The sequence below is a fragment of the Pseudomonas sp. AF32 genome (genome assembly GCF_022342325.2).
GTDB lineage: Bacteria > Pseudomonadota > Gammaproteobacteria > Pseudomonadales > Pseudomonadaceae > Aquipseudomonas > Aquipseudomonas uvaldensis.
Genome location: NZ_RQJK02000007.1, coordinates 57,672 through 173,014, shown reverse-complemented (window position 1 = coordinate 173,014; position 115,343 = coordinate 57,672). Strand labels below are relative to the sequence as shown.

97 protein-coding genes and 1 pseudogene (2 of these 98 cut by a window edge) are annotated in these 115,343 nt (G+C 60.9%); 44 read left to right on the top strand and 54 right to left on the bottom strand.

Translation table 11 applies throughout. The annotated features are described in order from the left end of the window. Together EGM97_RS09260 and EGM97_RS09255 are read right to left on the bottom strand one after the other, a co-directional pair. On the bottom strand, window positions 1–984 hold the 5' portion of the coding sequence (locus EGM97_RS09260; RefSeq protein WP_238963404.1) for a FecR family protein. 18 nt of this gene lie to the left of the window's left edge; the window shows 984 of its 1,002 coding nt (coding positions 1–984); its start codon is at window positions 982–984; its stop codon lies off the left edge, out of view. Between the two features lie 160 nt (window positions 985–1,144). Further along, the gene (locus EGM97_RS09255; protein WP_238963402.1) at window positions 1,145–5,962 is read right to left on the bottom strand and encodes a dermonecrotic toxin domain-containing protein; all 4,818 of its coding nucleotides are present in this window, start codon (window positions 5,960–5,962) and stop codon (window positions 1,145–1,147) included. A gap of 241 nt (window positions 5,963–6,203) precedes the next feature. On the opposite strand from EGM97_RS09255, the gene EGM97_RS09250 reads away from it, so the two are divergent. Beyond that, complete coding sequence (locus EGM97_RS09250; protein WP_238963400.1) at window positions 6,204–7,235, top strand: Ldh family oxidoreductase; 1,032 nt, start codon at window positions 6,204–6,206, stop codon at window positions 7,233–7,235. A gap of 101 nt (window positions 7,236–7,336) precedes the next feature. Here the strand turns inward: EGM97_RS09250 and EGM97_RS09245 are convergent, their stop codons facing one another. Then, window positions 7,337–7,654, bottom strand: coding sequence for an ElaB/YgaM/YqjD family protein (locus EGM97_RS09245; protein ID WP_238963398.1), 318 nt, complete (start codon window positions 7,652–7,654; stop codon window positions 7,337–7,339). A 147-nt stretch (window positions 7,655–7,801) separates the two neighbouring features. Between EGM97_RS09245 and EGM97_RS09240 the strand changes: the two genes are divergently transcribed. Then, window positions 7,802–8,056 carry a hypothetical protein gene (locus EGM97_RS09240; RefSeq protein ID WP_053151465.1) on the top strand — a complete coding sequence of 85 codons (255 nt, stop codon included), beginning with the start codon at window positions 7,802–7,804 and terminating at the stop codon, window positions 8,054–8,056. 2 nt (window positions 8,057–8,058) lie between these two features. On the opposite strand, the gene EGM97_RS09235 is transcribed toward EGM97_RS09240, so the two are convergent. After that, window positions 8,059–8,967 carry a LysR family transcriptional regulator gene (locus EGM97_RS09235; RefSeq protein WP_238963396.1) on the bottom strand — a complete coding sequence of 303 codons (909 nt, stop codon included), beginning with the start codon at window positions 8,965–8,967 and terminating at the stop codon, window positions 8,059–8,061. 84 nt (window positions 8,968–9,051) lie between these two features. On the opposite strand from EGM97_RS09235, the gene EGM97_RS09230 reads away from it, so the two are divergent. After that, window positions 9,052–9,975 (top strand): carbon-nitrogen hydrolase family protein, encoded by a 924-nt coding sequence (locus EGM97_RS09230; protein WP_238963394.1) that lies wholly within the window; start codon window positions 9,052–9,054, stop codon window positions 9,973–9,975. 1 nt (window position 9,976) lies between these two features. On the opposite strand, the gene EGM97_RS09225 is transcribed toward EGM97_RS09230, so the two are convergent. Then, window positions 9,977–10,447 carry an LEA/WHy family protein gene (locus tag EGM97_RS09225; protein WP_238963393.1) on the bottom strand — a complete coding sequence of 157 codons (471 nt, stop codon included), beginning with the start codon at window positions 10,445–10,447 and terminating at the stop codon, window positions 9,977–9,979. Between the two features lie 108 nt (window positions 10,448–10,555). Between EGM97_RS09225 and EGM97_RS09220 the strand changes: the two genes are divergently transcribed. The 4 genes from EGM97_RS09220 to EGM97_RS09205 all read left to right on the top strand — a co-directional run bounded on the left by EGM97_RS09220 (window position 10,556) and on the right by EGM97_RS09205 (window position 13,497). Continuing rightward, on the top strand, window positions 10,556–11,272 hold the full coding sequence (locus EGM97_RS09220) for a helix-turn-helix transcriptional regulator (protein WP_238963391.1): 717 nt from the start codon (window positions 10,556–10,558) through the stop codon (window positions 11,270–11,272). Window positions 11,273–11,323: 51 nt separating this feature from the next. Next, the gene (locus EGM97_RS09215; RefSeq protein WP_053151480.1) at window positions 11,324–11,665 is read left to right on the top strand and encodes a nuclear transport factor 2 family protein; all 342 of its coding nucleotides are present in this window, start codon (window positions 11,324–11,326) and stop codon (window positions 11,663–11,665) included. A gap of 160 nt (window positions 11,666–11,825) precedes the next feature. Then, the gene (zapE, locus tag EGM97_RS09210; RefSeq protein WP_238963389.1) at window positions 11,826–12,947 is read left to right on the top strand and encodes a cell division protein ZapE; all 1,122 of its coding nucleotides are present in this window, start codon (window positions 11,826–11,828) and stop codon (window positions 12,945–12,947) included. Window positions 12,948–13,002: 55 nt separating this feature from the next. Next, window positions 13,003–13,497, top strand: a complete 495-nt coding sequence (locus tag EGM97_RS09205) for a GNAT family N-acetyltransferase (protein WP_238963387.1) — start codon at window positions 13,003–13,005, stop codon at window positions 13,495–13,497. Between the two features lie 75 nt (window positions 13,498–13,572). On the opposite strand, the gene EGM97_RS09200 is transcribed toward EGM97_RS09205, so the two are convergent. After that, a complete protein-coding gene (locus EGM97_RS09200; RefSeq protein WP_238963385.1) occupies window positions 13,573–15,312 on the bottom strand; it encodes a phosphoethanolamine transferase CptA in 1,740 nt (579 codons plus the stop codon). A 254-nt stretch (window positions 15,313–15,566) separates the two neighbouring features. After that, entirely contained in the window at window positions 15,567–15,740 is a 174-nt protein-coding gene (locus tag EGM97_RS09195; protein ID WP_238963371.1) for a DUF6026 family protein, read from the bottom strand. Between the two features lie 273 nt (window positions 15,741–16,013). Here EGM97_RS09195 and gnd point away from each other — a divergent pair, with 273 nt between their 5' ends. From gnd to EGM97_RS09180, 3 genes are read left to right on the top strand one after another with little or no spacing between them, the layout of a single operon-like run. Then, on the top strand, window positions 16,014–16,994 hold the full coding sequence (gnd, locus tag EGM97_RS09190; RefSeq protein ID WP_238963369.1) for a phosphogluconate dehydrogenase (NAD(+)-dependent, decarboxylating): 981 nt from the start codon (window positions 16,014–16,016) through the stop codon (window positions 16,992–16,994). Further along, window positions 16,991–18,511: a glucose-6-phosphate dehydrogenase gene (zwf, locus tag EGM97_RS09185; protein WP_238963367.1), complete on the top strand. Its 1,521-nt coding sequence runs from the start codon at window positions 16,991–16,993 to the stop codon at window positions 18,509–18,511. Before gnd ends, zwf begins: the two co-directional genes overlap by 4 nt. Continuing rightward, on the top strand, window positions 18,508–19,329 hold the full coding sequence (locus EGM97_RS09180; RefSeq protein ID WP_238963365.1) for an HAD family hydrolase: 822 nt from the start codon (window positions 18,508–18,510) through the stop codon (window positions 19,327–19,329). The genes zwf and EGM97_RS09180 overlap by 4 nt, the downstream gene beginning before the upstream one ends. 128 nt (window positions 19,330–19,457) lie before the next feature. On the opposite strand, the gene nhaB is transcribed toward EGM97_RS09180, so the two are convergent. The 3 genes from nhaB to EGM97_RS09165 all read right to left on the bottom strand — a co-directional run bounded on the left by nhaB (window position 19,458) and on the right by EGM97_RS09165 (window position 22,784). Next, complete coding sequence (gene nhaB / locus EGM97_RS09175) at window positions 19,458–20,960, bottom strand: sodium/proton antiporter NhaB (RefSeq protein WP_238963363.1); 1,503 nt, start codon at window positions 20,958–20,960, stop codon at window positions 19,458–19,460. Window positions 20,961–21,042: 82 nt separating this feature from the next. Continuing rightward, on the bottom strand, window positions 21,043–22,332 hold the full coding sequence (locus EGM97_RS09170; RefSeq protein ID WP_238963361.1) for an NHL repeat-containing protein: 1,290 nt from the start codon (window positions 22,330–22,332) through the stop codon (window positions 21,043–21,045). Window positions 22,333–22,517: 185 nt separating this feature from the next. Beyond that, window positions 22,518–22,784: a hypothetical protein gene (locus tag EGM97_RS09165; RefSeq protein ID WP_053151501.1), complete on the bottom strand. Its 267-nt coding sequence runs from the start codon at window positions 22,782–22,784 to the stop codon at window positions 22,518–22,520. Between the two features lie 341 nt (window positions 22,785–23,125). Here EGM97_RS09165 and EGM97_RS09160 point away from each other — a divergent pair, with 341 nt between their 5' ends. Beyond that, a complete protein-coding gene (locus tag EGM97_RS09160; RefSeq protein ID WP_238963359.1) occupies window positions 23,126–24,451 on the top strand; it encodes a sigma-54 dependent transcriptional regulator in 1,326 nt (441 codons plus the stop codon). Window positions 24,452–24,592: 141 nt separating this feature from the next. Here the strand turns inward: EGM97_RS09160 and EGM97_RS09155 are convergent, their stop codons facing one another. The 9 genes from EGM97_RS09155 to EGM97_RS09115 all read right to left on the bottom strand — a co-directional run bounded on the left by EGM97_RS09155 (window position 24,593) and on the right by EGM97_RS09115 (window position 32,773). Beyond that, on the bottom strand, window positions 24,593–25,852 hold the full coding sequence (locus EGM97_RS09155) for a hypothetical protein (RefSeq protein ID WP_238963357.1): 1,260 nt from the start codon (window positions 25,850–25,852) through the stop codon (window positions 24,593–24,595). A 46-nt stretch (window positions 25,853–25,898) separates the two neighbouring features. Next, a complete protein-coding gene (locus EGM97_RS09150; RefSeq protein ID WP_238963349.1) occupies window positions 25,899–26,645 on the bottom strand; it encodes a hypothetical protein in 747 nt (248 codons plus the stop codon). Window positions 26,646–26,703: 58 nt separating this feature from the next. Further along, on the bottom strand, window positions 26,704–27,384 hold the full coding sequence (locus EGM97_RS09145; protein WP_238963347.1) for a C39 family peptidase: 681 nt from the start codon (window positions 27,382–27,384) through the stop codon (window positions 26,704–26,706). A 67-nt stretch (window positions 27,385–27,451) separates the two neighbouring features. After that, on the bottom strand, window positions 27,452–28,417 hold the full coding sequence (locus EGM97_RS09140; protein ID WP_238963338.1) for a heme utilization protein: 966 nt from the start codon (window positions 28,415–28,417) through the stop codon (window positions 27,452–27,454). 62 nt (window positions 28,418–28,479) lie between these two features. After that, complete coding sequence (locus EGM97_RS09135) at window positions 28,480–29,058, bottom strand: adhesin (protein ID WP_238963336.1); 579 nt, start codon at window positions 29,056–29,058, stop codon at window positions 28,480–28,482. A gap of 1 nt (window position 29,059) precedes the next feature. After that, on the bottom strand, window positions 29,060–29,506 hold the full coding sequence (locus tag EGM97_RS09130) for a hypothetical protein (RefSeq protein ID WP_238963334.1): 447 nt from the start codon (window positions 29,504–29,506) through the stop codon (window positions 29,060–29,062). Window positions 29,507–29,841: 335 nt separating this feature from the next. After that, complete coding sequence (locus EGM97_RS09125) at window positions 29,842–30,366, bottom strand: AAA family ATPase (RefSeq protein ID WP_238963557.1); 525 nt, start codon at window positions 30,364–30,366, stop codon at window positions 29,842–29,844. After that, the gene (gene pnuC / locus EGM97_RS09120) at window positions 30,363–30,926 is read right to left on the bottom strand and encodes a nicotinamide riboside transporter PnuC (RefSeq protein WP_238963332.1); all 564 of its coding nucleotides are present in this window, start codon (window positions 30,924–30,926) and stop codon (window positions 30,363–30,365) included. Before pnuC ends, EGM97_RS09125 begins: the two co-directional genes overlap by 4 nt. Window positions 30,927–31,138: 212 nt before the next feature. Next, window positions 31,139–32,773 carry a methyl-accepting chemotaxis protein gene (locus EGM97_RS09115; protein ID WP_238963324.1) on the bottom strand — a complete coding sequence of 545 codons (1,635 nt, stop codon included), beginning with the start codon at window positions 32,771–32,773 and terminating at the stop codon, window positions 31,139–31,141. A 236-nt stretch (window positions 32,774–33,009) separates the two neighbouring features. Here EGM97_RS09115 and EGM97_RS09110 point away from each other — a divergent pair, with 236 nt between their 5' ends. Continuing rightward, a complete protein-coding gene (locus EGM97_RS09110; protein ID WP_238963317.1) occupies window positions 33,010–33,840 on the top strand; it encodes an undecaprenyl-diphosphate phosphatase in 831 nt (276 codons plus the stop codon). Beyond that, a complete protein-coding gene (locus EGM97_RS09105) occupies window positions 33,837–34,265 on the top strand; it encodes a DUF1294 domain-containing protein (protein ID WP_238963315.1) in 429 nt (142 codons plus the stop codon). The genes EGM97_RS09110 and EGM97_RS09105 overlap by 4 nt, the downstream gene beginning before the upstream one ends. A gap of 1 nt (window position 34,266) precedes the next feature. Here EGM97_RS09105 and EGM97_RS09100 read toward each other — a convergent pair whose 3' ends face one another. Then, on the bottom strand, window positions 34,267–34,620 hold the full coding sequence (locus tag EGM97_RS09100; RefSeq protein ID WP_053151531.1) for an MmcQ/YjbR family DNA-binding protein: 354 nt from the start codon (window positions 34,618–34,620) through the stop codon (window positions 34,267–34,269). Continuing rightward, window positions 34,617–35,525: a LysR substrate-binding domain-containing protein gene (locus tag EGM97_RS09095; protein WP_238963312.1), complete on the bottom strand. Its 909-nt coding sequence runs from the start codon at window positions 35,523–35,525 to the stop codon at window positions 34,617–34,619. The genes EGM97_RS09100 and EGM97_RS09095 overlap by 4 nt, the downstream gene beginning before the upstream one ends. 132 nt (window positions 35,526–35,657) lie before the next feature. Here EGM97_RS09095 and EGM97_RS09090 point away from each other — a divergent pair, with 132 nt between their 5' ends. Both EGM97_RS09090 and EGM97_RS09085 read left to right on the top strand, forming a co-directional pair. After that, the gene (locus EGM97_RS09090; RefSeq protein ID WP_238963310.1) at window positions 35,658–36,266 is read left to right on the top strand and encodes an FMN-dependent NADH-azoreductase; all 609 of its coding nucleotides are present in this window, start codon (window positions 35,658–35,660) and stop codon (window positions 36,264–36,266) included. A gap of 179 nt (window positions 36,267–36,445) precedes the next feature. Then, window positions 36,446–37,483, top strand: coding sequence for an alpha/beta hydrolase family protein (locus EGM97_RS09085; RefSeq protein ID WP_238963308.1), 1,038 nt, complete (start codon window positions 36,446–36,448; stop codon window positions 37,481–37,483). Here EGM97_RS09085 and EGM97_RS09080 read toward each other — a convergent pair. Together EGM97_RS09080 and EGM97_RS09075 are read right to left on the bottom strand one after the other, a co-directional pair. Continuing rightward, window positions 37,477–38,670: an MFS transporter gene (locus EGM97_RS09080; RefSeq protein WP_238963306.1), complete on the bottom strand. Its 1,194-nt coding sequence runs from the start codon at window positions 38,668–38,670 to the stop codon at window positions 37,477–37,479. The genes EGM97_RS09085 and EGM97_RS09080 overlap by 7 nt on opposite strands. Before the next feature lie 324 nt (window positions 38,671–38,994). After that, window positions 38,995–40,581: an ABC-F family ATPase gene (locus EGM97_RS09075; RefSeq protein WP_053151545.1), complete on the bottom strand. Its 1,587-nt coding sequence runs from the start codon at window positions 40,579–40,581 to the stop codon at window positions 38,995–38,997. A gap of 253 nt (window positions 40,582–40,834) precedes the next feature. Between EGM97_RS09075 and lpxO the strand changes: the two genes are divergently transcribed. Then, on the top strand, window positions 40,835–41,734 hold the full coding sequence (gene lpxO, locus EGM97_RS09070; RefSeq protein ID WP_238963304.1) for a lipid A hydroxylase LpxO: 900 nt from the start codon (window positions 40,835–40,837) through the stop codon (window positions 41,732–41,734). 18 nt (window positions 41,735–41,752) lie between these two features. Here lpxO and ligD read toward each other — a convergent pair whose 3' ends face one another. Further along, on the bottom strand, window positions 41,753–43,747 hold the full coding sequence (gene ligD / locus EGM97_RS09065) for a DNA ligase D (protein ID WP_238963294.1): 1,995 nt from the start codon (window positions 43,745–43,747) through the stop codon (window positions 41,753–41,755). A gap of 33 nt (window positions 43,748–43,780) precedes the next feature. Next, the gene (ku, locus tag EGM97_RS09060; RefSeq protein ID WP_053151552.1) at window positions 43,781–44,671 is read right to left on the bottom strand and encodes a non-homologous end joining protein Ku; all 891 of its coding nucleotides are present in this window, start codon (window positions 44,669–44,671) and stop codon (window positions 43,781–43,783) included. A gap of 233 nt (window positions 44,672–44,904) precedes the next feature. Between ku and EGM97_RS09055 the strand changes: the two genes are divergently transcribed. The 3 genes from EGM97_RS09055 (at window position 44,905) to EGM97_RS09045 (ending at window position 47,102) form a co-directional block, all read left to right on the top strand. Continuing rightward, a complete protein-coding gene (locus tag EGM97_RS09055; RefSeq protein WP_238963292.1) occupies window positions 44,905–45,243 on the top strand; it encodes a hypothetical protein in 339 nt (112 codons plus the stop codon). A 19-nt stretch (window positions 45,244–45,262) separates the two neighbouring features. Then, window positions 45,263–46,411 (top strand): PQQ-dependent sugar dehydrogenase, encoded by a 1,149-nt coding sequence (locus EGM97_RS09050; protein WP_238963284.1) that lies wholly within the window; start codon window positions 45,263–45,265, stop codon window positions 46,409–46,411. A 412-nt stretch (window positions 46,412–46,823) separates the two neighbouring features. Next, a complete protein-coding gene (locus EGM97_RS09045; protein WP_053151562.1) occupies window positions 46,824–47,102 on the top strand; it encodes a DUF1652 domain-containing protein in 279 nt (92 codons plus the stop codon). Window positions 47,103–47,178: 76 nt separating this feature from the next. Here the strand turns inward: EGM97_RS09045 and EGM97_RS09040 are convergent, their stop codons facing one another. The 10 genes from EGM97_RS09040 to EGM97_RS08995 all read right to left on the bottom strand — a co-directional run bounded on the left by EGM97_RS09040 (window position 47,179) and on the right by EGM97_RS08995 (window position 58,749). Beyond that, on the bottom strand, window positions 47,179–48,117 hold the full coding sequence (locus EGM97_RS09040) for a carbohydrate kinase family protein (protein WP_238963282.1): 939 nt from the start codon (window positions 48,115–48,117) through the stop codon (window positions 47,179–47,181). 12 nt (window positions 48,118–48,129) lie between these two features. Beyond that, a complete protein-coding gene (xylB, locus tag EGM97_RS09035) occupies window positions 48,130–49,617 on the bottom strand; it encodes a xylulokinase (RefSeq protein ID WP_238963280.1) in 1,488 nt (495 codons plus the stop codon). Between the two features lie 204 nt (window positions 49,618–49,821). Next, a complete protein-coding gene (locus tag EGM97_RS09030) occupies window positions 49,822–51,303 on the bottom strand; it encodes a mannitol dehydrogenase family protein (protein ID WP_238963277.1) in 1,482 nt (493 codons plus the stop codon). Window positions 51,304–51,318: 15 nt separating this feature from the next. Continuing rightward, entirely contained in the window at window positions 51,319–52,422 is a 1,104-nt protein-coding gene (locus EGM97_RS09025; RefSeq protein ID WP_238963276.1) for an ABC transporter ATP-binding protein, read from the bottom strand. A gap of 39 nt (window positions 52,423–52,461) precedes the next feature. Then, window positions 52,462–53,292 carry a carbohydrate ABC transporter permease gene (locus EGM97_RS09020; RefSeq protein ID WP_238963274.1) on the bottom strand — a complete coding sequence of 277 codons (831 nt, stop codon included), beginning with the start codon at window positions 53,290–53,292 and terminating at the stop codon, window positions 52,462–52,464. Window positions 53,293–53,302: 10 nt separating this feature from the next. Next, window positions 53,303–54,235, bottom strand: a complete 933-nt coding sequence (locus EGM97_RS09015; protein WP_477788793.1) for a carbohydrate ABC transporter permease — start codon at window positions 54,233–54,235, stop codon at window positions 53,303–53,305. A gap of 183 nt (window positions 54,236–54,418) precedes the next feature. Then, a complete protein-coding gene (locus EGM97_RS09010) occupies window positions 54,419–55,729 on the bottom strand; it encodes an ABC transporter substrate-binding protein (RefSeq protein ID WP_238963273.1) in 1,311 nt (436 codons plus the stop codon). Between the two features lie 184 nt (window positions 55,730–55,913). After that, window positions 55,914–56,819: a helix-turn-helix domain-containing protein gene (locus EGM97_RS09005; RefSeq protein ID WP_232775639.1), complete on the bottom strand. Its 906-nt coding sequence runs from the start codon at window positions 56,817–56,819 to the stop codon at window positions 55,914–55,916. Window positions 56,820–57,007: 188 nt separating this feature from the next. Then, the gene (locus EGM97_RS09000; protein WP_238963271.1) at window positions 57,008–58,300 is read right to left on the bottom strand and encodes a glycosyltransferase; all 1,293 of its coding nucleotides are present in this window, start codon (window positions 58,298–58,300) and stop codon (window positions 57,008–57,010) included. Window positions 58,301–58,377: 77 nt separating this feature from the next. Next, on the bottom strand, window positions 58,378–58,749 hold the full coding sequence (locus EGM97_RS08995; protein ID WP_238963269.1) for a response regulator: 372 nt from the start codon (window positions 58,747–58,749) through the stop codon (window positions 58,378–58,380). Window positions 58,750–59,001: 252 nt separating this feature from the next. Between EGM97_RS08995 and EGM97_RS08990 the strand changes: the two genes are divergently transcribed. From EGM97_RS08990 to EGM97_RS08970, 5 genes are read left to right on the top strand one after another with little or no spacing between them, the layout of a single operon-like run. After that, window positions 59,002–62,487, top strand: coding sequence for a response regulator (locus EGM97_RS08990; protein ID WP_238963260.1), 3,486 nt, complete (start codon window positions 59,002–59,004; stop codon window positions 62,485–62,487). After that, window positions 62,487–63,302, top strand: coding sequence for a CheR family methyltransferase (locus EGM97_RS08985; protein ID WP_238963258.1), 816 nt, complete (start codon window positions 62,487–62,489; stop codon window positions 63,300–63,302). Before EGM97_RS08990 ends, EGM97_RS08985 begins: the two co-directional genes overlap by 1 nt. Then, a complete protein-coding gene (locus EGM97_RS08980; RefSeq protein ID WP_238963256.1) occupies window positions 63,299–63,886 on the top strand; it encodes a chemotaxis protein CheB in 588 nt (195 codons plus the stop codon). Before EGM97_RS08985 ends, EGM97_RS08980 begins: the two co-directional genes overlap by 4 nt. A gap of 5 nt (window positions 63,887–63,891) precedes the next feature. After that, a complete protein-coding gene (locus EGM97_RS08975) occupies window positions 63,892–65,157 on the top strand; it encodes a hybrid sensor histidine kinase/response regulator (RefSeq protein ID WP_238963254.1) in 1,266 nt (421 codons plus the stop codon). Beyond that, window positions 65,150–65,527 (top strand): response regulator, encoded by a 378-nt coding sequence (locus tag EGM97_RS08970; RefSeq protein ID WP_238963252.1) that lies wholly within the window; start codon window positions 65,150–65,152, stop codon window positions 65,525–65,527. The genes EGM97_RS08975 and EGM97_RS08970 overlap by 8 nt, the downstream gene beginning before the upstream one ends. Before the next feature lie 30 nt (window positions 65,528–65,557). Here EGM97_RS08970 and EGM97_RS08965 read toward each other — a convergent pair whose 3' ends face one another. The 7 genes from EGM97_RS08965 to EGM97_RS08935 all read right to left on the bottom strand — a co-directional run bounded on the left by EGM97_RS08965 (window position 65,558) and on the right by EGM97_RS08935 (window position 76,855). After that, window positions 65,558–67,228 carry a response regulator gene (locus EGM97_RS08965; protein ID WP_238963250.1) on the bottom strand — a complete coding sequence of 557 codons (1,671 nt, stop codon included), beginning with the start codon at window positions 67,226–67,228 and terminating at the stop codon, window positions 65,558–65,560. Further along, window positions 67,225–68,727, bottom strand: coding sequence for an ATPase domain-containing protein (locus EGM97_RS08960; RefSeq protein ID WP_238963248.1), 1,503 nt, complete (start codon window positions 68,725–68,727; stop codon window positions 67,225–67,227). The genes EGM97_RS08965 and EGM97_RS08960 overlap by 4 nt, the downstream gene beginning before the upstream one ends. 111 nt (window positions 68,728–68,838) lie before the next feature. After that, window positions 68,839–69,894, bottom strand: coding sequence for a tetratricopeptide repeat protein (locus EGM97_RS08955; protein WP_238963246.1), 1,056 nt, complete (start codon window positions 69,892–69,894; stop codon window positions 68,839–68,841). A gap of 187 nt (window positions 69,895–70,081) precedes the next feature. Continuing rightward, on the bottom strand, window positions 70,082–71,506 hold the full coding sequence (locus EGM97_RS08950; RefSeq protein ID WP_238963244.1) for an efflux transporter outer membrane subunit: 1,425 nt from the start codon (window positions 71,504–71,506) through the stop codon (window positions 70,082–70,084). Continuing rightward, entirely contained in the window at window positions 71,503–74,682 is a 3,180-nt protein-coding gene (locus EGM97_RS08945; RefSeq protein WP_238963242.1) for an efflux RND transporter permease subunit, read from the bottom strand. The genes EGM97_RS08950 and EGM97_RS08945 overlap by 4 nt, the downstream gene beginning before the upstream one ends. Before the next feature lie 15 nt (window positions 74,683–74,697). Beyond that, complete coding sequence (mexE, locus tag EGM97_RS08940) at window positions 74,698–75,951, bottom strand: multidrug efflux RND transporter periplasmic adaptor subunit MexE (protein WP_238963240.1); 1,254 nt, start codon at window positions 75,949–75,951, stop codon at window positions 74,698–74,700. Between the two features lie 139 nt (window positions 75,952–76,090). After that, complete coding sequence (locus EGM97_RS08935; protein WP_238963238.1) at window positions 76,091–76,855, bottom strand: substrate-binding periplasmic protein; 765 nt, start codon at window positions 76,853–76,855, stop codon at window positions 76,091–76,093. A 304-nt stretch (window positions 76,856–77,159) separates the two neighbouring features. Here EGM97_RS08935 and EGM97_RS08930 point away from each other — a divergent pair, with 304 nt between their 5' ends. The 4 genes from EGM97_RS08930 to EGM97_RS08915 all read left to right on the top strand — a co-directional run bounded on the left by EGM97_RS08930 (window position 77,160) and on the right by EGM97_RS08915 (window position 84,480). Next, on the top strand, window positions 77,160–78,905 hold the full coding sequence (locus EGM97_RS08930; RefSeq protein ID WP_238963236.1) for a type I secretion system permease/ATPase: 1,746 nt from the start codon (window positions 77,160–77,162) through the stop codon (window positions 78,903–78,905). Then, window positions 78,895–80,214 carry an HlyD family type I secretion periplasmic adaptor subunit gene (locus EGM97_RS08925; RefSeq protein ID WP_238963235.1) on the top strand — a complete coding sequence of 440 codons (1,320 nt, stop codon included), beginning with the start codon at window positions 78,895–78,897 and terminating at the stop codon, window positions 80,212–80,214. The genes EGM97_RS08930 and EGM97_RS08925 overlap by 11 nt, the downstream gene beginning before the upstream one ends. A gap of 1 nt (window position 80,215) precedes the next feature. After that, window positions 80,216–81,541 carry a TolC family outer membrane protein gene (locus EGM97_RS08920; RefSeq protein WP_238963234.1) on the top strand — a complete coding sequence of 442 codons (1,326 nt, stop codon included), beginning with the start codon at window positions 80,216–80,218 and terminating at the stop codon, window positions 81,539–81,541. Window positions 81,542–81,657: 116 nt separating this feature from the next. Further along, a complete protein-coding gene (locus tag EGM97_RS08915) occupies window positions 81,658–84,480 on the top strand; it encodes a M10 family metallopeptidase (protein ID WP_238963233.1) in 2,823 nt (940 codons plus the stop codon). 95 nt (window positions 84,481–84,575) lie between these two features. On the opposite strand, the gene EGM97_RS08910 is transcribed toward EGM97_RS08915, so the two are convergent. The 6 genes from EGM97_RS08910 to EGM97_RS08885 all read right to left on the bottom strand — a co-directional run bounded on the left by EGM97_RS08910 (window position 84,576) and on the right by EGM97_RS08885 (window position 91,429). After that, on the bottom strand, window positions 84,576–85,568 hold the full coding sequence (locus EGM97_RS08910) for a LacI family DNA-binding transcriptional regulator (RefSeq protein ID WP_238963232.1): 993 nt from the start codon (window positions 85,566–85,568) through the stop codon (window positions 84,576–84,578). 75 nt (window positions 85,569–85,643) lie between these two features. Further along, on the bottom strand, window positions 85,644–87,167 hold the full coding sequence (locus EGM97_RS08905) for a glycoside hydrolase family 32 protein (RefSeq protein ID WP_238963231.1): 1,524 nt from the start codon (window positions 87,165–87,167) through the stop codon (window positions 85,644–85,646). After that, window positions 87,164–88,303, bottom strand: coding sequence for an ABC transporter ATP-binding protein (locus EGM97_RS08900; protein WP_238963230.1), 1,140 nt, complete (start codon window positions 88,301–88,303; stop codon window positions 87,164–87,166). Before EGM97_RS08900 ends, EGM97_RS08905 begins: the two co-directional genes overlap by 4 nt. A 26-nt stretch (window positions 88,304–88,329) precedes the next feature. Next, window positions 88,330–89,172 carry a carbohydrate ABC transporter permease gene (locus EGM97_RS08895; protein ID WP_238963229.1) on the bottom strand — a complete coding sequence of 281 codons (843 nt, stop codon included), beginning with the start codon at window positions 89,170–89,172 and terminating at the stop codon, window positions 88,330–88,332. Further along, window positions 89,169–90,131: a carbohydrate ABC transporter permease gene (locus tag EGM97_RS08890; protein WP_238963228.1), complete on the bottom strand. Its 963-nt coding sequence runs from the start codon at window positions 90,129–90,131 to the stop codon at window positions 89,169–89,171. The genes EGM97_RS08895 and EGM97_RS08890 overlap by 4 nt, the downstream gene beginning before the upstream one ends. A 23-nt stretch (window positions 90,132–90,154) precedes the next feature. Further along, window positions 90,155–91,429 (bottom strand): ABC transporter substrate-binding protein, encoded by a 1,275-nt coding sequence (locus EGM97_RS08885; RefSeq protein WP_238963227.1) that lies wholly within the window; start codon window positions 91,427–91,429, stop codon window positions 90,155–90,157. A 167-nt stretch (window positions 91,430–91,596) separates the two neighbouring features. Here EGM97_RS08885 and EGM97_RS08880 point away from each other — a divergent pair, with 167 nt between their 5' ends. Continuing rightward, window positions 91,597–93,162 (top strand): carbohydrate porin, encoded by a 1,566-nt coding sequence (locus tag EGM97_RS08880; protein WP_238963226.1) that lies wholly within the window; start codon window positions 91,597–91,599, stop codon window positions 93,160–93,162. 115 nt (window positions 93,163–93,277) lie between these two features. Here the strand turns inward: EGM97_RS08880 and EGM97_RS08875 are convergent, their stop codons facing one another. Both EGM97_RS08875 and EGM97_RS08870 read right to left on the bottom strand, forming a co-directional pair. Beyond that, window positions 93,278–94,045: an SDR family NAD(P)-dependent oxidoreductase gene (locus EGM97_RS08875; protein WP_238963225.1), complete on the bottom strand. Its 768-nt coding sequence runs from the start codon at window positions 94,043–94,045 to the stop codon at window positions 93,278–93,280. A gap of 79 nt (window positions 94,046–94,124) precedes the next feature. After that, entirely contained in the window at window positions 94,125–94,928 is an 804-nt protein-coding gene (locus tag EGM97_RS08870) for an NADPH-dependent F420 reductase (RefSeq protein ID WP_238963224.1), read from the bottom strand. A 112-nt stretch (window positions 94,929–95,040) separates the two neighbouring features. Here EGM97_RS08870 and EGM97_RS08865 point away from each other — a divergent pair, with 112 nt between their 5' ends. Continuing rightward, entirely contained in the window at window positions 95,041–95,949 is a 909-nt protein-coding gene (locus EGM97_RS08865) for a LysR family transcriptional regulator (RefSeq protein ID WP_238963223.1), read from the top strand. A gap of 181 nt (window positions 95,950–96,130) precedes the next feature. Then, a pseudogene (locus tag EGM97_RS08860) lies at window positions 96,131–96,247 on the top strand (XRE family transcriptional regulator); the annotation flags it as partial. Between the two features lie 40 nt (window positions 96,248–96,287). Here the strand turns inward: EGM97_RS08860 and EGM97_RS08855 are convergent. After that, window positions 96,288–97,202 (bottom strand): LysR family transcriptional regulator, encoded by a 915-nt coding sequence (locus EGM97_RS08855; RefSeq protein ID WP_053150547.1) that lies wholly within the window; start codon window positions 97,200–97,202, stop codon window positions 96,288–96,290. Between the two features lie 257 nt (window positions 97,203–97,459). Between EGM97_RS08855 and EGM97_RS08850 the strand changes: the two genes are divergently transcribed. From EGM97_RS08850 to pgm, 4 genes are all read left to right on the top strand, one after another. After that, a complete protein-coding gene (locus EGM97_RS08850; RefSeq protein WP_053150550.1) occupies window positions 97,460–98,485 on the top strand; it encodes a zinc-dependent alcohol dehydrogenase family protein in 1,026 nt (341 codons plus the stop codon). Between the two features lie 662 nt (window positions 98,486–99,147). Next, window positions 99,148–100,626 (top strand): hypothetical protein, encoded by a 1,479-nt coding sequence (locus EGM97_RS08845; RefSeq protein WP_238963222.1) that lies wholly within the window; start codon window positions 99,148–99,150, stop codon window positions 100,624–100,626. Window positions 100,627–100,716: 90 nt separating this feature from the next. After that, window positions 100,717–102,114 carry an aminotransferase-like domain-containing protein gene (locus EGM97_RS08840; RefSeq protein WP_238963221.1) on the top strand — a complete coding sequence of 466 codons (1,398 nt, stop codon included), beginning with the start codon at window positions 100,717–100,719 and terminating at the stop codon, window positions 102,112–102,114. A 90-nt stretch (window positions 102,115–102,204) separates the two neighbouring features. After that, the gene (pgm, locus tag EGM97_RS08835; RefSeq protein ID WP_238963220.1) at window positions 102,205–103,845 is read left to right on the top strand and encodes a phosphoglucomutase (alpha-D-glucose-1,6-bisphosphate-dependent); all 1,641 of its coding nucleotides are present in this window, start codon (window positions 102,205–102,207) and stop codon (window positions 103,843–103,845) included. Between the two features lie 54 nt (window positions 103,846–103,899). Here the strand turns inward: pgm and EGM97_RS08830 are convergent, their stop codons facing one another. Both EGM97_RS08830 and gspH read right to left on the bottom strand, forming a co-directional pair. Further along, window positions 103,900–104,511, bottom strand: a complete 612-nt coding sequence (locus tag EGM97_RS08830; RefSeq protein WP_238963219.1) for a prepilin-type N-terminal cleavage/methylation domain-containing protein — start codon at window positions 104,509–104,511, stop codon at window positions 103,900–103,902. Further along, window positions 104,508–104,960 (bottom strand): type II secretion system minor pseudopilin GspH, encoded by a 453-nt coding sequence (gene gspH, locus EGM97_RS08825; protein ID WP_238963218.1) that lies wholly within the window; start codon window positions 104,958–104,960, stop codon window positions 104,508–104,510. The genes EGM97_RS08830 and gspH overlap by 4 nt, the downstream gene beginning before the upstream one ends. 120 nt (window positions 104,961–105,080) lie before the next feature. On the opposite strand from gspH, the gene EGM97_RS08820 reads away from it, so the two are divergent. After that, a complete protein-coding gene (locus tag EGM97_RS08820; protein WP_238963217.1) occupies window positions 105,081–105,512 on the top strand; it encodes a general secretion pathway protein GspC in 432 nt (143 codons plus the stop codon). A 31-nt stretch (window positions 105,513–105,543) separates the two neighbouring features. Here EGM97_RS08820 and gspI read toward each other — a convergent pair whose 3' ends face one another. After that, window positions 105,544–105,918: a type II secretion system minor pseudopilin GspI gene (gspI, locus tag EGM97_RS08815; protein WP_238963216.1), complete on the bottom strand. Its 375-nt coding sequence runs from the start codon at window positions 105,916–105,918 to the stop codon at window positions 105,544–105,546. 150 nt (window positions 105,919–106,068) lie between these two features. On the opposite strand from gspI, the gene gspG reads away from it, so the two are divergent. The 8 genes from gspG to EGM97_RS08775 all read left to right on the top strand — a co-directional run. After that, the gene (gene gspG, locus EGM97_RS08810) at window positions 106,069–106,518 is read left to right on the top strand and encodes a type II secretion system major pseudopilin GspG (RefSeq protein WP_053150573.1); all 450 of its coding nucleotides are present in this window, start codon (window positions 106,069–106,071) and stop codon (window positions 106,516–106,518) included. Between the two features lie 8 nt (window positions 106,519–106,526). Continuing rightward, window positions 106,527–107,513 carry a type II secretion system minor pseudopilin GspK gene (gspK, locus tag EGM97_RS08805; protein WP_238963215.1) on the top strand — a complete coding sequence of 329 codons (987 nt, stop codon included), beginning with the start codon at window positions 106,527–106,529 and terminating at the stop codon, window positions 107,511–107,513. Beyond that, a complete protein-coding gene (gene gspL, locus EGM97_RS08800) occupies window positions 107,510–108,688 on the top strand; it encodes a type II secretion system protein GspL (protein ID WP_238963214.1) in 1,179 nt (392 codons plus the stop codon). The genes gspK and gspL overlap by 4 nt, the downstream gene beginning before the upstream one ends. Beyond that, window positions 108,681–109,226 carry a type II secretion system protein GspM gene (gene gspM, locus EGM97_RS08795; protein WP_238963213.1) on the top strand — a complete coding sequence of 182 codons (546 nt, stop codon included), beginning with the start codon at window positions 108,681–108,683 and terminating at the stop codon, window positions 109,224–109,226. Before gspL ends, gspM begins: the two co-directional genes overlap by 8 nt. Beyond that, on the top strand, window positions 109,223–111,580 hold the full coding sequence (gene gspD / locus EGM97_RS08790) for a type II secretion system secretin GspD (protein ID WP_238963212.1): 2,358 nt from the start codon (window positions 109,223–109,225) through the stop codon (window positions 111,578–111,580). The genes gspM and gspD overlap by 4 nt, the downstream gene beginning before the upstream one ends. 196 nt (window positions 111,581–111,776) lie before the next feature. Then, window positions 111,777–113,195 (top strand): type II secretion system ATPase GspE, encoded by a 1,419-nt coding sequence (gene gspE, locus EGM97_RS08785; protein ID WP_238963211.1) that lies wholly within the window; start codon window positions 111,777–111,779, stop codon window positions 113,193–113,195. Then, complete coding sequence (gspF, locus tag EGM97_RS08780) at window positions 113,195–114,406, top strand: type II secretion system inner membrane protein GspF (protein WP_238963210.1); 1,212 nt, start codon at window positions 113,195–113,197, stop codon at window positions 114,404–114,406. The genes gspE and gspF overlap by 1 nt, the downstream gene beginning before the upstream one ends. 520 nt (window positions 114,407–114,926) lie before the next feature. Beyond that, window positions 114,927–115,343, top strand: partial view of a substrate-binding domain-containing protein gene (locus EGM97_RS08775; protein ID WP_238963209.1) — the 5' portion only. It continues 750 nt past the right edge of the window; only the first 417 of its 1,167 coding nucleotides appear in the window; the start codon lies at window positions 114,927–114,929; its stop codon lies beyond the right edge, outside the window.

The window sequence follows — 115,343 nt, the reverse complement described above, 5'->3', positions numbered from 1 at the left end:
TTGACCGATGGTGTTGAGGACCGGGTTGCCATCCTTGTTCTGCGTCAGGTAGACCGGTAGCACCTTCGGCAACGAAGGCACCAGGTTCTTCACTTCGCTGATGTTGTAGATACCGCCGATACGCAGGGCTCCGGTGTTGTTATCGGCCAGCATGACGGGATGGTCGAGGTAGCGGTTGATCAATGGCAGGGCGTCGGTAAGGGTGAGGTTATTCAGCACCAGCTTGCCGTTGCGCCATGCCAATGAGTTGTCGTCGGCGGGGATTTCGCGGACCTGCGCCTGGAAGTCGCCGGCTTTGTAACTTGCCTGCATGCCGGGTGTGAGCCGCGAACCGTTCTGGGTCAGTGCGTGGTTGCTGGCGACCAGTACCGAGCCTTCCACCAGCGTGACCCGTACCTGATCCTGATACATCCATACGTTGAAGCGGGTGCCGGTCACCCGTACCTGGCCTTGGCCGGCCCGGACGATGAATGGGTGCTGGGTGTCATGGCTGACTTCGAAGAAGGCCTCGCCCCTTTTCAACGTAACCCGCCGCTCATTCTTGTAGTTGGCGAACACCAGCTCGCTGCCCAGGTTGAGCTCGACCTGGCTGCCGTCGCCCAACGTGATGCGGCGAACGCTTGCGTCGGCTTCGAATCGCTCATAGGAGTTGGCAAGCCAGCCCAGGTTCCAACCCGTGTAGGCAGCCAGTGGCAGGCCCACCACCAGCACCGCGGCGGCGGTGGCCAGCGAACGCCAGCGCGACCGAGGCCGGGGCAGCGGGGCCGGCGGCGCAGACTCGATGCGGGGCAGGTGATCGGCGACATCCCAGATTTCCAGCATGGCTTCGTATTCGAAGGCGTGCAGGGGATCGGCATCGTGCCATTGCCTGAAGGCCAGTCGTTCGGCATCGGTGCAGTCGGCAGCATGCATGCGCATGCACCAGTGCGCGGCCGCATCGGTAATGGCGTCGTATTCGGCTTCCGACAGTGTTCGTTCGGTCATTGACTCTTCCTGGTTTGCCGCATTCTAACCCTCGGTATGACCTGTCGAGAACAGTCGTCGTGGCGTTAGCACGCCAAATGACCTGTTTTTTCGGTACAAAGCGTTCACGCCGGTAGGGCGTCATCACAGCATCTCACGGATATCGTGAAAAAAAGATCAACTAAGCCCTCGGGGCGGGCGGGTCGAGCTGGCGCCCCAGCATGCAGATGAGTAATGTCATGGAGTCGGCGTTTCGAAGTATGACGTCGATGCGTTTGTCCGCTGAATTGGGGTCCAGAAAAATGTCACGGGCTTCGCTCAGGGTTTTTGCACCCGTGACTCTGAGGATCTCGCTGGCCATGTCTTTGAAGGACCGCAGCAGTTCCAGGCTCTTGAGCTCGCCAGCGATATGATCCCAGGCCATGAATAACTTGGAGCGTGGCGTGGTCAGCGACAGTCCGTGAAGTTGCTGGGCTTTCAGGTCGCCCTGCTTGAGCCGGCCCAGCTCGGTGTCTGTCGAGATGAGGTCGTAGAACGGCAGCGCCGCGTCCAGGTAGACAATGTCGTATGTATCGAAAAGCTGGTGGGTGATTTCATGGATGAGCGTCGCTCCCTGGGCATGGGCGTCAACATTGAAAGACTCAGGTACGAGCTCCTTGTATCGATCCAATCCCACCTCGAAGAACAGCTGCGTCAGATAGATTCTTCCTGCTGCTTTCGCCTCCAGCACGAATGCGGTCGCCGTGTCGTCTATGTCCTTGAGGTTACCGATCACGATGCGGTTGGCGTTCTGCGATTCCCAGGAAGGATCGGCCAATGCCTTGCAGATCGGTGCAATCGCAGTGTTTATTTTTTCGATCAGGTTCGCATCGACATGACTGACGCCGAAGAAAAGCTTCAGGAAAGTGTCAAGCCTGGAGCCCGGTGTCAGTTGTCGCCGGGCTTGTCCAAGATTGTGCAGCGCATTCGATGAATAGAACCTTGCGGTCTCCAGTGCCTGCACGATTGCATTGGCGCAGTGAGGATATTTTCTGCGTATCTGCGCCATGCCTCTGGCTTCGATATTGAGCGAGCTGGCCGCCTTGTAGTCGCTGTATGAGTTTGCAAGGGTCGACATCACCTTGCCGTAACGAATGGTTTGTCGATCTGGATCAATCAGCCATTCCTGGCTCCCAGGCGCTTTTTTCAGTATCGGTCCTTCTCCATTCTCATGGACGATGCGCCACACCTGGTTGGCTTTCGCCACCTGGAAGACTTTACCGGCCAGGCAGGCGTACGCTTTGCTGGATCCGGCGGCGCGGTAGGTGCCATCGATAAAGTTTCGTTGCAGGTCGCAAAGGCTGACGTCCATGGCCTCGAAGGCTTGCAGGTTGGTGCGAGCCGGGGCGGTGGACGCGATAGCTTGCCAACTGGCCGGAGCCGCCACGGTGGCGGTTGGCGAGACGGGATCCAGCAAACCGAATGTGTCGTCGCGATTGAGAAAACCCAGCGACACCATTTCTGCCGCACCGCCGACAAAATCGTGCATGCCAGTCTTCCAGTCATGTTGCTGCAAGGCTTCGGCAGAGGCTTTGAAATCCTGGTAGCTCTCCCACAGCGTCTCGAAAAAGGCCAGTTTGCCCGGCAGGTGCCTTCCTGCGAACTTCACCCCGGAGCTGAACACATGCAAAGCTGTTTCCCAGTCGTACTGACGCTGGCTGTCGGCATGCGTGTTCAACAAGTCTGATAACACCTGCACATTGTCGTCAAACAATGCATCGAACAGGTTTCCCCGGATTGGATTGGAGGCCAGGGTGATCTCCGACCGTCGTCCCATTGTGGAAGCGAACAGGTTCCTGAACAGACTCTGCTGGTTGGCGGGAAGCCGACTGATCATCAGATCCTGAAGCGCTCCCGGCAAGTTGAGCGCAGCGATAATGCTCGCTTCGTCTTTGAACTCGGTAAGGGCCGGGCCTGCACGGTAAGGCGAGTACAGCACGTGGGGCGCTTTCGCATCGGTGCTCGATCCGATCAGGTACAGCCCCAGGGCTTTGATGGCTGCGGCACCGTCGGTCTTGATCAGCTCCAATGGACGAATCAGCGCGCTCGCACCCCTCACGGCCTGACGCGCGATGGCGTCCGGCATGTCCAGTACCTGTCGGATCAAGTCGAATGCGGTAGGGGACAGGTACTGTTGTAAATGGCGTGCATGGGCATACTGCAAAAGCTGCCAGGGTAACTGGCGGCGAAAACGCTGCCTTCTCGATTGGACGTCCGCGCCCTTGCCGCAGAGCTTGTCCTGGACGTGTTTCTTATATGTGGTGGTGATATCGAGTGACAGTTGCAGCTGCTTGACGGTCGTTTCGTTCAGGCGCTCAGGCAATGTTTGCCCTACAGTCGAGGACACCGTGAATCCGGTTCTCTGGGTTGCGTCGAGATGATTCAAGGCGAAATCGGTCAACGGACTGGCAGGCCCTGCCAGTGCCAGGTTCGGCGTGATCAGTAGCGTGGCCGGGTCCAGGTCCTTTTCGGCAAAGCGAGCATTGAGCAATGCCTTCAGTTTTTTGTTCACATAAGTGTGCAGTGGCTCGATTCCGTCCAGATAATCTTTGCCGTCGCTTACGCTGCTTCTGTATTGCTCGAGCAGATCAATGTGCAGGCGTTGATCTTCAAGAGAGGCCGTGCCGAGCCAGGCAGGCAGTTTCTGTCGCCACCAGGCGGCCTGGGCGATACGTATCGCACGCGGCAGGTTGGTGGGGGCGCCTTTTTTTACCAGGGACTTGAGGCTTTTTGCCAGGGCCTGCCCGGTCAACTGCCAGTCTCCGCTTTCCAATGTATTCAAATAGCCTTGCTCGGCCTCGAAAAAAAGGATGAAGGAGTTCATCCGGTTCAACAAGACGTTGTCCTCAATCAGCTCAAACGTCTCGAGTCGATAGCGACCATGGGGCTTGCGTTGAGCCGAGGGCAAGTTGGCCAACAGGCTGAAGCGCTTTCTGGAGTCGAGCAGGTACCCGTTGATTTGCCGGGTGGCGGTTTCGACGGAAGGGAACACCTGCAGGCCGTCCGAAGGTGTCCAAAGAATGCCCAGGCCTGAATAAGGCGTGTCCAGGCCGCCGCGCTCGGTCATGAAGAAACAATTGGCGACGGGAAGGGAGGTCGTCTGGTCTTCCGTTGTGCAACTGAGTCTCAAGGCATAGACATCTGGCCGAAAACCTTTGACGCCGATGCGTTGCTCACGGTCCGGATAATCGGGGTCGTAAGTGAAAACGGTACGGATCAGGTCGTGGGCGGCGGGAGCGAGTGTTCCGTCAAGCTCTCGTAGCTCGGCTTCGGCGCGTATGCCCAGGGAAAAAACGTTGGTAAGTTCCGAGCGAAGGCCTCTCAACTCCTTGAGCAGCGAGAGGTCCGTGGATACCGGCAATTGGCCGAACAGCATATTGAAAGCGTCTTCGACGCTGGCATAGCTCTTGATTTTTCTTTCCAGCCGATCGGCCATCAGACTGGTTGGACGCAGGTCTCCATGGAACGCGGGCCGGGTACTCCAATGGCCATGGGTTCGATGCTTCAAGAGGTTTCTGCCTACCAGGGGCCGTACGTCCAGCGCCTTGTCGACGAGGGCGTGCATGTCCATCTGGTCCTGGCGAGACATCTCCAATGCGTAATGGAGATTGCTGATCTGCTTGCCAATGATCGAGTTCGCCAGGGATTCGAATATCGGAAAGACCACGGGATGCCCCGACACATGTGGCTCATCGAAGCGCAGGAAACGGTTACGCTCTTCCAGGCTCATGAGGCCGTACAACGCTTCCTTTCGCGTGGTGCTGGTTGGCGTATCGAACAATGCGTGTTTGAAACCCAGATAATCCTCGACGACCTGCAGGCCCTGGTTGGGCGTGTAGAGATAGTGCCCTTTTGCGCTGATCATCAATGAGCCCGCAAGCTCCACGTACAGCGGCGCGTACTCCCAGAGGCGAATCGTTTCGATGAACTGCAGCGGCTCGTCCGGGCGGGACGGCCTGAACAGTCGCAGCAGCTCCCGGTTTTGCGTAGCCGTCAGTTGTCGTTGTTCCTGCTTGATCAGGATGTCCGCTCGCATTGCATCGCTGAGCACCTGGGAAAGAAACGACCGACGTGGCGCGTGGAAAGGGCCGTTGGCGTCCCAGTACGTCTCGATGCAACCGACAAGCCGGGGAATCAGGCTTGCGGCGGTAACCCTCAGCAGGCTCTCCCACTCCCGCGAATTATGAGGCGACGCGACTATTTCCGGGTGAACGAACTCGACGTCATGCCCGTTGGGCCGACCTTGGTGGTGGAAGTAGACCAGGATCGCGTCGGCCAATGACAGGGTTTGGGTGACCTTGTTTGCCTTGGGGTCGCCCGGATTGCCGTAGGAACTGATGGCCGCCCGAGTCTGCCGATGGTCGAAGTTCGATGCCACTTCGTTCAATATCTGGTCGAGCATCCGGTCCAGGGAGGGCATTGTGATCAGCTCGTTCACCAACGCCTGTCCGTTGAGGGCTTGTGCGTGTTCGATGGATTCGATCTGGAAGCTGAAGACATCCCCTTCGATTGATTGGCGCACCTGCCGGATGACTGCCGCGCCGTTCAGTTCAGCCCGTTGAGAAATCGCAAGCAATTGAAACAGCGCGTCTCGCTCGGTGGGAGTTGCCAGCATCCGGTCAATCTTCGTCTCGATGGATGTCGGACTGTCGAATTTTTCGATGCCCAGCCAGGGCGTATAGAGAAACGCAGGCTTCTCGCCCGAGGTACCGGCATCCGGCAGGGCGGACAGAATAAAGCAACCCGCCAGCGGGATCGGGGCCTTGCCCTCGGCTTCGAGCAGAATGGTTTCGGCGGTCATCGAGGGTACCTGCGCGGCGCGTAGCGTGTGGGTGGGGAGGGCAGCGTGGTGCAGCCAGTCGAGGTCCTTTTGGGTGAACCCTCCAGGTGGGGTCAGTTCCTCCAGGCGGGTAGCTTCCAGCACTTGGGAAAACAGCAGTGGTGTGGTTTCGGTGGTCATCGTCGCTTCTCGGTCAAGGCGCCGCGAGGCGGCACGTCAATGAAAAGCGCTCAGGCTAGGAGGGCGTGAACAGGCAAGGGTGGTACATAGTTACCGCCCGCCAGGCTCGGGAGCTGTCAAGCTGCAGGGTCTTGAGGCCTGTCTGCGCGAAGGTTGACAGCGTGTTCGTGAAGCAGTGTTAATCACCGGACTGGTTTCTCTTACGCTGTTGCTACCTCCAACAACCACTCTGGAGCTTCAGATGTCTGCGCTATCCGATCACACCGCTTCCGGCCCCCTGTCCTTCGATGCCCTGGTGAGTTTGCTGGAGAAGATTTTCCTGCGGCATGGCACTTCGACCGAAGTCGCCCGGACCCTGGCGCAGAACTGCGCCAGCGCTGAGCGCGACGGTGCCCACAGCCATGGGGTCTTTCGCATTCCCGGCTATGTTTCGACGCTCAAGAGCGGTTGGGTGAATGGCCGGGCCGTGCCGGTGGTCGAGGACATCGCATCAGGGTTCGTCCGGGTGGACGCCGGTAACGGTTTCGCCCAACCGGCCCTGGCTGCCGCACGTCCATTGTTGGTGGCGAAGGCCCGTAGTGCCGGCATCGCGGTGCTGGCTATCCGAAACTCGCACCACTTCGCGGCGCTCTGGCCGGATGTCGAGCCGTTTGCCTACGAAGGGTTGGTGGCGCTGAGCGTGGTGAACAGCATGACGTGCGTGGTGCCCCATGGCGCGGATCGTCCGTTGTTCGGCACCAACCCCATTGCCTTCGCCGCGCCTCGGGCCGGTGGCGAGCCGATTGTCTTCGACCTGGCGACCAGCGCCATTGCTCACGGGGACGTGCAGATCGCTGCCCGCAAGGGCGAGCTGTTACCGCCGGGCATGGGGGTGGATAGTCAGGGCCGGCCGACGTGCGATCCGAAGGCGATTCTGGAAGAGGGCGCGCTTCTGCCGTTTGGCGGGCACAAGGGCTCTGCGTTGTCGATGATGGTCGAGTTGCTGGCCGCGGCCCTGACCGGCGGCAATTTTTCCTTCGAATTCGACTGGAACAACCACCCGGGCGCCAAGACGCCGTGGACCGGCCAGTTACTGATCGTGATCGACCCGAGCAAGGCCGCCGGGCAGGACTTCGCCGAGCGCAGCCAGGAACTGGTCAGGCAAATGCAAGGTGTGGGCCTGCAACGGCTGCCAGGGGATCGCCGGCATCGCGAGCGTCGTCAATCCAATGAGAGCGGGATTGCACTGGATGAGCAGACCTTGGCGCAGTTGCGGGCGCTGGCGGGCGAATAACCAGGAAAAGACAAAAGGACAACCTGGGGTAGCTGGGCTTGCCCGCGACAGCGGTCTGCCTGAACCGGTGATGTTGAATGTGCTGCCGTAGGTGTGATTGGTCAGCGCCGTCCGAGCAGCAAGCCCACCACCAGCCCGAAGCCGGCGGAAATTGCCACGGTTTGCCACGGGTGCCCGCCAATGTAGTTTTCGGTGGCATCGACCATGGGGCGGGTGCGTTCGCGCGCACTGGCAAGCGAATCCAGGGCCATTTGCAGTTTCTGAGCGATCTGACCCCGCAGGTTCTCGGCATCTTCGCCGACCAGCGCTGTGCTGCTCTTGAGCAGCTTTTCCGACTCTTCGATCAGGGCCTTCAGTTCGCTGAACACTTGATCCTTGATTTGCTCTCCGTTTGCTTGCTCGGTGTTTTTACGAGGCATTGAATGGCTCCTGGGTGATGGCAATGAACAATTGAGTGTGACGCTTGAGCGAAAGTTGCAGCCTTGGGCAATCATTGCAGCATTGGGGTTAAGACGCTTCCCTGCAAGGTGTAAGATGTCGCCTATTTACGCAACAGGTAATTCCCCATGAGCTTCAATCTGGCTGACAAGCCCCTGGCCGAGCGCGCCGCACTGGAAGACGAAAAATCCCGACTGTTCGAACTGTGGCAGAACAACCTGGGCAAGGCCAAGGGTGAGGCCGCCCGTTTGTTCGGTGAGCGTTCCAAACGCAAGGGCAAGTGGGCCGAGTGGGTGCGTGCGGAACTGGACGGCATGTCGCCTCCGGAATTCGCCAACATGGTGCGCAGTGAAGTCAATCGCCTGATGGCGGCAAATAAATAGGCCTATGCAAAGGTGGCGACAATGGCCTCGCGAACCTTGACCATCGCAGGATCCATTTGGGTTGGGGTTCGCCAGCCCAGTTCGATGGGGTAGCGCGGTAACGCAATGGGGCAGGGCAACAACGCCAGACCGCTGAGCGCCGCGATGGCCCGGGCGGCGTGCCCCGGAATGGTCGCTACCGCCTGGCTGCCCTTGAGCAGAAACGGCAGTGCGGCAAAATGGGTGGTCGACGCGCACACCTTCCGGCTCAGCCCGAGCCCGGCCAACCCCTCGTCGGTGATACCGATGAAGCCGCCGGATGAGACCAGCAGATGTTCACGGGCCACGAAAGCGTCCAGCGTGAGGGTCACCTGGTCCTCTGCCAGACTGGCCTGGTCGACCAGGCACGCATAATCGCCTTCCCCCAATACCTGGCGACTGAGCAACCGCTGCGAAAACCCTCCCGCCGTGATCGCCAGGTCCAGGGTGCGTTCCATCAGGTCACGGCCAACGATCTGGCTGTGGGTCTGGCGGAAAATCAACCGCAATCCTGGCGCACGTCGGGCCACTTCTTCGATCAGCCGCCGCCCATAAGCCACCTCGAAGTCATCGGACAGACCGACGATGACCGAGCGACCTTCGTAGCGACCGGCGTCCGGATCAATCATCGCCAGGCTCTGGCGACATTTGTCCAGTGCATCGCTGATGACCGGTTTGAGCTGGTTGGCCCGCAAAGTCGGGGCCAGGCCGCGGCCGGTGCGCACGAATAATTGATCGTCATACAGATCTCGCAATCTGCGCAGGGCAGCGCTGATGGCCGACTGTGTCACATCCAGGCGCAAGGCGGCCCGGCTGGCACTGGACTCGTCGTGCAGGGCTTCGAAGGTCTTGAGCAAATTGAGGTCGACGTCTGCGATATTCATATGGCTCATATCATTTAGCAGTGTTCAGGGCTTTATTCATGATCAGTCGGCGCCCGAGAATCGGCAACACCCAATGATCAGGAGTTGCAACCCATGCCAAAATCCATCGTCGCCGCCCTGCAGATCGGTTCCTTGCCCGGCGGCAAGGGCGAAACCCTGGCGCAGATCCTCTCTTATGAAGAGGCTATACGTCAGGCCGGTGCCCGATTGGTGGTCATGCCCGAGGCCTTGCTGGGCGGGTATCCCAAGGGAGAAGGTTTCGGGACTCAACTGGGCTATCGGCTGCCGGAGGGACGCGAGGCGTTCGCCCGCTATTTCGCCAATGCCATCGACGTGCCCGGGGTCGAGACCGAAGCGCTGGCCGGGCTCTCGGCGCGCACCGGGGCAAGTCTGGTGCTGGGCGTGATCGAGCGTGCTGGCAGTACGCTTTATTGCACGGCCCTGTATTTCGAACCCGAGGCAGGTCTGGTGGCCAGGCATCGCAAGCTGATGCCCACCGGCACGGAGCGGCTGATCTGGGGCAAGGGCGATGGCTCGACTTTGCCGGTGATCGACAGCCAGGTCGGTCGTGTGGGCGCGGCGGTGTGCTGGGAAAACATGATGCCGCTGCTGCGCACGGCGATGTACGCCAAGGGCGTCGAGGTGTGGTGTGCGCCGACGGTGGATGAACGGGATATGTGGCAGGTGACCATGCGTCACATTGCCCATGAAGGCCGGTGCTTTGTGGTCAGCGCCTGTCAGGTCCAGTCCTCGCCTCAGGCGCTGGGGATCGAGGTCGCGAATTGGCCGGCCGAACGTCCATTGATCGCCGGCGGCAGCGTCATCGTCGGCCCCATGGGGGATGTGCTGGCCGGTCCGTTGAAAGACAGGGCAGGGTTGTTGACCGCTGAAATCGATACCGACGATCTGGTGCGGGCGCGCTACGACTATGACGTGGTCGGGCACTATGCCCGGCCGGATGTGTTCGAGCTGGTGGTGGATGAGCGGGCCAGGCCCGGCGTGCGGTTTACCGCGTGAATCACCAAGTGGTCGTAGGGGCCCGCAAGTCCAGGGTCCCGCGGTCGACGAAGCGCACGGTACCGAACAACCCGCCCGCAAGCTTGCCCTTGAGCACGTAGGGCAGGTTGTCCAGGCTCTGGGTCTGGCTCAGGCCCAGCGTTTGGCGCAGCACCGAAAAAGCCGAGATGCTGACTGGCACACTCAGCACCTGCTCGGAAAACCTCGGGATGGAGCCTGTCTGATCACTCACGCCTGACGCCAGCGTGTGTCCATTGACCTCCAGATCCAGCGCCACGCCGTTATAGTCGATGCCGATGTCGTTGGGATTCTGCAAGCGCAGTTTCACCGCGAAACGCATCTCCAGTTCCTGGCTGGGCAAGGGTTCGATGCCCACCACGTTGATGTTCAGCGGATCATGGCGCTGGAAGAGGGTACAGCTGCTCAGGCTCATGAACATCAGGAGAACGGACAAACCAATGATTCTGCGCATGGGCACTCTCTCACGCTAAAAGGGACCCGAAGGATGCCGGGCTCCTGACAGTTTCTGACACCGGCCTCTGCTAGTCTGCGTCAACTTTTTCCTCCCGGATAGCCCATCGTGTCGCGTACCACCCGGCTGCTCACTTTATTGCAAGTCTTGCGCGGCAAGCGCTGCCCGGTTACCGCCGCGACATTGGCGGCCGAGTTGAAGGTGTCCGAGCGCACACTCTATCGGGATATCGCCGAGCTGACCGCCCTTGGGGCGCCGATCCAGGGGGAGGCCGGCATCGGTTATGTCTTGCGCAGCGGTTTGTTCCTGCCGCCCCTGATGTTCACGGCGGACGAAATCGAGGCCATTGTGCTGGGCTTGCGCTACGTGGACCAGCGTGGCGACGAGGTGTTGGGCAAGGCCGCTGCCGATGCCTTGGCGAAGGTCGCCGCCGTGCTGGCCCCTGACGTCCGGGATGCCTTGCAGAACCCGACGGTGCTGCCCGGTCCGCCGGGTTATGGCTACCCGCGCAATACCGTGGAATTAAATGTATACCGCCAGGCCATTCGTACCCAGGCGAAGCTGCTCATCGATTACGCCGACGTCAACAACACACCGAGCCAGCGGTTGATCTGGCCGCTTGCCCTGGGCTTTTTCAACGAGGCGCGGGTCGTGGTGGCCTGGTGCGAGTTGCGCGGTGCCTACCGGACCTTTCGCACCGATCGGATTGCGTCCGCCGCCGAGCAGGGAGAGCGCTATCCCGGCAGGCGCAGCGATCTGTTGCGAGCCTGGATGAAGCTCATGCAACTGGATGAAACCGGACGTTTCACTCCTGACAAAAACTGACATGGCGCTGTTTTAGCATGGTGTGAGATCGATAAAACAAGGAGCCGTACCATGTCCAATCCCGTCTCTTCCCTGGCCCCGGCCATCGCCGGCTATATAGCGGCCGCCAATGCCCGTGACAGTTCGGCGGCGGTGCGTTTTTTCGCCGAGGACGCCAATGTCTTCGATGAGGGCCAACACCGGGCAGGCACCCAGGCCATCGCCCAATGGATGGAGGACACCGCCCAACGTTACCAGCCTCGGGTAGAAGTCCTGAACGTGCAGCAACGCACCGGCAAGGTGCTGGTACACAACCTGATCTCCGGGACCTTTCCCGGCAGCCCACTGGAGTTGCGGTATACCTTCCGGCTCGATGAGCAAGGGAAGATCAGCCGGCTGGATATCTCGGTCTAGAGCCGCAGTTCTGTAAGAGCAAAGCCTGCTCGCGAAAGCGGTGGGTCAGTCTGCATGGATTTCTGATAGTCGACCGCAGTGCCTTCATCGCGGACAAGCCTTGCTCCTACAGGGTTCCCACATGGCATACTCCCGGCTTCTCTTTTCGGACCCGGGCCGCATGTCTTTCGATTCTCCCCTGAGTGCCTGGCAGCATGCCATCGAGCATCACGGTTTCGTCCAGGACGAAGCCCAGGAGCTGGCCATCATGGCCCTGGAGCAATGCCACAAGGCGGTGCATGAGGGACGCAAATCAATCCAGGGCGTCTATCTCTGGGGGCCGGTAGGGCGTGGCAAGACCTGGCTGATGGACCGTTTCTACGAAAGTCTCAAGGTCCCGGCGCGACGTCAGCATTTCCACCATTTCATGGCCTGGGTGCACCAGCGCTCATTCCAGCTCACCGGCACGCCGGATCCCCTGCAGGCCCTGGCCCGTGAGTTGAGCGCCGAGGTGCGGGTGCTGTGTTTCGACGAACTGTTCGTCACCGACATCGGTGACGCCATGATTCTCGGTCGGCTGTTCCAGGTGATGTTCGAGCGGGGCATGGTGATCGTGAGCACCTCCAACCTGCCGCCCGAAGAACTTTATGCCAATGGCCACAACCGTGATCGGTTCCTGTCGACCATCACGGCGATCAAGCAACACATGCAAATCGTGCCGGTGAACGGGTGGCAAGACCATCGCCAGCATCCGGGCGCGCTGCGACAACGTTATTGGTTGTTGGAAGCCGGGCAGTCAGATCCCCTGGCTGAAATTTTTGCCCGATTGACCGCGGGCCAAACCCTCGGCAGCGGGCCGATCGAAGTGGGCCATCGGTCGCTTGAACCGGTCCAGGCCAGCGACACGGTACTCTGGAGTCGGTACGCGAACCTGTGCGAACAGCCGTTTTCGGCCCTGGATTTCATGGCGTTGTGTGATCGCTTCAGGGTCATTCTGCTCAGCGACGTACCCAGCCTGAGTGCTCAGCAGCGCGAGGGACGAATCGCCCGGGGTACCGAAGACGCTGTCGAGCGGGTCGAGGCGGGGGATCGGGAGTTGCCGCAGCTGTCGGTTCACGACGACGGAGTGAGGCGCTTCATTGCCCTGATCGATGAATGCTACGATCGCAAGGTGCCGCTGTACCTTTCGGCCCGAGTACCGATGGAACAGCTGTACACCGAGGGCTATCTGCAATTTCCGTTTCGCCGTACCCTCAGTCGCCTCCAGGAAATGCAACTGCAACGTTTTGGTCAGCCTGCCTGACCGGTATCCGCCGACCGCCTGAGGCGTCGGTATCAGCACAGAGAGATGGACGTTCATGGAAGAAGCCAAGGACATTCTTGTATTGCAAGCCAGCTATACCAATCCGGTCCACGCCGAAGCGATCTGCCATGTGCTCAATGGCTATGCCGAAGATCCGATGGGCATCGGACGGTCGCTGGCGCCCGAAGTGCTGCTGCATCTGCCCGAGGAATTGGCCAAGCGCCCCTATGCCTTCAGCGTGCTTGCTTTCGTCAATGGCGAGCCCGCGGGGCTGGTCAATTGTTTCGAAGGCTTCTCGACCTTTGCCTGCCGTCCGCTGGTGAATATCCATGACGTTGCCGTGATGAAGGCCTTTCGCGGGTTGGGCCTGAGCCAGCAGATGTTGCGCAAGGTCGAGGACATTGCGCGCCAGCGAGGTTGCTGCAAGATTACCCTGGAAGTGCTGGAGGGTAACGCCGTGGCACAGGCCAGCTATGCCAAATCTGGCTTCTCCGCCGGCATGTTCGACCCGGAGCATGGCCGCATGCTGTTCTGGACCAAACCCCTCTAGACCTGAAGTGCTGCGGGAGCGGGCCCGCCGTCTCACTGTGAGCGCAAGGCTTGCCCGCGATGGCCTGGGCCCGGTCTATTGCTGTACGAGCCGAGGCTGAGGGGCCTTTGGCTGAATCAGACTGAAGTCGATCAATGCCTTGTGCTGGCGCTGGTGAGGATTTCCGATCATCAGCGGTCGGGCCATGAACTCATTGCTGACCAGGCTCCTGCTGCGGTCCAGTTCATCGAAGCTCAAGCCCGCCAGGTCCGCCCAGGTGTGAATCAACTGAGAGCTGCTGTATGGCCGTGACAGTTCGGCAGCGAAGTTCCAGTCATGGGTTTCCCGCCACTTGGGCGAAGCCCAGGCGATGAACGGAATGGTGTACATCGGCGCGGTAGGTTTGCCTTCGTTGCGACCCAGGGTGTCGTTGCCCGCTGAGTCGAACACGTCTTCGCCGTGGTCCGACAGGTACAGCAAAAAGCCGTTGGGATCGGTTTTGGCGTAGTCCTTGATCAGGCTGGACACCACGAAGTCGTTATACAGCACCGCATTGTCGTAGCTGTTATAGGTCGGAACCTGGTCGTCGCGCACACCTGCCGGCACGCCCTGGCGATCCTTGAATTTGTTGAACGTCGGTGGATAGCGATACTGGTAACTCATGTGAGTGCCCAACAGGTGCACCACGATCAGCTTGCGCGGCGCACTATCGGCCAGGGCCTTGTTGAATGGGGCAATGACGTCGCCATCGTACTGCGCGGCGTTCTGGTTACGATTGTTGTTCAGGTACACCTGCTCGTCGGCCTGCTGGGAAAAGGTGGTGAGCATGGTGTTGCGCTTGGTCATGGTCTGCTGGTTGGTGATCCAGAACGTCTTGTAGCCCGCCTGTTTCATCATACTGACCAGTGACGGCGTGGTCAGGTACAGGTCCGGGTTCTGCTCGTCGGCAAACGTCAGGACCTGTTGCAGCGCTTCGATGGTGTAGGGGCGTGGGGTGATCACGTTATCGAACACCGACAACTGGCCCTTGAGCTTGTCCAGCTCCGGAGTGGTTTCCCTTTGATAACCATACAGGCTCATGCGCTGGCGGTTGGTGGACTCACCGATGACCAGCACCAGGGTCGCGGGCTGATTGGCCATGGCGTCCTTGAGGTTGCGCAGTGGCGGGATCTGGCTGGCGCTGTGCAACATGCCTTGCATATTGCTCAGTTGTTCGCCGTAACGACGGTAGGCCACCAGCATTTGCCAAGGCACGGCCGGCTCGATTCGATCCTCGAATTTCTCCAGGCCGCCGGCCCAGGTGCCGGTGCGCAGGGTTTGCTTGACCAGCGGATAACCGACCACGGCCACCATGATCACGGCTGCGATCGCCATGGCCTGGCCCTTGGGCAGGTACACCGGGCGCAGACGCGTCCAGAGCAGATAACCGACCGCCGTGTGGGCCAGGAATGCCGGCACCATCCACCAGGCAAAATACTGGGTCAGGTATTCGCCGGCTTCCGCCACGTTCGACTCGAACATGATGAAGATGACGCTCTGGGAGAATTCCTGCTGATAGATGAAGAAATAACCGAGGCTGGCCATGGAGCAGGCCCATAGCACCACGCCGATCAGAGCGGCGAGCGAGCGGGTCCGGGACGGGAACAACAGCATGGGTGCCAGCCACAGGGCGCTCATGAAGAATGCCTGGCGAAATCCGGTGAAGCCGGAGGTATCGGTTACCAGGATGAGCAGTTGGGTAATGCCCGAAAAATACCAGAAGAACAGGAAAAGCCAGCCTAATCCGGCCCAATCGAAACCTTTCGCAGTCGTTTTGCTGCGTTTTAACAAGCTCATCAGCGCTCCAGCCTCTGTCGACGAAATCCCGGGTAGCGAAGCCGCCCGCAGGCACGCGCCGACCAACCCTGGCCAGGAGTATCGCGATAAGGGTGTGAAAACTTCGTGAGTTTTCCTGGATGTGAAGGACGGGTCTTGTAGCGAGAGGGCTCACAGGGGCGCATCGCGGCGTGTCGCCGACAGGCCTTGCCCACGCAGGTTTCGTGGAAGTGACACCGATTCTGCTCAGCGTCACTTCCCGACTGGGCTGGATCTCAGCGAGCCAGTGCCTGGCGTTGGTGGGGCAGTGAGGCGTGCTGCAGTTGCATGCGTAGCTGGGTCACCTCGTCGAGTAGCAGATCACGCTCTTCTTTTAGCAAGCGTAATTCATCGCGACGAATGGTCACATAAAGGGTCTGAGGGGGACGTGCGGTAACGACTGGGTCCATTGCTCACCTCGCAAATGGCGTACATCAACTATAGAGATGTCGCCAGTTTTTGGTCGACACCTCTACTATCGGCGCCGATTCTGATTTCTTTTGCTCGTGAATGGAACTTTTTTATTTTTCATGGTCGCCGTGTCTTCGACCGGATTTGAAGCGTTATCCCTTGTGATTGCACGAATTAACCGGAAACTATGCAGCAATGCTCTGGACTAACCTCCTCATAGTCGTGAGCTAAACCTTTGACATACCTTTATTTGTAGTAGGGAGCATCAGCACATGCAACTCGGGATCATTGGACTGGGCCGCATGGGCGGCAACATTGCGCGGCGCCTGATGCTCGATGGGCATACCACCGTCGTCTACGATCGCAATGGCGCGTTCGTCGAAAACCTGGTCCAGGCTGGCGCTACGGGCGTGGCGGATCTGCCGGCCCTGGTGGCTGGTTTGCAAGCGCCGCGAGCGGTCTGGGTCATGCTGCCGGCCGGCGCGCCCACCGAAGACACCATCAACGCGCTGAGTGAGCTGCTGGAGCCCGGCGACGTGATCATCGATGGCGGAAACACGTATTACAAGGACGACATCCGTCGCGCCCAGGCGCTGGCTGAAAAAGGCCTGGATTACATCGATGTCGGTACTTCGGGAGGCGTCTGGGGCCTGGAGCGCGGCTATTGCATGATGATTGGCGGTAACGCCGATGTGGTCACGCGCCTGGACCCGCTGTTCAACAGCCTGGCGCCGGGCATGGGTGACATCCCGCGCACCCGCGACCGCAAGTCCGACGATGACCGCGCCGAGCGTGGTTACATCCATGCGGGGCCGGCCGGTTCCGGGCATTTCGTGAAGATGATCCACAACGGTATCGAGTACGGCATGATGCAGGCCTTCGCCGAGGGCTTCGACATCCTCAAGACCAAATCCAGCGAAAGCCTGCCACCGGAACAGCGTTTCGACCTGAACCTGGCCGATATCGCCGAAGTCTGGCGACGTGGCAGCGTAGTGTCGTCCTGGTTGCTGGATTTGACGGCCGATGCCCTGGCCAACGATCCCAAGCTGGACGGCTTTTCCGGTGAAGTGGCCGACAGCGGGGAAGGGCGCTGGACCATCGAAGCCGCCATCGAACAAGCGGTGCCGGTCCCCGTGCTGTCCAGCTCGCTGTTCGCCCGTTTCCGTTCCCGCCAACAGAGCACCTACGGTGACAAGATGCTGTCGGCCATGCGCTTCGGCTTCGGCGGCCATGTAGAGACTCCGAAAAAATGACCGCGATCGGCAGGAAATCCAAGGCAGAGCCCGCGCCGCCGACCACGTTGTTTCTGTTCGGTGCCCATGGGGATCTGGTCAAGCGCCTGTTGATGCCGGCGCTTTACCACCTCACTCGCGACGGGTTCCTGGGGGATGGCCTGCAGATCGTCGGCGTTGACCACAACGCGATCAGCGACGTGGACTTCGCCAAAAAACTCGAGGCGTTCATCCGTAACCAGGCGGCGAGCAAAGGGGGCGATGCCGCCGAGGCGCTCGATCCGCAGCTGTGGGCCCGATTGGCCAAAGGCATCGGTTATGTTCAGGGTGACTTCCTTGATGACAGCACCTACGAGGCACTGGCGGCGAAAATCGCCGCCAGTGTCACCGGCAATGCGGTGTTCTATCTGGCCACCGCACCGCGCTTTTTCAGTGAAGTGGTCCGTCGCCTCGGTGCGGCGGGGCTGCTGCAAGAGCAGGACGATGCGTTCCGTCGGGTGGTGATCGAAAAACCGTTCGGTTCCGACCTGCAAACCGCCGAAGCGCTCAATGCCTGCCTGCTCAAGGTCATGAGCGAGAAACAGATCTATCGGATCGACCATTACCTGGGCAAGGAAACCGTACAGAACATCCTGGTCAGCCGTTTTTCCAACAGTCTGTTCGAAGCGTTCTGGAACAACCATTACATTGACCACGTGCAGATCACCGCCGCCGAAACCGTCGGCGTGGAAACCCGTGGCAGTTTTTATGAGCACACCGGCGCCTTGCGGGACATGGTGCCCAATCACCTGTTCCAGTTGCTGGCCATGGTGGCAATGGAGCCCCCGGCTGCCTTCGGCGCCGACGCGGTGCGTGGCGAAAAGGCCAAGGTGGTGGGGGCGATCCGGCCCTGGACGGTGGAGCAGGCTCGCGCCAATTCGGTACGGGGCCAGTACACCGCCGGTGCGATCGGCGGCAATGCCGTGAACGGTTACCGCCAGGAAGCCAACGTGGCTCCCGACAGCGGCACCGAAACCTATGTTGCCCTCAAGGTCATGATCGATAACTGGCGTTGGGTCGGGGTGCCTTTTTACCTGCGTACCGGCAAGCGCATGAGCGTGCGCGACACGGAAATCGTCATCTGCTTCAAACCGGCCCCGTACGCGCAGTTCCGCGACACCGAAGTCGACGAATTGCAACCTACCTACTTGAGAATCCAGATCCAGCCCAATGAAGGCATGTGGTTCGACCTGCTGGCCAAGCGGCCGGGACCAGCCCTCGACATGGCGAATATAGAGTTGGGCTTTGCCTACAAGGACTTCTTCGAAATGCAGCCGTCAACGGGGTACGAAACCCTCATCTACGATTGCCTTACCGGTGATCAGACCTTGTTCCAGCGTGCCGACAACATTGAGAATGGTTGGCGCGCGGTGCAACCGTTTCTCGACGCCTGGCAGCAGGACGCTACCGTCCAGCCTTACAAGGCCGGGGAGGATGGACCCGCTGCCGCCGATGAACTGCTGACTCGCGATGGTCGCGTCTGGCATGGCCTGGGATGAGTGAATCGTTGAAACCGCCTATTCGTTTTCTGCTCAGCGACATGGACGGCACGCTTTTACTGCCCGATCACAGTCTCAATCAACGGACCATTGAAGCCGTGCGCTCCTTGCGCGAGGCGGGCGTGTTGTTCAGCCTGGCCACCGGTCGACCGCCGCGGGCGATGTTGCAGCAGATCGAAGCCCTGGGGGTCGATCTGCCCACGGCCGCGTTCAATGGCGGGACGCTGGTTCATCCGGACGGCAGTTTCCTTGCCGTGCACTACGTGCCACCCGAAGTGGCCTTGACGACGCTGGCGCTTTACGCCGACCAGCCCGGCATCGAGGTGTGGGTGTTTGCCGATGGCCACTGGCTGGTGCGCGATGCCAATGGCCCGATGGTGCCGGTGGAAATCCGTGGCCTGGGCTATCCGCCCGTTGAGGTCGAGAGCTTCGAACCGTACCTGGAGCGCATCGACAAGATCGTGGCGACCAGCGCCAATACCGATCTGCTGGTTGAACTGGAGGCCCGGTTGCATCCGCTGCTCAAGGGCCAGGCCCAAGTGTCGCGTTCGCAGCCGATCTACCTCGACGTCACGGCGCTGAAGGCGAACAAGGGGGAGGCATTGGCAACCCTGGCGGCGTTTCTGGATGTGCCGCTGGAGCAGACGGCGGCCATGGGTGATGGGGGTAACGACCCGGCGATGTTTCATCGTGCAGGCCTGTCGATTGCCATGGGCCAGGCGGAAGAGGCGATCAAGCGCCAGGCCGACGTCATCACAGCTGCCAGCATCGAAGATGGCGCGGCGCTCGCGATCGAACGGTATATCCTGCCGCGATAACCCGTCGCACGAAAGGAAAAACCTGTGGGAGCGAGCCTGCTCGCGATAGCGGTCTGCCTGAAGCGGTGATGTCGGGTCTGTCGACGCCATCGCGGGCTAGCCTTGCTCCCACAGCGTTTCCGGATGGATTACAGCCAGTAAGTCACCGCAAACCAACCCAAACCACCCATCACGACGGTGTAGGGCAGTGCCATCCAGACCATCCGGCCATAGGACAGGCGAATCAGCGGCGCAATCGAAGATGTCAGCAAAAACAGGAACGCGGCCTGGCCGTTGGGGGTCGCGACGCTGGGCAGGTTAGTGCCGGTGTTGATGGCCACCGCCAGGATCTCGAACTGTTCGCGGCTCAGGTTGCCGGACAAGAAGGCTTGTTTCACCTCGGTAATGTAGATGGTCGCCACGAATACGTTGTCGCTGATGGCGGACAGCAGCCCGTTGGCGATGAACAGCATGCCGGGTTGTTGATCGGCGGGGAGGGCCAGGACCCACTGGATCAGAGGCGTGAACAATTGTTGGTCGTGAATGACCGCAACCACCGCGAAGAACACCACCAGCAATGAAGTGAATGGCATCGCGTCCTTGAATGCGTTGCCGAGTCGATGTTCATCGGTGATGCCCGTGAACGCGGTAATCAATATGATCACCGTCAGGCCGATCAAGCCGACTTCGGCAATGTGCAGGGCCAGAGCCACGATCAGGACCAGTGCGGCGATACCCTGCACGATCAACGCGGCGCGTTGGCGTGAGGTGCGCTCGCGATTGTCCTGCTCCGCGTAGTCGGCCAGCACAACGCGCACGTTGTCCGGCAGCAGCGTGCCGTAGCCGAACCAGCGCAGTTTCTCCAGTGCCACGCAAGTGACCAGCCCGGCCACCAGCACAGGCAGCGATACGGGGGCGACCTTCAAGAAAAAGTCCACGAAATGCCAACCCATCTCATGGCCGATCAGCAGATTCTGCGGCTCGCCCACCAAGGTGCACACACCGCCCAGCGCGGTGCCTACGGCGCCATGCATCAGCAGACTGCGCAGGAACGCGCGGAATTGTTCCAGGTCCCCGTGGTGCAACGCAGGCAGGGCATGATCTTCATCGATGCTGCTGTCCTGGCGCGGGTCGTTGCCTGAAGCCACGCGGTGGTATACCGAATAAAAACCGACCGCGGCGCTGATGATGACCGCCGTGACGGTGAGCGCGTCGAGAAACGCCGACAGGAACGCCGACAGGAAGCAGAACATCAAGGCCAGCAGCGCCTTTGAGCGCACGCCCAGGAGCAGGCGGGAGAATAGAAAGAGCAGCAAGTCTTTCATGAAGTAAATCCCGGCCACCATGAACATCAGCAGCAGGATCACCGGAAAGTTGTGGATCAGCTCGTCGTACAGCGCCTTGGGGGTCGTCATGCCCAGCGCCAGGGCTTCGATCAACAGCAGGCCACCGGGCATCAAGGGATAGCATTTGAGCGCCATGGCCAGAGTGAAGATGAATTCCAGCACCAGCATCCACCCGGCAACGACCGGCCCAAGTGTCCACAACGCCAGGGCATTGAGAATCAGAAACGCGACGATGCACGCTTTGTACCAGCGTGGGGAATGCCCAAGAAAGTTATGCGCGAAAGCTTCAGCCATTGAACCGGACATCGGCTGCTCCTTTTATTTAGAAGCGCGCAACTTGCCGTAAGCAATAAGGAATATCAAGCGTAGGAAAAAATACGTTGGCAGCTCATGCCCAATACCGTGCCACGACGGCCTTGTAAGTACCGTGGAGTGAATAACCCCCCAGCAATATCTTCCCGTCTGCCTGGACCGCGAGAGTGGTGGCGGTGTCCAGGCTGTAGCCGAGCCGTGTGCGGGTCCAGCCTCTGCCTTGACCGAAAAACGGGTCGAGGTTGCCCTCCGGCAGATGCCGGGCCAGAACGAAATCCGCTTCGATGCCGCCGATGGTGGCGCCGGCGGTTACGAGTTTTCCATCGGATAGAATCTGCGCGGCGGTCCATTGACTCGCGCTGCGCCCGATCTGAGTGAGCCGGCATTGGCCCTGGTTGAAGTCCGGGTCCGGTTTCCCGTCCAGGCGTACCTTGAGTGACAGACACTGCATGGGGTCACGGCTGCTGCCGAATGCCTGCAGATCGCCGTTTCCATGCTGGACGATCTGACTGATCATCACGCTGCGTTCCTGCGTGGTGATGGACAGGAAACCGTTGTCGCCGAAGCTGTCATCGAGCTTGCCGCTGGGGTCATAGCGGGCCATCAATCCCTGTTGGGGCAGGTCGATGGCGCCTCCCACCAGGATATTGCCGTCGGCCTGAAGTGCGAGACAGCTCAGCCAGGTATTTTTCAGCAGCCGCCGGACCATCACGAAGCCGCCGCCATTGAAGCTGCTGTCCAGGCTGCCGTCCGGCAGCAGGCGGATCAGGATGCCGACGTGGTCGGACAATTGAAAATGATGGTTGGCCAACAGCAGGATCCTGCCATCGGCCTGAACGCGCATGTCGCTGGCCTCCAGGCCCGGTACGCCGGGGGGCAGCCAAGGGGCGCGCAGGCCCAGGGAAAGACCACCACAGAGCCGGATGACTTTCTTTCCGATGTTGCCGAATCCCGCGACCGCACGGCCTCGTTGATCGAACAGCGCCAGGGCGGGAAGGGTGCGGTCGGCACTTTCGTAATGAAGGCCTGACAGCAGGATTTGTCCATCGGGTAACTCGATGACCTTGCCCGCCGTCGCTTCATGACCTTGTTCGAACGCGCCAATGACGCAGCCAAGGGAACCAAAACTCTTGTCCGGCGAGCCGTCGTGGTTGAGGCGGGCAAGCCCGAAACGGCTACCGTGGGCCGTCTTGACCTTGGCGGCCACCAGAATGCGTCCGCTGCGATCAACGGTCATGTTCGTGGCCAGGCTTGAGGTGGTGCCGCCGAACTGAACCGACACCTTGCCGTTATCGGCAAAGCCTAAGTCAAGCTGTCCGGCGTGGGCCACCGTCTTCGGCAGCCCAAGGGCGAAGTGATCGAGCATGCATGCCTCTCCTTGCGCGTCGACCGGCCCGAAGGGGCGATGACTGCATGAGGGCAACATTCAATCCCTGAAAGGGATGACACACAACTGTCAACCTCTACCTATATAGAGGCGAATCGTGCCGGAACAATGACTTTTCGGCCCAGTACCAAGCCTGCACTCAATGGCAGGCTTGTTCCGGCGAGTTATTCGGGCATGGACCAGGATTGCAGTGTGTAACCTTCCTGGCTCAGTTCGGCACGGGCCTGTTTCAACAGGTCGGCCAGTTGAGCTGGATCGGTATAGGCACTGCTTGGGATCTGAGTGCGGCCAATATGGGTATTGGTGCGGTCGACGACGGTCAGGCTCAGTTCGCCGTTACCGTCTTGTGGGGCCCAGGCCACGCACTGAAAAGGTTTAAATGCGCGGTCGGCAATCAAAAGAGCTTCGTTGATACGGAGCGGGGCGTTCATGGCGTTTTCTCTTAAAAGTGCCCAATCAAATGATGTGCCGTCGGTTGGGCGTACCGTGCGGCGGGTTACTTGTACTGATGTCCCGAACCCCGGGACAGGTCACACAATCTTTGAAGAAATTTCGATTTTCTTTCAGACCCGGTGAAAACGCTTTTGTTTGAAAGCGCTATGAAAGAATTCAGGAGACGGTAACTAACGAAACGCTCGCTTATAACCGGTTTAGTGCGCTTCCCATAATCAAACGATACAAGCGCGCGTCAACTTCTTGCTACTGTTAGATGCAGGTTCGCCAAACACCTGTTTCTAATCATATTTCCTAACTTTGGCGCCAAGGATCAGTCATGATCGAAGCCAGTACGTTGCGTCGTCTGCTCGTGGTTGATCCCTGCGATGATTGCCATCGCTTGTTGCCGGGGTTACGCAGCTTGGGCTGGGAGGTGGACAGTTGTTCCCTCGATCACGCGGGTGACCGGGCCTGCGATGTTGGTCTTCTGCGACTGCAGCCTTGTCATCTGGAGCGCCCGGAAGCGGTCAAGGAATTGATCAGCCGCAGCGGTGCCGAGTGGATTGCCGTGCTCAACCAGGAAGTGTTGCGCCTGAAGAACGTGGGTGATTTTGTCTGCGAATGGTTTTTTGATTTTCATACCTTGCCGTTCGATGTCTCACGGGTCCAGGTCACGTTGGGGCGAGCCTTTGGCATGGCGCGTTTGCGCGGCCAGGGCTCGATTCATATCGAACAGCCCGAACATGCGTTGCTGGGCGACAGCAAGCCGATTCGCGAGCTGCGCAAGCTGTTGGGCAAACTGGCCCCCACCGAGTCACCGGTCCTGATTCGCGGCGAGAGCGGCACGGGCAAGGAACTGGTGGCGCGGACCCTGCATTTACAGTCCCAGCGGCGCAACAAGCCCTTCATTGCCATCAACTGTGGCGCGATTGCGGAGCATCTGATTCAGTCTGAACTGTTCGGTCATGAGAAAGGTGCGTTCACGGGGGCTCATCAGCGCAAGATCGGGCGCATCGAGGCGGCTCACGGCGGGACGCTGTTCCTGGATGAAATTGGCGACCTGCCTTTGGAGTTGCAGGCCAATCTCCTGCGTTTCCTGCAGGAAAAGCACATTGAGCGGGTCGGTGGCAGTCAGCCGATAGCGGTTGATGTGCGGGTACTGGCCGCTACCCATGTGGATCTGGAGGCGGCCATCGAGCGCCGGTTGTTCCGCGAGGATCTGTATTACCGCCTGAACGTGCTGCAAGTGGTGATGGTGCCCTTGCGCGAACGCCCCGGAGACTTGTCGATGCTCGCCAGTCATTTCGCTCATGCCTACAGCCAGGAAACCGGCCGCCGTCCCCGCAGCTTCAGCGAGGACGCGCTGGTGGCGATGGGCATGCACGATTGGCCGGGTAACGTCCGGGAACTGGCCAATCGTGTCCGTCGCGGCCTGGTACTGGCCGAGGGGCGGCAGATCGAAGCCAGGGACCTTGGCCTGACCAGTCATTCGGCGATCGTGGCGCCGATGGGCACCCTTGAAGACTACAAGACCCGCGCCGAGCGCCAGGCATTGAGCGATGTGCTCAACCGGCACAGCGACAACCTGAGCGTCGCAGCCCGTGTGCTGGGCGTGTCGAGGCCGACGTTCTATCGGCTGCTGCATAAGCATCAGATCCGCTAACGCCCGGCTTCCGTGCACAGCCCTGTGGGAGCGAGCCTGCTCGCGATGGCGGCGCATCAGCCAACACATGTATCGACTGATACTCCGGCATCGCGAGCAGGGCTCGCTCCCACAGAGTGGATAGCGTCTACCTTCAGGGTTTCAGAAGTAATACGGGAATTTCAAGCTGAAGCTGAAATCCGGTGCATCGTCGGTCAGCCCGATGGACAAGTTGGGCACGATGGTCAGGTTATCGGAGGCGGCTACAGTCATGCCGATGTTGAAGTAGCCGGCATTGGCGTCGCTGGAAACCACGGACTCCCAATCCCCGCCATCCTGCTTGAGCTTGCTTTTCTTCTGGATCAGGTCTGATACGGAGAACGACATGCTCATCTTCTCGTTCAAGGCAAAGGCGATGCCTGCGCCGAGCTGGAAGCTGTCGCCGATCCGCACTTTGCCCGGCACCTTCTGGTTGACCGTGGAACTGATGTCGTCGAACGACTCCTCGAAGTTATGGGTGTAGGACAAGGTGCCGAACAGAACGGCCGGATCGAACGTCTTGACCAGCGAGATCCCGGGTGTGATCGACCAGACACCGTTGCCGGTGGGCAGGTCCTCGGGCACGAACAGGTTGGTGTTGGCCTGGGATTGGCGCAGCTTGATGCCGAAGGGGTCTTTGCCGGTGGGCGCCTTGACGCGCAGCGTCACCACCGCATCGGGGGTGTCGACGGATTCGTCCATGAACTTGTAGGCGATTCCGAAATTCACGTCGCCGATGGTCGGGTCGCGGGTGACGGTTTCTTCGCTCGTCACCCCGGCGGCGCCCTGGTTGGCGCCGCCGGACTGATAGGTGGATTCGCGATAGACCACCGGCACGTTCAGATCGAACTGCCAACGATTGTCGAAGTTATAGCGACCGGTCAGGTCCAGTGTCCAGGTGTCGGCCTTGATCCGGTCCAGGTTGATGTTGCCGAGGAAAATCGAGTCCAGGGCCAGGAAACCGTTGAGGATCAGTTGCCGGGTGTCATAGCGCGAATAAGTCACGCCGGTTTCGAAGCTGAACTTGCCGCCACCAAAAAAACCGCTGGCCTCGTCATAGAGATTGGAAACGCTCTGGGCTGGCTGGGAGTCCTCGGCAAGGGATTGCCCGTAGCCGCTGCCACCGGTCGTCTGGTTGCCTTTCATGTCGGCCGGAGACTTGACCAGGCGCTTGGGGGGCGCAGCGACGGGTTGTTCTTCCACCTGGCGAACCCGTTGTTCGAGGATCGCCAGGGCCTTCTGCTGGACCTCGTATCGCTGCCTGAGTTCGAGCAATTCCTGTTTCAAGGCTTCGATTTGCGCATCCTGTGCCGCCTGCAGCACAGGGGTCGGGAGCAATGTGCTCAAACACATGACGGCGCGCAGCGATACGGATCGATACATAAGACAGGTCCATCCCTTCATGTCCAGGGGACGCAGGCAGCGTCATTCAATAACCCGGGGTGCGAAGACCACGTAGCTGAGTCAGGTTGCAGTCCAGCGCACCGGCACTCGGGCCGTTGTTGTTCAGCACCACATTGAGCTGAGTCAGGTTGTTGACCAGGTTGCTGTTGCCCAGCAGGCGGGTGTTTTGCAGCAAGCCACCCTGGGCCACTTGTTGCAGGGTACTGCCCTGGTTATGGCTCGCCTGGATCGCCATCTGTACGCCGCTGCCGGTGGCCGTGACCGAGACACTGCCGGCTGCATTACTGCCGGTGATGGTCTGGCCCTTGGTCAGTAGCTGACCCTGGGAGGGGGGCAGCGCGGGTGCCTGGTTGCCTTCCTTCACGTTGATGCTGACGTTGTTATAGGCCGTGTTGCCGTCGCCGGCGGCCCGTACGCTCTGGGTCACACCCTGGCCGGTGCCGAGGCCCGCGCCGCCGATGACAGTCCCTTTGCCTGTGGCCGGGGCATCGCCGTTGCCGGTCTGCTTGAGGGTGGAGACATAAAACTCGGGTTTGACGGTGGCAGCCTGGATCTGCATGGAACTGGTGGCGCCGATCAGGTCGCCGCTGGCGTTGCGCCAGGTGCTGCTCATGACGATGCCGAAGCTGATGACTCGCCCTGGCATGACAAAACGACCACGCAGCTCGGCAAGCTCCTGGTCCTTGATTTCGATGGGTTTGAATCCGCCGTGGGCGTAGCCCGAAGCCGTCGCGACCAGGCAGGCAAGCGACAGCCAGTATGAGATTTTCATGTACCGCTCCCGGAGCTTCCTGCTCCTTTTTGTACTTATCGTTGGCAGTGGTCGGCGATTAAAAAAAGTCGCTCTGTATGAAGCCGAAATCCATCAGTTCCGCATCCTTGACCGGATTGAACCCGTCCAGCTGGTTGCGCGCCGTCAGGGGTTGCGGAGGGCTGCGCAGTGCATTGGCCTTGTCGTAGCCGGGACCGACGATGGCAAAGACGATGCCGTTCCAGCCTTTGACGAAGTCATCGTGGGCGTAACGCTTGTGCCCCAGCACCGGATCGCCGATGTAGACCCATTGCCGGTCGGCCCGCTGCAATACCACGAAGTGCTTGTAGCCACGTATTTCCATCAGGACCACCACGGGAATCGTCACGGCTTCGAGCTTTTCCGGTGGTATCCGGTAGCCTCGGGCGCGCATGCCGATGCTTTCCACATAGCGCTTCATGTCCAGCATGGAAAAACCCTGGGTGCGGACCAGGTTCTGGTCGGCATTGATCAGCATGCCTTTGATGACCTGTTCTTCGTCGACGTCCAGCCAATAGGCCTGGCGCAGCACCGTGGCCAGCGCGGCGGCACCGCAACTGAAATCGGTTTTCTGTTCGACGATGTCGCGGAACTTGCGCTCACGCAGGCTCTGTACCGGTTTGTACACCAGCATGCCGCCCGGCAAGGCGGCGACGGGTATCTGCGCAGCTTCGGCCATGAAGGCCATGCACAGCAGCAGGGACAGGGCAGTGACGCGCATGACGGATGACGCCTCATGAAGAGCCTGGAAACGAAGCCCCGTTCCCAGGGCTTCGTTTCTTGCGTGGTTACATGCAGGCCTTGCAGCCGGCGGCGATGGACAGCGAATTGCTTTGCTGGTTACCCACGCCTGCCGAGACGTTGGCCCCGCCGTTGCCGGAGAAGCCGTTCATGGAGTTGTTCAGGGTGGCGTTGTTGATCACCGGATTTTTCCAGCCATCGGGGGTCAGCACTTGTTGGGTGTTGCTGCCGGCCAGTTCGAAAGTACCCACGGCGGAGAACTTGAACTTGTCGTCATCGTGGCCGCCATAGCCACCCCGGTTGTCCCAACCGCCATGGTCGTCTTCGGCGGTGCCGGTGCCCTTGGCCTTGAAGGTGCCGGAGGCGGAGTAGGTGCTGGTGAGGGTGTCGGTCTTGTAGGTGCGCACGCCTTTGTTATCGACCTGAAGACCGGTGGACGTTTGATCGGCCGAGGCCGACGCTTCTGCGATGCGGCCGCCTGAAACAGCGATGGCCAGGTTGTTTTTCTGTTGGTTGAAGTTGCCGGCGGTCACGTTGATACCGATGTTGCCGGAGCCGTTGTTGCCTGCGTTGGTGAGCGAGGCGGTGTTATGGGTGGAATTGTTTTTGACGTAGTTGTTGGTATTGGTTTGCGTGGCGCTGGAAGCGGCGACCGCGGAGCCGAAAATGAAACTTTCGTCGGCAGTGGCCAGGGCGGCGGCATTGTCCTGCTGGTTGCCGTCGCCGCCGGCGATGTTGGCGCCCATGTTGCCGTTGCTGCCATTGAGCGAGTCAGTGGCCTCGGCGGTGTTTCGGGTGGCCTGGTTGGTCACCACGTTGCCGTCGCTGTTCTGCTCGTCCATCACCGTAGCCCCAGCTCCGGCGTTGATGGACAGCAGTTGATCCAGCGTCGGCCCTTGATGGCCATGGTGACCATGACCGTTACCGTTACCGTTTCCGCCGGCCTGTGCGGCCATCGCCATGACAGCGGCGAGAGCGAAAACCAATGGTTTGAGTGCCATTGCAGGTTTCATGATGTTTCTCCTTGCTTGTCGTTGGTGAAGTGTCAGTTTTTGTTTCTTGTTTTTATTCCGGGTCAGTCAGCGACCCGGATGCTCAGGGTGTTGGCCATACGGTTTCCCACCCCGGCGCTCTGGTTCACCTGGATCACCCCTCGGCTGCCGGTGAATGCCTGGTCGCTGGTAACGACCTGGCGGCTTCCGGTTGGGGCGTCAGTTGCTCCTGAGTTCGGTAACAACGCCACGTTCTGTTGAGAAAGCGCGCTGTCGTCCATGCTCTGCGGCCGGGCACTGATGCCCACCCGCATGACATTGGCCATCTGGTTGTTGGCCCCGGCGGACTGGTTGACGCCCAGCACCCCGTTGCCGTTGGTGAATGAGTGGCCGCCGATGCGGGCGGTCGCGTTCATGGATGGGTTGGCCGGTGTATCCAACCGCTGGTGAACGTGGGTGCTGGCGTGTGCCTCGGTGCCGATGGCAATGGCCCGTACGTTGGTTTGCTGGGTCTGGTCGCCAGCCGCCTGGTTGACATTGAGGTTGCCGGTGTAACGGCTGCCGGAGTCCTGCAGGTTGGCATCGTTGATCACCGCCACGCCCGGGTCGGCGAACACAGCACAGGAACCGAACAGGGCGAGCAGCAACAGGGCAGGCTTCATGTCACTGGCCTCCGGCCAGCCGACCCAGCGGGGCCAGGCCGGAACTCAGCGAGCGGTTGATCGTGCCGGAGATCGCGCCACCACTGCCGCCACCGTGGCCGGCGCTCATACCGGGCATGCCGTTGGGGTTGGTCACCACGTTCAGGCCCTGTACGCCGGTGTTGGTATTGACGGCGTTGCGGATCGACGAGCCGCTGGCGACGCTGGCGAATTCGCCGTCGCTCAGTTCAGTGCGGGTGGTGGCCTGGTTGATTCGATCGGAGGGATTGGCATTGACGGTGGTCGGGTAGGGGTCTTTACCGCCGTTACGACCTATGTGTACGGGCTGTACGTCGCGGTCGAGAACAATGACGCCATTGCCCTCGGCCTGTACCGGCAGGCTGAGCGTCGTGCTGGCGGCGCAGCCTATCCACAGCAGGTAAATCAAACGCCTGTTGAAAATCCCCATGGCATCGATTCCTTCCTCGTTGCGCTGGCCCTAGTCAGCGCTGCGGGAGGAAGAGCAGGTGTCGTGCCGGATTTAGAAACTTATGTGAATTCAAAGAGTTATTTGCCGAAGAATAATCAGGCAAACGGAACCTGTTTCATCGATGAGACGACGCAGGCAGATTTTGATGGGTTGTCTGCCACCCGGAGGCTCTGGATCCAAGTTTTATCGGGGTGTTCCAAAACCTTGACAGGTACGATGTAGATTGGGTCAAACAGCTTTGGATCCGGGTTTGAAGGGGCAATGGTGTTTCATCGGTGAAGCACTCTCGTTGCCAGATCTTGCGCCGGAGGACCTCAGCCTCGGAGCAGTTGGCTGACGATTGTGAACACCTTGTCCCGACGTTGCGCCCAGTCACCTTCTATCGCTTGGAATGGCTGTTGGTGCCGAACCAGCCAATCCTGGATGGCATCATGGAAAACCATGCGGTCTTTCAGTTCGGGCTGGCAGCGCAGGCCGTCGCCGGTCCATTGCACCTGCTCGGGGCTCAGCAGCAGGTGCAAATCGTAATGGCGCGCCAGCAGGGCGGGCTCCAGCCAGTCCGGGCAATCGCCGAAGAGTGTCTGGCTCCAGAGGATGTTGCTCAGCAGATGGGTATCGAGCACCAGCAGGGCTGGCTGTCGGGCGCGTGCCGCGTCTTCCCAGGCCAACTGCCCGGAGGCAATGTCGGGAATGTCCGCCAGGCAGGTCTCGCGAGGGTTCTGCTCCATGAAGTGACGAACGTACTCATCCACCCGCAAGCCGCCGAAATGCTCCTGCAATTGCTTCGCCAGCCAGCTTTTGCCGGCGGATTCCGGGCCGGTCAGCACCACCACTTTCATGCGCGCAAGGCCGGGTCGGCGCGCCATTCCCGCCAGCCTTGCACGGCCAGCAGGGTGAACAGGGCATAAAGCGCAGCGGTCAGGTACAAGCCCTTGTAGACGAACAAACCCACGAAAATCACGTCCAGGACGATCCATAGCGGCCAGCATTGCACGCGTTTCTGCGCCATCCACCACTGGGCCACCAGACTGAAGCCGGTGAGTGCCGCATCGAGCCAGGGTTGCGCCGCGTCGGTCCAGTAGGCCATGGCGGCGCCGAGCATGAGACTGCCCACGGCGCCGATCATCAGCCCAAGCAGCACCGAAGGCCCACCCAGGCGCGTGACCTGTCGCCCGTCATGGTGCTGTCCGGCGCGGGTCCATTGCCACCAGCCATACAGTTGCAGCACGGCATAGACCACTTGCAGCAGCATGTCCGAGTACAGCTTCACATCGAAGAAGATCCAGATGTACAGCAGCACCATGACCAGGCCGATCGGCCAGCACCAGGGGTTCTGCTTGACGGTCAGCCAGACAGCGATCACGCCGAGGGCTGCGGCAAACAGTTCAAGCCCGGACATGGCAGTTCCTTGGAGAAGTGGAAGAGGGCGGGGATTGTAAACGCTAAGTTGGGAGCAGCTCCAATCTCAATCCTGCGCGGACCGAGGGCTGACAGGCGCTACAGCTCTTCTGTGGGAGCGAGCCTGCTCGCGATGACGGTGGTCCAGCATGCATCGATGCTGAATGTTCCGCCGCCATCGCGAGCAGGGTTCTCCTACAGGTGGCGGGTGCCCTAGACCCGAAATTGCTTGAGCAACCCGTTCAACTGCTCGCTCAGTTCCTTGAGCCGGACGCTCGCCAGGCTCGACTGCTCCGCCGCCAGGGCGGTGCTGTGGGAGAGGCCGGCGGCCTGGGTGACGTTCTGGTTGATGTCTTCCACCACATGGGCCTGCTGCAGGGTGGCGCTGGCGATGGAAGCGTTGAGGCTGTTGAGGTTGCGCAAGGCCTGGCCGATGGCGTTGAGGCTGGCGCCGGCCAGGCCGGCCTGTTCAATGGTCAGTTGCGAGGCCCGGCTGCTGTCGCTGATGACTTTCACCGCGGCTTCGGAATGATTCTGCAGGCGCTCGATCATCGCCTGGATTTCCGCCGTGGACTTCTGCGTGCGTTGGGCCAGCAACCGCACTTCATCGGCCACCACCGCGAAGCCCCGGCCCTGTTCGCCGGCGCGAGCGGCTTCGATCGCGGCGTTGAGGGCCAGCAGGTTGGTCTGCTCGGCGATGGAGCGGATGACCTCCAGCACGCTGCCGATCTGGGTGCTTTCGCTCGCCAGGGTGCGGATCACTTCCACGGCCTGGTCGATGGTCTGGGAGAGACGGTCGATCTGCTGCAGACTGCCGTCGATGTTGACCTGGCCTTGCTGGGCCTGGGATTCGGCGTCGCGCATTTCGCTGGCGGCATGTTCGGCGTTCTTGGCCACGTCCTGCACGCCATAGGTCACTTCGTTGATCGCAGTGGCGACCAGCTCCATCTGTTGCGATTGCTGTTGGCTGCGTTCCTGGGCCTGGGCGGCATCGTTACCCAGCTCATTGGACGACTGTCCCAGCGCGCCGGCCGAAGCCTGCAACTGGCTCACGACCTGGCGCAGCTTGGCGGTAAAGGCATTGAAGTGCCGTGCCAGTTGCGTGACTTCGTCTTGCCCGTGAGTATCGAGGGTCCGGGTCAGGTCGCTTTCGCCGCTGGCGATATTCGCCATGGCGTTGACCGTTTCCTGCAAGGGCCGCACGATGCTGCGAACGATCAATGTCAACAGCACGCCCATGATCAACGCGATGACCAAGCCGATCAGCGAAGCCTTGATCAGTTGGGCGCGGAATTCGGCCTGCACGTCATCCACGTAGACGCCTGAGCCGATGATCCAGCCCCAGGGTTCGAACAGTTTGACGTAGGAGGTCTTGCCCACCGGTGCCTCGGCGCCTGGTTTCGGCCAGAGATAATCCACCATCCCGGCGCCCTTGGATTTGGCGATGGAGACCATCTCGTTGAACAGGGCGAAACCGTTCGGGTCGCGAATCGCCGAAAGGTTCTGGCCTTCGAGCTTCGGGTTGGTGGGGTGCATGATCATGACCGGCGTCAGGTCATTGATCCAGAAGTAATCGGTCTCGTTATAGCGCAGGCCCCGCACGGCGCTGAGGGCCTGCTTCTGGGCGGCTTCACGGGTCAGGGTGCCGGCGGTTTCCAGGCCATGGTAATAGTTCAGCACGCCACTGGCGGTCTGGACCACATGCTGGGTTTTTTGCACCTTGGCCTGGTAAAGGTCGCTGTGGATCTGCTTGAGCATCAACGCGCCCAGCGTGAATACCATCAAGATGGCCACGATGAGGATGAGCCACAAGCGTCGGCTGATCGACACACTGCGCAAGCTATTCATACGCTGTCACTCCGGTTTCTTATTCTTGTCATCCACGCCAAACGGGCTGCTCTTGGCCATTACACGGCGGCGTTATCATGGCTTGTCTGATAGGATCTCGGCCCCGCAGCGCAAAACCTGAGCCTTCCTTTGATTTTTCATTGGTTTTTTTTGAAACGCCGCAGTTATTGTGCTGCGCTGCATGACACTTGAATATTGATGGGATCTTGCCAGGGCAGGGTCTTTTTGGGGGAAGAATGGATTTGTGGACTGCCTTTTCGGCACTGATTCTTGGCGTGGTTGAAGGCTTGACGGAGTTTTTGCCGATTTCCAGCACGGGGCACCAGATCGTCGTGGCCGACTTGCTCCAGTTTGGTGGAGAACGGTCCATGGCGTTCAACATCATCATCCAGCTGGGGGCGATCCTGGCGGTGGTCTGGGAGTTCCGGCGCAAGATTTTCGATGTGGTGGTGGGCCTGCCCACCCAGCCTGGCGCCCGTCGGTTCACCGCGAACCTGCTGATCGCCTTTTTTCCTGCCGTGGTCCTGGGCGTGTTGCTTTCCGACCTGATCCACCATTACCTCTTCAATCCGATCACGGTCGCCACGGCCTTGGTGGTGGGTGGTTTAGTGATGCTCTGGGCCGAGAAACGCCAGCACCGAGTGCACGTCGAAACAGTCGATGATATGTCCTGGAAGGACGCGTTGAAGGTCGGCCTGGCCCAGTGTCTGGCGATGATTCCCGGTACATCTCGCTCCGGTTCGACCATCATCGGCGGGCTGCTGTTCGGCCTGTCGCGCAAGACCGCGACCGAGTTCTCGTTCTTCCTGGCGATGCCGACGATGGTCGGCGCAGCGGTCTACTCGGGCTACAAGTACCGCGAGTTGTTCGTTCCGGCGGATTTTCCGGTGTTTGCCATCGGCTTCGTCACCGCGTTCATTTTTGCCATGATCGCGGTCAGGGGGCTGCTGCGGTTCATCGCCAGTCACAGCTACGCAGTGTTCGCATGGTACCGGATCGCGTTCGGTCTGTTGATCCTGGCGACCTGGCAGTTCGGCTGGGTCGACTGGACCACCGCGCAGCCATGAGCCGCTCGGCCACCCGTAAACCTATCACGCGCCCCGCCGGGGGTGCCGTGCAGCACCTGCGGCTTAAATTGATCGTGCTGGCGCTGCTGTGCGCCTTGCCACTGTCGGGTTCGCTGTTGCTCCTGCTCCAGGAAGCGTCGTGGCTGCCGCTGGCGGCTTACGCGGGTGTCAGCCTGATGACGTTCCTGCTTTATTGGAATGACAAGCGCAAGGCCCGCGCCGAGGCCTGGCGTACCCCGGAAAACGTTCTGCACGCCATGGAACTGGCGGGCGGCTGGCCCGGTGCGTTGCTGGCCCAGCAGGTATTTCGGCACAAGACCCGCAAGGTGTCGTTCCAGGTGGTGTTCTGGTTCATCGTGCTGCTGCACCAGGGCTTCTGGGTCGACCAGATGTTCCTCGGCGGCCGTCTGCTGACGCTGGCCTGAGTCAGGGCAGCAGCAGGCCCACCTGCGTGCGCTTGGGCAGCTTGCTGACCACCAACTGGTGGGAGCGTTGCAGCAGGCTGCGCAGTTCTTCGGCGCCCAAGGGGTAGGGCGTGTGCATGATGATCCATTGCGCGCGTGCCAGGTACGGGGCCGGGTGTATCCCTGGCCGGTCGCAGTGCCCCAGGAACAAATCCTTGTCGACCTTGAACGCCAGGGAGTCGCTGCGCAGGCCCTGCAAGGCGAACATCTTGTTCCCGGCGATGGAAAACACCCGCACGCCGCCCCATTTGTAATCTTCCCGGGCGCCGGGCAAGCCCAGGCAGAACCGTGCGACGTCCTCTTCGCTCAAACTCATAGTGTCCTGTCTCCGCAACGGTTGAATGCTTCCACCAGGTGGTCGATCCAGGCACGCACGGCCGGCAGCAGGCCCCGTCGATGGGGATAGACCGCCTGGAGCCAGCCGACGGGCAAGGACCATCCCGGCAACAATTGCACCAGTCTGCCGTCCCTCAATTCCTCCTCGCAATACATGCTTGGCAACAGGGTAAAGCCCAGGCCGGCGAGGGCGCAGGCGCGGCGAACGATGAAATCGTCGATGCCCAGGCGTGCTTCCAGGGCCATTTCGACGCTTTGCCCATCGTCGTTGAGCAGGCGAAGATGCACCAGGCGATCGGTTTCCAGCGCCCCCAATACGGGCAGTTGCTTGAGGTCTTCGGGGGTCTCGATCCGGCGTCCTTCGACGAATGCCGGGCTGGCGACCATGATCAATCGTGCCTGGCGCAACCGTCGGGTCATCAGCAATGGGTCCTCGTCCCCCAGGTCACGCACGCGCAACGCCACGTCGATGCCCTCGCTCACCAGGTCCACGCGACGATTGACCAGAATCATCTCCAGTTGCACCTGGGGAAATTTTTCCAGGAACTCGGCCACCAGTCCCGCCAGCATCTCATGGGCCAGGCCTACCGGGCTGGAGACGCGTAGCCGGCCGCGCGGTGCGCTGGTCATACTCGCCACCGCTTCGTCGGCCATTTCGGCTTCCAATAGCATCGCCTGGCAGTGGCGCAGATAACGTTCACCGACGGCGGTCAATTTCAACTGGCGGGTGGTGCGTTGCAGCAAGCGAGCGTCCAGGCGTTCCTCCAGCTCGGCGATACGGCGGGACAGCCTCGATTTGGGAATGCCCAGCGTGCGTCCGGCAGCCGCGAAACCGCCGGCTTCGACGACTTTGGCGAAGTAGTACAGATCGTTGAGGTCTTGCATGTCGCGGGCTCGATTGTCCTGTCAGTGGAACGAACTATCGCATTAATGTCGACTAATCAGCTATTGGTTTCATCGGTAGGATTCTCGTCAATCGGTCGCCTGGTAGCGATCCCTCATTTGGAGAGCATGCATATGAAACTTCTGCACATCGATTCGAGCATCCTCGGCGACAACTCCGCTTCCCGCCAATTGAGCCGCGAAGTGGTCGAGGCCTGGAAAGCTGCCGACCCTGATGTGGTCGTGACCTATCGCGACCTGGCCGCCGACGCCATCAGCCACTTCTCTGCCCAGACCCTGGTCGCTGCAGGTACCAGCGCCGAGCTGCGCGACGCTGCCTTGCAGCATGAGGCTAATCTCAGCGCCGCGACATTGGATGAATTCCTGTCGGCGGATGCGGTGGTTCTCGCTGCACCGATGTACAACTTCACCATTCCGACCCAGCTCAAGGCCTGGATCGATCGCATTGCGGTGGCCGGCAAGACGTTCACCTACTCCGAAGCCGGCCCGCAAGGCTTGTGCGGCGGCAAGAAGCTGGTGATCGTGTCCACGGCCGGTGGCCTGCACGCCGGTCAGCCGAGCGGCGTGGGTCATGAGCAATACCTCACGCATATGTTCGGGTTCCTTGGCATCACCGACATTGAGATCGTCCGCGCCGAAGGTCTGGCTTACGGTGATGACATGCGTACCAAGGCTATGGCCGAAGCCAAGGCGCAGATTGGCGAGCAGTTCGCCGCGGCGTAAGGCCTGGGTAAAAAGTCCTGCCCTTGCGGGCAACCTTCGTAAAACTCTGTATCCTGATCCTTCGAGGAGGGTCGGATGCAGGGTTTTCGTGTTTCCGGCGTCATGCTTGGCGCGCGACATGCAGGCCAGAGTGGCGAGCGACAGGGCCTTCCTGTTCGCTGGTGAAGGTGGAAGCGTTAATGACACGTCTTGGTGCAGGATTACTGCTTGGTTTGCTCGGCAGCCTGATGACGGTGCAGGCTGCACCGGCGTTGCATCCCCATTGGAGTGCCGGTTTCCATGAGCTGAGCTTTCTCGATCCGCTGGACCATCAGCCGATGCGTGCCATTGCTTTCTATCCGTCCACCGCCAGGGAGCAAACCAGCCAGTTGGGGGGCTACCAGATCGATGCCGCCCCGGACGCCCAGATCGCCATCGGCCGCTTCCCGATGCTGATGCTGTCTCACGGCAACACCGGTACACCTTTGGCCCTGCATGACCTGGCGACGTCACTGGCACGCAAGGGGTTCGTGGTGGTGGCGGTGATCCATCCAGGCGACAACGTCCAGGATCACAGCAGGCTGGGCACCTTGAGCAACCTTTACGGTAGGCCCATCCAGATTTCCGAAGCCATTACCGCGACGCTGAACGATCCGATGTTGTCGCCGTTCGTCAATGCCGGACAGGTGGGGGTCATCGGGTATTCGGCCGGTGGCGAGACTGCACTGATTCTGTCCGGGGCCACGCCGGACCTCAATCGGCTGCGACGGTATTGCCAGGAGCGGCCGGACGACCATGACGCCTGCGATACCCATGGCGAACTGATTGCTGACCGCGACGACCTGCAACCGGTGGCCGATCCCAGAGTCCGGGCTTTATTGCTGATGGCCCCGTTGAGTCTCAAGTTCGGTCGCCATACCCTGGCCGATGTCCATGTGCCGGTGTTGTTGTACAGCGGCGATGGCGACAAGCTGGTGGCTTTCGACAAGAACGCCGCGGCCCTGGCCCGCAAGCTGCCCACCGCGCCGGACTTCAAGACACTGGCCGGAGCAGGGCACTTCGTGTTCCTGGCGCCGTGCACCGACGAGCAGATTGCCGCGATGCCAGCACTTTGCACCGATGCCGATGGGGTCGACCGCAAGGACATTCATCGCACCATGATTTCCGAAGCGGGCCGTTTTTTCAGCGAGGCCCTGGGTAAGCCGAGCCGCGCCGGCATGCGGACAGCGGATCAGTAAGCGTTTTTTCCGGCGCGCTGACGCAGCAGCAAGGTCAAGCCCAAACCCAGGATCGACAGCAGCGCTGCGCTGAAGAAAATCCAGGCATAACCCAGATTCAACGCCACCGCGCCCATCAAGGGGCCCGCAATCGCCAGGGCGAGGTCGAAAAATACTGCATACGCGCTCAGTCCGGCGCCTCGACTGGTATTGGGCACTTGCTTGATGGCCTCCACGCCCAACGCCGGATAGACCAATGACAGCCCGAAACCGGCCAGCCCCGCGCCGATCAGGGCGAAGGCCGTGGAAGGCGCCAGCCACAGCAGCACCAAGCCCAGGGTTTCGATGCCCATGCAAGCGATGGCCGAGTTGAAACCACCGAAACGGCCGATGCTGGAAATGAACAGCAATCGCGACAGGATGAAGCAGACGCCGAAGACCGTCAGGCACCAGGCCGCGCCGGTCCAGCCGCGACTCAGGTAGAACAAGGTAATGAAGGTCGTGAGAGTGCCATAGCCGATCGACGCCAGGCACAGGCTCGTCCCGTAGGGCGCGATACGACCGAACACGGCCCGGAACGGCAGGCGTTCGCCGCGCACCACCGGCACTGACGGCTTGTTGCGAATCAGCAGCAACGCTGCCCCCGCCAGCAGCGACAAGGCGATCCCCAGGCTGGCGAAGCCCAGATCTCCCACCATGATCACGCCCAGCGGCGCGCCAATGGCGATGGCCCCATAAGAGGCGATGCCGTTCCAGGAGATCGAGCGGGCCGTGTGCTCGACACCGACCTGGCCCATGCACCAACTGATGGTGCCCACGCCAATCAAGCCTTGGGCCACGCCCAGCAACAAACGGCCGGCAATCAGGATGATCAGGCTCATCAGAGGCAGGCTTTGCAGCAAGGTCGAGATCAACGTCAGCACACCACTGAGCAAAATCCCCGACAGACCATAAATGATCGCCCGTTTGGTCCCTATGCTGTCCGACAGCCGCCCGGCCATGGGCCGGCTGAGCAGCGTCGCCAGGTATTGTGAGCCAATGGTCAACCCGGCCACCACCGCACTGAAGCCCAACTGCTCGTGGACATAGCCCGGCAGCACCGCAATCGGCAGGCCGATGCAGAGGAAAGCGATGAAGGTGTAGAACACGATGGAGATGATTTGCAGAGTGATCGACAGGGAGCCGGGGGCGGCTTGAGGCTTTGACATGGGGCTCGTTCGCGGGCAGCGGGGGAGAGAGCTCCATCATGGCGCGAGGTGGCAATAAAAGAAAGCAGGCTAACTAAACGTGCGGCTAGACACTGAAGACACATCAATGACCTGTGGGGAGCTGCGGTGAGTATGGATTCCGGGCGTACTCCGAACCAGAGTGGGAGCGGGCTTGCTCGCGAAGACGGCGGCACGTCCAACACTGACCCTGACTCTGAAACACCGCTTTCGCGAGCAAACCCGCTCCCACAAGTACTTGTGTGCTTGAGATGTAAAAAGCCCTGTCACATTGGACAGGGCTTTTCATTACAGCGCTGAATCGTCTTAGAACATCACACCCTGACTACGCAGGTAGTCATCATAGGTGCCACTGAAGTCCACCACGCCGTCCGCGCTCAGTTCGATGATGCGGGTCGCCAGGGACGACACGAATTCCCGGTCGTGGCTGACGAAAATCAGCGTGCCCGGATAGTTCTCCAGCGCCAGGTTCAGCGCTTCGATGGATTCCATGTCCAGGTGGTTGGTCGGTTCGTCCATCACCAGCACGTTCGGCTTCTGCAGGATCAGCTTGCCGAACAGCATGCGGCCTTGTTCACCGCCGGAGATCACCTTGACGGATTTGAGGATCTCGTCGTTGGAAAACAGCATGCGGCCCAGTGTGCCGCGGATCATCTGTTCGCCTTGGGTCCATTGGCCCATCCACTCGAACAGGCTGACATCGTCTTCGAAGTCATGGGCATGGTCCTGGGCGTAGTAGCCCAACTCCGCGCTTTCGGTCCATTTCACCGAGCCGCTGTCCGGCACCAGTTCGCCCATCAGGGTGCGCAGCAGGGTGGTCTTGCCGATACCGTTGGGGCCGATGATCGCCACACGCTCGCCGGCTTCGACGGTGAAGCTGAAGTTCTTGAACAGGGTCTTGCCGTCGAAGCCCTTGGACATGCGTTCGACGGTGACTGCCTGGCGATGCAGCTTCTTGGTCTGCTCGAAACGGATGAACGGGCTCACGCGACTCGACGGCTTGACCTCGGCCAACTGGATCTTGTCAATCTGCTTGGCGCGGGAAGTGGCCTGCTTGGCTTTCGAGGCGTTGGCCGAGAAGCGGCTGACGAAGGTCTGCAGTTCGGCGATCTGGGCTTTCTTCTTGGCGTTGTCCGACAGCAACTGCTCGCGGGACTGAGTCGCCGCGATCATGTACTCGTCGTAGTTGCCCGGGAACAGGCGCAGTTCACCGTAGTCCAGGTCGGCCATGTGGGTGCAGACGCTGTTCAGGAAGTGCCGGTCGTGGGAAATGATGATCATGGTGCTGTTACGCGCCGTGAGGATGTTTTCCAGCCAGCGGATGGTGTTGATGTCCAGGTGGTTGGTCGGTTCGTCGAGCAACAGCACTTCCGGATCGGAGAACAGGGCCTGGGCGAGCAACACTCGCAACTTCCAGCCTGGCGCCACCTCGGTCATCGGACCGAAATGCTGGGCCAGCGGAATGCCCAGGCCCAGCAACAGCTCACCGGCACGAGATTCGGCGGTATAGCCGTCCATTTCGGCGAACTCGGTTTCCAGCTCGGCCACGGCCATGCCGTCTTCTTCGGTCATTTCCGGCAGCGAGTAGATGCGATCACGCTCGGCCTTGACCTTCCACAGCTCCTCGTGGCCCATGATCACGGTATCGATCACGCTGAATTGCTCGTAGGCGAACTGGTCCTGGCGAAGCTTGCCCAGGCGCACGTTCGGCTCGAGCATCACCTGGCCGCCGGACGGCTCGAGATCGCCGCCGAGGATTTTCATGAAGGTCGACTTGCCGCAACCGTTGGCGCCGATCAAGCCGTAGCGATTGCCCGCGCCGAACTTGACAGAAACGTTTTCGAACAACGGCTTGGCGCCGAACTGCATGGTGATGTTAGCTGTAGAAATCAAGGGGTTATCCGGAATCGGCGAAAAGGGGCGCATGATTGGGGCGGCGATTGTACTGATCTGGCCGCGTTAACGATAGGGTGTTGCCTGGGCATGACAGTTTTTCACAATTGAGGGTAACTTTCAGTTACAAACTGTGGCTAAAATGCCATCTCTGTTGATGCCACCCTTTTTGCCCCTTGGCTGGCCAGGGAACGTCCTCCGGTTCCTGATCGGCAAGGAGCAGTCCCTTCACTCCAGTTGTGTGACGAATCGCGTGAAACTCATCATTGCTGCGATCTACATTCTTTCCATCGGCTATGTGCACCTGCGCGGACGCGTGCGGCATAAGCTCGGGCGCCAGTTGAGCGACCACTCGTCCTTTCTTGCCCCCATCAACTGCCTGCTTTATCTGTGTTCGAAGCTGCCCAACAAGCCTTTCCTGAACCCGGCGCACTTTCCGGACCTGAGCCCATTGCAGGCACACTGGGAGGAAATTCGCGCCGAAGGCCTGAGCCTGCTGCAAGCCGGCGAGATCAAACGTTCCAATCAATACGACGATGTGGGTTTCAACTCGTTCTTCAAGACGGGCTGGAAGCGGTTCTATCTGAAGTGGTACGGCGAAAGCCATCCCTCGGCCATGAAGCTGTGTCCCCGCACCACCGAGCTGGTGCAAGGCATCGGATCGATCAAGGCGGCAATGTTCGCCGAGTTGCCGCCGGGCTCGAAGCTGGTGCGTCATCGCGATCCTTATGCCGGCTCCTATCGATATCACTTGGGCCTGGAAACCCCTAACGACAGCGGTTGTTACATCAATGTCGATGGCGAGCAGTACCATTGGCGCGATGGCGAGGCGGTGATGTTTGACGAGACGTTCATTCATTACGCCGAAAACACGACGTCGGACAATCGCATCATTCTGTTTTGCGACGTGGAACGACCGTTGAAATACCGCTGGGCCACCGCCTTCAATCGCTGGTTCAGTCGCACCGTGATGGCCGCCGCCGGCGCGCCGAACGATGCCGGCGACAAGACCGGCGGGCTGAACCGGGCATTTTCCAGACTCTACAGGATCCGTCTTCAAGGCAAGGCGCTGAAGAAACGCAACCGCACCTTGTATTACCTGCAAAAGTGGGCGTTCTTCGGCGGGCTGTTGGCGATCTTCGTCTGGATCTGAACCGTTCCCGCTGTGCCGCTACGTTTCAATCCCGGGTTTCTCTGCTTCCAGTTGTTCCCACATCCTGGCCGTGATCCGTTGGCGATGGTTGTAACCTGACCACGGATCGGCGCCCAGACTCCTGGCCCGCTCGAGTGCCGTATGGATGTCCCACTGCTGGGCGTTGCGCAGCCCATCGAGTTCGGCCCGGGCGATGGGCACTGACACGGGCAGGCCCGGTCGGGCGCGCACCGAATAGGCCGCGACCGTGCTGGCGCCCCGGGCGTTACGCAGGTAGTCGATGAATATTTTTCCGACGCGGTTTTTTGGCCCCATGGTCGCCGTGACCCGTTGTGGCATCTGCCGGGTCATGAACTGGGAAATGGCTTTGGCGAATGCCTTGGTGATGTCCCACCCCTCACTCCGTGCCAATGGCACGATGATGTGCATGCCTTTGCCGCCGCTGGTCTTGAGGAACCCTTGCAGCCCCAGTTCATCGAGCAGCGAGAGTGTCATGCGGGTCACGTCGAGCATGGCGCTCCAAGGCAGCGACGGATCGGGGTCCAGGTCGAGGACGAACAGATCGGGTGTTTCGATCCGGTCGTGGGTCGCGGTCCAGGTATGCAGTTCCACCGTACCCATCTGCGCCGCGCTGATCAGCGCCTGGGCGCTGTCGATTTCCATCAGGGCTGCATGACCCGGATCCAGTTGCGGATCCAGTTGCCTGATATGGGGGATTTCCAGGCGGTCGGCGTGTTTCTGGAAGAACTGCTCTTCGCCGATGCCGTCCGGCGCTCGCAGCAAGGCAACGGGTCGCAGCTTCAGATGGGGCAGAATCCATGACGCGATGTCGGCGTAGTATTGCGCCAATTCTACTTTCTCGACCCCACTGACACTGTCGATGACTCGCTCGGGATGGGTGATTTTCACGCCGCTGACTTCCACCGAGCGCTTTCTGCCGCCGCGTTTGGATTCAGGTGCCGTGGCCTTTATCGGCAGGGCTTGCTCGCGAACGACTTTGCTGGCCGGTGTATCGGTCAACAGGTCGAGGAAAGCCGCCTGGCGCACCAGGCCGCCGCGGGTCCATTCGGCGAACTCGACTTCGCACACCAGGGTCGGCTCGACCCACTGTACGCCGCGACCCTGGCTGGCATTGAGTGGTTTGCTCAGGGAGGAGGCATTACGCTCATGGCGCTGGAGTTGTTCATGTAACTGCTTGAGCTGCGATCGGGTGAGCCCTGTGCCTACCCGGCCGGCATACACCAGCCCGTCCGGTCCGTTGACTGCCAGTAGCAGCGCACCGAAACCGCTGCGCGTGCCTTTCGGGCGGGTGAAACCGACAATGACGAAGGCTTGGCGCAACCGGCACTTGAGTTTGATCCAATCGGTGCTGCGCCGGGATACATAAGGACTGCCCAGGCGTTTGCCGATCACGCGGTCCAGCGAAAGGGCGGCGGCGCTCTCGAAAATCTCATCCTGGCTGGCGGAAAACGCTTCGGAGAACCGCAGGCGCTTGCTTGCGTTGTTCGCCAGGGCTTTTTTCAGCGCCGCACGCCGCTCTTCCACCGCGAGCATTCGCAGGTCCTTGCCGTTGAGAAACGGAGCGTCGAACAGGAAGTACACCATGTCCACGGTGCGGCCGATTTCAAAGGCTTGCCGCAGGGCGGCAAGATCGGATTGACCGGTATCGTCCAGCAGCACCAGGTCACCGTCCAGCCAGCTATCCCCCAGATTCAGAGCAGCCAGGGCATCGGCGTGTAATTGGAGGCGTTCGGTCCAATCCTGATGATTGCGATTGAACAGTCGGACTTCGCCGCCCCTGATGCGGGCCAACAGTCGATAGCCATCGAACTTGACCTCATAACGCCATTCGCCAGGCGGTGGTTCCTCCACGGGCGTGGCCAGTTGCGGGGACAGGCGTTCAGGTAAGCGAGCGGGTACTGCGATCCGGTCCAGTCTATTGTCGGGTCGAGCCATTGTTTCGTCCGGTTCGGTATCGGGCAATCGGGCGTGTTCATTTTCGGCCATGACCATGACAGTTTCCCTTGCAGTGCTGGCGCCGGGGGACTAGCCCCGGGAAGCCTTGGTGGCTTTTTTGGCAGGCGCGGATTTACGAGGCTTGGCGGGTTTCTCGGCGTTTTTTCCGCCGGGCTTGTCGGCCGCCTTGCCTTTGCTGCCCAGGCTGCGCTTGAGCAGTTCGGTGAGGTCGATGACATCGGCGGTCTTGCGTTGCTCTTCGCCCGGGTCGGTTTCCACGGCTTCGAGGCGGCCCTCGTTGGCCTTTTTCTCCACCAGTTCCATGATCTTGTCCTCGAAACTGTCCCGGTATTGCTGGGGATCCCAATCGCCACTCATGTCTTCGACCAGGCGCTTGGCCATTTCCAGCTCACCCTTGGCCAGGGTCGGGTGAGTCACCTCATCGCCCAACTCCAGGATGTCGAGGTCGCGCACTTCGGCCGGCCAGCGCAACATCACCAGCACCAGGGCCGACTCCAACGGCATCAGCGCCGCCAAGTGTTGGCGGGTATGCAGTACGACATGGGCCAGGGCTACCTTGTTGGTCTTTATCAAGGTCTCGCGCAGCAGCGCATAGACCTTGCCGCCGCGTTTGTCGGGGGCCAGGAAGTAAGGTGTATCGATGTTTTGCAGCGGGATCGCTTCGCTGTCGACGAAGGAAAAGATGTCGATGGTCTGGGTGGACTTGGGGTGGGCGGAGCGGATTTCCTCTTCGCTGAGCAGCACGTATTGGCCTTTTTGGTACTCGACACCCTTGACGATGTCTTCCTTGGTCACTTCCTTGCCGGTGACCTTGTTGACCCGCTTGTAGCCCACCGGGTCCATGCTGCGCTTATCCAGCCAATCGAAATCCACCCCCTGGGAGGACGTCGCCGACACCAGCGCCACGGGAATATGGACCAGCCCGAAACTGATTGCGCCTTTCCAGATTGCCCGTGCCATGGAGGGGTTTTCCTTACCGATGAAGAGTCTCTCTGGTGACCTTTGCGCCTTGGCAAAAGTTTCCATGGAAAACGCTGCCGGCGGGTGGCTCAGGCTCGTGCGCAGATGCCTCGTAACATCTGCGTCCGATCATTTGCCTAACATTTACTTACCATTTATTAAAAAAACCACGAACCTGTGGCGTAGCGTACTTTCGATATATCTGAGCGATTTCGCGACGCAGGAGATACCCAATGCACAGGCTGATACTCGCTATCTCCACGCTATTGCTGGCCAGCGCCGTCCAGGCCGCCGCGCCAGGTCCTGGGGCTGTGGTCGTTGCCCAGAACCTGCCAGGCAACAACAACCCCTACAGCAATCCGATACGCCGGGCGAACCCCAACAGTATGCAGGGCACCCAGCCCAACGTACCGACGATTCGCAACAACCCGACAGTCCCCGTGCCCCGGCCGCCCACCCTGGAAAACGGTGGTATCGGCAACGGTTATCCTCGCTCGGGGCCTGCGCCGGGTTCGCCCAGGCCGACCATTGAATCCAATACGCCTCCCAGGGGCCCGAACGACAATCGATAGACCACAGAAGGAAATGTGCATGGTGCGTAAAACATTCCTGGCGGCGCTCGGCACCAGCGCTGTCCTGACACTTGCCATACCGGCCTTTGCCGCCCCGGTCCAGTTATTCAAAAGCGAGGAGGGCACCGTGGAGGTGACCACCGTGGCCAAGGGGCTGGAGCACCCCTGGTCGGTGGCATTCTTGCCGGGGCAGCGAGGCATGCTGGTGACCGAGCGACCGGGCAACCTTCGCCTGGTCAGCCCCGACGGGCAGGTGTCGGCGCCGTTGGGCGGCGTGCCAGAGGTCTGGGCCAATGGCCAGGGCGGCTTACTGGACGTGGTGTTGTCGCCGGACTTCAATCGGGACCGTACGGTGTATCTGTCCTATGCCGAGGGCGGCGAGGACGGCAAGGCCGGCACCGCGGTAGGTCGAGGGCAATTGTCCGAAGACCTGACGCGGCTGGAGAATTTCGACGTGATTTTCCGCCAGCAGCCCAAACTTTCCACCGGCAACCACTTCGGCTCGCGATTGGTATTTGACCGCGATGGCTATCTGTTCATTACCCTGGGAGAAAACAACGACCGCCCGACGGCCCAGGACCTGGACAAGCTGCAGGGCAAGGTGGTGCGCCTCTACCCTGACGGCAAGGTGCCGAACGATAACCCCTTTGTCGGCCAGAAAGACGTCCGGCCGGAGATTTGGGCCTACGGTGTTCGCAATCCACAGGGAGCCGCACTCAATCCCTGGAATGGTACGTTGTGGGAGAACGAACACGGCCCCAGGGGCGGCGATGAACTGAACATCATCGAGCGCGGCAAAAATTATGGCTGGCCGCTGGCGACCCATGGCATCAACTACTCCGGTGCGCCGATTCCCGAAGCTCAGGGCAAGACTGTCGAAGGAGCACGTGGCCCCCACCATGTCTGGCAGGTTTCACCGGGACTCAGTGGCATGGCGTTCTACGACAACGACCGTTTCAAATCCTGGCAGCGCAACGCGTTCATCGGGGCGCTGGTTTCGAAGAACCTGATCCGCCTGGAATTCGAGGGCGACAAGGTCGTTCACGAAGAGCGCCTGTTGGGCGAACTCAAGGAACGAATCCGTGATGTGCGCCAGGGGCCGGATGGCTACCTGTATGTGCTGACGGATGAAGACGAGGGCGCGCTCTATAAAGTGGGACTCAAGTGACCAGAGTTTGTAGGAAAAGTCACTGAGCGGCTCTGGAAAGGTGACCTGTCATCGCTTTTTTCCTGCCAGCCGACGGATGCCCGTTTTCATAGTGGCAATTAGGGCTACTCTAGTTTCCGACGCATCAGCGTTGTTGCAGTTTGCAAGAGATACGCGCCGCTTCCTTGCATTTTGCCCGAGGAAGCCTACGCGTTGACACGCCAAGTGATTGATTTATATCAAGCAGAAACGTGGCAATTGCAGGCATATTTTTTGCGGGATGATCCAAGAGTTCACTTGAAGAACTTATTGATTGAAACGCTAAAAACGAACGGCACGACATTTCGTAGTCCCAGATCCGCAGGGAAGGAACGGAGAAGAAGTATCGTCGCCGTAAAAAATAAGTTGGACGCCTCAACAGGAGAGAGTCGCCATGTTTTTATCTGCCCTCGAAATGCGAAGCATCATTGAAAGCAGCTTGTTGCCCAAGCGCTCGCAATGCACCTTGTCACCGGACCTGTCGATGACCATCAAGGTCTTCGACGACCATGAAACGGACCGTGTGGCTTTGCTCAAGACCGATATCGATGCCAACAAGCTCACCAGCTGCCGGGCAATCAACGACCTTATCGCCGAATTACGCACCGAACTCCAGCATAATCACGGAGCCGGTAATTACTTCCATCAGCAGCACCGGATGACCGGACGGTAAGCCACGCCGGTCAGTGACGTTGACGTTGGGCTGGGCTCATGCCCAGACCCAGCGTCCCGTTTCCTCATTTTATCCCTCAGACGAGCTGCTGGCGGTACGGCAGGTCCGGTCCTGTCTTGCTGCATGTAAGAGCCGCCGCACGCATCGCAAAGTCGAGCATCGCGCTGATCTGGTCCCGGGTCAGGGCGTGAAGGCCTTCGGCCGAATCCATTTCGTTCTCGCCCAGCCAAGTCAACAGTGCTGCCTGGAAGGTGTCGCCTGCGCCTACGGTGTCGGCAACCTCGACCGCGAGGGCGGGCATCGACCAGCTGCCATGGCCTTGACTGAACACCGTAGCGCCCTGGCCGCCACGGGTCAGGAACACCAGTTGGCAACGATGCTGGAGCCAGCTTCTGATCACGCTTTGTGGGTCTTGCCCGGGGTAGAGCAGGCTGAGGTCTTCGTCGCTGACCTTGATCAGATCGGCATATTGCACCAGCGTCGCGATCCGGGCGCGCCATAGCTCGATGTCTGGCTGTGGGTTCAGTCGCACGTTCGGGTCGAGGCTGATCAGGCGCTTGCCGCTTTCCCGTTGCGCCAGCGCCAGCAATGTATCGGCAATGGGTTGCACCACCAGGGAGAACGAGCCGAAATGCAGGCCGCATACCTCTGGCCCCAATGAGGGCAGATGTTCCAGGCTCAATTGCCGATCCGCGCAGCCTTCGCCACGAAAACTGTAATGGGGTGAGCCGTTGGCACCGACGGCAACCATCGCGAGCGTCGTCGGTGCATCGAAGTCCACCAGGTATGTCGTGCTGACACCTTCGTGGAGCAGAACCTGATGCAGGCGCCGGCCGAGATAGTCGGTGGACAATCCACCGAACAAGGCCGACTCCATTCCCAGTCGTCGCAGCCCTACCGCCACATTGAACGGCGAGCCGCCGGCAATGGCCTTGAAACTGACCTGCGAAACCGGGCCGCCAGCCTCGTCTTCACTGAAGACATCAAACAGTGCTTCACCACACACCAGATACATAATGACTTGCTCTCAAAGGGTTGCGACGTGTTGTCGGTAACGTTCGTAGGCCTGCTGGGACGCTGCGACATGCTCGGCGACCGGCCGCGTCTCGCTGGTCGGGTCGAGTTTGACGCAGCGCTGGCACAGTTCGCTCAGGCTTTGCTGTGATCCTGAATGACACCAGGCTGCCTGAATGGCCGCGCCGAGCGCAGCGGCTTCGCTCTGCTCGGTGCAGATGACCGTGGTATCCATGATGTCGGCGACGATCTGCCGCCAGACCGGGCTCTTCGAGCCGCCGCCGATCAGGCGGATGCTCCGGGCTTCGAGCCCGTTGGCGCGCAGCAGGTCCAGTCCGTAGCGCAGGCCGAAGGTGGTGCCTTCGACCACCGCGCGGCACAAGTTGGCCCGGTTCAGGTTGGTGGTCGTCAAGCCCAACAGGCTGGCGGTGGCATGGGGCAGGGCAGGCACGCGTTCGCCGTTGAGAAACGGGAGCATGCACACGCCATCGGCGCCAATCGGAGCCTGGGTGACCAGGGTGTTGAATGCGTCGATGTCCAGTTCCAGCAGCTCGCGCACCGCGCCGGTGGCGTTGGTCAGGTTCATGGTGCAGATCAGCGGTAGCCAGCCGCCGCTGGAGGAACAGAAAGTGGCTACCGAGGCCTGCGGGCTGACCACCGGCTCCTGGGCGTAGGCGTAGACCGTGCCGGAAGAGCCGAGGCTCATCGTGATCACGCCGGGCTGAATGTTGCCGGTGCCAATGGCGCCCATCATGTTATCCCCGCCACCGCTGGCGACCACGGCATCGGGATTGATGCCCAGGCGTGCGGCAATGGCCGGCAGGATCCGCCCGACGGGTTCGTGGGCGTCAATGAGCTCCGGTAATGCCGATTGCAGTCGGCCGCTGGGGTCGATGTGGTGCAACAGCTCAAGGTCCCATTGACGGGTACGCACGTTGAAATAGCCGGTGCCGGAGGCGTCGCCGTATTCACTGCAATGACGGCCGGTGAGCCAGTGATTCAGGAAGTCATGGGGCAACAGGATGCTGGCGATGCGGGCGAACACCTGGGGATGGACGTCACGGGTCCACAACAGCTTGGACACGGTGTAGCCGGGGGCGATGACCACGCCGAGGCGCTCCAGGGAGCCGCTTTCGCCGCCCAGGTGTGCCAGGAGCCGGTCGTTTTCAGGCGTGGTTTCGGTGTCGCACCACAACTTGGCCGGACGCAGGACCTGATCCTGGTCATCGAGCAGCACCAGACCGTGCTGCTGCCCGGAAACGCCGATGCCGAGAACGGCCTGACCGTCCACGCCGGCGGCGGCCAGTGCCTGATGAGTCGCCTGGATGAACGCATCGATCCATTGCCCGGTGTCCTGCTCGCGACAGCCATTGGGACCGCTGATCATCGTGTGGGCCGCGGCACCCTGGCCCAGGACCTGGCCGGTGACTGCATCAAGGATCAGGGCCTTGGTGCCTTGGGTGCCGCAATCGATGCCCAGGAACAGCTGCTGGTTTGCCATACAAATCCTCGGATCAAAGAACAATCGACACACAACCTGTGGCGAAGGGTGACTCATTGTGGCGAGGGGATTTATCCCCGTTGGGACGCGAAGCGACCCTCCACATCCATCTGGCACGCCGCAAGCCGGTTGCACTTGGGGCCGCTTCGCAGCCCAGCGGGGACGAATCCCCCTCGCCACAGAAAGACTCTGCGCATGCGCAGTCTAGCCCGCCTCAGCCAACACCCGCTCAAGCGTGTGTGTGACCCCATGCTCGCGCAAGCTGTTGCAGCACCATTCGAACGCCGCCACGAATTCCGCCGAACGGGGAATGGCTGTGCCGAAGATTTCCTCCACTTCCAGCATCCGCTGGGTGACCAGCGCATCGTCGGCCACCAGCGCCTGGCAGAACGCGGCGCGCGGATCGGGAATCGAATAGCTCACGCCATTTTCATCCTCGCCCTTGAGGTACACCGCCCAGGCCGCCACCACCAGCGCCGCACGCCGGGTATCGCCACCGTCGGCAATCAAGCGGTTGATGGTGGGCACGGTGAATTTGGGGAATTTCGACGAGCCGTCCGAGCATACCCGTTCCAACTGGTCGGCGATGGCCTGGTTGGAGAATCGTTCGATCAGCGTGTTCTTGTAGTCGCTCAGGTCGATGCCCGGCACCGGTGCCAGTTGCGGTGTCACGTCCAGGTCCATGTAGGCTCGGATGTAACGCACGAACAGCGGGTCGTTCATGGTTTCGTGGACGAAACGATAGCCTTTGAGGAACCCGAGATAAGTCAGGGCGAGATGGCTGCCGTTGAGCAGCTTGATCTTCATTTCCTCGTAAGGCGTTACGTCGTCGGTGAACTGCACGCCGACCTTTTCCCAGGCCGGGCGGCCATTGACGAATTTGTCTTCCAGCACCCATTGCACGAACGGCTCGCAGACCACTGGCCAGGCGTCGTCGATCCCGTGTTCATCGTGCAACTGCAGACGATGGGCCACGCTGGTCATGGGCGTGATGCGGTCGACCATGGCATTGGGGAAACTGACGTTGCGGTCGATCCACAGCCCCAGGTCGGCGTCGCGCAACGCGGCGAAGGCGAGCAAGGCCTTGCGGGTCACCGCGCCGTTATGGGGCAGGTTGTCGCAGGACATCAGGGTGAACGCCGGGATGCCATTGGCCCGGCGCTTGGCCAGGGCGGCACAGAGGAAACCGAACACGGTCTTCGGATCGTCCGGGTGGTTCAGGTCGTGTTGGATCTGCGGCAGGTGGGCCATGAACTCGCCGTTGCTGTCATCGATGCAATAGCCACCCTCGGTGATGGTCAGCGAGACGATGCGGATCTGCGGGTCGGCCAGTTTGTCGATCAGTGCCCGGGCACCGTCTTCGGCCAGCAGCATGTCGCTGATGGCGCCAATGACCCGGACTTCGGTGTCATCGGTATCGCCCAGCTCAAACAGGGTGAACAGGTAGTCCTGCCCGGCCAGATCATCCCGGGCCCGGCGGTCTTCGGCCCGCAGGCCCACGCCGCAGATGGCCCAGTCCAGGCCTTCGCCGGTGTTCATCAGCGCATCGGTGTAGTACGCCTGGTGAGCCCGATGGAAACCGCCGACGCCGATGTGGGCGATGCCCTGGCGGATATCGTTCAGCGGATAGGCGGGCAGGGCAACCCGTGGGTGGAGGTTGTGCAGGTTTTGTCGGTTGAGTTTCATCACGCGTCTCGGTAATCAGGCGGCGGCGCGCAGCGCGCGGGTGAGCGCTACGCCATCGGCATCGAATAAATGGCAGTGTTCGGCATCCAGGTGCAGGTTCAGTTGCTCGCCGAAACGGCTCGCCAGGTCACCGCGAACCCGCATGGTCAAGGCTTCGCCGGAAGCGGTGGTGACGTGGCAGAAAGTGTCACTGCCCAGCCGCTCGCTGACGTCGGCGGTCACTTGCAAGGTGCATTCGCCCGGTTGTGCCAGGTTCAGGTGTTCCGGACGGATCCCCAGGGTCACCGCGGCGCCGACGTTCAGGCTGGCACTGTTGACCGGCAATTGAATGCGAGTGCCTGCGTCCAGCAGCACCTCGCAGCCCTGGGCGCTGACGGCCGTGACCTTGCCCTTGAGAAAACCCATCTTCGGTGTGCCGAGAAAACCCGCGACAAACAGGTTCGCCGGTTGATGGTAGAGCTCCAGGGGTGAACCGACCTGCTCGATGCGCCCGCCGTTGAGTACCACCACCTTGTCGGCCAGGGTCATGGCTTCAACCTGATCGTGGGTCACGTAGATCATGGTCGCCTGCAGTTCCTTGTGCAGCCGCGCCAGCTCCAGGCGCATCTGCACCCGCAGCGCGGCGTCGAGGTTGGACAGCGGTTCGTCGAACAGGAAAATTTTCGGGTTGCGCACGATGGCACGACCAATCGCCACCCGCTGACGCTGGCCACCGGACAACTGCTTGGGCTTGCGTTCGAGCATCGGCCCCAGTTCGAGGATGCGCGCCGCTTCGTTGACCTTCTTCTCGACCTCGGCCTTGGGTACGCCGGCCAGGTCGAGGGCAAAGGACATGTTCTTGCGCACGCTCATGTGCGGGTAGAGGGCGTAGGTCTGGAACACCATCGCCAGGTCGCGCTTGGCGGGGCTGACTTCAGTGATGTCCCGGCCGTCCAGTTCGATGGTGCCGTCGCTGACTTCCTCCAGGCCCGCGATCAGCCGCAGCAGCGTGGATTTACCGCAGCCCGACGGACCGACGAACACCACGAACTCGCGGTCGTTCACTTCCAGGTCGATGCCCTTGATGATGGAAAAACCTTCGAAGCCTTTTTGCAGATTCTTGATCTTGAGGTTGGCCATGGGGTGGGCCTCCACTTTTTGTTAATTGGGTAGGGCGCGTTATTTCACGGCGCCGAAGGACAAGCCGCGGACCAGTTGTTTCTGGCTGATCCAGCCGAAGATCAGAATCGGCGCGCAAGCCAGGGTCGAAACGGCGGACAATTTGGCCCAGAACAACCCTTCGGGGCTGGAGTAGGACGCGATCAGGGCGGTCAGCGGCGCGGCTTTGGACGAAGTCAGGTTCAGTGACCAGAAGGCCTCGTTCCAGCACAGGATCAGCGACAGCAGCACGGTAGACGCCAGGCCGCCCTTGGCAATCGGCAGCAGCACCCGGACCATTTCCTGCCACAGCGTGGCGCCATCCAGGCGGGCGGCTTCGAGAATGTCGCGGGGGATGTCCTTGAAGTAGGTGTAAATCATCCAGACCACGATGGGCAGGTTGATCAGCGTGTAGATGATGATCAGCGCGATGCGGGTATCCAGCAGGCCAAAGTTCTTGGCCAGCAGATAGATCGGCATCAGCACGCCCACCGGCGGCAGCATCTTGGTGGAGAGCATCCACAGCAGGGTGCCTTTGGTGCGCTGGGTTTCGTAGAACGCCATGGAGTAGGCCGCCGGCACTGCGATCAGCAGGCACAGGGCGGTGGCGCTGAAGGAAACCACCACCGAGTTCCAGGCGAAGCTGAAGTAGTCGCTGCGTTCGTTGATGTGCAGGTAGTTCTCCAGCGTCGGCATGAAGATGAACTGCGGCGGTGTGGCGAACGCGTCGATTTCGGTCTTGAAGCTGGTCAGCACCATCCAGAAGATCGGGAAGAAGATCAGGAACGCGATGGCCCAGGCCAGCGTGCCAAACAGCAGGCTTTGCAGCCGACGGGATTGTTGAAGTGTCATGGCGGCGGCCTCAGTGCTTGTCGGTGAGGTTTTTGCCGATCATCCGCACGAGGATGATGGCGGCGATGTTGGCAATGACCACGGCAATCAGGCCTCCGGCCGATGCCATGCCGACGTCGAACTGCACCAGTGCCTGGTTGTAGATCAGGTAAGCCAGGTTGGTGGAGGCGTAGCCGGGACCTCCGTTGGTGGTGGTGAAGATCTCGGCGAACACCGACAGCAGGAAAATGGTTTCGATCATCAGTACCACGGCAATTGGCCGAGCCAGGTGCGGCAGGGTCAGGTGCCAGAAAATCGCGATCGGACCGGCTCCGTCCAGGCGCGCAGCTTCTTTTTGCTCCTGGTCGAGTGATTGCATGGCGGTCATCAGGATGAGAATCGCGAAGGGCAACCATTGCCAGCTCACGATGATGATGATCGACAGCAGCGGGTTATGGGCCAGCCAATCCACCGGTTGGGCGCCGAACAGTTTCCACACCGAGGCGAGGATCCCCGAGACCGGGTGGAAGATCAGGTTTTTCCAGATCAGAGCCCCGACGGTGGGCATGATGAAAAACGGCGAGATCAACAGTACCCGCACGATGCCGCGGCCGAAAAACTCGCTGGCCTCCAGCAACGCGCTGATCAATACCCCGAACACCACACTGATCAGCAGCACACTGCCCACCAGCAACAGGGTATTGGTGGCGCCGGGCATGAAGCCCGAATCGGTCAGGAAGTAAGTGAAGTTCTCCAGCCCGACAAATTCATTCTCGCCGGGGTAGAGCAGGTTGTAGCGGATCATCGAGAAATAGACGGTCATGCCCAGTGGCACGATCATCCACAGCAGCAACAGGGCCACCGAAGGGCTGACCAGGAACCAGCCGGGATTGGTCACGCGGATCTTGCGAGCCGGTGGAGCCATCTCGATGGGGGCTTTGGCGGTTGTCGTTGACGTATTCATGGCGTTGAACCGTTTTGTGCAGGCCTATGAAGATCCACTTGGGAAACCCTCCACAGAAGAGGTCCCCTTGTGGGAGCGGGCTTGCTCGCGAAAGCGATTCGTCAGGCGCATCGATGTTGGATGTGCCGGCCCGTTCGCGAGCAAGCCCGCTCCCACAAAACAGCGGAGAGCGGGAGCCTCGGGTTACTTGGGATACCCGGCGCGCTTCATCTCGCGTTCGGTGGTGGACTGCGCGGCGGTCAGCGCCTGGTCCACGGTCTGCTGGCCGGTCAGTGCGCCCGAAAAGAGCTTGCCCACCTGGGTGCCGATGGCCTGGAACTCCGGAATGGTCACCAATTGGATGCCGATGTACGGCACAGGCTTGAGGGTCGGAGCCTTCGGGTCGGCGACTTTCAGCGATTCCAGCGTCACCTTGGCAAACGGCGCGGCCTTCATGTACTCCTCGCTGTAGGTCGAAGTCCGAGTGCCTGGTGGTACGTTGGCGATGCCGTCGGTCTTGGCGACCAATTGACTGTATTCCTTGGACGTTGCCCAACTGGTAAAGACCTTGGCCGCGTCCTTGGCTTTGGAGCTGGTAGGGATCGCCAGCGACCAGGAATACATCCACGAGGTGCCCTTGTCGGTTTTCTCGTGTGGGGCAAAGGTGAACCCGACGTGATCAGCCACCTTGCTTTGCGTCTTGTCGGTCACGAATGAGCCGGCGACGCTGGCGTCGACCCAGATGGCGCATTTGCCGCTGTTGAACAGTGCCAGGTTTTCGTTGAAACCGTTGCTGGAAGCGCCGGGTGGGCCGGATTTTTTCATGTTGTCGACGTAAAAGCTCAAAGCGTCTTTCCACTCGGGGCCGTTGAATTGCGGCTGCCACTTCTCATCGAACCAGCGAGCGCCATAGCCGTTGGCGAGGGTGGTGATGAGCGCCATGTTCTCACCCCAACCCGCTTTGCCCCGCAGGCAAAGACCGTACTGCTCCTTGGACTTGTCGGTGAGCTTTTGCGCGAACTCACCGATCTGGGTCCAGGTCGGGTGTTCGGGCATGGTCAGGCCCGCGTCCTTGAACAGGTCGGTACGGTAGTAGGTGATCGAACTCTCGGCATAGAACGGCAGGGCGTACAGCGAGCCCTTCACGGACAAGCCGTCACGCACGGAGGGAAAGACGTCGTCCAAGTCATAGGAGGCAGGCAGATCCTTCATCGGCTCCAGCCAACCCTTGGCGCCCCAGAGTGCAGCTTCGTACATGCCAATGGTCAACACGTCGAACTGCCCGCCCTGGGTGGCGATGTCGGTGGTCAGGCGCTGGCGCAGGACATTCTCTTCGAGTACCACCCAGTTCAGCTTGATGTCCGGATGCTCGGCTTCGAAAGTTTTCGAGAGCTTCTGCATGCGAATCATGTCGCTGTTGTTGACGGTGGCAATGGTGAGGGTCTGCGCGCCGAAACTGACGCTGCTGAGGGTCATGCAGGTGGAGACAAGCAGAGCTTTTACCGAAGGTTTCATCGCGCACTCCTTTTCCGAGCCAGGCAGGCTGCGGAAGGACAGTTATTGTTTTTGTCTTCCGGATGAAAGGAAGAATGTGCGCTGATTACAGCCTTCAATCGACGGCGTGACAAATCATCCGTAGCACTTGCTCTGATACTTTTTTGCACTGAGTGAGGCCCTCATTGATGAGGGAACTGAGCGCTCAGCCCTGGTTCTGCTCCGTTAGCCGCTGCACCGCCAGCCGCCGGTAGTGGGAAGGGGTCATGCCCTTGAGTTGCTGGAATCGGCGATTGAAGTTGGAAATATTGTTGAACCCCGACTCGAAGCACACGTCGGTGACCGGTTTGTCGCCATCGGCCAGCAGCTCGCAGGATTTGCTGATGCGCAGTCGATTGACGAATTCGACGAAACAGCGGCCGGTGGCCTGCTTGAAGACGCGGCTGAAGTAAGTGGGTTTCATACCCAGGTGCTCGGCGACTTCTTCCAGCGGCAGCTCGCGGGCGTAATGGGCGAAGATGTAGTCCACGGCACGGTTGGTGCGGTCAACGCTGTGCTCATCGGCCATCTGTGAGGAGGTGGCACCGGAGAGCAACTGATAGTCATCCGTGGTGGCCAGCAGTTCCATCAGAATGAAAAAGTAACCCAGGCGGCTCATGCCTTGGGAGTCGGCAATTCGCTGCATCAGGATCGTGGCCTGGCGAATGGTGCGCTTGCAACGAAACTCGATGCCATAACGGGCGCGTTCCAGCAGCGGGGCGATGGTCTTGAGTTCGGCAAACACTTGATGGCCGCTGTCGAACAACTCGTCGGTGAAGTTCACCAGCATGTCGCGCTTGGGCACCACTTCGTTCTCGGCCACCTGGCTGATCCAGTTGTGGGGCACGTTGGGGCCCGTGAGGAACAGCGTCTGCGGGTAGAAGTTGCCGATGTAATCGCCGATGAACACCTTGCCGGAACTGGCGACGATCAGGTGCAGCTCGTATTCCTTATGGAAATGCCAGCGCACCAGCGGGCATGGAAAACCGTGCTGGCGATAAATGATGGACTGTCCGTTATGGTCATCCATCAACTCATAGGAGGGGTCGTTGACTCTCGCTGTTCGGGTCATGAGGCTGCGCTTTTATTGTTATTGCCGCTGGATAATGCCCCCTTCGCCAGACGCGTGCCACCCCGGATGCTCATCCGGCGGTCGCTTGGCCATGTCCGGCGCGGGGGATACCTATACCGTTGCCTATGACCGGCATGCGCCCGAAAAAGTCCACGCCGGTGAAAACTGCCGGGATTCAGGAACTGCCTTCAGAGGTGGCGATTCTTCTCCTCGATCCACTGGGACATGTATTGGGTGCTCTTGTGCTGGTGGTGGCGCAACATGCTGCCAATGAAGTTATCCCGACGCCGTTGTGCCAGGTTGGCGCGGCAGGCGAGGACACTTTCGATCAGTGCCGGGCCGTGAACCTGCTGGCGGTAACGGTTCGCCAGTAGCGCACGGCCGGCATCCTGGGCCTGGGCCCAGCGTGTCGGATCGCTATACAACTGCACGGCGGCGTTGGCGATGCCCTCGGCGCTGGTGGCAATCGTTCCGGGCCACGGCATCGTGTCATGCATGGCTTCTGCACCGATGGGCGTGGTGACACTGGGCGTGCCGCATAGCATGGCCTCGATCAGTTTTCCCTTGATGCCGGCGCCAAAACGCAACGGGGCCAGGCAGATGCGTGCCGCCGACATGACCTGCAAGGCATCTTCGGCCCAGTTCATGATGTGAAAGCCCTGGGCTGGATTGTGCAGCGCTGCCGCTTTGGGAGGGGTGTAGGCGCCGTATAGATGCAGTTGCGCGCCGGGCAGTTGCTGGCGGATCAGCGGCCAGATGGCGTTTTTCATCCAGAGCACCGCATCCCAATTCGGCGCGTGGCGGAAGTTGCCGATGCTCAGAAAATGCGCCCGGCCGTCGAACGGCGCCAAAGGCGCGTCCGGCAGATCCAGCATCAATGGGCACCACAGCAGCAGGCTACGGGGCAGTCCGAAATGCTCCACCAGCAGTTCGATTTCGATCTCGGACACCATCAGATTCAAATCGCAGCGGTACAAGGCGGCGATTTCCCGCTTCGCCATCTCGGTGTCGGCCATCCGTTGGAATTCGTCGTGCAGCGCTGGTGCAAAAAGATCGCTGAAATCCTGAGCAGTATCGTCGACCTTCAAACGGTCTTTCAGGCGCTGATGGCGCGCATGGCGCAGGCTTTGCAGGTCGGATGTTTCCAGCAACCGCAGGGCATCGGGGCAGTGTTTCTCGACCCGCCAGCCGAACTGCTCCTCCATCATGAACTGGTCGAACAACACGATATCCGGCGCCAGTTCACGGATGAATGCATCGAAACTGCTGTTGTTGAGTTCGATCGGCACCTCACGGATGCCCAGCGCGACCAGGTCGGCACGGATCTCGCCGGGGCGAGCGGGGCTGCTGAAGGTGATATCCCATCCTTCGCCCAGGAACGTCTCCAGGATCTGCATGACGTGCCCACCGGCTGCCGATGAGCGGGGTTCGGGCCAGACGTAGCCAATGACCAGGACCTTGAGGGCGGAGGGATGGGACATGAGCAGGTGTTTTCCTAGGGGTAATCAGGCGCAGGTGCTGCGTGGGGCGCCGATAGTGACCAAGAACTCACTCCAGCTCAAGGCAGGATGCTCTTGACCTTGTCACGTAGCTGGTCGATGGAAAACGGCTTGCCGATGACCGCCATGCTGTCAGGTACATCGATGCTTTCGGCATAGCCGCTGGCAAACAGGACCGGCAGGCCGGGACGCACCGAACGAGCTTGTCTGGCGAGTTCGCGACCGTCCATCACCGGCAGGCCGACATCCGTCATCATCAGGTCGATGGGTTGGTCAAGGTTGCGCAGATGCTCCAGCGCCTGTTCACAGCCGTCCGCCTCGAGCACCCGATACTCCAGTTCTTCAAGTACATCGACGATCAGCATGCGGACGATGTCGTCATCTTCGACTACCAGAACAGTGGTGTTAGTGACAGGGGCGGCGGTGGACATAATCGTTATTCTCGGAAAAATGAAATCGGGAGTGAAAAAAGACCCTATGCATGAGTAAGTCGCGAGGTGGGACAAGTTCCCGGGGCTGTGGAAGAAAGGATCTATAGTACAAGAGCTGACAAGGATAGTCGCTTCCTTGCTACTGGCTGGCCGCCGTCGGGGAATACAGCCTTGACTCGTCAGAAATGTGGATCCAACCCGTCATTTTCGGGCACACTCCATGGTTTTCAACTGTTCGCCAAGGTCCTTCTCATGACTCCTTCGTCTTCGGTTGACGAGCAAAGTTTCCGCAAGCTGCTGATCCGCAACATCAGTCTGCCACTGGGCGTGGGTGCCCTCAGTGCGGTGTTTTTCATCGTGTTGATCACTTACCTGCTGTCGGTGATCCAATGGGTCGGGCATACCGACCGGGTGATCAATAATGCCAACGAAGCGCTGAAACTGAGCGTTGACCTCGAAACCGGCATGCGTGGCTACCTCTTGAGCGGTGACGAGCATTTTCTCGATCCCTACGAAGTGGCCAAGCCGCGCATTGCCGTTGCGCTGGATACATTGTTGGAATTGACAGCCGATAACCCTGTCCAGACTGACCGCATACACAAAATACAGGCGCTTCAGGTCGAATGGGCGAACTACGCCCAGAGCATGATCGACCTGCAACGCAGCAGTGGCGATTACCGTGGCGCGGTGAAGGCCGGGCGGGGCAAGCGCCTGACGGATGAGATCCGCAAGACCTTCGAGGACATCGTCGATACCGAACAGCAACTGCACGCGGCGCGCAACGAGAAGGTGCGCACCACGACGCTGTGGAGCATTACCCTGTACCTGATGTTCGTTGCCGCAATCAGCGGATTGCTGGCCTATATCGGTCGGCGGGATCTGTTGGGGCTGTCCAGCAGTTACAGCGCCAGTCTCAAGATCCAGCAGCAGAGTGCCCTACATCTGGAAAAACAGGCCTGGCTGCGCACGGGGCAGACTCAACTGGCCGAGCAGGTCCTGGGACAACTGAGCCTGAACCTGCTGGGGCGCAACATCCTGCAGTTCTGCGCCAGGTACCTGGACACAGCCGTTGCCGCGCTTTATGCGCGTGAGGAAAACGGTACGCTCAAGCGTGTCGCCACTTATGGCATGTCCCGAGAGGACGATGAAAGGGAGCAGGTTATCGTTGCCGGTGAAGGCATTGTCGGCCAGGCCGTGCAACAAGGGCGACTGATCCGCCTGGACGAGGTGCCCGCCGATTACCTGAGGGTCAGTTCGGGGCTGGGAAGCGGGGCGCCCAACAGCGTAGTGGTGGTTCCCACCAGCGACGACGGCCGGATCAATGGTGTCGTCGAACTGGGCTTCCTGCGTCCCTTGACCGACCGCGATCTCGAGCTGCTTGAGCGGGTCGCCGGCAACATCGGTACGTCCATAGAGGCTGCTCGCTACCGTCAACGTTTGCAGGAAGTGCTCGCCGAAACCCAGCAACTGAACGAGGAGTTGCAAGTCCAGCAGGAGGAGCTCAAGACGGCCAACGAAGAGTTGGAAGAACAGTCGCGCATCCTCAAGGAGTCCCAGGCGCATCTGGAAGTCCAGCAACAGGAACTGGAGCAGACCAACGAACAACTGGCCGAGCAACGCGACGCCATGGATCAGAAGAACACCGAACTGAACCTGGCCCAGTTGCAGTTGCAGGAACGTGCCGAAGAGTTGCAGCGATCGAGCAAATACAAGTCCGAGTTCCTTGCCAACATGTCCCACGAGTTGCGTACGCCGCTCAACAGTTCATTGATCCTGTCCAAGTTGCTGGCGGAAAATCCTCAGAAGAATCTCAGCGAGGAGCAGGTCAAGTTTGCCGAGTCGATCTACTCGGCCGGCAATGATCTGCTGAACCTGATCAACGATATTCTCGATATTTCCAAGGTCGAGGCCGGCAAGTTGGAAGTCCGGCCGGAGAACACCAGCGTGCCGCGCCTGGTGGAAGGCTTGCGCGATATGTTCAAACCCCTGGCGGCCGATAAGGGCCTTGGTTTCGAAGTGCAGTTGCTGCCGGACGCGCCCACCATGTTGTACACCGACCGCCAGCGCCTGGAGCAGGTGCTCAAGAACCTGCTGTCCAATGCGGTGAAATTTACCGAACAGGGTACGGTCTGCCTGTCGGTGGCCGGCCAGCCGGGCTCCGGCATCGCGTTCATGGTGCGGGACTCGGGCATCGGTATTTCCGCCGAACAACAGCAGATCATCTTCGAGGCGTTCCGCCAGGCGGACGGCACCACCAACCGTCGTTACGGGGGCACCGGCCTGGGGTTGTCGATCTCCCGGGATCTGGCCACGTTGCTGGGTGGCTCGATCTCTGTTTCCAGCGAACCGGGGCAGGGCAGCGTGTTCACGCTGGTCTTGCCCGAGCGCTATGTCGAGCCGGGGAACGCACCGGTAGAACCCAGGACATTCACCCCTACGGCGACATTACCCGCTCCGGCGTCCTATGTGCCGGCGCCGGCTCCCGCGCCCGTGATCGCCGATGTGGACACTGTGGCCCGCTTCGCCGACGACAGGGACAAGGCCCCCTTCGACACCCGCTGCATCCTGGTGATTGAAGACGAACCCAAATTCGCCCGGATCCTGTTCGACCTGGCCCATGAACTGGGCTATCAGTGCCTGGTGGCGCACGCTGCCGACGAAGGCTTCGACCTGGCTTCCCGCCTCAAACCCGATGCGATCCTGCTGGACATGCGCCTGCCCGATCATTCCGGCCTGACCGTGTTGCAGCGGCTCAAGGAACAGCCCGAGACGCGGCACATTCCGGTGCATGTGATTTCCGTCGAGGACCGCGTCGAGGCGGCGCTGCACATGGGCGCCATCGGCTATGCGGTCAAGCCGACCACCCGTGAAGAGCTCAAGGACGTGTTCGCCCGCCTGGAAGCCAAGCTGACCCAGAAGGTCAAACGCGTCCTGCTGGTGGAAGACGATGACTTGCAGCGCGACAGCATCACCCGGCTGATCGGCGACGATGACATCGAGATCACTGCGGTGGGCTTTGCGCAGCAGGCCCTGGACCTGCTGCGGGACAACGTCTACGACTGCATGATCATCGACCTCAAGCTGCCGGACATGCTCGGCAACGATTTGCTCAAGCGCATGTCAGCGGAGGAAATCTGTTCGTTCCCGCCGGTGATTGTCTACACCGGGCGCAACCTGACGCGCGATGAAGAGGCCGAGCTGCGCAAATACTCGCGCTCGATCATCATCAAGGGCGCCCGCTCTCCGGAGCGGCTGCTGGACGAGGTCACACTCTTTTTGCACAAAGTCGAATCCCGGTTGTCCCATGAACGTCAACGGATGCTCAAGGCTGCCCGTAGCCGCGACAAGGTATTCGAAGGACGCAAGGTGCTGCTGGTGGACGACGATGTGCGCAACATTTTCGCACTGACCAGCGCCCTGGAGGCAAAAGGCGCAATCGTGGTCATCGGCCGTAACGGCTTCGAGGCGATCGAGCGCTTGAATGAGAACGACGACATCGACCTGGTGCTGATGGATGTGATGATGCCGGAAATGGACGGTTTCGAAGCCACTGCGTTGATCCGCAAGGACCCGCGCTGGCGCAAGTTGCCCATCATTGCGGTGACGGCCAAGGCCATGAAGGACGATCAGGAGCGCTGCCTGGCGGCGGGTTCCAATGATTACCTGGCCAAGCCGATCGACCTGGATCGTCTGTTTTCACTGATTCGCGTGTGGTTGCCGAATATGGAAAGAATTTAGTGGAACGTGACACTGACATTGAACTTCGTTTACTGATCGAAGCGATTTACCTCAAGTACAGCTACGATTTTCGGGATTATTCCGGCGCTTCCATCAAGCGCCGGGTCCTGCACGCATTGAGCCAGTTCGAATGCCGGACGATTTCCGCGCTCCAGGAGCGCGTATTGCACGATCCGGGCATGTTTATGCAGTTATTGCAGCTGCTGACGATTCCTGTCAGTGAGATGTTCCGCGACCCGTCGCATTTCCTGGCGATCCGCGAAGAAGTCGTTCCCTTGCTCAGAACCTATCCGTCGATCAAGATCTGGATCGCCGGTTGCAGCACCGGGGAAGAGGTCTATTCCATGGCGATCCTGTTGCGGGAGGAAGGCCTGCTGGACCGCACGTTCATTTATGCCACCGACATCAACCCCAGGTCGCTGGAGAAAGCCAAGCAGGGCATTTTCTCCCTGGAAAACGTCAGGGCCTATACCCAGAATTACCAGCGGGCCGGTGGGCGACGGTCGTTTGCCGACTATTACACCGCCGCTTACGATTACGCCATGTTCGACAAGACCCTGTGCCAGAACGTGACCTTTGCCGATCACAGCCTGGCAACGGACAGCGTTTTTTCTGAAACTCAATTAATTTCTTGTCGTAACGTATTGATATATTTCAATAAAAAACTGCAAGATCGCGCCATCGGGTTATTCCATGAATCGCTCAGTCATCGAGGGTTTCTGGTGCTGGGCAGCAAGGAAACCCTGGATTTCTCTTCATACGGCAATCAATTCGAACCGCTGGTCAAACAGGAACGGATCTATCGCAAGTTATGAACCAGACGACGGACGGACCCAGGCCGCGGGTAGAGGCCATTGTCGTCGGCGCGTCCGCCGGCGGAGTCGACGCGCTGCTCAGGGTGTTCGGGCAGTTGCGCAAGAGGTTCAGCCTGCCTGTGCTGGTCGTTCTGCACCTGCCCGACGAGCGCGACAGCCAACTGGCCGGGGTCTTCGGCCATCGCTTGGCGATACCGGTGGAGGAGGCGCGGGACAAGCAGGACATCCAGCCCGGCACGCTGTACTTTGCCACGCCCGGTTATCACTTGTCGGTCGAGGCCGATCGAAGTCTGTCGTTGAGCCTGGAGGAACCGGTACATCATTCCCGCCCCTCCATCGACATCCTGTTCGAGTCCGCCGCGGACGTCTATGGGCCGAACCTGCTGGCGGTGTTGTTGACTGGCGCCAATGACGACGGTGCCCGTGGCCTGGCCAGGGTCAAGGCGTTGGGGGGGATCACGGTTGTCCAGGATCCCGACGAAGCCCAGGTTTCGACCATGCCCGAAGCGGCGCTGGCGCTGCACGAGCCGGACCATATCCTCACTTTACAAGGCATCAGCCATTTGCTGGCCGGGTTGGAATGAACGACATGCCACAAGAGATTCAAGCCAAACTGCTGATCGTCGACGATCTGCCGGAAAATCTGTTGGCACTGGAGGCGCTGATTCAAGGCGCTGACCGCAAGGTCTTCAAGGCGCTGTCGGCTGACCAGGCGTTGTCGCTGCTGCTGCAACATGAATTCGCCCTGGCGATCATTGATGTGCAGATGCCGGAAATGAACGGCTTCGAGCTCGCCGAGCTGATGCGCGGCACCGAGAAAACCCGCAGCATCCCGATCATTTTCGTCAGCGCCGCCGGGCGTGAACGCAACTATGCCTTCACCGGTTATGAAAACGGTGCGGTGGATTTCCTGCACAAGCCGTTGGACACCCACGCGGTCAGGAGCAAGGTCAACGTGTTCGTTGAGCTCTATCGCCAAAAGAAGGCGGTGAAAGAGCAGGTGGTCGCTCTGGAACAGAGTCGCCGGGAGCAGGAGGTGCTGCTGCAACAGTTGCAGGCCGCTCGCAGCGAACTCGAACAGGCGGTGCGCATGCGTGACGATTTCATGTCGATCGTCGCCCATGAGGTGCGAACGCCCCTCAACGGCCTGATCCTTGAAACCCAGCTGCGAAAGATGCACCTGGCCCGGGATAATGCCGCCGCGTTCAGCCTGGACAAGGTGCGGGCGATGGTCGAGCGCGATGAGCGCCAGATCAAGAGTTTGATCCGCTTGATCGAAGACATGCTGGACGTGTCGCGGATTCGCACCGGCAAACTGTCTATCCGTCCGAGCCGCTTCAACCTGACCACGCTGGTGGAGAACCTGTTGCGCAATTTCCAGCCGCAGATCGTGGCGGCCGAATGCGCGTTGACCTTTACCGCCGAGCCCTCGGTGGAGGGGCACTGGGATGAATTCCGGATCGAACAGGTGGTGTCGAACCTGCTGACCAACGCGTTGCGCTATGGCGGCAAGAGCCCTATCGACGTGCGGGTGTACAAGACGCCCGGCCACGCGTGCATCGAAGTCCAGGACCATGGCATAGGCATCAGCGAAGAGAACCAGAGGCGCATCTTCCAACAGTTCGAGCGGGTGTCATCCAAGGCGGTTTCCTCCGGCCTGGGGTTGGGGTTGTTCATTTCCGAACAGATCGTGACCGCCCACGGAGGCACCATTACCGTCCACAGTCGCATCAACGAAGGGGCCTTGTTTCGCGTGTGTCTGCCTTTGCAGAAAACCGTCGGCCCGACGCAACCTCCGGGTGACCCTATGGTCGTATCAGCAGCTATTGATCGAACAAAGGCTTCTCATGAGTGAAGATGCGCAAGATGTTGTATTGATCGTCGAGGACGACCCCTCGGTCATGACGGTGTTGTCCGCTTACCTGTCGGGCGAAGGGTATCGGGTGCTGGAGGCCGAGAACGGCGAGAAGGCATTCGAGATCCTGGCAAGCAAACCCCACCTGGACATGATGATTACTGATTTTCGTTTGCCGGGCGGTATTTCCGGGGTGCAGATTGCAGAGCCGGCGGTCAGGTTGCGCCCCGACCTGAAAGTGATCTTCATCAGCGGGTACGCCGCGGAGATTAAGGAAACCGACAGCCCGATCACCCGAACGGCGCCGATCCTGGGCAAGCCGTTCAAACTGGATGAATTGCAGGGCATCATGCGGACAATGTTGTCCTGATTTCCTGAATTGTCGGCAGGCTAGGAATGTTCAGGCCCGGATCATTTCCCGCACCTTGGCCGTCAGTAAGTCGAACGTGAACGGCTTGGTGATCATCTGCATGCCCGGGTCCAGGAAGCCACCGCGTACAGCGGCGTGTTCGGCGTAGCCGGTGATGAACAGCACCCGCAGATCGGGGCGCAACTGCCTTCCGATTTCCGCCAGTTGCCGGCCGTTCATGCCGGGCAGCCCCACGTCGCTGACCAACAGATCGATGCGTTGATCCGATTGCAGGATCGGGATCGCGCTGTTGGCGTCGGCGGCTTCGAGGAAGGCATAACCCAACTCGCTCAGCACCGCGCTGACCAACACCCGTACCGCGGGATCGTCTTCGACGATCAACACGGTCTCGCCCTCCTGTGCATGGGGGGGGTGCCGGTTATCGACGGTAGGTTCATGCACTGCTTCACCATGGAAGCGCGGCAGATACAGATTGACCGTGGTGCCTTGGCCGACAACGCTGTCGATGGTCACGTGGCCGTGGGACTGCTTGCTGAATCCGTAGATCATCGACAAGCCCAGCCCTGTTCCCTGGCCGATGGGTTTGGTGGTGAAAAAGGGGTCGAAGGCGCGACTGACGACGGCTTCCGGCATGCCGCAACCGGTGTCCTGCACGCTCAGTACCACATAGTCGCCGGGTTCGAGGTTGGTGTAGGTGTCGGTGAATCCGCTATCCAGATATTGGTTGAAGGTCTGCACCACGAGTTTCCCGCCATCGGGCATCGCATCCCGGGCGTTGAGTACCAGGTTGAGCAGGGCGCTTTCCAGTTGGTTGGGGTCGGCTTCGGCGATCCACAGTTGATCGTCCAGTTGCATATCGAGCCGGATGCTTTCGTTGAGACTGCGTTGCAACAGTTCCCCCATGGACAGCACGAGGGTGTTCATCTGCACGGCCTTGGAGTCCAGCGATTGTCGGCGCGAGAAAGCCAGCAAGCGATGGGTCAGGCCGGCGGCGCGGTTGGCGGAGGTCACACCGAGGTCAATCAGGCTGTCCAGGTCTTCGGTACGACCGCGCGCCAGGCGCCGGCGCAGCAATTCCAGGCTGCCGATGATGCCGGTGAGCATGTTGTTGAAGTCATGGGCGATGCCGCCGGTGAGCTGGCCGACCGCTTCCATCTTCTGGGATTGGCGCAGGGCTTCTTCGTTGTGGCGCAGTTGGGCGGTGCGTTCTTCTACCTGTTGTTCGAGGGTTTCGAGGGTATTTTGCAGGCGCAATTCGCTGTTGCTGAGATCGATCAGGCGGTCCCGGGCTTCGTATTGCCTTCGACGACCGCGCAGGGCAGTGGTGACCAGGCTGATCAGGGTGACCGGATGAAAGGGACGCTCCAGGAAGGTGACGTTGCCCAATTGCGAGCCATAGCGCGCCGCCGGGTTCCGTTCCGGGCCGCCATGGTGGGTCAGCAATACGATGGGCAAGTCGGACCAGGCCGGCTGTTGCTCGATCTGGTGAAAGAGGGTTTCCAGGTCGGGCCCTACCAGGGCCTCGGTCGACATGACCAACAGGCCGGCCCCACGCTCCAATTCTTCGCACAAATGGGCCAGGTGCTGACAGATGAGGCCCGGAAGTCTGGCCTCATCGAGAATATTCAGGGCGACCTGGCTGTCCCGTCCCAACGGTGCAAGAATCAGAGTCCGTTCGGACAAGGGCTCGGCCGACGTCACTGTAGAACATCTCCGAGCAGCGGGTTGCTTTCGCCCAGATAGGTCGGAACCCCGCGCAATACGCCTTGGAAAGCGTCCAGTGGATCGCCAATGGTCAGCCCCTGGCCGCTGATGCGGTACTCGCGAATGGTGGATTCATGGGTGCCGGTGCGTTTCTTGATGATCGATATCGCACGCCGGACCTGGCCCAGGGCCTCGAAGTAACGCAGCAGAACGACGGTGTCAGCCAGATAGGTGATGTCCACCGGCGCTTGCATGTCACCTACCAGGCTGTGCTGGGCGACGGTCATGAAGGTCGCGGTGCCCTTGCGGTTGAGGTAGAGCAGCAGCTCATGCATGTGCAATACCAGGGCATTTTCTTCCGGCATGGCGGCCTGGTAACCGTTGATACTGTCGATTACCACCGTCTTGATGCCAACTTCGTCGACGCAACGGCGCACCCGGTGCGAGAACTCGCCGGGAGACAGTTCGGCGGCGTCGACTTGTTCGACCAGCAGGTCACCGGTGCTGCTCAGTGCCTCCAAGTCAATGCCGAGTTTTTTCATGCGCTCGAACAACAAGCCCAGTTCTTCATCGAATACAAACAGCGCCGCTTTTTCCCCGCGGCGTACGGCGGCTATTGCAAAAACCATGGAAATCAGCGACTTGCCGGTGCCGGCCGGGCCAAGGATCAGGGTGCTGGAGCCTGTCTCGATACCGCCGCCCAATAGCGCATCCAGTCCTTCTATCCCGCTGGAGAGCTGATCCCTCGCAAACCCACTGCGGTGCTCGGCGGCCACCAGGCGGGGAAACACATGCAGTCCGTCGGCCATGATGGTGAAGTCATGGAACCCGCCGCGATATTTCTGCCCACGGTACTTGATCACCCGCACACGCCGGCGTTCGGCGCCATAGTCGGGCGTGAGTTCTTCAAGGCGGATCACCCCATGGGCAACGCTGTGCACGGTCTTGTCCAGGGACTCGGTGGTCAGGTCGTCCAGGAGCAGCACGGTGGCGTCATACCGCACGAAGTAATGCTTGATGGCGAGAATCTGGCGGCGATAGCGCAGGGAGCTTTGGGCCAGCAGACGGATTTCCGAGAGGCTGTCGAGCACCACTCGGGTCGGCTTGACGCGCTCGACCACTTCGAAAATCTGTCGCGTCGCTTCGCCCAACTCAAGGTCCGAGGAATACAGCAGGCTTTGCTGGTGTTCGGCATTGAGCAGGTCTTCGGCGGGTGTCAGTTCGTAAATATGGATATTGTCGCCCAGCGTCCAGCCGTGGGATGCCGCGCCCTGGCGCAGTTCACGCTCGGTTTCCGACAACGTGATGTACAAGGTGCATTCACCCGCCTGAGCGCCGGCCAGAAGGAATTGCAACGCGACCGTGGTCTTGCCGGTCCCGGGTTCCCCTTCCAGCAGGAACACATGGCCGCGGGACAAGCCACCGGACAGGATGTCGTCCAGCCCTTCGATACCGGTGGCGGCTTTTGCGTCGATCAACTCATTGGATGTGGACAAATATAGCCCCTCATGGCTAAAGAATTCGATGTCTGAATACTTGACCTTTGGTGGTGATGGCGGTTCCGCTTTGTCCTGCAAAACGTGCTCGGCTGCACAGTTGCGTAGCGGCTACAGGCCTTGCTGCAGCGCCGGATCGTCCGGGTTCAACTGCTCGAGTTTCGCCAACAGAATCTGCACATTCTGCAACTGTCCGGTCTCCTTCCAGTAGTTGATCAGCAACACCCTGGCCTTGCGGTCAGCCGGATAGCGCTGGACGATTTCCTGCAACTGCCTCTGCGCCGCTTCCAGTTCTTGCTCGGCGTGCAGGGTCGTTGCCAGGTCATAACGGTACTGACGGTTCTCGGGCTCCAGTTCGACGGCTTTTGCCAGGCCAAGTACTGCGTATTCGCTCTGGCCATGTTGCAGCAGCCACATACCCAGCGCATGTTGCAGATAAGCCGACGCTGGCTGGGTTTGCAACTGTCGGGCGAGTAATTGTCGTGCGGCCTCGCCCTGGCCCTGTTTGTCCTGGACTTCAATCTGCAGGACCACGGCCGGCAGATTGTCCGGTTGCAGGCGCAGGGCCTGCTCAAGGGCTTGTTGGGCTTTTTTCAGCTCGGCGTTGTGCAGGTGCAGCCGGGCGAGTTGGCACAAGGACTCGGCGGTTTGCGGACCGTCCCCCAGCACCTGTTTCCAGGTATCTACCGCCAGTTGCATAGCCCCGAAATACAGGCCAAGGTCGTCCGGGGACAGGCCCAGGAGTGCGTTCACGGCAGCAAACCGGACGCTCGACTCATCATCGTCGAGCAGCGGCCCCAACAACAGGCTGCGCTGGTTGGCCGGTACCAGTCCGACGATGCTGCCAATGGCTGCCCGACGCACATCCGCCGATTCGCTGTGCAGGTCTGCATCCGCCAGCTTCAGGGCCTGTGGGCTCGGGTAATTGGGCAGTTCGGCGTGCAGCCATACCCGGCGCTTGGGCGAGAGATCGGGGCGTCCCAGCTGTTGATAGAGCATCCGCGCCGCCCCAGGCTGCCCGTTGCGTGCATATTCCAGGGCTTCGCTGTAGCCACGCTTGATGGCTTCGGGGATCTGCGGCGTGGTACTGCGCAACCACACCGCGACAAGACCGATCACGATCAGGACGGACAGACAGAGGAGCAGATAGCGGCGAGGCGAGGGCATGCAGGAAATCCATAACCAGATGGCGTGAAAATCCTGCAAGCTTCGGTCAGGCCGGGGCGTGAGTCAAACCCTGTGGCATTTGCACTGGCCTGTGCAGGCAGGCAAAAAAAGCCCCGCGTCCGAATGAGGCGCGGGGCAAGGAATTTGGTTGGTTGCGGCCAACCAAAGGAGCTCGGGTGCGGGGCGGTCAGTTGCTGGCGACGGTCTCCGGCTGCCAGCCTCCGCCCAGGGCCTTGTAGATCGCTACGATGCCGCGATACAGGTCCACTTCGGCCTGGGCCTGAGTGTCTTCGGCGGCCAGGCGTTCACGCTGGGCGTCGAGTAGCACGAGAAAGTCCACGGTGCCTTCGCGGTAGCGGATCTCGGCAAGGTCAGCGGCGGCGCGGCTCGATTCGCTCTGGCGGATCAGCGAGATCAGGCGTTGCTGGCGCTTGCCGTAGTCGCTGAAGGCGTTTTCCGATTCCTCCAGGGCCAGCAGCACTTGCTGTTCGTAGGTCGCCAGGGCGCCTTCAGCCTCGGCGTTGGCGCCGCGCAGGCGGGCCCGAACGCTGCCCAGGTCAAAGGCTGCCCAGGTAATGCTCGGGCCCAGCGCCCAGGCGTTGGCCGCTGAGGAGCCGATCTGCGAGCCACGGCCGGCGGTGAAACCGAGGAAACCACTCAGGCTGACCCGCGGGAACAGGTCGGCCTTTGCGACGCCGATGCGCGCCGTGGCGGCCGCCAATTGCCGTTCGGCACTAAGGATATCCGGACGCCGTTGCAGCAGTTCGCCCGGATCGCCAATGGGCAGGGCCTTGGCGATGGCCGGCAGTGCTTTGGGGCTCAGGTCCACGCTCAGCTTGTCCGGGCGCTCGCCAAGCAAGGTGGCGATACGGTTGCGCTGGCGCACCTGTTCGGCTTGCAATTGCGGCACGCTGGCTTCCACCGAGGCCAGGCGTGCATCGGCGCGCACCACGTCGAGTTGATCGCCGACACCGGCATCGCGCAGGCTTTCGGTGATCTTGCGTGACGCCTGCTGGTTCTCAAGGTTCGCCAGGGCGATTTTCTCCCGCAGCTGGGCGCCGCGCAGTTGACCGTAGGCATCTACCAGCTCGGCAATCAGGGTCACCTGAAGCTGATAGAGGTCGGCTTCGGCGGCCTGCTGGTCGGCATCGGTGGCCTCCAGGTTGCGCTGGATGCGTCCGAACAGGTCCAGTTCCCAGGCCATGTCCAGGCCCAGGTCATAGCGCTCGGTATTGACCCGCTCGTCGGTCTGTCCCATCGGATTCTGGCCTTTGCCCAGGTTGCTGCTGGCACGGCTGGTGATGGTCGGCATGGCGTCATTGCTGGCGTCATCGCGAATCGCCCGGGCCGCCCGCAGGCGGGCGAAGGCGACGCGCAACTCGCGGTTGCCTTCCAGCGATCGGGTGACCAGTGCATTGAGCGTCGGGTCGTCGAATTGCTGCCACCAGATGCCTTCGAAACGGGCCCGGTCGAAGTTCTTCTGGCCGGCGGCGCCGTCGGTGGCGGTGGTGATATTCGCCGCCTCCGTCTGCGGTGCCTTGTAGTCCGGGCCGACGGCGCAGGCGCTCAGCGCCAGGACCAGCAAGCTCGGCATGAACACTTTCAAACTCATTGCTGTGTCTCCAGTTTCAAAGCCCGGGCCGCCTTGCGGGCCTCGCTGCGCTCGACGAAGTTGCGGATCAGTACGTAGAACACCGGGGTCAACAGCAAGCCGAAGAAGGTCACCCCGAGCATCCCGGAAAACACCGCGACACCCATGGCGTGGCGCATTTCGGCACCGGCACCGCTGGAGAACACCAGGGGCACCACGCCCATGATGAACGCGAAGGACGTCATCAGGATCGGCCGCAGACGCAGGCGGCAGGCTTCCAGGACCGCAGCGAGCGGATTCATGCCTTCCAGCTGTTTGTCCTTGGCGAACTCGACGATCAGAATCGCGTTCTTACAGGCAAGCCCCACCAGTACGATCAAGCCGATCTGAGTAAAGATGTTGTTGTCGCCACCCGACAGAATCACCCCGGTAATGGCCGACAGCAGGGTCATCGGTACGATCAGGATCACTGCCAGCGGCAGGCTCCAGCTTTCGTATTGCGCTGCGAGTACCAGGAACGCCAGCAGTACGCAGAGCGGGAATACGAACAGTGCAGTGTTGCCCGAGAGAATCTGCTGGTAAGTCAGGTCGGTCCACTCGTAGGTCATGCCGTTGGGCAGTTCTTCCTTGAGCAGTTTCTCGATGGCTTTTTCGGCCTGGCCGGAGCTGTAGCCAGGTGCGGCGGCACCGTTGATCTCGGCGGTGATGAAGCCGTTGTAGTGCATCACGCGATCCGGGCCCGAGGTGTCACTGACCTTGAGGAAGGTCGCCAGCGGGATCATTTCGCCACGGTTGTTACGCACCTTGAGCTGGCCGATCTGGTCAGATTCGAGACGGAACTGTTGCTCGGCCTGGACGTTGACCTGGTAGGTTCGGCCAAAGCGGTTGAAGTCGTTGGCATACAGCGAGCCCAGGTAGACCTGCAGGGTGTCGAAGATATCGCTGACGGCCACGCCGTGGGTCTTGGCTTTTTCACGGTCGATGGCGGCATCGACCTGAGGCACGTTCACGGTGTAGCTGGTGAACAACCCGGCCAGTTCCGGCACGCTGCGGCTCTTGGTGATGATATTCATGGTTTCTTTGTACAGCTCGTCGTAGCCCAGGTTGCCCCGGTCTTCGATTTGCAGGCGGAAACCACCGATGGTCCCCAGGCCCTGTACCGGCGGCGGTGGGAAGATCGCCATGTAAGCTTCCTGGATTTCCGAGTACTGGCCGTTCAAGGCGCCAGCGATGGCACCGGCCGACTGGCTCGGGTCCTTGCGTTCATCGAAGGGCTTGAGGGTCACGAACACGATGCCGGCGTTCGGGCTGTTGGTGAAACCGTTGATCGACAGGCCTGGGAAGGCCACGGCGCTTTCCACGCCGGGTTGCTTGAGGGCCAGGTCGGACATGCGCTTGATCACGTCTTCGGTGCGGTCCAGGCTCGCGGCGTCCGGCAGTTGGGCGAAGGCCACCAGGTATTGTTTGTCCTGGCCGGGCACGAAGCCGGTCGGCGTGGTCGAGAAGCCGAAGAACGTCAGCACCATCAGGCCGGCGTAGACGAACAGAGCGATGCCGCTGCTGCGGATTACGCGGGCAACCGTGCCTACATAGCCATGGCTGGCACGTTCGAAGAAGCGGTTGAACGGACGGAACAGCCAGCCACCGAGGATCCGGTCCAGGAAGCGCGAGAAACGATCCTTGGGCGCATCATGGCCTTTGAGCAATACGGCAGCCAGCGCAGGCGACAGCGTCAGGGAGTTGATCGCCGAGATCACGGTGGAAATCGCGATGGTCAACGCAAACTGTTTGTAGAACTGCCCGGTCAGGCCGCTGATGAATGCCGCCGGTACGAACACGGCGCACAGCACCAGAGCGGTGGCGATGATCGGCCCGGTCACTTCGCCCATCGCCTTTTTGGTCGCTTCCACCGGGGCCAGTCCCAGCTCGATGTTGCGCTCGACGTTCTCCACCACCACGATGGCGTCGTCCACCACGATACCGATCGCCAATACCAGGCCGAATAGCGACAGGGCATTGAGCGAGAAGCCAAACAAGTGCATCACGGCAAACGTACCGATCAACGACACCGGTACGGCGACCAGCGGGATGATCGAGGCGCGCCAGGTTTGCAGGAACAGGATCACCACCAGCACGACAAGGATCAGCGCTTCGAACAGGGTATGGACCACCGCTTCGATGGAGCCGCGCACGAAGATCGTCGGGTCATAGACGATGCTGTAGTCCATGCCGGCCGGGAAGCCCTTCTTCAGTTCCTCCATCTTGGCGCGAACGTCGTTGGAGATCTGAATGGCGTTGGAGCCTGGGCGCTGGAAGATCGGGATCGCCACCGCCGGCTGGTTGTCCAGCAGCGAGCGCAGGGCGTATTGACTGGAGCCCAGCTCGACCCGCGCGATGTCTTTCAGGCGCGTGATCTCACCGTTGGCACCGGAGCGGATGATGATGTTCTCGAACTCTTCTTCATTGACCAGGCGACCCTGGGTGTTGATCGAGAGCTGGAAGGCCTGGGCACTCGGCGCAGGCGGCGCGCCCAGGGCACCGGCGGCGACTTGGCGGTTCTGTTCGCGGATCGCGTTGACCACGTCGGTGGCGGTCAGGTTGCGCGAGGCGGTCTTGTTCGGATCCAGCCAGACCCGCAGGGAGTAGTCGCCCATGCCGAACAGCTGTACATCACCCACGCCACCCAGGCGCGCCAGCTCATCCTTGATGTTGAGCAGGGCGTAGTTGGACAGGTAGAGCATGTCGTAGCGTTTGTCCGGCGAGGTCAAGTGCACGACCATGGTCAGGTCGGGCGAGGCCTTGTCCACCGTGATCCCGATCCGGGTCACTTCTTCCGGCAGCTTGGGCTCGGTCCGGGTGACGCGGTTCTGCACCTGCACCTGGGCGTTGTCCAGGTCGGTGCCCAGGGCAAAGGTGATGGTCAAGGTGATCTTGCCGTCGGCGGTGGACTGCGAGGACATGTACAGCATGTTCTCGACACCGGTGATGGCCTGCTCCAGGGGCGCGGCCACGGTTTCGCCAATGACCTTGGGGTTGGCGCCGGGGAAGTTGGCACGCACGACCACGGTCGGCGGCACGACTTCCGGGTATTCGCTGATCGGCAATTGGAACAGCGAGATAGCGCCGGCGATCAGGATCAGCAACGACAGCACCGCTGCGAAGATCGGCCGTGAAATGAAGAACTGGGAAAATTTCATCTTGGATTCAGTCCCTTAACCGCGTGGGGTCGCAGCGGCCAGTTTGCCCGCCGCTCCGTTTGTCGCCTTGGAAGGCGCGACTTGGGGCAGGTTGCTGGCTTCGAGTGCTTTGCGTTGTTGGGCCAGGGCCGCGAGGGTTTCTTCGCTGGCCATCGGCACGGTTTCAGGGGTTACCGGTGCACCTGGACGCGCCCGTTGCAGCCCCTTGACGATGATGGTGTCGTCTTTGCTCAGGCCGCTACGCACGATGCGCAGGCCTTCGATCTTCGGCCCCAGTTCGACGGCGCGATACGCGGGCTTGTTGTCGGCGTCCAGCACCAGCACGAATTTCTTGCCCAGGTCGGTGCCCACGGCTTCGTCGTTGATCAACACGGCGGAGTAGGTGCCGCTGCCCACCAGCTTCAGCCGGGCATACAGGCCTGGGGTGTAGGCGCCGTCCTTGTTGTCGAACACGGCGCGGCCACGGATGGTGCCGGTCTGCGGATTGACCTGGTTATCGATGAAGTTCATCTGGCCCAGGTGCGGATTGCCGTCCTCGTTGGACAGGCCCATGTAGACCGGCGTGGTCTGGCCGCGCTGGCCCTGGCGGGCGAGTTGGGTGTACTTGAGGAAGACACGCTCGTCGGCGTCGAAGTAGGCGTAGACCTTGTCGGTGGACACCACGCTGGTAAGCGTCGTGGTATCAGCGGTCACCAGGTTGCCGGCGGTGATTTCCGCACGACTGACGCGACCGCTGATGGGCGAGGTGACGCGGGTGAAGCTCAGGTTCAGCTTGGCCAGGTCCAGTTGCGCCTGGATGGCCGCGGCGGCGGCACGGGCCTCCTGGGCGGCGGTGGCGCGCGAATCAGCCAACTCGGCGGAAATGGCATTGCTCTGGCGCAGGCGTTCGCCACGCTGGGCTTCGTTCTCGCTACGGGTGGCGGTGGCACGGGCCTGGGCGAGCTGGGCTTCGAGACGACGCACCTCGGCCTGGAAAGGGCGAGGGTCGATCTGGAACAGCAAATCGCCTTTCTTGACCAATGCACCTTCGGTAAAGGCCACTTCGTCGATCTGGCCGGAAACCCGTGGACGGATCTCGACGGTTTCCGGTGCCTCCAGGCGCCCGGTGAACTCGTCCCATTCGTTGACCGGTTGTTCCAGTACCTTGGCTACACTGACCTTGGCAGCTGGCATGGAAGCCGCGGTATCGGGAGTCTTGCCACAGGCACTTATCACCAGCACCGCCAACAGTGCGAGGGGAAAGCGCAGTTTTGAAAGTGAATGTTCCATGGATAGCTCCGCCAATGTATTGAGAATGGGCGGATAATGCGTGGCGGGAAGGGAAGGAACGAATCGAATGAAGCAAAGATAACTATCATTCGGAATGATATAAGCCAATGGCCATCCCACTGCGCAGGACGGCTATGGATTATCGGGGCAAATAGAGCGCCTGTATGCGTTCGAACGTCCCATCCTGGCGCAGGGCTTCAACGGCTTCGCGCAAATCCTGGACCATTTTCGGTGCGCACTGCTTCGAACAGGCGAGGTAAAGATCGGCATTGCTGCCAACGGGGCTCATGAGCAATGGGCGTTCGGACACTTTCGGCCAGATATATCGGCTTTCCGGAACGCCGTTGAACCAGGCATCGATGCGTCCCATCAACAGCATCTGGGCCGGATTGTCACCAATGGTCAGTGGATAGATCTGATCGTCGCCGAACCCCTCGGAGCGCAGGATTTCCTCCTGCGCACTGCCCAGGCCTACACCGATCTTGCGGTAGGTTTCCCTGGCTTGGGCAAAGCTGTCCACCTGTCGATCAAGGCTGAAGAACGCACGCTCCATCGGCATGATCGAGGCGATCCAGGTAAAGCGGTCCTCGCGCACGGGGATGCGTGACAGAGGCGCGATCAGGTGATCGCGCTCCTCGCTGACATGCTTTTGCGCCCTGGCCCAGGGGAGTACGTGAACTTTTACCGCATACCCGGCCCTGGCCATGGCCTCCATGGCAATGTCGCCGACGATGCCATGACCTCGGGGATCATCGACGAAAGTGAGTGGGGGAGCATCCAGGATGTGCAGTTCGATCAGCAACGGATCGCCGTGCGTGGGACCGGCGCCCAGCAGTGTCAGCAACAGGCAAAGCCGGCGGAACGCCTGGGCACGCACATTCGACACGCGGGTGATCCGGCTCATGATCGATACTTCAGGCATTGAAAAGTGGAGCGCCATTCTACGCAAATGGCGCCGGGCAATCTTCCCGGAGACGGATGCGTTTTTCTGAAGGTATAGATCATCCAATCGACCAACGCCTGGGGACTCGTTCAAGTTGCGGTGGGCGTGCGCTGGCGTTGTCCTTTAGAATCGCCGGTCCTTGCCGATATAACGCCTGTAGCCGGCATCGCGCAGGTACCTCGGAAATTGCCTCCAAGGCAATCCTGTAACCGTTCCCATCATGATGTATCAGGTTGGCCCTGCGCCAACCTCAGGTAAACGAACCATGTCAGCCCACCCCAAAACCGAGCTGGAAAGCGCCCTGGCCCTGTGCAAAGGCAGTTTTCTTTCCGTCGGTTTCTTCAGCTTTTTCGTCAACCTGCTGATGCTGGTTCCGTCGTTCTACATGCTCCAGGTTTATGACCGTGCCGTCGGCAGCGCCAGCCTGTCGACGTTGTCGATGCTGACGCTGATCATGCTGCTGTTGATGACCACGATGGGCGGGCTGGAGTGGGTGCGTTCACGGATCATGGTGCGGATCAGTACGCGTCTGGATACGCTGTTGGGCCAGCGCCTGTTCGACGCGAGCTTCAAGCAGGCCCTCTACAGCAGCGGCATGAATGCTTCGGGCCAGCCGTTGAGCGATCTGGGGAGCTTGCGCCAGTTCCTGACCGGAAACGGCCTGTTCGCGTTCTTCGATGCGCCTTGGATTCCGATCTATCTGGCGGTCATGTTCATCTTCCATCCCTGGTACGGGTGGATGGGGGTATTGAGCGCGTTGCTGCTGGGGGCGCTGGCCTTTGCCAACGAGAAGCTGACGCGGGGACCATTGCAGGCGGCCAACCGGGAACAGATGGCTGCCACGACCTTCATCAACAAGAGCTTGCGCAATGCCGAAGTGGTCGAGTCCATGGGCATGCTGGCGAGCCTGCGCCAGCATTGGAGCGGGCGTATTCATCAGGTCCTGACCCTGCAGAGCCTGGCCAGTGACCGTGCGGCGACTGTTGCCGCGGTGTCCAGGACGTTCCGCCAGATCGTCCAGTCCCTGGTGCTGGGCCTGGGCGCCTATCTGACGATCACTCATGAGATTTCACCCGGATTGATGATTGCCGGCTCCATTTTGCTGGGGCGGGCGCTGGCGCCCATCGATCAGTTGATCGGTGTGTGGAAAGGCTTTCTGGGGGCTCGCTCGCAATATGCGCGGTTGCGCGAGCTGCTGACGAAGGTCGCCGCAGAGCCGGAGCGCATGTCGTTGCCAGCACCTGAAGGGGCGATTCGCGTCGAGGGGTTGTCGGTGGGGGCGCCGGACAGTCGCAAACCGATCATTCGTGGCGTGGGCTTCCAGGTAGCGGCCGGGGAGGTGGTCGGCATTATCGGTTCCAGCGGCGCCGGCAAATCCACCCTGGCCAGGGCACTGTTGGGAATCTGGCCAGGCCTGGCCGGCACCGTGCGCCTGGACGGGGCGGACATCAGTCAGTGGCGACGGGACGAGCTGGGTCAGTACATCGGTTATCTGCCTCAGGACATCGAGCTCTTCGAGGGCACCATCAGTCAGAATATTTCCCGCTTCGGCCCGGCCAATGCACCGGCAGTGGTGGCCGCCGCACGCATGGCGGGTGTCCATGAGCTGGTGCTGCAACTGCCCGAAGGCTATGACACCGTGATCGGCGCCAATGGCGGCGGCTTGTCCGGCGGCCAGCGGCAACGCATCGGCCTGGCTCGCGCCCTGTACGGTGAACCGCGCCTGGTGGTGCTCGATGAGCCGAACTCCAACCTGGATGATGCTGGAGAAAAAATGCTCGCCCAGGCGTTGCAAAAACTCAGACAGAGCCGGGCCACGGTGTTTGTCATTACCCATCGGTCCGGGGTATTGGCGCAGGTGGATAAGCTGTTGGTGCTCAATCAGGGCGAGTTGAGTCTGTTCGGTCCGCGTGACCTGGTCCTGGCCCGATTGCAGGGGGGCTCGCCCGCGTCTCATCAGGCAGCGGCGATACAACCGAAGGCACCGGACGAGTCTCTTTATGCAAAATAATCTGCATCCCTCTGTCGACATGTCCGGATTACCCATCGATGACAAACCGACTCGGCGCGTCGGTTACCTCATGCTGCTGATCACCTTTGGCCTGTTCGGCGGCTGGGCAGCACTGGCGCCGCTCGACAGCGCGGCACTGGCTCCGGGCGTGGTGACGGTTAAAAGCTATCGCAAGACGGTGCAGCATCTTGAAGGCGGCATCGTGCGCGAACTGCGCGTGCATGATGGCGACAAGGTCAAGGCCGGGGATGTGCTGCTGGTGCTCGATAACACCCAGGCACGGTCGGAAATGGAGGCCATGCGCAGCCAACTGATCGCCGCGCTCGAACTACAGGCCCGGCTCGAGGCTGAACGAGACCTGGCGCCCGAGCCCCTGGCCGTGCCGACGCTGGACCCAAACGATCCGCGCGTGCGTGAAGCGCGAGACAGCGAAGCCCGGATCTTCCAGACCCGACGGACCTCGCTGCTGGGCGAAATCGGCCTGCAAGAGACGACCATCGGGCAAATCGAAGAACAGATCCGCGGGTTCAAGGCGATCATCGCCAGCAAGCAGACGCTGGCAGCGTCCTATGAAGAAGAAATTATCGATTTGCGGGCACTGCTTGCCGAAGGCTACGTAGACAAGCAGCGCCTGCGGGAGCAGGAGCGCAGTCTGGCGCGGCTGCGGACCGAAATTGCCGAAAGCCAATCGGAAATCGCGCAGGCACGGGTCCATGTCGACGAAGCGAAATTGAAGATCCTGCAGCTCAAAAAGACGTTCGCCAGTGAAGTCGCGGGCCTGTTGGGTGATGCGCGGACCAAGGTCTACGAGCTGCGCGAACGTCTGGCCACTTTGCAGGACCGCGACCAGCGCACCGATATCGTCGCCCCCGAGTCGGGCATGGTCATGGGTATGACCGTGCATACCCTGGGCGCCGTGGTCAGCCCTGGTACCGCGCTGCTGGATATCGTGCCGGCCAACGAGGAGTTGATTGTCGAGGCGCAAGTCTCGCCGATGGACATCGATCGCATCGCACTGGGCAAGCCGGCGAAGATGCGCTTCAGTGCCTTCAAGAGCAGCACCACGCCCGTCGTCGACGGACAATTGGTACAGATATCCGCCGACCGTCTGACCAACAAGGACACCGGCACGGCCTACTACCTGGCCCGCGTGGCCCTCACCGACAGTGGGCGTCAGGCCTTGGGCAATCTTGCACTGGTGCCCGGCATGCCGGTCGAAGTCTTGATCAATACGGGCGAGCGGACCCTGTTGCAATATCTGATGCAGCCTGCCAGCAACGCATTCGCCCGTTCGTTGATCGAGGATTGATATGAAATCCCTGATCGCGGTGTGTCTGCTGCTTCTGCCGTTGAGTACCCTGGCTGACAACGAATCTGCGCTTCCCTATGTCGATCTGTGGCAACTGCATCGGGAGGCGCAAGGGGCCGACCCGCGCATCCTGCGGGCCCAGGCCATGACCCGTAGCGGGAAGGGCAATGAAAGGGCCGCCCTGGGCCGACTGCTGCCGCAGCTCAGCGCCTCCGGCAGTGTCAACCGCAGTCGACGGGAGGATGACCTGGGCCGCATCCAATACAACGGTAAGCGCATGGCCATGGTGCTCAGCCAGGTGATCTACGACCCGCAGGTCTGGCGCAGCTACCAGAAGTACGTGGAACTGACCCGGAAAGGTCAATACGAGTCCGACGATACCCAGGTGCAGGCCAGCATTGACCTGTCCGAGCGTTACTTCGCCGTGCTCGCTGCCGAAGATGAACTGTCCCTGGTGCGCAGCGAGCTGGCTGCGACCGAGCGTAATCTCAAGCGGATCAATGCGCTGTATGCCCGCCAGATGGCGATGGTGACCGACACCCTTGACCTTGAAGCACGCGTGGACGCGCTGAAGGCTGACGAGATTGAAGCCAGTAACAAGGTCCAGGTCAGCCGTGAAGCCATTTCCGAGCTGGTAGGGCGCGACGTTCAGGAACCCTTCAAACGCATCGGCGACAGCCCGGCTTTCACCCTGCCGGCGCAAGCGCCGGACTATTGGGTGCAAACGGCACTCGACAGCAACCCGGCGTTGCATGCCCGTGAGCACAGTATCCGCGCCGCCGACGCCGCGATCGGTGAAGCGAAGGCCGGCCATCTGCCCCGGCTGGGCCTGAACCTGACGGCGCAACGCAGTGACATCGGTTATGAAGGCGCGTTGACGCCTCGCTCGGACAACCTCGTCGCCTCCCTCGATTTGCAAGTGCCGCTCTACAGTGGCGGTTCCACCAGCGCCCGGGTTTCGAGTTCCGAAAGCGACAAGGAGGTGGCCCAGCAGGAGTTGGAAGCCCTGCGGCGCCAAGTGGTCAAGGAAACCCGCACCGCTTATCTGGGCATGACGGCCGAGCTCAGCCGGATCAAGGCGACACGCCACGCGCTGGAGTCCGCTGAGAAGTCACGGATGGCGACGGAGAAAGCCTTCGGCTACGGCGTCAAGAACGCCGTCGATGTGCTGGACAGTATCAAGGAAGAGTTTCGCGCAAGGCGTGATTTCTATCAGTCCCAGTACCGGTTCGTGACGAGCATGCTCGTGCTGCATCGCTGGAGCGGGAGGTTGGGGGATGGGGATATTCGTAAGGTTAATGAATGGCTTATCGCGCCAAGTAAATAGCGTCAAAATTTGAAAAAATACTGGCTAGATGATATCAATGCCGCCATTCCACATCATGATCTCTTGCTGCGGCCCCATCCAGGAAGGGTTGCAGATTTGCACACAGGAAGTTTCGCATGCCTAGTCCACTCGGTTATTCATCTGTTTTATCTGCAAAGCTGACGGGCAATGCGCAAATCGATAGCTTGATCTATGGCACCTACTGGTCAGGCACAAGCAGTGGCACATCCCTGACATACAGCTTCATAAACATCGGCTCTTTATTCCCCCGCTCCTACAGCGACGAAAACGAGTACGGGGCCACCTATGCCCTGACGTCAGCGCAGAAAACCGCCGTTGTCGGCTCGCTCGCCGAATGGAGTTCGGTTGCCAATATCAAGTTCACCCAAGTCAGCGAGACCTCCGCGAATGTCGGTGACTTGCGCTTTGGCGGCTATTCGTGGATGGATTCCGACACTGCCGCCTGGGGTTATTTCCCTGGCCAAAGCGCCGCCGCAGGGGATGTCTGGATCGGGCCGGTGACCAACGAACCGGCTCCCGCCCCAGGCACCTACGACTATCTGACGTTTATGCATGAGGTCGGTCATGCGCTGGGTTTGAAACATCCCTTCTCCCAAGGGCTGACAAACAACACGGTGCTTGCGGATCAGTACGACGATGTTCGTTACACGATCATGAGTTACGGCAACGCGTATTCCTATGAACCCACCTCGCCCATGTTGCTGGACATTGCTGCGATCCAAAGCCTCTATGGCGCCAACACGCTTTGGCAGACGGGCGATAACAACTATCGCTGGACCGCTGACCAGTCGGTTTTCGAGACCATCTGGGACGCTGGCGGCACTGATACCATCGACGCAAGCAATCAGGCGGCAGCGGTCCGTATCGACCTCAATGAAGGGCAGTTCAGTAAAATCGGCAAGGCTTTCCTGAACCTGAATACCCAGGAAGCATTCAATGAAGGGCTGGCGATAGCTTACGGCGCCAAGATCGAAAATGCAGTCGGCTCAGCCAATGACGATACCCTGATAGGTAATGCGCTGAGTAACGTTCTGAATGGTCTTGCCGGCAACGACACCATGGTTGGCGGTGCAGGCAACGACATCTACGTGGTTGATAATGTCGCTGATACGATCAACGAGGCCAGTGCCTCTCTGACAGAAATCGATAGCGTCCTCTCGTCCACCAGCTACAGCCTGGGAACGAACCTGGAAAACCTCACGCTGATCGGCACCGCTTCCATCAGCGCGTCCGGCAACGGGCTGAACAACCGTATCACCGGTAATGCGGGTGCCAACTCCCTGAGCGGCGGCAGCGGTACCGACACGCTCATCGGAGGCACTGGCAACGACATTTATGTGGTCGACAACGTCGGTGACGTGGTCAGCGAAACCAGCACCCTGGCCAGCGAAATCGACACAGTGCTTTCTGCGGTGAACTGGACCCTGGGCGCAAACCTGGAGAACCTGACACTGCTCGGTACGGCGGTTATCAACGGCGTCGGCAATACCCTGAACAACAGCCTGATCGGTAATGCCGCCGACAACGTGCTCAATGGCCTGGGCGGCGCGGATATCCTGGACGGCGGGGCCGGCAGTGATGTCTACGTGGTCGACAATGTCGCTGATACGATCATCGAGGCAAATGCCTCTCCGACGGAAATCGATGGCGTCCTCTCGTCCGTCAGCTACAGCCTGGGAGCGAACCTGGAAAACCTTACGCTGATCGGCGCCGCTTCCATCAGCGCGTCCGGTAACGGGCTGAACAACCTCATCACCGGTAATGCGGGTGCCAACTCCTTGAGCGGCGGCAGCGGTATCGACACGCTCATCGGAGGCACCGGCAACGACATTTATGTGGTCGACAACGTCGGTGACGTCGTCAGCGAAACCAGCACCCTGGCCAGCGAAATCGACACAGTGCTTTCCGCGGTGAACTGGACCCTGGGCGCAAATCTGGAGAACCTGACGCTGCTCGGTACGGCGGCTATCAATGGCACTGGCAACGCTCTGAACAACGTGTTGACCGGCAACACCGGCGACAACGTTTTGGACGGCGGGGTTGGGATGGATACGCTGGTCGGGGGCGAGGGGAACGATAACTATGTCGTTGACAATCTGGGTGACAAGGTTATCGAGCTTGCCGGTGCAGGCCGGGACGTGATTCTCTCCGCGGTCAGCTACACCCTGTCGGCCAATGTCGAGGACGGCCAGTTGCTTGGCACGGCTGAGCTCAACCTTGTCGGCAATGCCCTGGACAACAGCCTGATCGGTAATGCCGCCGACAACGTGCTCAATGGCCTGGGCGGTGCGGATAGCATGGACGGCGGGGCCGGCAATGACGTCTACGTGGTTGACAATGTCGCTGATACGATTACCGAGGCAAATGCCTCTGCGACGGAAGTCGATGGCGTTCTGTCGTCCGTCAGCTACACCCTGGGAACGAATCTGGAAAACCTCACGCTGACTGGCGCTGCCGCCATCAATGGCACCGGCAACGCCCTGGACAACGTGCTGACAGGTAATGCCGGCAATAACGTGCTGAACGGCGGTGCAGGCAACGATCAACTCAATGGCGGCGCGGGCGCCGACACGCTGATCGGTGGGCTGGGCACCGATATGCTGACGGGCGGGGAGAGCGCTGATCGATTCGTCTTCGAAGCGTTGAACGAGTTGGGCAACGGAGGTATTCGCGATGTCATCCTCGACTTCAACAGCCTGCAAGGCGACAAACTTGACCTGTCTAAACTGGATGCCAATAGCCTGACCACCTTGAACGATGCGTTCAGCTTCATCGACTCGAATGCCTTCACCGGCGCCGGGCAGTTACGCTTCGTTGACCACGTGCTCTACGGCAACGTCAACGGCGACCTAGCCGCAGATTTCGAGATTCAGCTGGTCGGGGTCAATACCTTCGGTACCAACGATCTGGTTGCCTGACAAGCGATTCAGCGGCCTGCGCAAGATCGATCCGTTGCGAGTGAGCAAGCTTGCTCACTCGCAATATTGATTCGAGCAACTGGACAGTGTCTGGCTTATAGCGACGCCCTGATCACCAATGGGCAATCCACTGGCTGGGGCCCCGCGACTTGCAGGGTCTCGATCAGGTGCCGGGCCGCTTTGCGACCGATTTCGTAGTACGGCAGTTGTACCGTGGTCAGGGGCGGGATGAACAATTCGGCGATGCCGATCATGTTGTCGTAGCCAAGCACGGCCACATCGCCGGGGATTTTCAGACCACGGCCCAGCAGCAATTGATAGGCGCAAAAGGCGATACGGTCGTTACCACAGATCAGGATGTCGAATTGAGGGCGGCCCTCGATGATGTGCCGGTCAAGAATGGCGGCTGTTTCATGATAGGCATCGTGATCGGAAAGGTCGTATTGCAGCAGCGCGTCGGTTGATAGCCCGAATGCCTGGCAGGCACGCTGCAGGCCTGCTTGTCGCAGGCTCCAGGCCAGGCTGCGTTTTGGCAGATTGATGCACAGCGGACGCCGATAGCCTTGGCTCAGCGCGTGTTGGACGGCGCGGTGTTGCCCGGTCTCGTCATCCGGTACATAACTGACCAGGCGACTGTCATCCTCCAGGCAATTGGCGAGCACCAGCGGCTTGCTCTTCAAGCGTTCGGGAATGCTCACCTGGCGCAACCCCATTGCACTGAAGATCAACCCGTCGGGACGGTGCGACAACATGAGGTCGATGTCCTGATCGGTGGGCGGGTTGTTCAACAGGTTGAGGATGAAGACGTTCCAGCCTGCTTGCTGTGCAGTCTGTTCGATTGACAACAGCAGCTCGACAGCGAAGGGTGTGGTTGCGGTATCCAATGCGAACACACCGATGGTGCGTGCCTGGAGGTTATCGCCGCGCATTTTGCGCGCCGACAGGCTGGGTACGAATTGCAGCTCATCGATGGCGCGCCGCACCCGCTGAAGGGTTTCGGCGCTCAGTTTTTCCGGACTGTTGAGCGCCCTGGAAACGGTCATCAGGGACACGCCGGCCAACTGTGCAACGTCTTTGACTGAGGTCATGCGAGGTGAGGCCAATCAGGTTGACGCGCAATCATGACACAGGGCCCTGGTTTCTCGCGACTCCAGCGATAGCGTTCATAGCCAGCCCGACCCCAGCGGCCACGCGTGGGTAATAGCGACGTGCCCACCCGTCCCGCTGGCCAGCAACTTTACGCCCAGGCTGTCGGGTCGAGGATAGATGCGGCTGCTGAGGCTGAAGCGTCCTTCTTCTTCAAACACCTCGATGGACGAACGATCAAGAAACACACGCAGTCGCAACTGCTCGATCGTTGGGTCGATCGGTACGCTGCGCTGACCGTCGACTTGCGCCCCCGAACGGCTGCGATCCAGCACCAGGCGTTGCAATGAAGCATCGTAATAGAGCAGGGTTTGTTCGGTGTTTTCACCGTCGGGACCGCAGCGCAAGGCGACCCCCAAGCGGCCATCGGTGCAGCCGGGCAGATCCAGATGTACATGGATTTCCAACACATCGCCCCTTACGTGCGACACCCATTGCGTGCCTGAACCGGCCCACGGTGGCGTGCCTGGAAGTGGCGCCTGACGCAAGGCCGTCAGTTCCCGGGCCGGGAACACGCGCAGGCGATCGGCATGGAGCTCAAGTTCACGGGGCAAACCGAGCATGCCGCACCAGTGATGCGCCTGGCTCGGCATCGGGCTTTCCCACATATCGAGCCATGCCCACACCAGGCGCCGACCGTCGGCAGCCTCCAATGTCTGCGCGGCGTAAAAGTCATGGCCATTATCCAGCTCGATGAACGGCCCGCCGGTGAAGTGCCATTCACTGTCGAGTCGGCCTACCCGGTAACCGGTCTGGTACTTGTTGAGCCGTTCGTAACCCTGGGGTTGCATGCCCTGGGGCGAGTACAGCAGCACATCGTGCCCGTTCAGTCGGAACAGATCCGGGCACTCCCACATATAGCCGTCGCCCTCACTGCCACGATCGACGTAATCGAGAAATTCCCAGGCCTGCAGATCAGCCGAACGGTACAGCGGCAGCAGGGGCCTGTCGCCCTGGCGTGCGCCGGCAATCAGGTACCAATGGTCATCCTCCTTCCATACCTTGGGATCACGAAAGTGCATGATCGAGTCGTGGGGCGGGGTGCCGATGACCGCGCCATGCTTGACGAAGCGGACGCCATCCGTGCTGGTGGCCAGGCACTGGACTTGACGGATCAGGCGTTCGTCGCCCACATCCCCCAGCCAGGTATGCCCGGTGTAGATAAGCGCCAGGGTGTCCTCGTACACCACCGCGCTGCCGGAAAAGCAGCCGTCGCGGTCGAAGTCATCGCCCGGTGCCAGGGCAATGGGCAGATGCTGCCAATGCACCAGGTCGGCGCTCTTGGCATGCCCCCAATACATCGGTCCCCATTTCGCTTCGAAGGGGTGATGCTGATAGAACACGTGATATTCGCCGCGAAAGTACACCACGCCGTTAGGGTCGTTCATCCAGCCCGCCACGGGAGCCAGATGATAGGCGGGTCGATAGTCGTGGACCACGCGGGGCAGGCTATCGACAAGTGCCCGCTGTGCCTGTTCGAGATTCGCCGAGCGGTGGGTCAGGGACGTGGATGCGTTCATGGTATTCAGAGCCTGGATCATAGGGCGCCAGCAGGTGCCGAGCGCAGGGGAATGCCATCAGGCACGGTTGCACTGGCATGGCGCTTCAAGGCCACTCCGTTGGCGTCGAACAGGTGCAGTTTGTCCAGGTCCAGGCGCAGCCTGACCTGATCGCCTGGCTGCCAGCCGGCATTGGCCTCGCAACGACAGATCAGTGGCTCATCATGGCCGGTGTCGACGTGTACATAGGTTTCACTTCCGAGGTATTCGACCCCGGCCACGACAACGCCAGTGGCCCCCGGCGCGGCTTCAAGTGTCACGTGCTCCGGGCGGATCCCCAGGCTCAGTTGCGTGTTGGCCGCCAGCGCGGCGCTGTCGAAGGGCAGGGTGGTCTTGCCCAGCACAATACTTTCAACCAGGCTGGTTTTCCCGGGTTCATGCAAAAACGCTGCATGAAAATTCATCCTGGGCGAGCCCAGGAAACCGGCGACAAAGCGGCTGGCCGGGCGTTCATAGAGCTCTCGGGGCGATCCGATCTGTTCGATGCGACCACCGTTGAGCACGACAATTTTGTCGGCCAGTGTCATCGCCTCAACCTGATCGTGAGTGACGTAGATCACGGTCGAGCCCAGCCGGGCGTGTAGCCGGGCGATCTCGTTGCGCATCTGCACCCGCAGCGAGGCATCGAGGTTGGACAGCGGCTCATCGAACAGCAGGATGTCCGGTTCCCTTGCCATGGCTCTGCCCATGGCCACCCGCTGACGCTGTCCACCCGACAACTCCCTGGGTTTGCGTTGCAGGAGTGTGTCCAACTGCAGGATTTGCGCGGTCTTCAGCACCCGTTCGCGCAGGCTGGTCTTATCGGTCCTGGCCAGCTTGAGACCGAAGCTGATGTTGTCGTAGACGCTCATGTGCGGGTACAACGCATACGACTGGAACACCATGCCGACGCCACGCTCACGGGGTTCCAGGTCATTGGCCCGGCGCCCGTCGATCAGCAGGTCGCCGTCACAGATCGAGTCCAGTCCGGCGATCAATCGCAGCAGGGTTGACTTACCGCAGCCCGAAGGGCCGACGAACACCACGAACTCACCCGCAGCGATTTCCAGGCTGACGTCACGAAGAATTCGCATGTCACCCAATTGTTTGTTCACGTTGTGCAGCTTCAATTTGCTCATGATGTGTTCCTTGTCTTTGTCGGGCCTCAGCCCTTCAACGCACCGGCAGTGAGACCGGAAACGATCCGGCGTTGGAAGATCAGTACCAGGATGACCAGCGGGACGGTGACCAGCACCGAAGCCGCCATCAACAACCCCCAGGGCAGTTCATGGGAGCTGCCGCCGGAAATCAGCGCGATGGCGACCGGCACCGTGCGCTGGGTGTCGGTGAGGGTGAAGGTCAGGGCGAACAGGAACTCGTTCCATGCCGCAATGAAGGCCAGCAGGCCCGTGGTGACCAGTGCCGGCCAGAGCAGCGGCAGCAGCACGCGGGTCAAGGTGACCCAGGACGAAGCGCCGTCCATGATTGCCGCCTCCTCCAGCTCGTGAGGCAGTTGCCCCATGAACGTGGTCAGTATCCAGACGGTAAAAGGCAGGGTAAAAATCGTGTAGCTCAGGATCAGCGCCCAGGACGTGTTGTACAGGCCCAGGGCGCGTATCACCTCGAACAGCCCCGACAGCACGGCGACCTGGGGAAACATCGACACCCCAAGCACCAGCATCAGTACCGTGCCTCGTCCGCGAAACTTCACCCGGCCCAATGCATAGGCAGCCGTCAGGCTGAGGAACAACGCCAGCGCGACCACGCTCAGTGAAACCATCAGCGAGTTACCGATAGCGCGCACGAACGAGGCCTGGTTGAGCACTGCGGCATAGTTTGAGAAGTCGGGGTGGTCGATCCAGTAGCTCACCTGGAACAAGGCAGTGGACGACTTCAGCGACGTCACGATGGCGTAGTAGAAAGGGAAGATCGCGTACAACAGCAGAATCCCGATCAGGCACCAGAACCCGAGACGCAGCAGCGCTTTTTTCAGACGTCGCGGGCTCATGAGCGGGCCTCCATCTGACGGCGTCCGAGGTACAGGTACACCATGGCGATCATGGCTACGACCAGAAACAGCAACGTCGAGGCTGCGCTGCCGTACCCCACATCCTGGAATTCGACCAGGTGCTGGCGGGCATAGACCGACATGCTCATGGTGCTCGAAGCGTTCGAGGTCAGCACATAGATCACATCGAACACCCGCAGGGCGTCGAGAATCCGGAAGATCGCCGCCACGAGCAAAGCGGGCAGCAGCAATGGCAGGGTGACGCGCCAGAACACTTTCAACGGGTGGATGCCATCGACTCTCGCGGCTTCGTAGCAATCGCCCGGCAACATTTGCAGGGCTGCCAGCATCAGCAGCGTGACGAAAGGGACGGTTTTCCAGACATCGACGATAATCACCGCCCACATCGACAGATCCGCGTCTGCCGTCCAGGCGAGAGGCGCGTCAATCAACCCGAGGCCCAGCATCAGATGATTGATGATGCCGAACTGGTCATTGAGCATCCATGACCAGATCTTTGCCGAGACAATGGTCGGGATTGCCCAGGGAATCAGGATCAACGCCCGCACCAGGGAGCGTCCGGTGAACTTGATGTTCAGTAGCACGGCCACCAGCAGCCCCAGGACCATTTCCAGTCCCACGGACACCACGGTGAAATGCAACGTGTTGCGCACCGCATTCCACCATTGCGGATCGACCAGCACACCGGACCAGCCCGAGCCGCTGTAGAACAGATAATTGCTCAAGCCGACAAAGGCACCGCCCGTGGTGTCCGCCAGGCTGGCATCGGTCAGGCTGAACCAGAAGGTTCGCAGCAGTGGCCAGGCCGCGACCAGGGTCAGGCACAGTAGCATCGGCGCCAGGAAAACCCAGGCGGCGCGTACTCGGCGACGTTGCAGGGGCGTTTCCCGGGCCGGCAGAAGCTCGGCGCCGGGCGCATGGACAGAAGAGACAGACATGGTGATTTTCCTTCCTTAGAGACTTACCAGTTCCGGCGTTTGATCCGTGTGAGTTCACTTTCCAGTTCCGCCAGTGCCTGATCGACCGGCAACTCGCCGGCGAGCACTCCGTGCACCTGGTCGAAGAACGCATTGGAGACCCGTGGATAACGGGCGGCCGTGATGGCAGCGGGACGCATGACGCCATCGTTGAGAATGCTGCGCAGTTGGGCGTAGTACGGCATGGCCGCGAGCAGTTCAGGGTCCTGATACAGCGATTCGATCACCGGGTTGTAGGCGCCTACCAACGCCCGATGTTTCTGCTGTTGGGCACTGGTCAGGTAGCTCACCAGCTCTGCGGCAAGCTTTGGCCGAGCGCTGTAGCGCGAAACCGCCAGGCCCCACCCTCCGAGGGTTGACGCATGGCTGCCAGTCGCGCCGCCACGGGGCAGGGGAGCGACGCCGACCTTGTCCTTTACCGCACTGTCCGGGCTTTGCACCAGGGCCCAGGCATACGGCCAGTTGCGCATGAACAGGGCATTTCCGGACTGGAAGACTCCCCGTCCTTCTTCCTCGGTGTAATTGAGCACCCCACGGGGCGAAATATCCCCGATCCAACTCTTTGCCAGCGTCAAGGCCGTTCTGGATGCCGGGGTGTTGACCACGATATCGCCCTTCGGACTGACCAGGCCGCCGCCCGGTTGACTGCTGATCCATTCCAGCGCATTGCACGTCAGGCCCTCGTAGGCCCGGCCCTGGAAGACATAACCCCAGGCGTTGGTATTCCCGGCGTTGCGCTCCGCCTGTTGTACATCCCTGGCGGTGGCCGTCATTTCCTCCCAGGTCTGCGGCACCGGCTTGTTGTATTTGTCGAGCAAATCCTTGCGGTAATACAAAAGCCCCGAGTCGGTGAACCAGGGCATGGTCACCAGCCGTCCATCCACCGTGGCGTTATCCACTTGTGCCTGGAAGTAACCCTGGGTGGCGTTGGCGGGGAGCACCTCGCGCAAATCCATCAGGTGGTTGGCCAGCATCCCCGGCCAGACCATATCGATCTGGATGATGTCGATGTCGCTCGACTGCGCACTGAGGATCTGCTGGTAGAACGACAACCGCTCGGTCGCCGAGTTAGGGGTGGAAACCACATCGACGCTGTGACCGGTCTGTTTCGACCACGCTTCGACGGCCTCCTTGCACAGTTGCAGCTCTGCACCCACCGCACCGCAGGAGATCGTCAGATCGGCCGCGCTGGACAGGGTAGGAAGCCCTGCAAAAGCGCTGAGCAGTGCAGCTGGAAGGAGCGATTTAAGTCGTTTCATAAAGCCCTCTTTATTTTTGTTTTTATAAAAGTTAACGTTAACATCACCAAATGTAGCAGCGTATTTGCGATCAGGCATCTCTTTTTTGAAGGAACGTGACACTCGGTTTCGAGGAAGAAAGGGCGCTCGCAAGACAGAACAATAAAAACAAGACAGGGATAATTCACATGCAGAAAGCATCAGGCTGGTTCATCGCAGGCATGCTCGGAACCTCGGCGGTCACGGTCCAGGCCGCGACACTCGAGGAGCGCATGGCAGCTTTCGAAGCCCGCACCAGTGCAGCGGAAAGGCGCGCCGCCGCTGCCGAGCAACAGGCCCAGGCACTCGCCAGAGAGCTGCAACAACTCAAACTCAGCACGCCAGCCTTGCAACCGACAGCGTCTGCCACGCCCCACGCAATGACGCCCACGGTGGATGAACGGTTGGCAAAGCTCGAAGCCAGTCAGCAACGCGTTGAAAAAGCGGGCAGTGGTGCGCATCTCACGGACGGATTCAGCTTCAAGGGCTATGCGCGCTCCGGATTGCTGATCAACGATGGGCTGGGCGGCGGTCGCGGCGGGCCCTACACCACCCCGGCCGGTTCCGTCGGTGGTGCGGTCGGGCGGCTTGGCAACGAAGACGACACCTACATGCGCATCGACTTGTCAAAAGAGCTGTATGCGCAGAACGGCACCCGTTCCAAATTCACCGTTTCCATCGCCGATGGCGTGGAAAGCTCCAACGACTGGACGGCAGAAGAAAGCAACCTGAACGTGCGCCAGGTCTTTACCGAACTCGATCATCTTGCCGCTTTCAAGGGCAATCCGATGTTCGAGAACGCCACCCTCTGGGCAGGCAAGCGATTCGACCGGGACAACTTCGATATCCATTGGCTGGACTCGGACGTTGTCTATCTGGCCGGTACCGGCGGCGGGATCTACGACGTGCAGATGAGCAAGGACTGGCGTTCGAACTATTCCCTGATCGGGCGCAACTACGGGGACTTCAGTGAGGGTGGGGTCAATGCCGATGTGGAGAGCTACATCCTGACCTCCAACCAGTTTTTCGACAACGGACAGTGGCAGTGGATGTTCAACGCGATCGGTTCAAAGAAAAACGATTTCGCCACCCGCGCCAATGAAGCGGGCTTTACGCCGGCGGATTCCGGTCTGCACAGCATGGTCGCCAATCATCAACGCAACTTTTTCGGTAGAGAAGGCTTCTTCAAGACGGCGCTGCTCTATGGGCAAGGCCTTGGCGCGGAGGTCAAGAACGTGGGCGCGGACGGCGAACTCATCGACGAGGCTCGCGCCCTGCGCCTGGCGCTTTATGGGGAAACCCCGATTGCACCTGGGTGGCGCATCGGTCCCAGCCTGCTGGCCGAGCAGAGCAAGGATCGGTACGTCAAGGGTGACGACTATCGCTGGATGACCCTGAACGTGCGGCTGGCCAACGAGATCAACAGCAATTTCGAGATGGCCTACGAGATGAGCTGGCAGACCATGGACCTTGATCCCAAGGGCTACATGCAACGCAACGCGGTCGATGGCAACTTCTGGAAATTCACCGTCGCACCGACATTCAAGCCCGATTTGGGAGACCTGCTCACGCGTCCTGAATTGCGCCTGTTTGCCAGTGTCATGAACTGGTCTTCGGATCTGGACAGGTACAGCGCTTCGGATTCGTTCGGCAAGACGGACTTCAATGCCGGTGGTGTCTGGCAATACGGGATTCAGATGGAGACATGGTTCTAGGGTTTGTGCGCAAAGATGTCGAGCGGCGATCAGGCAAGACCCGCGGCGACCGGGACAGCAAATTCTTTTTCATGAAGATCAAGAATGACTTTCCCGGTCGTCCGTGAAGAACCGTTTATAGCTTGTAGCCTCCACTGGCCTCGATCACCTGGGCGGTCACCCAACGGCTTTCGTTCGAGGCCAGATACGCCACGACGGCGGCGATGTCCGAGGTTTCGCCAAAGCGGCCCAACGCGGTATCACCCTCGATCAGTTTCACCATGTCGGCGTTTTCCCGTACGGCAGTGTTCATGTCTGTGCATACCCAGCCTGGCGCCACGGCATTCACGGTGATGCCGTAAGGGCCCAACTCCTGGGCAAGCGCCTGGGTCAGGTTGTTGATGCTGGCTTTGGCCATGGAATAGATCGGCACAGCCGACATGGCACGCGAACCGGCAGCGGAGGAGATATTGATGATTCGTCCATTGTCGGAAAGACGACTGAGCGCGGCTTGAACGACAAAAAACGGTGCTCGGGCGTGGACCGCAAAGAGCGTGTCCCAGTTGTCCGGGGTCGCCTCTCGCAGACCACCCCAGCCAGAGTTTCCAGCATTGTTGACGAGAATGTGCAGCGTTTTGCTGCCGTTCCGTTCGATGAGTTCGCGGTCGAGTTGTTCGAAGAGTGGCGCAATGGCTTCCGCGTCGGCAAGGTCAGCGTGAAGCGCAAAAGCGCTGCCGCCGGCCCTTTTGATTGTCTCGACCACCTCATCGGCGGCCGCCTTGCAAGCGTTGTAGGTCAGGGCGACCGTTGCCCCTTCCTGTGCGAGGCGCTCGGCGATCGCGCGGCCGATTCCCCGCGACCCTCCGGTCACGAGGGCGGTTCTCCCAAAAAGCGGCTGTGGCATTTGATACTCCAATTCGAATTCAGGTCAGAGGGGCCGCACGAACATAGAGCGATGTGTCCGGCTTCCGGTAATAGAGGCTTTACCTCTGGACAGTGCCGGCGCTGGCCAACTCCAGGAACAGGGCGATATGGATGGGGGGAAGCCCCTCCAGCGTTCCGCCGACGGGCGATGGACGTTTTGTCGTGCTGATCAGCTGGCGAGCCTGTTCCGGGGAAATCGGCTTGCCCGGTTGCCGGTAAGTTTCCTTGGCTTGCTCCTCGGTCAAGCCCTCTGGAACAGCAGGGGCGTAGGGCCAGAAGTAGATCGGCGTGTTGGGTTCGATGCGCCAGCTGTCGGCGAGTGAGCCTGCATCGACCACGTCGTAGCCAACAGCCTCGATGAAACGCCCGACGATCTCCTTGGCGACAGCGTCGTCGCCGGCAATGGGCAGGGTGGTGCGTTTGGCATCGCCTTTGGGGCGAGCGCTGTACTGCATGTGAATCCAGCCGAGGTTGTGAATCCCCTTGATGACTCTCGCGCCCTCAAGGTGCCGCTGTACCAGTTCGCTCGACGTCAGCTCGGCGCTGTCGAGGTCGGTCCGGCGAAAGTCGCCGAGGCCTGGGTAGTAGTTGGTTTGATCGAGGACGACCTTGCCGATGAGTTTGTCGGCCGGCAAGGCCTGGAAGTTCGCCAGGGGAATGGCCAGCGAGACGATATCGGCGGCGGCGATCGCTTCTTCGACCGTGCCCGCGCGAGCGAGCGGGCCGAGTTCCTGGATCAGCCCGGAGAGTGATTCAGGGCCACGGGAATGGCTGATCACGACGTTGAAGCCTGCCGCTACGGACAGATGGGCGACTGCTTTGCCCACAAGGCCCGAGCCGATAATTCCGATTGTTTGGGTCATTTTGAATATTCCTTCTATGACGACAGATTTTCGTGTCAGTGGGTAGACGGGCCGAACTGTAGATCTGATCTGCCGATTGATAAATCGAGTCAAAAATCACACACTGTTGTCCATGAATACATCAATCGATCTGCCGGAAATGCGCGTCTTCGCCGCTGTTGTCACTGATGGCTCCTTCACTGCGGCTGCGGACCGACTCGGTACGGACAAAGCCCGAGTCAGCCGCATCGTCCGGCGCATGGAAGAAAAGCTCGGCGCACAACTGCTCACCCGCTCGACACGCCGCCTCAGCGTGACCGAAGTCGGGCGCGACTATTTCGAACGCGCCATGTGCATCCTGACCGCCGCGGAGGCAGCCGAAGCCGCGGTGGCGCAACAGTCCAGAGAGCCAAAGGGGTTGCTCAGGATCACCGCGGGTTCTGAATTCGGTACGATGGTCGTGGACCGATGGATTGCGGCATTTCTGCGGCAGGCGCCGAACGTGACGGTGGAGGCGGAATACACCAATCGCCTGGTCGACATCATCCACGAAGGCTTCGACGTCGCGATTCGCGTTGGCACGCTTGAAGATTCAGGGCTTTCGGCACGCAAGCTCGGAGAAGTGAACTACGGGCTCTACGCAACCCCTGCGTACTTGAGCCGTGGGCCGGTGGTTGCCGGCGTCGGCGACCTGAAGCATCACGACCTGATCATGAAAACCACGCGCGGCCGCTCGACCTGGAGCCTGGTCAACGGCGCGAAGACAGAGAAGGTCACAGCTGCGCCGCGCTGTGCGGTCAACAGCACGATCGCCGCGAAAAACCTGGCGCTTGAAGGAATAGGTATCGCGCAGTTGCCTCGTTTCATGGCTGAACCGCATGTGGCCGAGGGCACACTGACTTGGGTGCTTCCTGGTTGGGCAGAGATCCCCGCGCCGGTCCACGCGGTATTCGCATCGAGCCGCTACATGGACCCCAAGGTGCGCAGTTTCGTGGATTTGAGCCTCAGCGCGTTCAAGAGGGGCAATGGCACATCGGATTGAGGGGCCCTCCAATAATTCTCCCTACCCTTTGGCTTTATGGTAGATAAATCCAGTAAATTGTGGCTAAAGCTGGTAAATGCGCGATAAGGCACAGTTTAAGGGAATTAAGCGGCTTGATAGGGTTATGCGTTAATTCAATAGTTTGGGAACTAACTGGCACAGAATGGGCTAGGTACACACTATGTCGGATTTAAGCTTCAGCAAGCCGAGCGAAGTCGTCAAGCGGCTCTGCAATCGCTTGCGCACGATCCAAGGCCGCATCGATCAGAACGTAGCTCGGTTACACCACCGACGCGGACAGCGGTCGCCGTTGAAGATGTGAGAGATTGGGCGTCAGCCTAGAGACTATCCGGATCCCCGAAAAACATCTGAATCCGCGAACGCAACCAACGCTCTCCCGGATCATTGTCCTGTGACCCACGCCAAGCCATGTGCAGTTCGAAACTGCGCACTGGAATGGGCGGATCTTCAGCGCGCACGCCCCCCGCGGCCGTCAGGGCGTCGGCGGTGTAATCGGGCACAGTGGCGATGATGTCGGTGCCCGACAGCAGTGTGCTCAAGCCGTTGAACTGCGGAACCGCCAGTACAACGTGGCGCTTGCGGCCGAGCTTTTCCAGTTCTTCATCGATGAAACCGCTCAGGTCACCGGCAAACGACACCAGCGCATGGGGGCGGGCGCAGAATTCGTCCAGGGTCAATTGCCCGGGCGCGGTGTCGGCCCGTAGCACCTTCGGCGAGCTGCGCCGCAGTACCTTGCGCTTGGCATTTGCCGGCAGGTCATCGGTATAGCTGACCCCGATGGAAATCTCTCCGGACGCCAGCAGGCTCGGCATCAGGATGTAGTTGACCCGGCGCACCACCAGCACGATGCCGGGCGCTTCGGCGCGCAGGCGCTTGAGCAGCATGGGCAGCAGGGCGAACTCGGCATCGTCCGAAAGACCGATGCGAAACACCGAAGTGCTGGTGGCCGGGTCGAATTCCGCTGCCCGGCTGACCGCCGTGGAAATCGAATCCAGGGCCGGGGACAGCAGCGAGAAAATCTCGATGGCCCGCGCCGACGGTTCCATGCTGCGGCCGGTGCGCACGAACAGTGGGTCATCGAACAGGCTGCGCAGCCGCGACAACGCCGCGCTGATGGCCGGCTGGCCAAGGAACAGCTTTTCGGCGGCGCGGGTTACGCTGCGTTCATGCATCAGTGTTTCGAACACGATCAACAGGTTCAGGTCGACACGACGCAGGTCATTACGATTCATCTGGGGTCCTGGCAGATTCGGCAAGCTTGACGTGAGCGGCCATTTAAGAACAATGGCCGGCATGAATCTTACGGGGAAAGGCTGGTACTCTGCACCGGCTAATTGAATTTTCCTAGGCTGGATGCCTACAGGACTGGTTCGTTTTTTGGCTGCGGAATCAATGACAGGCATGTCGACTATTAATAGCCACTGATGGTCATGGGTAAAAAGCCCGGATAGAGTTCATGGCATTAGAGGTTACTTTGACGAGGTTTGCGATGTCCCGCACGATCCGTTTTCACAAGTTTGGTGGTGCCGAAGTGCTCAAATGCGAAGAGCAGACGACGGCTCTTCCTGCGCCAGGAGAAGTGCAGGTCCGCGTAGAAGCAATCGGAATCAGCTGGTACGACACCCTTTGGCGCCAGAACCTGGCGTCGTCACAGGCGCGGCTGCCCTCTGGCCTGGGTCATGAAATGGCTGGCGTAGTGACCGCCGTGGGTGACGGTGTCGATGATCTGGCGGTCGGCGACAAGGTTGCCAGCTTCCCCGCCGAAAGTCCGAACGATTATCCCGTTTACGGTGAGGTCATCGTGCTGCCACGCACCGCGCTGACCCGGTACCCCGACGTCCTGAGCCCGATCGAAGCCGCCGTGCACTACACGCCGCTGCTGATCGCGTATTTCGCCTATGTCGACCTGGCACGGGTCAAGCCCGGGCAGTTCGCCCTGGTGACCGACGCCAGCCATTGCGCCGGTCCATCCTTTGTCCAATTGGGCAAGGCGCTGGGCGTGCGGGTGATCGCTGCCACCAAGACAGTCGAAGAGCGTGATTATCTGTTGTCTCTGGGGGCCGAGAAAGTCATCGTCACGGAAGAGCAGGACTTGCTGATGCAAATCAACAAGCTCACCGACAATCGAGGCGTCGACGTGGTGTTCGATGGGCTCGGCGGGCCGCAGATGTCATTGCTCGGTGATGTGCTGGCGCCGCGAGGCAGCCTGGTGTTGTACGGCCTGCAAGGCGGCAACCAGACGCCGTTCCCGGCCTGCGCGGCATTCCAGAAGAACATCCAGTTCTTTGTACACTGCATTGGTAATTTCACCGGCAAGCCGGAACTGGGCATTATCCAGGACCATGTAGCGTTGCAACGGGCACTGCGCGATATCAACCAATTGACGGCCGATCGCGTACTGTTGCCCCTCAAGACCCGAGTCTTCCCGTTCGGGGAATTTGTCGAGGCTCACCGCTACATGGATGAATGTCCTTGCCGTGAGCGCGTTGCCCTTCAGGTTGTCGATCCCGCCTGATTCCCGTCTCGCGCAAGAGCCAACGCTCCGGGCTCTTGCGCTCCCTGCGACCTGATCGGTCATTCCTGTCCATTATCCGAACGCTGACGGCTGTGAGCGGACGCGGATGAGGGTGCCTGCCGTCTCGCTCGAACCGACTCCGTTTGCCGTTGCGCAACTGAGCTGGTTTTTGTCATTAATCTGTATCTTCTAATCATTATTGAAGTCCTGATAATTGAACGCTGGTTTTCAGCTCAAGGAAGAAGTCGTGGTGCAATACACGCTTTGGGAAGGTCTTCATCCTTCAATACCTGTTCAAGAGGTTTCGGTTGTTTCTTGTTTCGGGTTCTTTTATCGAACATCAGAAAAACAATGTGGGTCAGCTGCCCAACCAAAGTTCGGCATGTTCTTTGTTTTCTGTACTCATTGTCTGTGGGACGTTGTCGGAAATGTCCTAGGACGTGCCGGCGGACCGGCGGGAGCCAATGAATGTGCGGGTTTCAGCGAACCGCTGAAAGGAAATGGGTTAATGCTGGATGTATGTGTCAAATAATTACAACAAGCAAAGATCAAGCGTATTACCAATACTCTTTGCAGTAGCGGAACAGTTTCTTTCGCCCATCACGTCACGCAGTCACCTTGGTGGGTGCGAGGCCGATATTTGAATTTCCAGGTAAACGGTTATGAGTGCAATTCATGAGCAGGCAATGATTCATGTGTATCAACAGATTCTGCAGCGACTGTTAAGTTTCTATTCCCGTGCGGAGCGTACGGCGCTGCAGCTTTTGATTCAACGTCTGATAGTCGCTGCCGGGGGTATCGAACGGATCGGCGATTATCGGGTGCTGACCGTCCAGAACGGGAGTCGGGACAGTTTCTATGTCCTGACGGCCTTAAGGGCGGCGCAATTGAGTATTGCCGGCAGGTATCCGGTCACCTTCAACCTGCGTGTCGCCACGCCGCGGTTGAGCGAGACCCGCCAGTCGACCCTGGAAAACATCCATCGCTGCTACAGCGCGTTGTTCGTCTACGATGACCCCCGTGTCGAGCTGCTGATGGCCGATAACCGTGAAGTGCTGCCCTTCAACCACCGTCAGTCGTTGTCGGTGGGCGGGCACGAGTCCAATCGCATGGACATGCTGGTTCTGGGGCACCTCCGTTCTCCCGACAGTCCCCTGGAGGTCGGTGACGACGGCTATCTGGCAATGGCGGAGTTCTATCGCCACATGGCGCGCTGGGAAGCGGGGGTCGATTCGCTGGTGAGCAGCGATACGCTGCGCCAGCAAAAGCAGTTCATGGCGGGTTTTCGACGGGCGACCCGCAAGATCGGTCTGGTCACCGAGCAAACCTGCACCTTCGACAGCCTTTTCATGCAGCTCGATAACCTTGGCGGCGACCTCTTTCAGCATTTCTACGGGGCGCATCGGGTTCAAGCCTGGAAGCCCGAGGGCAGCTTCCAGGCCTGCCGGCGCGTCGGGCACATTGGTATCGATGACCTGATCGTGGGTCGCTCGGAAGAAACCAACTGGCCGCTGTTCAACGAATTCCTGCGGGTACGGACCGACGATTTCATCGCCTCGGCGCCGGAAAACGACTACCTCAGTCCGCTGCTGTCGGCTCATTTGCATGGCCTGCAGGCCTATCACCTGCATGGGCGCAGCTACGAGGCGGGCTATGGCGACTACGCGCAGCGAGCCATCATGATCCTGCATCGCAAGCAACTGCCGGAACATGTCTGCGCGCAGGCTCGGGAACTGTTCGGGCCGCCTTCGGCCATTGCCGAACGTCGTGCCCAGGCAGCCCACGAAGCGCTCAAGACGCTGGGGCTCAACGAAGTGCAACTGGTGTGCATGCTGTTCGCGCCCTTTGTCGAAAAAGGTGCAGGGCTGGAACATTTCCTGCGCTGCTGTCATCCCGGCATGCTGGTGGCGATGCCGGACCTGCACAAGGCCATGCAGGGCGGCCCTATCGCCGATCAGGTGGCTCAGTGGATGGTGGACGTCAGTGGCCTGTCCATCGACATGCTCGGCAGGCTCTATGACGCGAGCATCGCGCTGCCGGAGCGGGAGGCCGCGCCGGGATTCGACCCGCAGCTGGACGTTGCCGAGGCCGACACCGGGACGGGCGCCGATGACCTGTGCGAACGTTCGGCCGGGCATTGAGGAGCGACGCTTGGCGGGTTCTCTCAGCACACATCCGGTCGTTTCAGTTTCGGTACCACGGGTAACGGTTGCGCTGGCGGGCCCGAAGCCATGAAGGGTGGACGAGAAACGGATTTCGCCTATCAGGCGGTTTATCGGTACCTGACAACGTTGATCAACGAGCTGGGCGCAGATGCCCGGGTGCGTCTGCCATCGTTGCGGCAGTTGGCCGAGCGCCTGAATGTGTCGATTTCCACGATCCAATACGCCTATTCATTGCTGGAAAAGGAAGGACGGGTCTATCCCATTGCCAAGTCCGGTTATTACGCGTTGCCTGTGCCCAGCATCGCCACCCTGGATGATGGTGACGATCTGCTCGAGACGCTCTATGTCAATGCCCGGCGGCCGGGGATGCGAGTGCTCAGTGCGGACGAGCCTGCTTCGCTGGCGCCGCTGGACAGCCCGCTGCTGTTACTCGAGCGCGAACTGTTGCGCCAGTATCCACGCACTGCCCAGATGCCTTCGCAACCCTGGGGCGAGCTGGAACTGCGCACCGCCCTGGCGGCCCGTTACACATCCTCGCCGGCCCGTTGCTGGAATGCCGATGACGTATACATCGGCGCCGACCTGAGGGGCGTGCTGGAAATCCTCATCGCGGTCCTGGAACTCAAGGGCGCCACCGTCCTGATCGAATCACCCTGCGACTGGACGCTCCTTCGTCTGATGCAGGCCGCTGAAGTCCACGTTGTCGAGTTGCCGTTGCTGGCGGACGGTGAAATCAGTCTCGAACAGCTGGAGCAGTTGCTGGCGAAAGAATCGGTGCGCCTGGTGGTGCTCTCCTCGGTGTTGAACATGCCCAGGGGCACCTTCGTTCCCGAAGGCAATCGTCGCGCCGTCGCACATTTGCTGGAGAAGCATGGGGCCTGGGTGCTGGAGAACGATAGCTACACGGACCTGGCGTTCGAAACGAGGGCTACGCCTTTTCGCGATCTGCTCGACCCGGACCGCCTGATCGTTTATTCCACCTTCGAAAAAACGGTAGGGCCGGAGGCGCCGTACGGATATGTGCTGTCGCGCCAGTTGACTCTGCAATTGCAGCGGCACTTCCTGCTGCGGGCATTTCGTTTGTCACCGATTCGTCAGAAAGCCATTGCCCGGTTGTACAGCAATGGCCGGATCGACCAGCACCTGCTGGTATTGCGACGTCTGTTGCGCGAAAGCGCCGCTGTCACGACACAAATGCTGCGCGGGCGGCTGGAGGACAGCGTGCAGTGGGTGGAGCCCCAGGGAGGTGCGACGATCTGGATGTACTCGCGGCGACGGGTGGATCCACGGCGGGTCTTCCAGCGTTTGCTTGCCCAACGGATCGTCATTGCCCCAGGGGAGCTGTTCAGTCTCCAGGGCCTGTATGGTCATCATCTGCGCCTGACGCATGCCTTGAGCGGTTCGGATGACATGGACGTCGCGCTTTGGGCATTGGCCGAGGCCCTGCGGCTGGAGCAAGCGTAATGCAGGCGATGGATCGAACCCATCGCGCCATGGTCGAACTGTCAGTAAACTGCATTCCATTTCCCAAGCCACTCCATTCAGAGGTTTTGCATGACAGTCAGTCCATTTGCGGGCAAGCCGGCGCCGGCAGAGTTGTTGATCGATATCCCGCGACTGGTGACGGCCTACTATACCGGCCGGCCCGATGCCTCGATTGCCACCCAGCGCGTGGCGTTCGGCACCTCCGGTCACCGTGGCAGTTCATTCGACCTGGGATTCAACGAGTGGCACGTGCTGGCGATCAGCCAGGCGATCTGTCTGTACCGGCAGGCCCACGGCATCGACGGGCCGCACTTCGTCGGTATCGATACCCATGCGCTGTCGACCCCGGCGGGCGCCAGCGCCCTGGAAGTGCTGGCCGCCAACGGCGTGACCGTCATGATCGCCGAAGGCGATGAGTACACCCCGACGCCTGCCGTTTCCCATGCCATTCTTTGCTACAACCGCGGTCGCACCACGGGCCTGGCGGACGGCATCGTCATCACGCCGTCCCATAACCCGCCACAAAGCGGTGGCTACAAGTACAACCCCCCCAACGGCGGTCCGGCCGATACCCATATCACCAAGTGGATCGAAGCCAAGGCCAACGAACTGCTGGCCAACCAGCTGGCCGGCGTCAAGCGCATCAGCTACGAGCAGGCGCTGAAAGCCGAAACGACTCACCGCCATGATTACCTCAACACCTATGTAGCCGATCTGGTCAACGTGATCGATTTCGACGCCATCCGCGCTGCCGGGTTGCGCCTGGGCGTCGATCCACTGGGCGGCGCCGGGGTGCGCTACTGGCCGGCGATTGCCGAGCATTACCGCCTGAACCTGGACGTGGTGAACACCCAGGTGGATCCGACCTTCCGTTTCATGACCGTCGACTGGGACGGGCAGATCCGCATGGACCCGTCGTCCAGCCATGCCATGCAGGGGCTGATTGGTCTGAAGGAGCGTTTCGACGTGGCCTTCGCCTGCGATCCGGATCACGACCGCCATGGCATCGTGACGCCGTCCGGCGGTCTGCTGGCCCCGAACAACTACCTGGCCGTCGCCATCGACTACCTCTTCCAGAACCGTCCGCAATGGCGTGCCGATGCGGCCGTGGGCAAGACGGTGGTCAGCAGTGGCCTGATCGACCGCGTCGCCCGGCGTCTGGGACGCCGTCTCTATGAAGTGCCGGTGGGCTTCAAGTGGTTTGCCGATGGCCTGTTCGACGGCTCCCTGGGTTTTGGTGGCGAAGAAAGCGCCGGTGCGTCGTTTCTGCGCAAGGATGGCGGTGTCTGGAGCACTGACAAGGATGGTCTGATCCCGGCGTTGTTGGCGGCGGAAATGACCGCCCGTACCGGTCGTGATCCAAGCCAGGCCTACCGTGCCCTGACAGACGAGCTGGGCGAGCCGTTCTCGGTGCGTGTCGATGCCAAGGCCAGCCCGCAGCAGAAAGCGCTGTTGAGCAAGCTGTCGCCCGATCAGGTCGCGTCCACTCAACTGGCCGGAGAGACGATCCAGAGCATCCTCAGCCATGCACCGGGCAACGACCAGGCGATCGGTGGCCTGAAGGTCATGACCGAAAACGGCTGGTTCGCGGCACGTCCGTCCGGTACCGAGGACATCTACAAGATCTACGCTGAAAGCTTCATCGGCGATCAACACCTCAAGCAACTGGTGAGTGAGGCGCAGGCGCTCGTGGACGGCGCTATCAGCTGATCTTTGGGAGCAGGGGGCTCGCGTAAGCGAACGGGCAACGATGGCAAGGCCGGCTTACTCCAGCGGCCCCAGCACCTGCCGGTATTTCTCGGTACCCTGGGGCGTCTGGCGGGTCAGGCTGATTTCGATGCCCGCGGGGTTTTCCCGGCGGTTGCCGCTGAGCTTGCGCCAGCCTTTCTCCAGGTCCCAGTAGCGTAACCCGGCTTCGTTGACTCCGCTCAGGACGGCCACGCCCGGTCCGGGAGCGGGCAGCGGGTACTGGCTGCGCGCAGGGCCTTGGGCGCGGTAAAGCGTATCGCCCTTGAGCCACCAGCGCACCCGTTGCAGCTGGCCTTCCCGGACGGCGGCCACGCGGATGACATCCAGGCGGAACCCCCGACCCTCGACGCTGCGCACGGTGAGGGCGGGCGGGGCGCTGGAGGGTTCGTCGTCGACGCCGGGTTTCATCGGTTCGCTCAATTCGGTGCTGGCGCGCAGGGCCACGTCGCGTTCCAGTTGATTCAGTACCCGCAGCAGCTCTTCGGTCTGTTCGGTGCTGGCCTGCAGATGGCTGTCGGCTCGGGTGATGCTGTCCAGCCCGCGCCAGGCGATCAGGCTGACTACCGCCATCAGCAGGATCGCCACCATCACTTCAAGCAGGGTAAAACCCCTCTGGCGGCTGCTCATTGGATGTCTATCCGTCCGGCGGCATTGCGTTGTACGGTGAGGCTGCCGAGACCGTCCGACAGGCGAATCCGTATGGGGTCGGCAATCCACTCGGCACTCAGCACAACCCGTGGCCCAGGATCTATATCAATGGCCATGGAGGAACTCTGCCATCGACGCGGGTGCAATTGCGGATCGTCCTTGAAGTGGTCCAGGCCGGTGCCCTGGTCGGCACGTCGGCTGAAACCAAATCCCTTGGCGTCTACCCGCCAGGTGATTGGCCGGCCGTCGATACGGGCTTCGGTCTGGGCCAGCTGCAGCAGTTGTGCCAGTCGTCCGGCATCCTGGCGCAGCAACTTCATGGGATCCGGCCTGATGCTCAGGCTCACGGCGGCGCTGGCGATCCCGACGATCACCAGCACCACCATCAATTCGATCAGGGTAAATCCTCGTTGCCTGCCCCGGCTCATGGCGCGCTCCTTTGCATCGAACGCCATCGTGCATGGCGAACATGATAAGCGTGTGAAATAAAACGGAGAGAATCGGCGCGTACGCTGAGCATCGGAATCAACACCAAGGAGAGCCAGCCCATGACCTTTATCGAGCGCGTGCCCCTCGCGCAGATTGTGCAAGCGCTGGGCCTGTTGGCGGCACTGGCCGGCGTGGCGACCTGGTCTTCGCTATTGTCGACACCCGCTCAATCCCGCACACCGGATGCGACTGCGCAACGTCTGGTCGAACGCCCCGATAATCCAGCGTTGCAATGGTTTTCCAGCCAACCGGCGTCGGTGGACATCAAAGTCAGTGGCGTGATGGCCGGCGCTCGCGCAGCCGTGGCGATCCTGAGCCTCAATGACGGGCCGCCCCGTGAATTCCTGATCGGCGAACGGGTGGCGCCCGGCATCCGCTTGGTGTCGATCGAGGCGCAGGCAGTGGTGATCGAGCGTGGCAATCAGCAGACCCGGCTGCCCATGGCCCGGTTGCCGGATTCGGTCAGCCTGCCTTCCCTGACGCGTCCTTGACCGGGCTGCTTCGCGGGCATGTGTCCCGTGCTCATTTTTCCCGACCGACCAGGGTCTCCAGCCGGGCCAGCGGTGGCGCTTCGCGGCTACGGTCGGACACGATCAGTTCGACCCGCAGCATCCGGCCGTTCTGCGCCGGGCGCAGGGTCTGTTCGCAGCGCAGCAGCAATCGTCCCTGGTCGCAGTCCGACACCCGGGTGCCCGGAGTGAAGCGCGCCTCCAGGCGCAGCTGTGCCAGCTGACTGCGGGCCGCCAGCAGGGCGATGGACTTGTCCCGCAGCAGGCCATTGCTCTGCGTCATCACCGCGGCCACGCGTACCGCGGCCGACATGGCCACCGCGATGATCGCCAGGGCCACCAACACTTCGATCAGGGTGAAACCGGTTTGCGGGGCAGGGCGGGACATTGCACAGGCTCGATCGATGAAGGCAAGCCTCCAAGGCTAGCCGGCGTCCATGACCGATTGACGACGCAAGCTCCTGAGCAATTTCAATATCACTGACATATTTTCTTGCAACACTGCGCCTCGAATCGAATCCAGCGAAGGACCGTCGAGATGCAGATCGCCCGTTACAACGCCCGCGTTCAAGGCCCTGGAAGGCAGCGTGGTTTCACCTTGATCGAGATCATGGTGGTCGTGGTCATCCTGGGCATCCTGGCGGCCATGGTCGTGCCGAAGGTGCTCGACCGGCCCGACCAGGCACGGGCGACGGCGGCGAAGCAGGACATTGGCGGCCTGATGCAGGCCTTGAAGCTCTATCGTCTGGACCACGGCAGCTACCCGAGCATGAACCAGGGCCTCAAGGTGCTGGTGGAGCGACCCGCCGATGCCAAGAACAGCACGTGGCGCTCTTACCTGGAGCGTCTGCCCAATGATCCCTGGGGGCGCCCGTACAACTACCTGAATCCAGGTGCCAATGGCGAAGTCGATGTGTTTTCCCTGGGCGCCGACGGCCAGCCCGACGGCGACGGTGTCAATGCCGACATCGGTTCCTGGCAGTTATAAGGGCCGTGATGCGCACGGATTCGCCCAACGGCGCGAAGCAGCGCGGCATGGCGGTCATCAGCGCCCTGCTGATCGCCGCGGTGGTGGCGGTCATCGCCGGTGGCATGCTGACCCGTCAGACCTTGTTCACCCGCAGCCTGGAAGCCGAGCAACTGCGTATCCAGGGATCCGCACGCTTGCAGGGCGGGCTGCAATGGAGCCGCCAGGTGTTATGGGAGGCCCGGCAGCGCGACCCCCTGACGCGCTTTGGCCAGCCGTGGGCCAAACCCATCGTGATACCGGGATCGAGCCTGCTCGACACGCCGTTCGAAGGGCGACTGGAGGATGAGCAAGGCAAGTTCAACCTGCGCAATCTCGTCGCCAATGAAACGCTGGATCAGGAACAGGTGCGAGCCTTCGAGCGTTTGTGCGAGCAACTGGGTATCGCCGCTACGGTGCGGGCGCGCATCGTAGAACGGGTCATTGCGGCCTATCCACGTTTGCCGGCTCCGGAGTCGGTGAGCGCGACGGTGGCCGGTCAGACCTTCGAGAGCGGCCGGGATACCTCACCCGGTGCTTCCGCAAAACCGCTGGCGCCTACTCGGCCTATGCTGCGCACCTTGCAGGATCTTCGCACGGTCAAAGGTGTCACCCCGGGCGTGCTGGAAACGCTGGCTCCCCATATCACGATTCTGCCAGCCAATACCTGGCTCAACGGCAACACCGCCAGCGCCCAGGTGCTGGCGGCCTACGTACCGGGTCTGTCACTGCAACAGGCCCAGGCCCTGGTGGCCGAGCGTGACGGCGGCCACTGGTTCATCAATCGCGGCGATTTCGTCAATCGCCTGCGCATGCCGAAACTGGAAACCACCACTGTGAAGGTCGGTATCACCAGTGACTGGTTCCGCTTGCGGGGGCAGGCGCGCAGCGGCCAACGACGGGTTGAACTGGATGCCTTGTTGCAGCGCAGCCAGGACCGCTTGCCCCAGGTGATCTGGTCGCGGGTGGGCGTATGAAGCGCTTGCGGATAGGGCTGGCGCCACTGGGCAGCCTGGACCTGGACAGTCCGCTGGCGTTTGCCTGGCTGGACCGGCAGGGGCAAGTAATCGAGCAAGGACACGGCAGCCTCCGTGCGCTGGGCCAGGGCGCGAAAAACCTCTCGGTAGAGTGCTTTCTTCATCCACGGGACAGCGTACTGACCGGCCTGGCGTTGCCACGATTGCCGGCGGCCAAAGTTACAGCGGCCGTGACGTGCGCGGCCCAGGCCCTGATGCTGGGGGCCAGCGAGCAGATGCAGGTCGCCCATGGCCCTCGCGACAGCGATGGGCAGGTGCAGATTGCGTGGTTGGACCGCGAGTCGCTCAAGGTGCTCGGCCAGTTACTCAGCCAGGCCGGTCTGAGGTTGCGGGGCCTCTATCCCGCGCCGTACGCCTTGCCCGCGCTCGCCGGGCCGACGGCCTGCATCGATGATGGACACCTGCTGGTGCGCCATGGAGCGCAGTCCGCCACCGTGCAGCCATTGCTGGACGGCACACTGGACGAATGGCTGATGGAGGTGGGGCCAGGGCTGCATTGGATCGGCGAGCCGCCTCGGCCATCCATCACGGGCGTGCCGGCCACCCAGCGCTGGGTCGGGGCCGCGCCAGGGTGGGGGTTGCATGCCGGACTGACCCAGGGGCCGAGCGGGCGTGGCGGCTGGGGCCGGGCGGCGGCGATGTGCGCGATGGCCCTGGTCGTGTGGGTCGTCGGCCTGAACCTCTACGCCACTCGCCAGGCCGCCGAAGGCCAGCGTCTGAAAGCACAAATGAGCCAGCGCGTGAAGCAGGCGTTTCCGGCGTTGCCGGTGATCCTCAACCCCTTGCAACAGGCACGACAACAAATCGCTGCCCGCCGGGAGGGGGCCGCGACGGACCCGACGCAACGCTTCGCCAGTCTGGTGCAACAGGCCGGCATTGCGATGCCGTTCATGGCGGGCAACCTGCAGACGCTGGTGTTCGAGCACGATGAACTGCGCCTGACGGTCGTGGGCGAGGCGCAGAAAGCTTCCACCGAAGACGACTGGAAAGCGCCCCTGGTCCAGGCCGGTATCGATGTCGCCGCCATCGACCAGGGCTGGGCCCTGCGCGTGGCCCCGACCGGGACGGCCGCCCAGGACACTCCCGACGACGCATCGGAAACCGACGATGAATAAGCAATCCCTGGTGCTATTGAGGGCCCGCTGTCAAAGCACCTGGCAGGGCCTGGCGGTGCGCGAACGACGGGCGGTGACGCTGGCGGCATTGGTATTGGGCGGATGCCTGGTCTGGTTGACATTGATTCAGCCGCCACTCAAGACCATCGCCTACTGGCAAATCGAAACGCCGAAGCTGCGCTCGCAGAGCGAAGCCCTCGAAGCGTTGCTTCGCGATGCCGGCGGCCCCGCTCAGGGCCAGCCTCTCGAAGGGGCCCTGCGCCAGACCCTGGAGGCCAACGGACTGGGCGAGCATTACCGGTTGCAGCTAACCGGCACCGAAACCCACCCCCAAACCTGGCAACTGACGTTCGACGACGCCCCCGCCGATGGGGTGATGGGCTGGCTCCTGAGCAACCCCGGAGCATTCTCCCTGGAAGTGATCGAGGCCCGTTTGCAACGCACGGCCCCGGCCAATCCCGATGACACCGACACCGCCGGCACTTTGTCCGGAACCGTTCGCATGGATCAGGCGCAAGGCGCTAAGGAAGCTTCATGAAGGAGGCCAGATATCCGCGTCATTGGCGCAAGGCCGCGCCGCTGCTAATGCTCGCCTTGAGCGCTTGCAACAGTACGCCGCCAGCCTCGCAACCGCCGTTGCTGGTGGACAGTGAACTGGGCATGCCCCTGGGCAGCACTCAGCGCAGCGGCGATGCCTGGCTCGACCGCCAGCGGGCCCAGGCCCAGCGCGAGCAGAAAGCACCGGTCCGGCAGCCGGTCGACCTCACGTCCCGTGCGCGTGAATCGCGTAATAGCACACCGGCGCGCAACCCGCTGGGGGAGCAACCCGTGACGTTGAATTTTGTCGACGCCGATATCCAGGCCGTCGTGCGGGCTCTGTCCCGCTCCACCGGGCAGCAGTTCCTGGTGGACCCCAGGGTCAAGGGCAACCTGACCCTGGTGTCCGAAGGCCAGGTGCCGGCCCGCCAGGCCTATGACATGTTGTTGGCGGCGCTGCGCATGCAGGGTTTCAGCGTGGTGGATGTCGGTGGCGTCGCCCAGGTGGTGCCCGAAGCCGACGCCAAGCTGCTGGGCGGACCGATCTACAGTGCCGACAAACCGGCCGGTAACGGCATGCTGACCCGCACCTTTCGCCTGCAGTACGAGAACGCGGTCAACCTGATCCCGGTGTTGCGGCCCATCGTTTCACCGAACAACCCGATCAATGCCTACCCCGGCAACAACACCATCGTCGTCACGGACTACGCCGAGAACCTGACGCGGGTGGCGCAGCTCATCGAGGGCATCGATACCCCGAGTGCCATCGACACCGACGTGGTGCCGATCCAGAACGGTATCGCCGTGGATATCGCGCAGATGGTTTCCGACCTGCTGGAAACCCAGGGCGGTGACCAGACCCAGAAAATCAACGTGATCGGCGACCCCCGTTCCAACGCCATCATCATCCGCGCCGGCAGCCCTGAGCGCACCGAGCTGGCGCGCAATCTGATCTATAAGCTCGACAATGCTCAGAACAATCCGAGCAACCTGCATGTGGTGTATCTGCGCAACGCCCAGGCCGGCAAATTGGCCCAGGCCCTGCGGGGGCTACTGACCGGGGAAAGCGAGGGCGAGGGCAACGACAACTCGCGCCAGGTGCTCAGTGGCATGGGCGCCAGCACCAGCGGCCAGGGCGGGCAGGGCAGCAGCGACGGGGCGAGCAGCACCACCACCGGCAGCGCTTCGGTCACCGGTGGCAGCTACGGCCAGGGCTCCAGCGGGCATACCCAGGCATCGACGCAAAACGAGCAGAACCCGGCCTTCAGCGCCGGCGGCGTGACCATCCAGGCCGACGCCACCACCAATACCTTGCTGATCTCTGCGCCGGACCCGCTGTACCGCAACCTGCGGGAAGTCATCGACCTGCTGGACCAACGCCGGGCCCAAGTGGTGATCGAAAGCCTGATCGTCGAGGTCGGTGAGGATGATGCCAGCGAATTCGGCGTGCAATGGCAGAGCGGCAACCTGGGCGGCAGTGGTGTGATCGGTGGGGTCAACCTTGGCGGTACGGGACTGAACCTCAACGGCAAGACCAGCATCGACGTGCTGCCTCAGGGGCTGAACCTCGGGGTCGTCAACGGCACCGTGGATATCCCCGGCATCGGCAAGATCCTCGACCTCAAGGTCCTGGCCCGAGCCTTGAAAAGCAAGGGCGGAACCAATGTGCTGTCGACGCCGAACCTGCTGACCCTGGATAACGAAGCGGCGAGCATTTTCGTCGGCCAGACGATTCCATTCGTCAGCGGCAGCTACGTCACCGGTGGTGGGGGCACCAGCAACAACCCGTTCCAGACCGTGACTCGCGAGGAAGTCGGCCTGAAGCTCAACGTCCGGCCGCAGATTTCCGAGGGCGGCACGGTCAAGCTCGATATTTACCAGGAAGTCAGCAGCGTCGATAACCGCGCTTCGAGCACCACCGGGATTGTCACCAACAAGCGCGCCATCGACACCAGCATTCTTCTCGACGACGGGCAGATCATGGTCCTCGGGGGGCTGTTGCAGGACGGCTACAGTCAGAGCAACGACGCGGTGCCGTGGCTGTCGACGATTCCCGGCATCGGTGCGTTGTTTCGCAATGAGCGGCGGCAGATCACCAAGACCAACCTGATGGTGTTCCTGCGCCCCTACATCATCCGCGACACCGCAGCCGGGCGCGGCATCACCCTCAACCGCTATGACTTCATGCGCCGCGCCCAGGGCCTGCTGCAACCGGATCGCAGCTGGGCCATGCCGGACATGCAGGCTCCGCAATTGCCGGCCTCGGCCAGGGCGATTCCCAGCGCGACGCCTGTTGGGTTGCAAACGCCGCGGGCCGCGATCAAGGCGGTGCCGGTCGAAGGAGGCACTCGCTGATGAACACCTACCCCGGAAATACCACATTCGTGGCGAGGGGATTTATCCCCGCTGGGCTGCGCAGCGGCCCCAAAAAATCCTGCAACATCAACCTGACTTGCCTTGGTATCCGTCTGGGGGCCGCTGCGCAGCCCAGCGGGGATAAATCCCCTCGCCACAGGCTTTGTGCATGGCCAAGTGGTCGGAATACGTTGCCATGAACACCCTCCCATACGCGTGGGCCAAGGCCCAACGCCTGGTGTTGCGCCAGTTCGATACAGGCCCGGTGCTGACGGTGTGTCCTTCCACGCCCGGTTGGTCCATCAGCGAAGTGCGTCGCCAATTCGGCGATGTGCGGCTGGAGCGGGTGCGCGAGGAGGACATCGAAGGCTTGCTCAACAGCGCCTATGCCGACACCGGTAGCGCGGCGGCGGTCGTCGGGGCGGCGGAGAACGAGGTGGACCTCGACCGTCTGATGCAGGACATTCCCGAGGTCACCGACCTGCTCGATACCCAGGACGGCGCTCCGGTGATCCGCATGATCAACGCCTTGCTGACCCAGGCTGCCCGGGACGAGGCCAGCGACATTCATATCGAGCCCTACGAGAGCCATTCGGTGGTGCGCTACCGGGTCGATGGCACGCTGCGGGATGTGGTATCACCGCGCAAGGCGCTGCACGGTGCGCTGGTGTCGCGGATCAAGATCATGGCCCAGCTCGACATCGCCGAAAAGCGTCTGCCCCAGGACGGTCGCATCGCCCTGCGGGTGGCCGGGCGGCCCATCGACATCCGGGTGTCCACGGTGCCCACCGGCCATGGCGAGCGGGTGGTGATGCGCTTGCTGGATAAACAGGCCGGGCGCCTGCAATTGGAGACCCTGGGGATGGACCCGGCCGTGCTGGGTAAACTCGATCATCTGATCCGCCAACCCCATGGCATCGTGCTGGTCACCGGCCCCACCGGCAGCGGCAAGACCACCAGCCTCTACGCTGCCCTGTCCCGGCTGGACGCCAGTGTTCATAACATTCTTACCGTCGAAGACCCGGTGGAGTACGACCTGCCTGGCATCAGCCAGATCCAGGTCAACGCCAGGATCGACATGACCTTCGCCCTGGCGCTGCGAGCGATCCTGCGCCAGGACCCGGACATCATCATGATCGGCGAGATCCGTGACCTGGAGACGGCGCAAATCGCGGTGCAGGCCTCCCTGACCGGTCACCTGGTACTGGCGACGCTGCACACCAACGACGCCGTCTCGGCCATCAACCGCTTGATCGACATGGGCGTCGAACCGTTCCTGCTGGCCTCGTCGATGCTTGGCGTACTGGCCCAGCGGCTGGTGCGCAGGCTGTGCCAACAATGCAAGCAACCCGATCCGGCAGCGCCCGGCACCTGGCGCCCGGTGGGGTGCGCGGCCTGTAGCCAAACCGGCTATAGCGGACGCACCGGCATTCATGAGTTGTTCTGTATCGACGATGACATCCGCACGCTGATTCACCAGGGGGCAGGGGAGCAGGCTCTGCGCGCCACTGCCCGCCAGGCTGGCATGTTCAGCATGCGCGAGGATGGCGAGCGCTGGGTTCGCGGCGGGGTGACAGCCCCTGAAGAAATCCTGCGCGTGACACGGGACGCCTGATGAATCGCTATCGTTTCGAGGCGGCGGATGCCCAAGGCAGGATCGAGTCCGGGCATCTGGAGGCCGACAGCCAGGGGGCGGTTTTCAGCTTGTTACGCAGTCGTGGGTTGACGGCGTTGCAGGTGCAGTTGGAGCGCAACACGCCTCAAGCCCAGGGTGGCGGGCTGTTCGCCGCCCGGCTCTCCGATAACGACCTGGCCTGGGCCACCCGGCAATTGGCGAGCCTGCTGGGGGCGAGCCTGCCGCTGGAAGCCGCCCTGAGCGCCACGGTGGAACAGGCCGAGCGCAAGCACATCGCCCAGACCCTGAGCGCGGTCCGTACCGACGTGCGCAGCGGCATGCGCCTGGCCGAAGCTCTGGCGGCGCGCCCCCGGGACTTTCCGGACATCTACCGGGCGCTGATTGCAGCCGGCGAGGAGTCCGGTGACCTGGCCCAGGTGATGGAGCGGCTGGCGGACTACATCGAAGAGCGCAACAACCTGCGGGGCAAGATCCTCACGGCGTTCATTTATCCGGGCGTGGTGGGGCTGGTGTCGATCGCCATTGTGATTTTCCTGCTCAGCTATGTGGTGCCGCAGGTGGTCAGCGCATTTTCCCAGGCGCGCCAGGATCTGCCCGGATTGACGCTGGCGATGCTCACCGCCAGCGACTTCATTCGTGCCTGGGGCTGGCTGTGTTTCGCCGTGCTGGCCGGCGGGTTCTGGAGTTGGCGCCTGTACTTGCGCAACCCCCAGGCGCGCTTGAACTGGCATGCGCGGGTGCTGCGCCTGCCGTTGATCGGGCGTTTCGTATTGGGGCTCAACACGGCGCGCTTTGCCTCCACCCTGGCGATTCTCGGCGCAGCGGGGGTGCCGCTTCTCCGGGCGCTGGAAGCCGCGCGGCAGACACTGTCCAACGATCGCCTGAGCCTGAGCGTCAGCGATGCCACGGCCAAGGTCCGCGAAGGGGTCAACCTGGCGGCGGCGTTGCGGGTGGAAAAGGTCTTTCCGCCCTTGTTGATCCATCTGATCGCCAGTGGCGAAAAGACTGGCTGCCTGCCACCGATGCTCGAACGCGCCGCGCAAACCTTGTCCCGTGATATCGAGCGTCGCGCCATGGGCATGACCGCGCTGCTGGAGCCATTGATGATCGTGATCATGGGCGGCGTCGTCCTGGTGATCGTCATGGCGGTGCTGTTGCCGATCATCGAGATCAATCAGTTGGTGCAATAAACCAATCTCACCCATACCTCCCTGTGGCGAGGGGATTTATCCCCGCTGGGCTGCGCAGCAGCCCCAAATCCTGGCGCCTCGGTGCATCAGGCAAATGCGCAATCGACTGACATGGGGTCGCTGCGCAACCCAACGGGGATAAATCCCCTCGCCACAACAGCCAGGGTGCAGAAATATTTGCGGTGGTGTGTCTGCTCCCGACCCCTGTCAGCGCCAAACTCGGGTTCCTTGTTCTGTCATTTTCTCAAGGCAAGCAACCGTCCTGCGCCGCCTCCAGCATTTGTCCGTTTTCCGCATTCGTAAAACCCGTCCGAAAGCCCGACCCAGAGCCCTCGAACACCCGAGGAAATCCCCCGAAAAAGAGCCCCATGCTCCCGAGGTTTTTTCCTTTATCTGTCACCGGAAACTGCGAATTTCTACCCATGGCCTCACCCCACCGCCAGCGGCACAGGAACGAGCGCCATGACGGCAAGAACGCGTCATCCAACCTACGTACGAACACGATGAAAGGAGATTCTTCATGTTTAAGCGCAACGTTCTCGCAGTATCCCTGACCCTCGCCGGCCTCTGCGCCGCTCAGGCTGCCATGGCTGATGTCAACGGCGGTGGTGCTACCTTGCCTCTGCCCCTGTACCAGACTTCCGGTGTACTGACCGCCGGTTTCGCCCCTTACATCGGTGTGGGCAGCGGCGCCGGCAAGGCGGCTTTCCTGAACAACGACTACACCAAGTTCGTGGCTGGCAACACCAGCAAGAACGTGCACTGGGCCGGCAGTGACTCGAAGCTGAGCGCCACTGAGCTGAGCAACTATGCCACGGCCCACGGCGCTGCCTGGGGTCCACTGATTCAGGTGCCTTCGGTGGCCACTTCGGTTGCCATTCCGTTCAACAAGACCGGCACTGCCAACGTTGACCTGAGCGTCAACCAACTGTGCGGC

Coding starts and splice junctions, on each gene's coding strand:
- EGM97_RS09230 (WP_238963394.1), top strand. CDS start 9,052: ATGCCAAAATCCATCGTCGCCGCCCTGCAGATCGGTTCCTTGCCCGGC.
- gspH (WP_238963218.1), bottom strand. CDS start 104,960: ATGAGCCGGGGCAGGCAACGAGGATTTACCCTGATCGAATTGATGGTG.
- EGM97_RS08895 (WP_238963229.1), bottom strand. CDS start 89,172: ATGAGCCCGCGACGTCTGAAAAAAGCGCTGCTGCGTCTCGGGTTCTGG.
- gspF (WP_238963210.1), top strand. CDS start 113,195: ATGAATCGCTATCGTTTCGAGGCGGCGGATGCCCAAGGCAGGATCGAG.
- EGM97_RS08980 (WP_238963256.1), top strand. CDS start 63,299: ATGAACCAGACGACGGACGGACCCAGGCCGCGGGTAGAGGCCATTGTC.
- EGM97_RS09105 (WP_238963315.1), top strand. CDS start 33,837: ATGAGCCGCTCGGCCACCCGTAAACCTATCACGCGCCCCGCCGGGGGT.
- EGM97_RS08855 (WP_053150547.1), bottom strand. CDS start 97,202: ATGAATCGTAATGACCTGCGTCGTGTCGACCTGAACCTGTTGATCGTG.
- EGM97_RS08845 (WP_238963222.1), top strand. CDS start 99,148: ATGAGTGCAATTCATGAGCAGGCAATGATTCATGTGTATCAACAGATT.
- EGM97_RS08920 (WP_238963234.1), top strand. CDS start 80,216: ATGAAATCCCTGATCGCGGTGTGTCTGCTGCTTCTGCCGTTGAGTACC.
- gspL (WP_238963214.1), top strand. CDS start 107,510: ATGAAGCGCTTGCGGATAGGGCTGGCGCCACTGGGCAGCCTGGACCTG.
- EGM97_RS09020 (WP_238963274.1), bottom strand. CDS start 53,292: ATGACACTTCAACAATCCCGTCGGCTGCAAAGCCTGCTGTTTGGCACG.
- EGM97_RS09170 (WP_238963361.1), bottom strand. CDS start 22,332: ATGCTCGATCACTTCGCCCTTGGGCTGCCGAAGACGGTGGCCCACGCC.
- EGM97_RS08865 (WP_238963223.1), top strand. CDS start 95,041: ATGAATACATCAATCGATCTGCCGGAAATGCGCGTCTTCGCCGCTGTT.
- EGM97_RS08945 (WP_238963242.1), bottom strand. CDS start 74,682: ATGAAATTTTCCCAGTTCTTCATTTCACGGCCGATCTTCGCAGCGGTG.
- EGM97_RS09150 (WP_238963349.1), bottom strand. CDS start 26,645: ATGAAAATCTCATACTGGCTGTCGCTTGCCTGCCTGGTCGCGACGGCT.
- EGM97_RS08970 (WP_238963252.1), top strand. CDS start 65,150: ATGAGTGAAGATGCGCAAGATGTTGTATTGATCGTCGAGGACGACCCC.
- EGM97_RS09145 (WP_238963347.1), bottom strand. CDS start 27,384: ATGCGCGTCACTGCCCTGTCCCTGCTGCTGTGCATGGCCTTCATGGCC.
- EGM97_RS09080 (WP_238963306.1), bottom strand. CDS start 38,670: ATGTCAAAGCCTCAAGCCGCCCCCGGCTCCCTGTCGATCACTCTGCAA.
- EGM97_RS08875 (WP_238963225.1), bottom strand. CDS start 94,045: ATGCCACAGCCGCTTTTTGGGAGAACCGCCCTCGTGACCGGAGGGTCG.
- EGM97_RS08995 (WP_238963269.1), bottom strand. CDS start 58,749: ATGTCCACCGCCGCCCCTGTCACTAACACCACTGTTCTGGTAGTCGAA.
- EGM97_RS08915 (WP_238963233.1), top strand. CDS start 81,658: ATGCCTAGTCCACTCGGTTATTCATCTGTTTTATCTGCAAAGCTGACG.
- EGM97_RS09250 (WP_238963400.1), top strand. CDS start 6,204: ATGTCTGCGCTATCCGATCACACCGCTTCCGGCCCCCTGTCCTTCGAT.
- EGM97_RS09200 (WP_238963385.1), bottom strand. CDS start 15,312: ATGAGCTTGTTAAAACGCAGCAAAACGACTGCGAAAGGTTTCGATTGG.
- EGM97_RS09130 (WP_238963334.1), bottom strand. CDS start 29,506: ATGGGGATTTTCAACAGGCGTTTGATTTACCTGCTGTGGATAGGCTGC.
- EGM97_RS08890 (WP_238963228.1), bottom strand. CDS start 90,131: ATGTCTGTCTCTTCTGTCCATGCGCCCGGCGCCGAGCTTCTGCCGGCC.
- pnuC (WP_238963332.1), bottom strand. CDS start 30,926: ATGTCCGGGCTTGAACTGTTTGCCGCAGCCCTCGGCGTGATCGCTGTC.
- EGM97_RS09015 (WP_477788793.1), bottom strand. CDS start 54,235: ATGAATACGTCAACGACAACCGCCAAAGCCCCCATCGAGATGGCTCCA.
- EGM97_RS09155 (WP_238963357.1), bottom strand. CDS start 25,852: ATGTATCGATCCGTATCGCTGCGCGCCGTCATGTGTTTGAGCACATTG.
- EGM97_RS08935 (WP_238963238.1), bottom strand. CDS start 76,855: ATGAGCCGGATCACCCGCGTGTCGAATGTGCGTGCCCAGGCGTTCCGC.
- EGM97_RS09235 (WP_238963396.1), bottom strand. CDS start 8,967: ATGAGCCATATGAATATCGCAGACGTCGACCTCAATTTGCTCAAGACC.
- EGM97_RS09100 (WP_053151531.1), bottom strand. CDS start 34,620: ATGAGTTTGAGCGAAGAGGACGTCGCACGGTTCTGCCTGGGCTTGCCC.
- EGM97_RS09205 (WP_238963387.1), top strand. CDS start 13,003: ATGGAAGAAGCCAAGGACATTCTTGTATTGCAAGCCAGCTATACCAAT.
- EGM97_RS08840 (WP_238963221.1), top strand. CDS start 100,717: ATGAAGGGTGGACGAGAAACGGATTTCGCCTATCAGGCGGTTTATCGG.
- ligD (WP_238963294.1), bottom strand. CDS start 43,747: ATGGTCATGGCCGAAAATGAACACGCCCGATTGCCCGATACCGAACCG.
- EGM97_RS09085 (WP_238963308.1), top strand. CDS start 36,446: ATGACACGTCTTGGTGCAGGATTACTGCTTGGTTTGCTCGGCAGCCTG.
- EGM97_RS08870 (WP_238963224.1), bottom strand. CDS start 94,928: ATGACCCAAACAATCGGAATTATCGGCTCGGGCCTTGTGGGCAAAGCA.
- ku (WP_053151552.1), bottom strand. CDS start 44,671: ATGGCACGGGCAATCTGGAAAGGCGCAATCAGTTTCGGGCTGGTCCAT.
- EGM97_RS09040 (WP_238963282.1), bottom strand. CDS start 48,117: ATGTATCTGGTGTGTGGTGAAGCACTGTTTGATGTCTTCAGTGAAGAC.
- pgm (WP_238963220.1), top strand. CDS start 102,205: ATGACAGTCAGTCCATTTGCGGGCAAGCCGGCGCCGGCAGAGTTGTTG.
- EGM97_RS09010 (WP_238963273.1), bottom strand. CDS start 55,729: ATGAAACCTTCGGTAAAAGCTCTGCTTGTCTCCACCTGCATGACCCTC.
- gspE (WP_238963211.1), top strand. CDS start 111,777: ATGAACACCCTCCCATACGCGTGGGCCAAGGCCCAACGCCTGGTGTTG.
- EGM97_RS09165 (WP_053151501.1), bottom strand. CDS start 22,784: ATGAACGCCCCGCTCCGTATCAACGAAGCTCTTTTGATTGCCGACCGC.
- gspK (WP_238963215.1), top strand. CDS start 106,527: ATGCGCACGGATTCGCCCAACGGCGCGAAGCAGCGCGGCATGGCGGTC.
- gspI (WP_238963216.1), bottom strand. CDS start 105,918: ATGTCCCGCCCTGCCCCGCAAACCGGTTTCACCCTGATCGAAGTGTTG.
- EGM97_RS09115 (WP_238963324.1), bottom strand. CDS start 32,773: ATGAATAGCTTGCGCAGTGTGTCGATCAGCCGACGCTTGTGGCTCATC.
- EGM97_RS09195 (WP_238963371.1), bottom strand. CDS start 15,740: ATGGACCCAGTCGTTACCGCACGTCCCCCTCAGACCCTTTATGTGACC.
- gnd (WP_238963369.1), top strand. CDS start 16,014: ATGCAACTCGGGATCATTGGACTGGGCCGCATGGGCGGCAACATTGCG.
- EGM97_RS08900 (WP_238963230.1), bottom strand. CDS start 88,303: ATGAGCAAATTGAAGCTGCACAACGTGAACAAACAATTGGGTGACATG.
- EGM97_RS09135 (WP_238963336.1), bottom strand. CDS start 29,058: ATGAAGCCTGCCCTGTTGCTGCTCGCCCTGTTCGGTTCCTGTGCTGTG.
- EGM97_RS09215 (WP_053151480.1), top strand. CDS start 11,324: ATGTCCAATCCCGTCTCTTCCCTGGCCCCGGCCATCGCCGGCTATATA.
- EGM97_RS08950 (WP_238963244.1), bottom strand. CDS start 71,506: ATGAGTTTGAAAGTGTTCATGCCGAGCTTGCTGGTCCTGGCGCTGAGC.
- EGM97_RS09095 (WP_238963312.1), bottom strand. CDS start 35,525: ATGCAAGACCTCAACGATCTGTACTACTTCGCCAAAGTCGTCGAAGCC.
- EGM97_RS09050 (WP_238963284.1), top strand. CDS start 45,263: ATGGTGCGTAAAACATTCCTGGCGGCGCTCGGCACCAGCGCTGTCCTG.
- EGM97_RS09180 (WP_238963365.1), top strand. CDS start 18,508: ATGAGTGAATCGTTGAAACCGCCTATTCGTTTTCTGCTCAGCGACATG.
- EGM97_RS09000 (WP_238963271.1), bottom strand. CDS start 58,300: ATGTCCCATCCCTCCGCCCTCAAGGTCCTGGTCATTGGCTACGTCTGG.
- EGM97_RS09140 (WP_238963338.1), bottom strand. CDS start 28,417: ATGAAACCTGCAATGGCACTCAAACCATTGGTTTTCGCTCTCGCCGCT.
- EGM97_RS09005 (WP_232775639.1), bottom strand. CDS start 56,819: ATGACCCGAACAGCGAGAGTCAACGACCCCTCCTATGAGTTGATGGAT.
- EGM97_RS09245 (WP_238963398.1), bottom strand. CDS start 7,654: ATGCCTCGTAAAAACACCGAGCAAGCAAACGGAGAGCAAATCAAGGAT.
- EGM97_RS08925 (WP_238963235.1), top strand. CDS start 78,895: ATGCAAAATAATCTGCATCCCTCTGTCGACATGTCCGGATTACCCATC.
- EGM97_RS09030 (WP_238963277.1), bottom strand. CDS start 51,303: ATGAAACTCAACCGACAAAACCTGCACAACCTCCACCCACGGGTTGCC.
- EGM97_RS09240 (WP_053151465.1), top strand. CDS start 7,802: ATGAGCTTCAATCTGGCTGACAAGCCCCTGGCCGAGCGCGCCGCACTG.
- EGM97_RS08905 (WP_238963231.1), bottom strand. CDS start 87,167: ATGATCCAGGCTCTGAATACCATGAACGCATCCACGTCCCTGACCCAC.
- zwf (WP_238963367.1), top strand. CDS start 16,991: ATGACCGCGATCGGCAGGAAATCCAAGGCAGAGCCCGCGCCGCCGACC.
- zapE (WP_238963389.1), top strand. CDS start 11,826: ATGTCTTTCGATTCTCCCCTGAGTGCCTGGCAGCATGCCATCGAGCAT.
- EGM97_RS09045 (WP_053151562.1), top strand. CDS start 46,824: ATGTTTTTATCTGCCCTCGAAATGCGAAGCATCATTGAAAGCAGCTTG.
- EGM97_RS08850 (WP_053150550.1), top strand. CDS start 97,460: ATGTCCCGCACGATCCGTTTTCACAAGTTTGGTGGTGCCGAAGTGCTC.
- EGM97_RS08885 (WP_238963227.1), bottom strand. CDS start 91,429: ATGAAACGACTTAAATCGCTCCTTCCAGCTGCACTGCTCAGCGCTTTT.
- gspD (WP_238963212.1), top strand. CDS start 109,223: ATGAAGGAGGCCAGATATCCGCGTCATTGGCGCAAGGCCGCGCCGCTG.
- gspM (WP_238963213.1), top strand. CDS start 108,681: ATGAATAAGCAATCCCTGGTGCTATTGAGGGCCCGCTGTCAAAGCACC.
- mexE (WP_238963240.1), bottom strand. CDS start 75,951: ATGGAACATTCACTTTCAAAACTGCGCTTTCCCCTCGCACTGTTGGCG.
- EGM97_RS09110 (WP_238963317.1), top strand. CDS start 33,010: ATGGATTTGTGGACTGCCTTTTCGGCACTGATTCTTGGCGTGGTTGAA.
- EGM97_RS08955 (WP_238963246.1), bottom strand. CDS start 69,894: ATGCCCTCGCCTCGCCGCTATCTGCTCCTCTGTCTGTCCGTCCTGATC.
- EGM97_RS09090 (WP_238963310.1), top strand. CDS start 35,658: ATGAAACTTCTGCACATCGATTCGAGCATCCTCGGCGACAACTCCGCT.
- EGM97_RS09255 (WP_238963402.1), bottom strand. CDS start 5,962: ATGACCACCGAAACCACACCACTGCTGTTTTCCCAAGTGCTGGAAGCT.
- EGM97_RS08830 (WP_238963219.1), bottom strand. CDS start 104,511: ATGAGCAGCCGCCAGAGGGGTTTTACCCTGCTTGAAGTGATGGTGGCG.
- EGM97_RS08880 (WP_238963226.1), top strand. CDS start 91,597: ATGCAGAAAGCATCAGGCTGGTTCATCGCAGGCATGCTCGGAACCTCG.
- EGM97_RS09225 (WP_238963393.1), bottom strand. CDS start 10,447: ATGCGCAGAATCATTGGTTTGTCCGTTCTCCTGATGTTCATGAGCCTG.
- xylB (WP_238963280.1), bottom strand. CDS start 49,617: ATGGCAAACCAGCAGCTGTTCCTGGGCATCGATTGCGGCACCCAAGGC.
- EGM97_RS08990 (WP_238963260.1), top strand. CDS start 59,002: ATGACTCCTTCGTCTTCGGTTGACGAGCAAAGTTTCCGCAAGCTGCTG.
- EGM97_RS08975 (WP_238963254.1), top strand. CDS start 63,892: ATGCCACAAGAGATTCAAGCCAAACTGCTGATCGTCGACGATCTGCCG.
- EGM97_RS08930 (WP_238963236.1), top strand. CDS start 77,160: ATGTCAGCCCACCCCAAAACCGAGCTGGAAAGCGCCCTGGCCCTGTGC.
- EGM97_RS09055 (WP_238963292.1), top strand. CDS start 44,905: ATGCACAGGCTGATACTCGCTATCTCCACGCTATTGCTGGCCAGCGCC.
- gspG (WP_053150573.1), top strand. CDS start 106,069: ATGCAGATCGCCCGTTACAACGCCCGCGTTCAAGGCCCTGGAAGGCAG.
- EGM97_RS08820 (WP_238963217.1), top strand. CDS start 105,081: ATGACCTTTATCGAGCGCGTGCCCCTCGCGCAGATTGTGCAAGCGCTG.
- nhaB (WP_238963363.1), bottom strand. CDS start 20,960: ATGTCCGGTTCAATGGCTGAAGCTTTCGCGCATAACTTTCTTGGGCAT.
- EGM97_RS08910 (WP_238963232.1), bottom strand. CDS start 85,568: ATGACCTCAGTCAAAGACGTTGCACAGTTGGCCGGCGTGTCCCTGATG.
- EGM97_RS09025 (WP_238963276.1), bottom strand. CDS start 52,422: ATGGCCAACCTCAAGATCAAGAATCTGCAAAAAGGCTTCGAAGGTTTT.
- EGM97_RS09125 (WP_238963557.1), bottom strand. CDS start 30,366: ATGAAAGTGGTGGTGCTGACCGGCCCGGAATCCGCCGGCAAAAGCTGG.
- EGM97_RS09160 (WP_238963359.1), top strand. CDS start 23,126: ATGATCGAAGCCAGTACGTTGCGTCGTCTGCTCGTGGTTGATCCCTGC.